The organism is Roseiconus lacunae (assembly GCF_008312935.1).
In the GTDB taxonomy this organism is placed as follows: Bacteria; Planctomycetota; Planctomycetia; order Pirellulales; family Pirellulaceae; genus Stieleria; species Stieleria lacunae.
The window spans coordinates 115344-229204 of sequence record NZ_VSZO01000043.1 but is presented as its reverse complement, the minus strand read 5'-3'; the positions used below and the strand labels follow the sequence as shown (position 1 = coordinate 229204).

General features: G+C 55.8%; 70 protein-coding genes (1 of these 70 only partly in view). 36 read left to right on the top strand and 34 right to left on the bottom strand.

Translation table 11 applies throughout. The annotated features are described in order from the left end of the window. Positions 1–141 precede the first annotated feature (141 nt). The gene (locus tag FYC48_RS23125; protein ID WP_235034383.1) at positions 142–1641 is read right to left on the bottom strand and encodes an RtcB family protein; all 1500 of its coding nucleotides are present in this window, start codon (positions 1639–1641) and stop codon (positions 142–144) included. Positions 1642–2550: 909 nt separating this feature from the next. Between FYC48_RS23125 and lptD the strand changes: the two genes are divergently transcribed. Next, entirely contained in the window at positions 2551–5706 is a 3156-nt protein-coding gene (lptD, locus tag FYC48_RS23120) for an LPS assembly protein LptD (RefSeq protein ID WP_235034382.1), read from the top strand. A gap of 284 nt (positions 5707–5990) precedes the next feature. On the opposite strand, the gene cutA is transcribed toward lptD, so the two are convergent. Then, positions 5991–6323, bottom strand: a complete 333-nt coding sequence (cutA, locus tag FYC48_RS23115) for a divalent-cation tolerance protein CutA (protein ID WP_149499148.1) — start codon at positions 6321–6323, stop codon at positions 5991–5993. 212 nt (positions 6324–6535) lie between these two features. Between cutA and FYC48_RS23110 the strand changes: the two genes are divergently transcribed. After that, positions 6536–6988: a ferritin-like domain-containing protein gene (locus FYC48_RS23110; RefSeq protein ID WP_149499147.1), complete on the top strand. Its 453-nt coding sequence runs from the start codon at positions 6536–6538 to the stop codon at positions 6986–6988. A gap of 258 nt (positions 6989–7246) precedes the next feature. Here the strand turns inward: FYC48_RS23110 and FYC48_RS23105 are convergent, their stop codons facing one another. Together FYC48_RS23105 and FYC48_RS23100 are read right to left on the bottom strand one after the other, a co-directional pair. Next, on the bottom strand, positions 7247–8593 hold the full coding sequence (locus FYC48_RS23105) for a sodium:calcium antiporter (protein ID WP_149499171.1): 1347 nt from the start codon (positions 8591–8593) through the stop codon (positions 7247–7249). Between the two features lie 169 nt (positions 8594–8762). Further along, positions 8763–10271, bottom strand: a complete 1509-nt coding sequence (locus FYC48_RS23100; protein ID WP_149499170.1) for a sulfatase family protein — start codon at positions 10269–10271, stop codon at positions 8763–8765. A gap of 354 nt (positions 10272–10625) precedes the next feature. Between FYC48_RS23100 and FYC48_RS23095 the strand changes: the two genes are divergently transcribed. Beyond that, positions 10626–11870, top strand: a complete 1245-nt coding sequence (locus FYC48_RS23095) for a hypothetical protein (protein WP_149499146.1) — start codon at positions 10626–10628, stop codon at positions 11868–11870. A gap of 617 nt (positions 11871–12487) precedes the next feature. Further along, a complete protein-coding gene (locus FYC48_RS23090; protein WP_160149725.1) occupies positions 12488–13357 on the top strand; it encodes a glycosyltransferase family protein in 870 nt (289 codons plus the stop codon). A gap of 250 nt (positions 13358–13607) precedes the next feature. Here FYC48_RS23090 and FYC48_RS23085 read toward each other — a convergent pair whose 3' ends face one another. Next, positions 13608–14594 (bottom strand): hypothetical protein, encoded by a 987-nt coding sequence (locus tag FYC48_RS23085; protein ID WP_149499144.1) that lies wholly within the window; start codon positions 14592–14594, stop codon positions 13608–13610. 763 nt (positions 14595–15357) lie between these two features. Between FYC48_RS23085 and FYC48_RS23080 the strand changes: the two genes are divergently transcribed. Continuing rightward, positions 15358–15579: a BON domain-containing protein gene (locus FYC48_RS23080; RefSeq protein ID WP_149499143.1), complete on the top strand. Its 222-nt coding sequence runs from the start codon at positions 15358–15360 to the stop codon at positions 15577–15579. 18 nt (positions 15580–15597) lie between these two features. Here the strand turns inward: FYC48_RS23080 and FYC48_RS23075 are convergent, their stop codons facing one another. Further along, positions 15598–16383, bottom strand: a complete 786-nt coding sequence (locus FYC48_RS23075; RefSeq protein WP_149499142.1) for a TIGR00282 family metallophosphoesterase — start codon at positions 16381–16383, stop codon at positions 15598–15600. 220 nt (positions 16384–16603) lie between these two features. Here FYC48_RS23075 and FYC48_RS23070 point away from each other — a divergent pair, with 220 nt between their 5' ends. Further along, the gene (locus tag FYC48_RS23070; RefSeq protein ID WP_261345088.1) at positions 16604–17926 is read left to right on the top strand and encodes a glutamate-5-semialdehyde dehydrogenase; all 1323 of its coding nucleotides are present in this window, start codon (positions 16604–16606) and stop codon (positions 17924–17926) included. Between the two features lie 375 nt (positions 17927–18301). Further along, entirely contained in the window at positions 18302–18547 is a 246-nt protein-coding gene (gene rpmA / locus FYC48_RS23065; protein WP_149499140.1) for a 50S ribosomal protein L27, read from the top strand. 157 nt (positions 18548–18704) lie between these two features. Here rpmA and FYC48_RS23060 read toward each other — a convergent pair whose 3' ends face one another. The 4 genes from FYC48_RS23060 to FYC48_RS23045 all read right to left on the bottom strand — a co-directional run bounded on the left by FYC48_RS23060 (position 18705) and on the right by FYC48_RS23045 (position 24242). Then, positions 18705–19727, bottom strand: coding sequence for a serine/threonine protein kinase (locus FYC48_RS23060; RefSeq protein WP_149499139.1), 1023 nt, complete (start codon positions 19725–19727; stop codon positions 18705–18707). Beyond that, entirely contained in the window at positions 19727–20041 is a 315-nt protein-coding gene (rplU, locus tag FYC48_RS23055; RefSeq protein WP_149499138.1) for a 50S ribosomal protein L21, read from the bottom strand. The genes FYC48_RS23060 and rplU overlap by 1 nt, the downstream gene beginning before the upstream one ends. A 162-nt stretch (positions 20042–20203) precedes the next feature. After that, positions 20204–21646, bottom strand: coding sequence for a DUF1501 domain-containing protein (locus FYC48_RS23050; protein ID WP_149499137.1), 1443 nt, complete (start codon positions 21644–21646; stop codon positions 20204–20206). A 61-nt stretch (positions 21647–21707) separates the two neighbouring features. Next, a complete protein-coding gene (locus tag FYC48_RS23045) occupies positions 21708–24242 on the bottom strand; it encodes a PSD1 and planctomycete cytochrome C domain-containing protein (RefSeq protein ID WP_149499136.1) in 2535 nt (844 codons plus the stop codon). Positions 24243–24524: 282 nt separating this feature from the next. Between FYC48_RS23045 and pgi the strand changes: the two genes are divergently transcribed. Beyond that, entirely contained in the window at positions 24525–26141 is a 1617-nt protein-coding gene (pgi, locus tag FYC48_RS23040; protein WP_149499135.1) for a glucose-6-phosphate isomerase, read from the top strand. A gap of 52 nt (positions 26142–26193) precedes the next feature. On the opposite strand, the gene FYC48_RS23035 is transcribed toward pgi, so the two are convergent. The 5 genes from FYC48_RS23035 to FYC48_RS23015 all read right to left on the bottom strand — a co-directional run bounded on the left by FYC48_RS23035 (position 26194) and on the right by FYC48_RS23015 (position 33842). Then, positions 26194–27597 carry an ArsB/NhaD family transporter gene (locus FYC48_RS23035; RefSeq protein WP_149499134.1) on the bottom strand — a complete coding sequence of 468 codons (1404 nt, stop codon included), beginning with the start codon at positions 27595–27597 and terminating at the stop codon, positions 26194–26196. A 221-nt stretch (positions 27598–27818) separates the two neighbouring features. Next, entirely contained in the window at positions 27819–28874 is a 1056-nt protein-coding gene (locus FYC48_RS23030) for a hemolysin family protein (RefSeq protein ID WP_149499169.1), read from the bottom strand. A gap of 199 nt (positions 28875–29073) precedes the next feature. After that, complete coding sequence (locus tag FYC48_RS23025; protein ID WP_149499133.1) at positions 29074–29709, bottom strand: PEP-CTERM sorting domain-containing protein; 636 nt, start codon at positions 29707–29709, stop codon at positions 29074–29076. Between the two features lie 115 nt (positions 29710–29824). Next, positions 29825–32584, bottom strand: a complete 2760-nt coding sequence (locus FYC48_RS23020) for a beta strand repeat-containing protein (RefSeq protein ID WP_160149724.1) — start codon at positions 32582–32584, stop codon at positions 29825–29827. 499 nt (positions 32585–33083) lie between these two features. Beyond that, positions 33084–33842: a hypothetical protein gene (locus FYC48_RS23015; RefSeq protein WP_149499131.1), complete on the bottom strand. Its 759-nt coding sequence runs from the start codon at positions 33840–33842 to the stop codon at positions 33084–33086. Between the two features lie 159 nt (positions 33843–34001). On the opposite strand from FYC48_RS23015, the gene FYC48_RS23010 reads away from it, so the two are divergent. Continuing rightward, positions 34002–37157, top strand: coding sequence for an FG-GAP-like repeat-containing protein (locus FYC48_RS23010; RefSeq protein ID WP_149499130.1), 3156 nt, complete (start codon positions 34002–34004; stop codon positions 37155–37157). Positions 37158–37608: 451 nt separating this feature from the next. Here FYC48_RS23010 and FYC48_RS23005 read toward each other — a convergent pair whose 3' ends face one another. Beyond that, positions 37609–39582 (bottom strand): multiheme c-type cytochrome, encoded by a 1974-nt coding sequence (locus FYC48_RS23005; RefSeq protein ID WP_160149723.1) that lies wholly within the window; start codon positions 39580–39582, stop codon positions 37609–37611. 238 nt (positions 39583–39820) lie between these two features. After that, entirely contained in the window at positions 39821–41083 is a 1263-nt protein-coding gene (locus FYC48_RS23000; RefSeq protein WP_149499128.1) for a DUF1559 domain-containing protein, read from the bottom strand. A 565-nt stretch (positions 41084–41648) separates the two neighbouring features. Here FYC48_RS23000 and FYC48_RS22995 point away from each other — a divergent pair. Together FYC48_RS22995 and FYC48_RS22990 are read left to right on the top strand one after the other, a co-directional pair. Further along, entirely contained in the window at positions 41649–44588 is a 2940-nt protein-coding gene (locus FYC48_RS22995) for an FG-GAP-like repeat-containing protein (protein WP_160149722.1), read from the top strand. A gap of 58 nt (positions 44589–44646) precedes the next feature. Next, a complete protein-coding gene (locus FYC48_RS22990) occupies positions 44647–47730 on the top strand; it encodes an FG-GAP-like repeat-containing protein (RefSeq protein WP_160149721.1) in 3084 nt (1027 codons plus the stop codon). 99 nt (positions 47731–47829) lie between these two features. Here the strand turns inward: FYC48_RS22990 and FYC48_RS22985 are convergent, their stop codons facing one another. Beyond that, positions 47830–48015: a hypothetical protein gene (locus FYC48_RS22985; protein ID WP_149499125.1), complete on the bottom strand. Its 186-nt coding sequence runs from the start codon at positions 48013–48015 to the stop codon at positions 47830–47832. 921 nt (positions 48016–48936) lie between these two features. On the opposite strand from FYC48_RS22985, the gene FYC48_RS22980 reads away from it, so the two are divergent. Then, positions 48937–50385: a cytochrome b family protein gene (locus FYC48_RS22980; RefSeq protein ID WP_149499124.1), complete on the top strand. Its 1449-nt coding sequence runs from the start codon at positions 48937–48939 to the stop codon at positions 50383–50385. 28 nt (positions 50386–50413) lie between these two features. Here the strand turns inward: FYC48_RS22980 and FYC48_RS22975 are convergent, their stop codons facing one another. Beyond that, positions 50414–50899, bottom strand: a complete 486-nt coding sequence (locus FYC48_RS22975; RefSeq protein ID WP_149499168.1) for a CBS domain-containing protein — start codon at positions 50897–50899, stop codon at positions 50414–50416. 326 nt (positions 50900–51225) lie between these two features. On the opposite strand from FYC48_RS22975, the gene FYC48_RS22970 reads away from it, so the two are divergent. Beyond that, positions 51226–51705, top strand: coding sequence for a hypothetical protein (locus FYC48_RS22970; RefSeq protein WP_149499123.1), 480 nt, complete (start codon positions 51226–51228; stop codon positions 51703–51705). Positions 51706–51827: 122 nt separating this feature from the next. Here the strand turns inward: FYC48_RS22970 and mfd are convergent, their stop codons facing one another. Beyond that, positions 51828–55187 carry a transcription-repair coupling factor gene (gene mfd / locus FYC48_RS22965; RefSeq protein WP_390622161.1) on the bottom strand — a complete coding sequence of 1120 codons (3360 nt, stop codon included), beginning with the start codon at positions 55185–55187 and terminating at the stop codon, positions 51828–51830. Positions 55188–55414: 227 nt separating this feature from the next. Between mfd and FYC48_RS22960 the strand changes: the two genes are divergently transcribed. Then, positions 55415–56458: a Gfo/Idh/MocA family protein gene (locus tag FYC48_RS22960; protein WP_149499122.1), complete on the top strand. Its 1044-nt coding sequence runs from the start codon at positions 55415–55417 to the stop codon at positions 56456–56458. A 312-nt stretch (positions 56459–56770) separates the two neighbouring features. Here the strand turns inward: FYC48_RS22960 and FYC48_RS22955 are convergent, their stop codons facing one another. Then, the gene (locus FYC48_RS22955) at positions 56771–57544 is read right to left on the bottom strand and encodes a response regulator (RefSeq protein WP_261345087.1); all 774 of its coding nucleotides are present in this window, start codon (positions 57542–57544) and stop codon (positions 56771–56773) included. Between the two features lie 368 nt (positions 57545–57912). Further along, positions 57913–61887, bottom strand: coding sequence for a CheR family methyltransferase (locus tag FYC48_RS22950; RefSeq protein ID WP_149499120.1), 3975 nt, complete (start codon positions 61885–61887; stop codon positions 57913–57915). A gap of 337 nt (positions 61888–62224) precedes the next feature. On the opposite strand from FYC48_RS22950, the gene FYC48_RS22945 reads away from it, so the two are divergent. Both FYC48_RS22945 and FYC48_RS22940 read left to right on the top strand, forming a co-directional pair. Further along, positions 62225–62464 (top strand): hypothetical protein, encoded by a 240-nt coding sequence (locus tag FYC48_RS22945; protein WP_149499119.1) that lies wholly within the window; start codon positions 62225–62227, stop codon positions 62462–62464. Between the two features lie 215 nt (positions 62465–62679). Beyond that, positions 62680–63336 (top strand): response regulator, encoded by a 657-nt coding sequence (locus FYC48_RS22940; RefSeq protein WP_149499118.1) that lies wholly within the window; start codon positions 62680–62682, stop codon positions 63334–63336. A 557-nt stretch (positions 63337–63893) separates the two neighbouring features. On the opposite strand, the gene FYC48_RS22935 is transcribed toward FYC48_RS22940, so the two are convergent. Next, positions 63894–64454 (bottom strand): response regulator, encoded by a 561-nt coding sequence (locus tag FYC48_RS22935; RefSeq protein ID WP_149499117.1) that lies wholly within the window; start codon positions 64452–64454, stop codon positions 63894–63896. A 783-nt stretch (positions 64455–65237) separates the two neighbouring features. Here FYC48_RS22935 and FYC48_RS22930 point away from each other — a divergent pair. From FYC48_RS22930 to cls, 3 genes are read left to right on the top strand one after another with little or no spacing between them, the layout of a single operon-like run. Further along, entirely contained in the window at positions 65238–68483 is a 3246-nt protein-coding gene (locus tag FYC48_RS22930) for a chemotaxis protein CheB (RefSeq protein WP_149499116.1), read from the top strand. Between the two features lie 27 nt (positions 68484–68510). Further along, positions 68511–71039 (top strand): chemotaxis protein CheB, encoded by a 2529-nt coding sequence (locus tag FYC48_RS22925; protein WP_149499115.1) that lies wholly within the window; start codon positions 68511–68513, stop codon positions 71037–71039. After that, entirely contained in the window at positions 71026–72528 is a 1503-nt protein-coding gene (gene cls / locus FYC48_RS22920; protein WP_149499114.1) for a cardiolipin synthase, read from the top strand. The genes FYC48_RS22925 and cls overlap by 14 nt, the downstream gene beginning before the upstream one ends. 306 nt (positions 72529–72834) lie before the next feature. On the opposite strand, the gene FYC48_RS22915 is transcribed toward cls, so the two are convergent. Continuing rightward, a complete protein-coding gene (locus FYC48_RS22915; RefSeq protein WP_149499113.1) occupies positions 72835–75822 on the bottom strand; it encodes a zinc-dependent metalloprotease in 2988 nt (995 codons plus the stop codon). Positions 75823–75912: 90 nt separating this feature from the next. Between FYC48_RS22915 and FYC48_RS27970 the strand changes: the two genes are divergently transcribed. The 4 genes from FYC48_RS27970 (at position 75913) to FYC48_RS22900 (ending at position 78832) form a co-directional block, all read left to right on the top strand. After that, positions 75913–76080, top strand: coding sequence for a hypothetical protein (locus FYC48_RS27970; RefSeq protein WP_160149719.1), 168 nt, complete (start codon positions 75913–75915; stop codon positions 76078–76080). Between the two features lie 557 nt (positions 76081–76637). Then, on the top strand, positions 76638–77900 hold the full coding sequence (locus tag FYC48_RS22910; RefSeq protein ID WP_149499112.1) for a serine hydroxymethyltransferase: 1263 nt from the start codon (positions 76638–76640) through the stop codon (positions 77898–77900). 53 nt (positions 77901–77953) lie between these two features. Then, entirely contained in the window at positions 77954–78421 is a 468-nt protein-coding gene (locus FYC48_RS22905) for a response regulator (protein WP_149499111.1), read from the top strand. 33 nt (positions 78422–78454) lie between these two features. Next, positions 78455–78832, top strand: a complete 378-nt coding sequence (locus tag FYC48_RS22900; protein WP_149499110.1) for a PH domain-containing protein — start codon at positions 78455–78457, stop codon at positions 78830–78832. Positions 78833–79002: 170 nt separating this feature from the next. Here FYC48_RS22900 and FYC48_RS22895 read toward each other — a convergent pair whose 3' ends face one another. Then, positions 79003–80526, bottom strand: coding sequence for a sensor domain-containing diguanylate cyclase (locus FYC48_RS22895; protein WP_160149718.1), 1524 nt, complete (start codon positions 80524–80526; stop codon positions 79003–79005). 464 nt (positions 80527–80990) lie between these two features. Between FYC48_RS22895 and FYC48_RS22890 the strand changes: the two genes are divergently transcribed. From FYC48_RS22890 to FYC48_RS22880, 3 genes are all read left to right on the top strand, one after another. Continuing rightward, complete coding sequence (locus tag FYC48_RS22890; protein WP_230776080.1) at positions 80991–82997, top strand: S46 family peptidase; 2007 nt, start codon at positions 80991–80993, stop codon at positions 82995–82997. After that, positions 82994–87235 carry an ATP-dependent RNA helicase HrpA gene (gene hrpA, locus FYC48_RS22885; protein WP_235034381.1) on the top strand — a complete coding sequence of 1414 codons (4242 nt, stop codon included), beginning with the start codon at positions 82994–82996 and terminating at the stop codon, positions 87233–87235. The genes FYC48_RS22890 and hrpA overlap by 4 nt, the downstream gene beginning before the upstream one ends. Positions 87236–87735: 500 nt before the next feature. Continuing rightward, a complete protein-coding gene (locus FYC48_RS22880; RefSeq protein WP_149499107.1) occupies positions 87736–87960 on the top strand; it encodes a hypothetical protein in 225 nt (74 codons plus the stop codon). 149 nt (positions 87961–88109) lie between these two features. On the opposite strand, the gene FYC48_RS22875 is transcribed toward FYC48_RS22880, so the two are convergent. The 6 genes from FYC48_RS22875 to FYC48_RS22850 form a co-directional block, all read right to left on the bottom strand. Further along, positions 88110–91328 carry a hypothetical protein gene (locus tag FYC48_RS22875; RefSeq protein ID WP_149499106.1) on the bottom strand — a complete coding sequence of 1073 codons (3219 nt, stop codon included), beginning with the start codon at positions 91326–91328 and terminating at the stop codon, positions 88110–88112. Further along, complete coding sequence (locus FYC48_RS22870) at positions 91325–91852, bottom strand: KdsC family phosphatase (protein WP_149499105.1); 528 nt, start codon at positions 91850–91852, stop codon at positions 91325–91327. Before FYC48_RS22870 ends, FYC48_RS22875 begins: the two co-directional genes overlap by 4 nt. A gap of 10 nt (positions 91853–91862) precedes the next feature. Next, positions 91863–92984, bottom strand: a complete 1122-nt coding sequence (locus FYC48_RS22865; RefSeq protein WP_235034380.1) for a KpsF/GutQ family sugar-phosphate isomerase — start codon at positions 92982–92984, stop codon at positions 91863–91865. Positions 92985–93203: 219 nt separating this feature from the next. After that, entirely contained in the window at positions 93204–94124 is a 921-nt protein-coding gene (locus FYC48_RS22860; protein ID WP_149499104.1) for a prenyltransferase/squalene oxidase repeat-containing protein, read from the bottom strand. Beyond that, complete coding sequence (locus FYC48_RS22855; RefSeq protein ID WP_149499103.1) at positions 94125–94718, bottom strand: thioredoxin family protein; 594 nt, start codon at positions 94716–94718, stop codon at positions 94125–94127. A gap of 162 nt (positions 94719–94880) precedes the next feature. Then, positions 94881–95693, bottom strand: coding sequence for an enoyl-ACP reductase FabI (locus FYC48_RS22850; RefSeq protein ID WP_149499102.1), 813 nt, complete (start codon positions 95691–95693; stop codon positions 94881–94883). A gap of 202 nt (positions 95694–95895) precedes the next feature. Here FYC48_RS22850 and FYC48_RS22845 point away from each other — a divergent pair, with 202 nt between their 5' ends. The 5 genes from FYC48_RS22845 (at position 95896) to FYC48_RS22825 (ending at position 104281) form a co-directional block, all read left to right on the top strand. Further along, positions 95896–97953 (top strand): sigma-54 interaction domain-containing protein, encoded by a 2058-nt coding sequence (locus FYC48_RS22845; protein WP_235034379.1) that lies wholly within the window; start codon positions 95896–95898, stop codon positions 97951–97953. Between the two features lie 140 nt (positions 97954–98093). After that, the gene (locus FYC48_RS22840; RefSeq protein ID WP_149499101.1) at positions 98094–100085 is read left to right on the top strand and encodes a sodium-translocating pyrophosphatase; all 1992 of its coding nucleotides are present in this window, start codon (positions 98094–98096) and stop codon (positions 100083–100085) included. 125 nt (positions 100086–100210) lie between these two features. After that, complete coding sequence (locus tag FYC48_RS22835; protein ID WP_149499100.1) at positions 100211–101101, top strand: DUF6807 family protein; 891 nt, start codon at positions 100211–100213, stop codon at positions 101099–101101. Positions 101102–102061: 960 nt separating this feature from the next. Beyond that, positions 102062–103192 carry a DUF1559 domain-containing protein gene (locus FYC48_RS22830; RefSeq protein ID WP_149499099.1) on the top strand — a complete coding sequence of 377 codons (1131 nt, stop codon included), beginning with the start codon at positions 102062–102064 and terminating at the stop codon, positions 103190–103192. Positions 103193–103546: 354 nt separating this feature from the next. Beyond that, on the top strand, positions 103547–104281 hold the full coding sequence (locus FYC48_RS22825; RefSeq protein ID WP_149499163.1) for a choice-of-anchor M domain-containing protein: 735 nt from the start codon (positions 103547–103549) through the stop codon (positions 104279–104281). A 164-nt stretch (positions 104282–104445) separates the two neighbouring features. On the opposite strand, the gene FYC48_RS22820 is transcribed toward FYC48_RS22825, so the two are convergent. Further along, on the bottom strand, positions 104446–105882 hold the full coding sequence (locus FYC48_RS22820) for a sulfatase family protein (protein ID WP_149499098.1): 1437 nt from the start codon (positions 105880–105882) through the stop codon (positions 104446–104448). Between the two features lie 30 nt (positions 105883–105912). Beyond that, a complete protein-coding gene (locus FYC48_RS22815) occupies positions 105913–106458 on the bottom strand; it encodes a hypothetical protein (protein WP_149499097.1) in 546 nt (181 codons plus the stop codon). Between FYC48_RS22815 and FYC48_RS22810 the strand changes: the two genes are divergently transcribed. After that, entirely contained in the window at positions 106457–107005 is a 549-nt protein-coding gene (locus tag FYC48_RS22810) for a hypothetical protein (RefSeq protein WP_149499096.1), read from the top strand. The genes FYC48_RS22815 and FYC48_RS22810 overlap by 2 nt on opposite strands. Before the next feature lie 10 nt (positions 107006–107015). After that, positions 107016–108233: a serine hydrolase domain-containing protein gene (locus tag FYC48_RS22805; RefSeq protein WP_149499095.1), complete on the top strand. Its 1218-nt coding sequence runs from the start codon at positions 107016–107018 to the stop codon at positions 108231–108233. A gap of 45 nt (positions 108234–108278) precedes the next feature. Here FYC48_RS22805 and xerD read toward each other — a convergent pair whose 3' ends face one another. Beyond that, positions 108279–109232, bottom strand: coding sequence for a site-specific tyrosine recombinase XerD (xerD, locus tag FYC48_RS22800; RefSeq protein ID WP_149499094.1), 954 nt, complete (start codon positions 109230–109232; stop codon positions 108279–108281). A gap of 239 nt (positions 109233–109471) precedes the next feature. On the opposite strand from xerD, the gene galE reads away from it, so the two are divergent. The 3 genes from galE to aroF all read left to right on the top strand — a co-directional run. Then, positions 109472–110458 carry a UDP-glucose 4-epimerase GalE gene (gene galE / locus FYC48_RS22795; protein WP_149499093.1) on the top strand — a complete coding sequence of 329 codons (987 nt, stop codon included), beginning with the start codon at positions 109472–109474 and terminating at the stop codon, positions 110456–110458. A 361-nt stretch (positions 110459–110819) separates the two neighbouring features. Further along, complete coding sequence (locus tag FYC48_RS22790) at positions 110820–112745, top strand: c-type cytochrome domain-containing protein (protein ID WP_149499092.1); 1926 nt, start codon at positions 110820–110822, stop codon at positions 112743–112745. A gap of 319 nt (positions 112746–113064) precedes the next feature. Further along, a protein-coding gene (gene aroF, locus FYC48_RS22785) for a 3-deoxy-7-phosphoheptulonate synthase (protein ID WP_149499091.1) crosses the window boundary here: on the top strand, positions 113065–113861 show its 5' portion. 217 nt of this gene lie beyond the right edge of the window; only the first 797 of its 1014 coding nucleotides appear in the window; it begins with the start codon at positions 113065–113067; its stop codon lies beyond the right edge, outside the window.

Sequence of the window (113861 nt, the reverse complement as noted above, 5' to 3'; positions counted from 1 at the left end):
GCCAGAGACGTTTCACAGTCAATCTGTGTCGGTCACCGATCCGTCCACGCATCCACCAATCAACCGATCGCTAATAGGTGGGTGGCACCTTACGATCTCGGGCACCTTACGATCTCTAATTGGTGGGTGGCACCTTACGGATTAGTCGTCCGCTTTGCTTGCATCTTTGATGACGAAACGGGCCTTTAGCCGGGCGACTTCACTGGCCAACCCGGCTTGCTTGACGCTCTTTAGCACCTCATCAAAATCCTTGTACGCCGCCGGCGCTTCGTCCCTCGGATAACGGCGACAATTACTCAAGATGTCGTGCTCATCAAATTCCCGATCAATGGCCGTCTGATCAAGCTCGCGCTGGGCACGCTTGCGACCAAGTACCCGACCGGCACCATGGTTGACACTAAAGCAAGACTTTTCGGCACCTGCGTCAGCCACCATCACGGCCGATCCGTCACGCGGATTGCCCGGTAGCAAAATCGGATGCCCAGTTTGCTCAAACGGGGTTCCCTGCAACGCATGATGCCCGCCGGGTATCGCCCGCGTCGCACCTTTCCGATGCACCCATGACTTCACATTACCGACGACTTCCTGACGTGCAATGTTGTGGCTGATGAAGTAAACCAACTGCCCCTGCGTCCCAGGAATCACTTCTTGAAATGCTTCCAATACAAGCGCGTTGATCAGCAGGTGATTGACCGTCGCAAAGTTCGCTGCCAATGCCATGTCATCCAGATAGGCATTCGCCTCCGGGCTACCCAAAGGCGCATATACCAATTGCCGGTCGCCTCCTGGTAACGGAATCCCCCATTGATGGAACTTTGCTTGCAACGAACTGAATTGCCCACTCGCCAACTGGTGCCCCAACCCACGCGAACCGCAGTGCGAGAGGAATGCCACTTGACCGTCGACCAACCCGAACGTCTCGGCAACCGAACGCGCGCGATCATTTTCATCGATTTCGACGACTTCACATTCGCCGAAGTGATTTCCACCACCGTAGGATCCCAGTTGGCTGATCTTGTTCTCGAATTGTCTGAGCTGACGCTGCCCACGAAGTCGCCCGAGCCGATCACGCAGTCCGTCCGAACTTTCGCGAAACCCGCCGTGAAATGCGTCTTCACAACGTGACGCCCAGTGCGGCGGAATTCCTAGATCTTGGCAGACCCGTTCGCTCGCCCCTTCAGTCACAACACGCTCCCCCAAGTCGACCTCGACCTTGCGAGCTTTCGACACGTTTCGTTGTCCTTTTCCCGCTCCGGTCGGCGTCCGCTCGCAGATCGCATCGATCAATGCTCGCCGAGTCCGACGATCATCGACCGCATCAGAGGGCAGATCCAATTGAAGCAAGCTCATCGAGCACTTGATGTCCACGCCCACCGGTCCCGGATAAATGTGCGTCGGAGATACCATCACGCACCCCACCGGTGCACCGTATCCGCAGTGCGCATCGGGATTGAGCACCAACTCGGTTACGCCCGGCGCGAGTCGTGAGTTCAACGCTTGCTGAAGACAAAGGTCATCAAAAGTACCGCGAATCGACTCGGTTCCGATCACGGTGATCGGTGACGTCTTGCCCGTCGGAAGGATTGCCGTCGCCTCGCCGGTCGGAATCATCTCAGCAATCATGCTTGATTTACTTGTCATTTAAAACTTCAACGCCCTTTGATTGGTCTCAGAAACCTAGTGCTAAATTCCATTTGAAAATACGAATTCGAGTCCTCAGCCGACGGGCGTTCGCAACGATGATTGCACCAAAACCGTGGCTAACGCCATGCGGTTAATTCTAAAATCAAGTTGGAACGAAGCACCTTCCGGTGAATCACGGCGAAAATAAGTTCTGCGGCAAGTCCCGCCGACTGGACGATTGGTAGACATCGGTTTTGGGATCGGCCCCGCGTTCCCCCAAAGAGCCAAACCGTGGTCGTAAGGTTCGTTTCAGCTCTCACCGTCTCGAAATCCAAGGCCCGCGAGCCCCACGTCGATGAATAACAACCGGCGTCATCAAACAGATCTCCAATGCTAGCAACCACCTGGACGGTTCTTCACTCGTTTTCCGCTTGTGATCGAGGCGTTCGACTTCGTAGGATCGCCACAGAAGTCGGCGAACGTACGCGCCGATGTCATGTTAGATCGTCCCACGCCTAGATTGAAACGCTTTTGGCCGGCAAGGAAGCCATCGCCGATTCGCGTCCTCGGACTCTCGCGAGCCGAGGTACGACGTCCTGCGCTGATCGTGTGCCTATTGATCCGCACACGCAGCGATTGGTTGGCGCGCCCGATAAGAGGGCATCTCAACGGCCTCGACAAACCGCTTCCGCTCGATCGGCGGCCCTATTGATCGGGTTGGTTCTTGCCGTTCCCCTCGTCGCAATCGCTGTCGGACCAGAATCGACGGGACTTCGGGCGAGTGAGAATCGCTTCGCCGTCCAGCGAACACCCAAAACATCCGCTGCGAGTGTCGCATCCAAGCATGGTCCCTCCGCCACAACGTCCAGTGGGAGTTCGCCAGTAAAGCGTCAAGCCTCCGCCCAAAGAATCCAGGGCGACATCGGTTTGTCCTCACGCACGATCCATCGCTGGAACGAAGGCAACACACAGATTTCGCTGGCAACCGGCGATTGCCAATTGACCTTTGAAGGGAAGGTTATCAAAGCCGACAAAGTGCTCGTGGTGACCGACGGTCCACGGGGCCGAGTCCGCAATCGTCTCGTCATCGAAGGATCAGAGGACTCGACGTCCGGGACGACACCGATGGTCGCGACGCTAATGTCCGATGATGAACCGATGATGCAAGCGGAACAATACCGTGCCAAGCCTTCGCGGCGTCCGTTCTTGATGGAATACCTCCGCCAAGCAGGCTCCACTACCGCGCTCGCTTCCCCACGACGGATCGGGTCTGCGACACAGGTTCCTTCACATTCCCAGGCCGACGTGCCGACACCGATGGGCGGTCCAGTCGTCCAGACGCCGTTTACTTCGGACGGTAGTCGCCGATCAGAAGCGGTCCCCGCCCAGCACACGCTTCCACAAACGACCGTTCACGGCGCAGGAGTCCCATCTGCTGGCGGTGCCGCTGCAAATCTTTTGCCGGTCCCCGACCCCACGGTCCATCGCAACGCCACACCATCGCTGGATTCACTCGAACTGACCAGTCCGAGCGGAGTACCAATGACGGGGCAAGTTTATGATTTTCCGACGACTCGCTATTCGAGCCCAACAGAGACGATTGCCGATCCCGGGGGCAGCCAGTTTCTGTTCGGTGGCGGAACCAAAGGACTCGGCGTCTCAGCACGCCATCCATCCTCACCACCACGGGTCGACACGATCATCCGCCCGGAAACCAACGACACCATTGCGATCGGACGCGGCGGAGTCGTTTTGACGGTGCGAGACGTTGCGGCCCAATTCGACGATGGACGGATGCTGAACTTTGGCACGGTGACGATCTCGGCGGACCGTTTCGTCGCATGGTTGCCAAACATGACCGACGTGATCAACGGCACCGCTGACCTTAATTCTGGTGACGGCGAACTCTACATCGAAGGCGATATCGTTTTCCGTGCCGGCGACAGTTTGATCTATGCCGAAGCGATGTACTACAACATCGTGCAAGAGACCGGCATGGTATTGGATGCCGAAGCGATCTCGACGGTTCCAGAATACCAAGGCGTCGTTCGCTTGAAGGCAGAGGTATTGCAACAGGTATCGCGCGGCAACTTTCGAGCGTTTGACGCGGCAGTCACGAGCAGCCGTCTTGGTGTGCCACGGTACTGGCTGCAAAGCGAACGACTGGATTTTTTTGAGCGAACACGTAGCGTCTACGACCAAGACACCAATCAACTGGTCGCCGATACCGACCCATTCGTTCGCAGCCGAAACAGCTTTGTGTTTCTCGGCGGCGTCCCGGTGTTTTACTGGCCTCGGTTTGCGACCAGTTTGGAAAGGCCGGTGTTCTATATCAAAGGAATCAAAGTTCGGAATGACCAGAACTTTGGTTCGCAAGTGTTGCTGGACTGGGATGTCTTTCAGCTTCTGGGGATCGAAAATATTCCCGAAGGCGTCGACTGGGAATTCTCCACCGACTACATGAGTGATCGAGGCCCGGCATTAGGGACCAACTTCAAATACGACGTTCCGGGAATGTTCGGAGTCCCGGGGCGTTCCAAAGGCATCTTCGACGCCTGGGCCATCGACGATGACGGCGTGGATCGATTGGGACGGGGTCGATTGGAAGTCACCCCGGAAGAAACGTTTCGTGGGCGAGCCCTCTTGCGGCACCGCCAAACTCTCGCCTCGGGCTGGGAATGGTCGGCTCAACTCGGATGGCTGAGCGATCGCAACTTCCTGGAACAGTATCTTGAAAGCGAATGGGACCAGGACCCTGATCACACGACCGAGTTACGGTTGCAAAAGTACTACTACAATCAGTTGTTTGAGCTTTCGGTAACACCGCAAGTCAACGACTTTTATCAAAAGACCGAACGCCTGCCCGAATTCAATCATTACCTGTTTGGTGGATCATTGTTGTCGGATCGCCTGACGTGGCAGATGCACAACCACGCGTCGTACTCGCGATTGAACGTCGCCGACGATCCGATCGATCCCACCGAGCAAGCCAATCACTTTCCGCTTCCCGGTGAAATTCAAAGCCAAGGTGTTGTCGCTTCGACCCGCCAGGAATTGGCGTTGGATCTAAATCTGGGGCCGTTCGGAATTCGGCCGGTTGCCTCCTTTGAAGCGGCCCATTACGGCGAAGCGGCCGACGGTGACTCGCTGACTCGATTGCTCGGTCAATCGGGTATCCAAATGAATTTACCCATGGTTCGCGTCGATCCGACGATCCAAAGCACACTGCTAAACATGCGTGGGCTGGCTCATAAAATGGATTGGCGAGCGGAATACTGGTACGCGGACAGCAATACCGACTTGGATGAACTGCCTTACTATGACCCGCTGGACGACGACGCGCAAGAACAATTCCGCCGTCGCTTCATCGGAACGACCTTCGGGGGTGTTTTGCCAGACCCATTCGATCCGCGCAGCTACGCCTACCGTCAAGGTATCCAGCGATGGATGACCAGCCCGAGCGATGTGGTCGCCGATGACTTGCAACAAATCCGATTGGGACTCAACCAACGCTTCCAAACCAAGCGTGGATTACCCGGCCAAGATCGTATCGTCGATATCTTGCAACTTGATATCGAGACGGTCCTGTTCCCCCGACAAGACCGTGACAACTTTGGCGAAACGCTTGGTCCGACCATGTACGACTTTCGCTATCACATCGGCGACCGACTGTCGCTGGTCAGCGATGGGTATCTCGATTTCTTTCCAGACGGATTGCGCTCACTTAGCGCCGGAATCCGAAGTAGTCGGCCCGGGGTCAGTGACTGGTATGTTGGCATGATGTCGATGGAAGGTCCGATCAGTAGCACGGTGTTTCGATCGAACTTTGACTACCGCGTGAACGAAAAGTGGATCGTTTCCGGCGGCACGACCTATGACTTCGGCAACACCGGATACGTAGGGCAAAACTTTGGCCTGACCCGCATCGGTGAATCGCTATTGCTACGACTGAACGTCAACGTCGACCGTGGCCGCGATAACGTTAGTTTTGGCTTCCAGATCGAACCACGTTTCTTTGCCAGAACACTTGGCGGAATCGGCGGCGGAATGATCCCACCACCGGGCATCGAAGGACTGGAATAGCGACCACGACGGAGCGGCGTCAGATGATCGAACTCCAGAATTGGGTCGAGTGCTTCGTCAACATTTGAAGTCAGGATTAGCCGCATCGCGTTAGCCGCGGTTGGGCTGCAATAACCGGAGCTAACGCTCGTCGGCTGATCGATCACAGGTTCTCAATTTGCTTTCCGTATTAGCCGCATGGCGTCAGCCGCGGTTGGGGCACAATAACCAGACGAAAGCCCATCGACGGATGAGACACCCCCGAAGATTCAAGGTGGTGCATGCACTGGACGCTCGAGCACCGTCTAATCTTCCGTCGTGTTTTCACCAACCCAATGCGCGTATCCTGGGTCAGCGCCGCTACAGTCAAGTATCACGACCTGTGGTTGATCGTAGGGATGACACCTAAGGATGGTTTGTTGCAAAGCCGTGGCTCGCTCGCGAGTGGTCTTGATCACCAAACGCAATTCACGATCGACACAATCTTTGCCGTCCCAGCAGTAAAAGCTTCGGATCGGGGCATCGACTTGGACGCATGCGGCGACCCGTTCTTGGAGTAGCGTTCGGGCGAGTGCCTCAGCTTGTTTTTCATCTGAAACGGTGGTCAAGCAAACCACCAACGCGGGTGCATGGTCCATTGCGGAAATTCGGATTAATTGAGAAGCACTTGCAGTAAATACGGGTGTTCGGAGGGCTAGTCTTTTGAACGGTTCTCAACAAGTCATCATTGACGAATAATTTTGGAAAAACCCATGTATTGACCGATCAATACCGCTTGCCGGTAAGCGGGTAGCGGCGCTATGTTTCGATAGTCACCCCACTGATGAAACAACTCTCACGGAGATTATAGATGGATTACCAACCAGTCATCGATCACATGAATGAATGCCTGAAGCACGAATGGACGGGCGTCGCGCAGTACTCTCAGGCGAGCTTTTTGATCGAAGGTGTCTGGCGTGAGGTTTACGCCAAGACCTTTATCGAAAACGCTGAAGAGTCGTTCGATCACGCGAAACGCGTTGGCGAAAAAATCTCGGCACTCGGCGGCGTCCCCGTCGTCACCCGCAACGAAATCAAGCAAACACGCGACCTTCAGGAAATCTTGAAGAACAGCTTGGAGTTCGAATCGAAAGCGGTGGAGATGTACACCAAAGCTCTCGAACTCGCCGAAGGTGACCGCGCATTGGTCGTCTTTTTGGAAAACATCCTCGAAGAGGAGCAAGACGGTGTCGACGAATTCACCAAATTGCTTCGTGGAACCGAAGCCATGGAATCGGTAAGCACGAAATCCAAGTCGGCTTAATTCAGCCTACCGTACTGTCAAATCCTGATTTCAGGATTGCAGGCCAGATGCGAGCACGTTCGGCTCGTACCTAACGGTCAGCCCCATGGCGTTAGCCACGGTTGGAATGCAATAACCGGAGCTAACGCTCGTCGGCTGAAAGGACCACAGCTTCTCAATTTGCTTTCCGAATCAGCCGCATGGCGTTAGCCAGGGTTATGGCACAAGAGTGCCCAATGGTTGCACCCTCGCCCATGCCGCTTTTGCCTGCACGCAGCATTAAGTGAACGCGGGCAGCAAAACCAGGAAACGCTGCAACATCGCCGCGATCGAATTGGCTAGCGGTGCGTCGACTGAGCGTCCGATGATGTAAATCACAAACACCAAATAGATCGCCAGCAAACTGAACGCTTTGCCTCGGCGCATTTCGACGAACTCGATTCCGACCGGACTGACGTGCTTCTTTCCGAAGAAGTAAACAAAGAACCCGACGATCGTCAGCACAAGCAGAAGCAATCTCAACTCACCACTCTGCTGGGCAACTTCGGGTGACATCTCGATCGGCCCATGTACCAAGGTGAACAAGAACATGGGGAAACCGAGCGCGAAACAGATGTCGAAGATGTTGCTGCCGAGTGCGTTGGCAACCGCATCGTCATAATCACCGTCGAGCGCATCGCGTACCGACATCACGGTATCGGGAACACTGGTTGCCATCGACGCAAAAATCACGGCAACAAACATTGCCGGAATGCCCAGCCCGACAAATTCGTAGCCCAGAAGGGTGTACGACGGATGAACATCGTTGCCGGTACCTAACCACTCGCACGCTTTGACGAGAAACCAACATGCGGCCGCGATTACGGTCGTAGACACGATCAACAACGGCCAACCGTTCCATGTTTCGTCTTTGATTTCTTGCCGCTGCTTGTCGGTCACAAACATGGATTCTAAATCCAACAGCGGCCCACCTGATAACCAGTAGAACAATGTACCGAAACCGCTGGCCTGATCGGTGTCTGCGGAGGTGTTCTCGGTCACATCAATGGAATCGATCGGAGCAACTTGACCGGCAGTTGCCAGCCCCGATGTCGCGAGTTCGTTCGTAGCCTGTTCGGCGGCCCGCCGCTGTGACGAACGCATCGACCGGATCATGAAGATCAAATAGGTCGCGTACATCGCCATCATGATCAGGCCTTGCCACCAATAGAGCTTTTCGCCATTGATCAGCAAGATTAAGACAAACTCGCAAACGATCAACGCAACCCCATCGCGGAGAATCACTTTGCGAGAAACGTCAACGGACTTGACTTTGACGCCCGCGAGTACGGTCCCGATGACTGCCAGAATACATGTCGCCGGGATAATCATCCCGTTGAATAACGCACTCCCGGCGGTCGTACCAATTCCGACCGCAAATCCATCGCGGTCGGCCAAAACGAACAGGGCGATCAGCGTCGTAAACAGCTCAGGAATCGAGCTTGAAATTGCGTTGATCGTGCCACCACGAACACCTTCAGAGAGATTTCGGCCGATGTAATCCGATGCGACTTCAAATCCATCGCAAGCACGCCAGATGATTAAGCAAGCGAGAAATATCAAAAGCAGAGGAATTAGAATTCCTATCATTCTGGTGTGTTTGTCCCAATGAGAGCGAAGTCGATGGAGGCGAGAGGCGGATTGTGGCAGGCTTTCGGACCGCTGGCAATGAAGCAGACGGGAATCAATCGGGAATCAATCGAGAGATTCGCACCCACGATCGCAACACGTCTGCTTTCGGCTGCCCCACAACTCCCTAACGCGGGCCGGGTGCGTTAATCTGATCGGCATTTCGGTCCCGTCCCGGCGAGAACGCACCGACGATGTCGATCTGCTCCGGCTTCAAACGACTTCCGGTCTCACGATCAAACGTGTCCGGATAAAGTTTCCCGGGCTCGCTGTCACCGGTTTCATCCATCCAGGTCTCGAGTACGCCGGCCAAACGTTCTTCGACATCGGCGAAACGATCGTTACCGACCAAGTTGTTCAATTGCTGCGGATCCGAAGCGGTGTGGTAGAGCGCGACCGTAGGGCGTGGCGAAAGAAAAACATCCGCCTGGGCTTCGGTGAGTTCTCCTTGCTCGCGCAGGCTTCGCAATTGCTGGTGCGACGGACTGCGGACCGAATCGGCAGGGCCTTGCCACGGTAAATCGACCCGTTCGTTAACAAGAAAAAGATACTCACCATCTCGTACGCTCCGTCCCCAAGCTTCGTAATCGTGCCAGTTATGTTCCGAGAATGCGTACTTTCGGATCGAGTTGGATTGGGATTCAAAAAGTGGTTGCATTGAAACACCTTGAACCGTTTCGGGAATCTCACAACCGGCAAGCTTCAACGCCGTCGGCGCGATGTCGATAACGCTGACAAGTTGGTCCGACTGACCGCTCCATTTCAAACCGTTTGGCCAAGACGCGACCAACGCGGTCTTCATTCCGGAATCATGCAAACGAGTTTTCGCGCGTGGGAAAGGCCTGCCATTGTCGGCGAGTATCAAAATTAACGTGTTATCGAAAACCCCTTGGCTCCGCAGTTCCTCAGCGACGACTCCGATGCGATGGTCGAACCGAGTCACTTCGTTGTAGTAGGACGCAAGGTCGGCGCGAGTTTCTGGGTCGTCGGAAAGAAATGGCGGGACGATTACGTCTTCGGCGCGATGCATCGGCCCATAGAGTTCCTCGTCCCATTGTTTGTCCGCATCCCAACCACGATGGGCGTCATAGGAGGCGAACCAAAAAAAGAACGGCTTGTCTTTTGGGCGCTCTTGAGTCACCGAGAGCCAATTGGCCGAACCGGAGGTATCGCCCGGGGCTTTCCCACCATCAACATGATCGAACGGATCCGGACGCTGTGGATGCTCGTCCGTCGGCGCCGTCGTCTTCATGTGATGCTTACCCGAAATCGCGGTGTAGTAGCCATGCTCGCGAAGCAATTGTGGGAACCACGGCAAGTGAACCGAAATCGGCTGATGCAATTCTGCGGCACGCCCGGTGTTGTGCGGGTAACGTCCGGTAATGATGCTGCTTCGCGAAGGGCTGCAGCTGCTGGCGGTCAAGTAGGCTTGGTCAAACCGAATGCCACTTTCGGCGAGGGCGTCGATATTGGGGGTGCGAGCTGCCGCATTTCCATAGCAACCGTAATCATTCCAACTCACGTCGTCGGCGATAAAAAGCACGACGTTGGGGCGGTCAGCGGCTTGCAACGAAACGCCGGGAATCGATTGAAGCAGTAAACCTGCCAACAGGATCACGATTGACCGTGCGAACATAGGCTTACGAAGTCTTGTCATTGATAGCATACGTTGAATCAGAGTTTTTCGAGGAGCTGGATCGGGGACAATCCTTGAACCCTACAGCGTAATCGCTAGGTTGGGTTTCGTGGCGATCGGTCGGCAAGCAATGTGGGGTGCGGTTCCCGTACTTACCGGTATTCTGCGTTTGTCGGGTTTCGCCGGAGCAGCAACTTGCGTGGGCGTGAAAGCGGCTGCCTGCACGAGCAAAGGGACGATCGAGGCCCGACTGTCCCTGAAATCCTGACGGAACGAAAGTTTAGCCGGATGCCACAAGATTGGCCGAGCGATCGGCCACGACGGTGGTTGTTCGATTCCTTGGGAGGAACTTCCGTGGCGAAGCTGAAGACCGATCCGAGTAGCGAAGCGATGTCAACGCTGCTTTCACAGGCAATGGCATTGAACGCGACGGTCAAATTGAACCCCGCGGCGCAATCGCTGCTTGTGGGAGCATCGACATTTGCGACTGTTTCGAGTCATCTGGGCCGGTCGCTCCCACTGCACCGACACGCCTGTCGATACTTGACGCTTGCGATGTTGCAGGCTCGCCTGGACGATCGTGTCTTGCTGGTCGCCAAAGGCTCGGCGATCGAACCATGGGCCATACGTGCGGCAGAAACGTTCCGTGTCCCATGCGTGATGATCACCAAGAACGACGATAGCTTTTCGACCGAACCGACGATCAATGTTGAAATCGACGGAGATGTGGGGCGAGACGAATTGTTGATTCAACTCGCCGACCGAGTTGACTGTATCTTCGTGCGACCGAACGGAAATATCGATGACGCCTTGCGTTTACGTTTACTCGCCCGCTGCGACGCAACCGTACGAGTTGCCACGCCTTGTGAACCGACCCAAAAGGCCGAGCGAGCGTTCGGCGAACTATTAGGCCTTGGTGCGATCGGATGGCATTCGTCCTTGTCGGAGATTGATAAGGTTCCTGCCGGTGAGTCGTCGCATTCGATCCGGCGAGCCAGTCTGGATTGGTGCTACGAGGACAACGCTTGGCTGGTCCACTGTACGCGCGGGTGCACCGGGCCATGGCCCGGAGAGTCCGCCGACCAGTATCGCGATTGGGTACTGTTGAACAATTCACATCGATCGTCAAGCGAGCGAGGTAGTTGCCTGGGAACGCTTCGCCGAATCCTCAAAATGCGCCGGCTGGTCGGATCGGCACTGACCAGTCGGCATCACTTGCCGGTCGTTTGCTTGTCGGCGTGCTCACTGTCAAGCCTGCTTTCGCGACGCTGCTATCGATCGCACCTCCATCGATGGGACTACGAACCGTACGGGATCGCGATTCGGCGGCAGGCGGCGATTGCCGCCGGGGCGGCCGAGGTGGTTTATGGAAGTGATTCGATCTCGCGAGCAGACCTGCCTGACGACCAACAGTTCCGCTATCAAGCTACCGGGCGAACGTTTGACTGGACCAGCGAACGAGAATGGCGATTCTGTGGAGACCTCGATCTCGAGCAGTTTGACGACGAAGACATTCGCGTGTTTGTCGCCAGTGAGACAGACGCATTCGAACTACAAACACGGTATCCGGTCTCGATCGTCGAAAGCTTGGTCGGTTAAAAATGACCGTTTGGACTCACAAACGCTTTGATCCAACAGAGAATTTTAGTTGCACTGCGCTCATCAGCCGACGAGCGTTAGCTCCGGTTGTTCCCACTTAACCGTGGCGAACGCCAAATGGCTGATGCGGAATGAAAATTGAGAACTGCGATCGATCAGCCGCAGAGCGTTAGCTCCGGTTATCGGATCTCAACCGCGGCTAATGCCACAAGGTTGATCCTGAAACCAAATCAGAATGCTCCGCAATTGGTGGTCGCTCCAATCGCCCGAATCGTTTCACGTTAAGGCACTCTCACAACAACGCACGCGACTCCAGATCAAATGCGGTAGCGCGCGGTGTTCACTACGATTCAGAAAATCAGTTGGTCCGCCAGCGTATTCCCTCGTATCGACGGAGGCGATTCCTCGATAGCAATTGGAAAGCTTTGCCGATTATTCCGCTGGAGATGCCAGCGCCGATTATCACATAGGGGATCCACCCTTCCGCGATTGAAAATCGGGTGCCAACGATCCGATGCAATCTTTCGTTCGCCCGCTGAACGGCGACGACGTTTCTTTCGCTTGACTGGAGATTTCCAGTGTCAAACGCTTTGCGGAACCACCGCGTATCTGTAATCGTGCCTCTCGAACGTGAACACCAATTGTTCGAAGACACCTTGTTGAGTGTGCTGGAGAACGCCGACGATGATTGCGAAATCGTTGCGGTGCACAACGGCAGCTACGAAGACCCCTTTGAATTGGCCGGTGAGCTGGCACTCGTCACGGCCCGTTCGAGCAACCTTGTCGATCAAGTGCGTGACGCATTTGATTCGACCACGGCGCCCCTGGTTCAAATTCTCACCAGCGGAACCAAAGTTCACCCCCAGTGGCTGGACTCTGCGATCGAATCGTTCGACGAAGATACTGTCGGGGCAATCGTTCCACAGCAGCAACGCGATCGTCGTCGCGGAAACGCGGCCGGCTGGAACGACACCTCGGCTCGACTTTGCCAGCCGGTAGATACCCAAACAGGTTCGATCGACGGATTCTTCTTAGGCGGCGTTGTAATTCGTCGCCACCTACTCAAAGACCTGCTCGAAGCGGTCGCACCGGCGATGAATCACCCCATCGCGGTTGCATATGCATTCGGCGGTTTGCTACGACGCAGTGGCTGGTCGATTCGAGTTGCCAAGGGCTTTGAAGTGGACTGTTCACAATCGGTCACATTTGAAGATGCCTCCGATTTCGATCGTGGTCAACTGCTCGGTTCCATCCAAGCCCACTTGTTTTCAAGCAATCACGTGCCTTCACTCGGTTCAAGTATGATGACCGCGGTGTTTGGTGAAAGCTCGGTTGGAGAAGCCTTGGGAATGGCAAAACACCGAAACCGCCTTGCCGCAACCCGGCGAGCGATCGATGTCGCCTGCGTCGCAACACCCGATGAGGTCGCACGGCGAACGCGGATTCAGAGCGTTCCTGTTGAAGCACCATTTCGCCGAGCGGCATAACCTCGATAGTTCGCTAACACGTGCGTCGTTGCGATTCGAAACTCGGGGTTGATCGATCAGCCGACGAGCGTTAGCTCCGGTTATTACAACCCAACCGTGGCTAACGCCAAGCGTCTGATACGGAAAGCGAATCGAGAACTGCGATCGATCACCCGACGAGCGTTAGCTCCGGTTGTTCCCACTTAACCGTGGCTAACGCCAAACGGCTGATATTCAAACACATCCGTGGCTAACACCGTCCGGTTGATCGCTAGGACGGAACACTACGTTCGATCACGTCAGTTTCCGTAAAGGAGATCAGATCAACTCCGATCAACTTGGCGACCAAATCGCCATTTGCACCAAGGATGGTGGCCGTGCAAACGCCACCGTCCTTTTCTTTTTTGGAGCGTCCCGGTGTAGTCGCCAGCCACTTCGCGATCACGATCAAAGGTTCGCCTACATCAACTTGGCGCCCCATGACCAATTGGCCGATCCCCACCGGTTCACACTGATCGCGTATCATTCGTCGGCCAAATCGCGCGACGAGATCGAGCGCGGCGGCTAACACTCCGGGGCCGGTCAAGTCATTGCTGGGGCGACGGTGATGACACCATAAAGGCGACTTGTCAGGCGCCGCGAAAGCTGCCGCAGCGACAGGGATAGCGTCCGCACCGGGGCAACGCCCATACCCGATCGATTGTAATTGCCCGAAGGCACCGCTGGGCGAGACAGCGTCTTCTTGGCCTGGATCAGCCACGACCGGAAAGATTCTCGATCGCGGTATCGAATCCGCCAACCGTTGATCCAACTCGATATCTGTCAGTCGATCGATCCAATCGCCTGAAACATCGAAGTCAACGGATTCAAACACACTTGAATAGTGCAGGCTGGAGTGTTCGACGATCTGCCCATCACGATCGCGCCGATCGCAATACAGCCCCCAGCGCTCGCGAACATGACGATTTACCGCCGGTTCGTTGGTGCCAGTTCCCAAACGCGACATCCCCATTCGCCGCAATTCGATGGCGAAAGCGTCTTCGCTGTTCGGACTCAATCTTCGATGCTGGCGAACGTCGTGAATCGTGATCGGATGCCCGGGCGATGTCGGTCGCTGTGCCGCCGCGAAGACAAGCAATTCGAGCGCCACCGCTAACGGTAAGCTGGGTTTACCCTCGCCGCCTTCGATTTGCCCCCAGCGATCGTCGACCGGATCAAGCGTGATCGTCAGAGAGTCGGTTTCAACAAACAGTGTCATCGGGGATCGGCCGGCTGCATTTTTGTGTTGTATGAACTCGATCCCCCAAGGGTACACAAGTCACACGAACGCCCCGGCGTGTAAAGCTTGGGGGTGCGATGGATTGATACAGCGCATGAAAAAAGCCCCCGGTCCAGTACGAGATCCTAGGGGGGCGGAGGATAACGTTCTATCGGACCGGGAGCCGGTGGATTGTTGGTTCGACTGGACAACCAGCATCCTTGCGGTCGCCGGTCGAACGCTTAATAAAGCCAAGCTGAATGACTTCCTGCGTTGACCATTCAAACTCCGTTTAGGGGTCAACAACGATGCGTCCGCAGCGACCAAAAACAATGATGTTGATGGATGCCAGTGCAGGATCTCGCCAGTCATTTGGCTCAATCAACAACGTGGTTTGCGTCTGTCCCGAAGGTCATTCCCTTGCCTCGCTGTGATGGCCGGAGAATACGGGAGCCTGCCCGCAGGGGTCAAGGCAAATCGATTGGAACTCATCAATTTGTTTCTTGAATCTTTTTGCTATCAATCCCCGTCGCTGCACAAATTCGTGAGTTGTGGTATCGTTTGCGCCGCTGGCAAGACGCAAGCGTATTAAAACGAAGCTATGCTTTGTTTGAGTTACGAATGAAAGTCGTTAAGCAATCAATCAACTCCTGCCAATCATGGGCATTTTTGGCAGGTCCGTCTTAGGTGACGTGAAATAGTTGGTGTGTGAATAGTTATTGGGGCAGCCTCTTTTTCTTCGCGGAAAGACTTCGGATAAAAGATGGAAACTACGGACACAAAGAATCTCGCGGTCGCAGCATCACAAGTATTGGCCAGCAGCTCGGTTCCCGAGTTGCGAACATTGCGTGTCGATGAACAGTGCGATGAGCTACAACTTCACGGCAGCGTGCGCAGCTTTTACCACAAGCAACTTGCGCAAGAGGCGGTATTTCCGATCGCCTGTGGAAAGCAAGTGGTCAATTACGTCGACGTTCAAAACTAACGTCACGCGGTCGCCACTTTACTGGACGACAACGCGTTCTTGAAAACGCTCGATTGACAAGGCGCGGCCTTCATCGTCGGCTTCGACGATCGCACCGCAAAGCCGAACGTCGCCGGTCGCGACATGAAAATGGCATGGCTCGGCGGTTCGCGTGGTGTGCACGACGCGCTCGATATCTCGGCCGATGATACTTTCGTAAGGACCACACATTCCGACGTCACATTGGAATGCCGTTTCGCCGGGAAGGATACATGTATCCGCGGTCGGAACATGAGTGTGGGTTCCCAAGACCGCCGTGACTCGACCATCTAGGTAGCGCGCCAAGCATTGCTTGTCGCTCGTTGCTTCGGCATGCACATCGACCAAGATGTGATCGGTGTGTTCGCCGAGTTCGGCCAGCACATCATCGATCGCTTCGAAGGGACAATCGACTGGCTTCATGAACACGCGGCCCATCAGCGAGACCAACCCCAAGGGTTTCCGCCCCGAGCGTTTGATCAACGTCCAGCGGCGTCCGGCGGCATGGTGCGGGTAGTTGGCCGGTTTGACGATCCGGTCGCTCTTTTGCAGTGACGAAATAATGTCCTTGCGGCGAAAGATATGATCGCCCAGCGTCACGCCATCGATCCCATTGTCGATCAACGTATCGAACTGCTTGGGCAATAGCCCCGATCCGTCGGCAGCATTTTCCGCATTGGCAATGACGTAATCGAGGTCAAGCTCTTCACGGATTCGCTGCACGTTCTGCAACACGGCACTCATCCCCGGTTTACCAACAATATCACCGAGGAATAAAAACTTCATAGCCGCCGCTTAGCTCGTGCAGGTTGGAGAGATTATCGAAAAGGATGCGTGATTGAAACGATTCGCTTTGCCGTGAGCCGACGGCCCATGCGACCGATGGTGCTTTCACCATTTTAGAGAGCAGGACCAACGGTATCCGCGGGATCGCCGGTCGTCAACGCTACCGAATGACCAGCGTTGACGGAATGTGGGTGTTGCCATCACCGCATAGTCAGAGAAAATAGACCACCGACGACAAACTAGATCGAAGCCTTACCGTAAAGACGTTATGAACACCGCCACGGCAACCGACCTCGCTGCCTACTGTGCTGAAACCGCAAGAAACGCCAAATCAGCCTCGGCCGAACTCGCCATTCTCGATGCCTCGGCAAAGAACCGCTGGCTCAACGAATCCGCCGACGCGCTTATTTCAGGGGCTGAGTCGATCATCGAAGCCAATGCCAAGGACCTCGATGCTGCCCCCGGATACGGGCTGACTGATGCCGCGATCGACCGCTTGCGGCTCGACCGGCAGCGGATCGAAGGGATCGCAACGGCACTGCGTGAAATTGCGATGCTACCCGACCCGATCGGCGAAGTCCTGGACGGATTCACTCGCCCGGGAGGCTTGCAAATCACCAAGAAACGCGTGCCCCTTGGCGTGGTGTTCTTCATCTACGAAAGCCGCCCCAACGTGACCGCCGACGCCGCCGCGATTTGCGTCAAGAGCGGAAACGCGGTGATCCTTCGCGGCGGAAAAGAAGCGATTCACAGTAGCCAAGCAATCGTCAACCTGATGTGCGAGGTCGCCGAGCGATGTGGTCTGCCTAAACATGCCGTCCAGTTGGTCAACACCACCGACCGGACTGCCGTCGGCGAGTTCCTCGGGCTGGGGGACCTGATCGATGTTGCGATTCCACGTGGAGGCGAAGGCCTGATTCGCCGCGTCGCCGCCGAGGCAACGATGCCGGTGATCAAGCATTACGACGGCAACTGCCATGTCTACGTCGACGAAACGGCCGACGTCGAAATGGCTGCGTCGATTGTCGAAAACGCCAAGTGCCAGCGGATGGGCGTTTGCAACGCATGTGAATCGCTCCTGGTACACGAATCGATCGCGGCGAAGGCCCTGCCCAAAATCGCCGAAAGACTTGCCCAACACTCCGTAGAAATCCGCGCCGACCAACGGGCCAAAACATTAATCCCAGGAAGCATCTCGGCGAACGACGACGATTGGGGGGCAGAGTACCTGGGCCCGACGATCAGCGTCGCGGTGGTCGATTCCATCGACGAGGCAATCAGCCACATCAACCGCTACAGTTCCCACCACACCGAAGCGATCGTGACCAGCAGCCTCGCAGCTGCCGAGACATTCACCGCGGGCATCGATAGCTCTGCCGTGATGGTCAACGCCAGCACACGCTTCAACGACGGCGGCGTATTTGGGCTGGGGGCTGAAATCGGGATCTCGACTGACAAGTTTCACGCTCGCGGCCCATGCGGACTGCGCGAGCTGACGACCTACAAATACATCGTCAAAGGCAACGGGCACCTGCGGACCTAGCCCAGGCTGCCAGCTGATGCGTTTCCCCTCAACTGTTGCAGCGATCGGCTCAGCTGCAACCCGCCGTTCCCAACGCAACGACGTGCCGTAGCCACGGGTGCTAGCCCGTGGTTGCCTGCCTCAGTTGTCATCCGCAGCCTCGAAGGGCGGTAGGCGTTGTGCCCTTCCCATTGGACGACCAGGCTAAAGTTCACACCCCCGCCCACTCGATGAACATCTCTGCCTAGGAACCGAAACCGTGTTTTAGCCCGATGAGCCTTGAATTTGGCTGCGCTGGCCGCTATCCTCCTGGGCCCTCAACAGAGCACATCAGCGGTCTCTCGTGGTCGCATTCATAAAATCGCCTAAAAACTACACTTAGAAAGGCCCAGAGCAATGGCACACAAGAAAGGACAAGGCTCCAGCCGCAACGGTCGCGATTCAAACGCCCAACGCCGCGGAGTCAAGAAATTTGGTGGCGAAGCCGTCAAAGCCGGCAACATCCTAATCCGCCAGTGCGGCACCAAATGGCGCGCCGGCAGTGGCGTTGGCCAGGGCAATGACTACACCCTGTTTGCGTTGGTCGACGGAAACGTGAAATTCGACCAAAAAGGACGCCGCATCAACGTCGTCACCGCCTAAGCAGCAACCCAAGCTGGGCAACCTAGCTCAAACACAAACGCCTGCGGGCCGGCCAATACACGCCTTGGCTAGCCCGCAGGCTTTTTTCGTGCGCCGACACACCGCCAAACCGCAATCACCAAAACTTTCGGCAAGCCCCACCACAGAACCAAGAGACTCACTGACCAGTCGCCGCAGACAGCGCGACTAATGCGACGATGGCGATCGCGATGACAGATACAGCGATCGCCAGGCGCGTCCCGCTTATTTCGCGGGTCTGTGGCTCAAGGCGACGACGAATCCGCTCGACCAACTCCGTCCGCCCGGCTGGAAACACGTGCTCCTCGGCCGGCTGCAATGCCTCACCGTGGTCCTCCCGGTAACCATCGGCGACCTCCAACATGACCGCCTGGACCTGCCGAGCATTGAAAGGACGATCATCTGGCTTCTTCTCGAGAAGCTTTAAAATCACCTGATCGACCTCAAAGGGACACTCGGCAAAGTCCCGAACCGAGGGCGGCTTCTGCTTGAGATGCTGATCGAACAGCTGAGCATAATTTTCACCGAGAAAGACTTTTCGGCAGGTCAGCATTTCAAACATGCAGCAGCCGAGGGCGTAGAGATCCGCCTTCCCAGAAACCGACCGATCGCCGGTGATCTGCTCGGGAGCCATATAGGCGTGCGTGCCGACGGTGACCTGCCCGACCGTCAAATCTCCAGCGGTGAGGTCACGAGCAATTCCAAAATCACCGAGCTTGACCTCGCCACCAGGCGTCAGAAACAAATTGCTCGGCTTCAAATCACGGTGGACAACGCCATGATTATGAAGGCACTGAAGTGCACTACAGATCTGGCGAGAGATTTCAACGACGGCCGTCCAGTGCAACGGACCGCCAGACTCGAGTAGATCGGCAACGGTCCCACCGGAGACAACCTCCATCGCATAGAACAGCGACTGATCACCGTCGTCGCGCCCGCCACCCAGGTAGGCAACCACGTTCGGGTGCCGCAGTCGCTCCATGATGGTCATTTCGCGTTTGAACCGCGCACGGATCAGCGTGTTCTGACTGACCTTGGGATGGAGCTTCTTCAGTGCGACCTGGCGCCCTGTTTCTTTCTCCGTTGCCAAATAAATCGTGCCAACGGTGCCGACGCCTAAGATATCGCCCAGCTCGTAATCAGTGAGCCGGTCGGAAGGCATTACGCACCCGCGATGTCAGTGATTTTGACACGGGTGAAAAGCTGGCGGTGGCCGATACGACTTTTGCTGTGCTTGCGGCGACGGAACTTCTGGACGTACAGTTTTTTGCCTTGCTTGGCACCGACGACCGATGCGGTGACACTCGCACCATCGACTGTCGGGGCACCGAGTTTCAGGCCCGAATCGCCACCAACGGCGAGAACCTTGTCAAACGTCAGGCTTTCACCGGCAGGGGTTTCACGGTAATCCAGGTCAACTTCCATGCCTGGCTCGACGCGGTACTGGCGACCGCCGTCAACGATAATGGCGTACATTCGATTTCGTATTATAACCGAGGACGTAGTTTTGTTCGATTTCGGGCCCCAGAGTGTATCGGCCGACTACAGGTGCGTACAGGGCTAATTCCAACCTATTTTTAGCAGCCGCAGCGACAAATCAGCATCATGGCACGAGGTTAGCTAAGCGAGGCACCAAAGTTAACTCAAGACGTCGTCAATCACATGCGCTTCTTCGACACCGGTCAGCCGAGTGTCCAACCCCTGGTAGGGGTAACTGAAACGTTTGTGGTCAATGCCCAGCATGTGCAACATCGTCGCATGCAGGTCACGAACGTGAGTGACATTCTCGACCGCGTTGTAGCCCAACGGATCGGTCGCGCCGTAACTGGTCCCCCCCTTTACCCCACCACCGGCCATCCACATCGAAAAACCCTTGATGTGATGGTCACGACCGGCACCTCCTTTGCCTTGAAACATTGGCGTGCGACCAAACTCACCGCCCCAAATCACCAAGGTGTCATCCAACATGCCGCGTCGCTTTAAATCCTGGATCAGTGCCCAAGTCGGACGATCGGTCAGTCCGCAACAAATTTTCATGTAGCGTTCCAGCCCGCCATGGTGATCCCAGCCACGATGGTAGAGCTGGATGAACCGCACACCGCGTTCGGCCAAACGTCGCGCGAGCAAACAGTTACTCGCATAGGATCCGTCACTGCCCTTGGCGCCATACATGTCCAAAACATCCTGGGGCTCATCAGAAAAGTCGACCAACTCCGGCACCGAGGTTTGCATCCGAAAGGCAATTTCGTAGGCCGATAGACGAGTCTGAATCTCCGGATCGGGAACGCTTTGGAAACGGTGCTGATTCAGCTTCGCGATCGCATCGACGACCCGGCGCTGCCCATCGTGACCGACGCCGGCGGGAGGATCGACATAGTGCACCGGGGGCCCGGCGGCGTTGAACTCCACCCCTTGGAATCGGCTGGGAAGAAAACCGCTGCCCCATTGACGTGAAGCGATCGGCTGCGGATTCCGGCCACCAACACTGGTCAGGACGACAAAGCCGGGTAAGTCATCGCATTCGCTGCCCAGCCCATACGTGACCCAAGATCCCATCGAAGGCCGACCGGCGAGCGCCGTACCACAATTCATGAAAGTATGAGCCGGGTCATGATTGATTTGCTCTGTCACCATCGACCTGAGCACACAGATGTCGTCGGCCATACGTTGATGATACGGCAAGAAATCGCTGATCACTTGCCCGCTTTCCCCACAGCGTTTGAATTGAGTGAGTGGCCCCTGGACCTTCAACTCTTTGCCGGCAAGCTGTGCGATCGGTTGGCCTTCGGTGTAAGACGTCGGCATCGGCTGACCATCGAGTCGCGCCAACTCTGGCTTTTCATCAAACGTCTCCAAATGCGACGGGCCCCCAGCCATGCACAAAAAAATCACACGCTTGACGCGTGGTGGGATGTTGGGCAATCCCTGTATGCCCGGCGGCAGACCATTGGCCATTGCTTTCGTCAGCCCAGCCGGCAATGGTGCGGCGTGCCCGGATCGCCCAAGCAAACCGGACAACGCGGCCGAGCCAAGCGACAATCCGCTGCCTGACAAAAATGTCCTGCGGTTCCAATGATTCATGATGAGTTGTGAACTTACAAAAGGATGGCTGACGATTGACGAGAGCGAGCTGGCGAGGCACTCAGGGGCGGTAGAGTGTTTCGTGCAGATTGAAAATCACCCGACAAGCCGACGTCCACGCGGCGCGTTCTGCCATACCGCTTTCCGTCGGCCAAGCAATCGGGGTAGCATCGGCGAGCGACAACAAGCCGTCGGCCGCTGCCGCGTCTGTTTGATATCGCTTGTGTTCGGCGTCAAAAAGGTCGAGAAGTGTTTGCAGTTCGATCGGATCGGCTTTCCGCGAAAGGGCCAATCGAAAGGCATGGTGAATTCGATCCTGTGTCTCCGTCGCGGCTCCGGCGGAAGATTCCGTTTCGCGGAGGACTCGTGCGGCGAACGCTTGGGCCGCGATCACGAACGTCGGATCATTCAGCAGGGCTAATGATTCCAAAGGCGTGTTGCTGCGTGACCGCTGAGCGGTGCATTCCTCTCGCGACGGGGCGTCGAGCGCCTTCATCATCGGATGAACGAACTGACGTTGCCAGTGCGTGTACACGCCTCGCCGCCACTGCATCGCACCGGAATCATGCTGGTATGTCCGACGGGGAAAATTCAAGTGGCGATAATACCCGGCCGGCTGAAACGGCTTCGCACTTTGGCCACCGACTTGATCATCCAGTAATCCTGAAATGAACAAGAGTGAATCGCGTACCGTTTCGGCGGGAAGTCGGTGACCGGATTGCACGGCGCCGACCAAACTACTTAATTCTGATTGCGAAGTCTTGTTGTGCAGTTCGGACGCGGCCGCGACCTGACGACGGTACGTTTCGCTCGTCACGATGATCCGTACCGTCGCCTTGATATCCCAATCACTGTCGATCAACACGCCGGCTAAGTGATCGAGCAACGCGCTATGGCGAGGAGGCTGGCCCTGCCCACCGAAATCGGCAAGCGATGGGCTAATGCCCTGACCACTGTAGAGGTACCAAAGCCGGTTGGCGAACACTCGGGCGGTCAACCGCCCGATGCCCTCCTCACAATCAAACAACCAATTCGCCAAATGCAGTCGATTGGCGCGAGCGTCGGGCGCGAGCTTTGCAAATCGATGAATGTCCCCGAGGAACGCCGGAACCGCCGGGGCGACGACATCCCCACTTTCATCAAGCCAGTTTCCGCGGGGAAGGAAGCGCGTCTCTCGCGGGGACTGCATTGCCTTGGTAATCATTGTCCGCACCCGACGGCCATCGATCTCCTTTCGCTGCTCGCGCAGCATCTCGGCGACAGCGGTATCACCTTGCTCCTTCGCCTCGGCGATCGCCCGATCGATCGACTCTAAACGCATTCGATCGGTCGCCGAAAGCACATCGATCTCGGGCTCACGCCGCGTCGGTAGCGCATTGGAGCCATTCTTGAAATGCGCCTCATCGTCAACGTCCGCAAAGAACGCAGCCATCGAATAGAAATCGAGTGCCGTGTACGGGTCGTATTTGTGATCGTGGCACTGGCAGCAGCCCATCGTCGCCGCCATCCAGACTTCCGAAACATTGCGAACTCGGTCGGCCGCATAGATCGCTCGGTACTCCTTCGGTTGCAACCCGCCTTCGTGGGTCGTTTGCAGCAAGCGATTGTACCCCGATGCGATCAATTGATCCGTCGTCGGTTCGTCTAGTAAATCGCCGGCGAGTTGTTCACGACTAAACTGATCGAGTGACTTGTTTTGATTGAGCGAATCAATCACCCAGTCGCGGTAAGGTGCAATGTTATGTATCTGGTCTCCGTGGTAGCCGACGGTGTCGGCAAATCGAACAAGGTCCAACCAATACTCGGCGAATCGCTCGCCGAATCGAGGCGAAGCGAGCAGCTCGTCGACCCGACGCAAGTACGCATCGGGCTGGTCATCTTTAAGGAACTGGTCGACCTGCTCGGGTGACGGAGGCAGCCCGAGCAAGTCGAGCGACAACCTTCGCAATTGATTTCGCCGTGTCGCCAATTCAGCCGCATGGTGCCGCTGGCGGTCGAGATCGCGTCGGACCAGACTATCGATCGCGTTCACCCCGCTTGCCACACCGGGCGGAATCGAAACTGGCTTTGGCGGGACATACGCCCAGTAAGCTTCATAGGGAGCACCTGCGTCGACCCAGCGGCGGAGAATTTGGATTTCGTCTTCGGTCAAACGTTTGCCGATGTCCGCCGGCGGCATTCGCAAGTCCTCATCGGTTTCCAAAATGCGCGCGATGATTTCGCTCTCATCGGCGTTTCCGGGAACGATCGCGTATCCATGAGCCGCTTCGGCTTGGTCTAGACGCAGATCGGCACCGCGATGAGCTTCATCTGGACCATGACATGCGAAGCAATGATTGGACAGGATCGGCCGGACGTCCCGATTAAAGGAGAGCGTTTCCCCTCCGTTCAGTTCCGCAGCCGGGGCAAGACCGAGCCACGCGAACGCGACGGCCAAACCTTTGCAAGCCAAACCGGCCCAGCTCGACGCCGCGTGACAATGACTGCTGCGTGAGTTTGCCAAAACAGCACGACCCTCATGAAAATTTCCGTTCCTGACGGATTGACCGACATCGAGCTTACGACGTGTGTGAATCGAGAGATAAGCAGAACGCATCTGTTCGCAATGAAATCTGTTCGCAATGGATAACCTTAGGGATGATCAATCCCCAGTCTACACGGCCTTGGGGTGACGCGTGCGATACGCCGACGTTCGCTTGCCACCGGCTATCACGCGATCGACCGATACCGCTAAACTGCGATCACACCGGACCGGCGATCCGGGCGCACCCAACGGCCACATTGCTTCGCTGCAATGCATTCGCCCTCGCCGCGATAAAAACGAATTACATTTCCAACCATTCTCTTCCTTCGGGCACCACTTCTTCGGGCAAAAACAATGAGCAGCTTGACCGACCAGAACGCATGGAAAAAATTGACTTCCCACTACGCGTCAATTCAGTCCAAGCATCTGCGTGAATTTTTCGATTCGGATAATCAGCGAGGTCAGAAGTTTTCGCTCGACGCTTGCGGGATTTTTCTCGATTATTCGAAAAACCGCATCACCGGCGAAACGATCGACCTGCTGCTCGACTTGGCGCGGGAATCGAAGTTGCCCGAGCGAATCGAAGCGATGATGACGGGCGAAAAAATCAACATCACGGAAGATCGCGCGGTGCTCCACACAGCACTTCGCGCACCACGCGATGCCGAGATCATCGTCGATGGCGAAAATATCGTCCCCGAAGTCCACGCCGTCCTAGACAAGATGAGTAGCTTCTGTGACTCGATCACCAGCGGCGACTGGACCGGTCACACCGGAAAACCGATTCGCAACATTGTCAATGTGGGCATCGGCGGCTCCGACCTGGGCCCCGTCATGGCTTACGAGGCGCTCAAGCATTACGCCAATCGCGATTTGACGTTCCGTTTTGTCAGCAACGTTGACGGCACCGACTTTGTCGAAGCCACCGCCGATCTGAATGCCGACGAAACGCTGTTCATCATCGCGTCGAAAACTTTCACCACCCAAGAAACGATGACCAATGCTCATTCGGCGCGAGAGTGGTTGCTGAAAAACCTGGGCGCCGATCAATCCGCCGTTGCAAAACATTTCGTCGCCTTGTCGACCAACGCCGACGAGGTTTCCAAGTTCGGAATCGACACCGACAATATGTTCGGTTTCTGGGATTGGGTCGGCGGTCGATATTCGATGGACAGCGCGATCGGATTGTCGACGATGCTCGCGATCGGTCCGGACGGATTTCGCGAGATGCTGGCAGGCTTTCGTGAAATGGACGAACACTACCGCACCGCGCCCCTGGAGAAAAATCTGCCGGTGCTGCTGGGGCTGCTGACGGTTTGGTACACCGATTTCTTTGGTGCCCAGACCACCGCCGTGCTGCCGTACGACCAGTACCTCAAACGCTTTCCCGCGTACCTGCAACAGCTGACGATGGAAAGCAACGGCAAGTCGATCACGCTCTCCGGCGACCATGTGGACTATGACACCAGTCCGATCTACTGGGGTGAACCGGGAACCAACGGCCAGCATTCGTTTTACCAGCTAATTCATCAGGGGACCCACTTGATCCCTTGTGATTTCATCGCCTTTGCCAAGTCACTAAACCCGATCGGCGATCATCACGACAAATTGACTGCCAATGTCTTTGCCCAAGGCGAGGCGCTCGCGATGGGCAAGACGCGCCAGCAGGTGCTCGATGAAGGCACATCGGAAGAACTGGCGCCGCACCGCGTTTTTGAAGGCAATCGCCCCTCGAATACGCTGCTGATCGAAAAACTGACGCCCGCCGTGCTGGGCAAGCTGGTCGCCCTCTACGAACACAGCGTCTTTACCCAAGGCGTGATTTGGCAGGTCAATCCGTTTGACCAATGGGGCGTCGAACTTGGAAAGGTCTTGGCCAAGAAGATCGTTCCCGAACTGCAATCATCCGATCAACTACAACACGACAGCAGCACGAACCAACTGATCGAACGCTATCGCAACCTGAAGTAATGCGACGACGATTGCCAATCAGCTCGCGGCGGTGCCACAGCCATCGCCGCGATTAAAGACTTGGCAACCAACCACGATCTGATGCGATCAACATGTACCCGATCGCACCTGCGACTTGGATCAGCATGATCGTGCCGCCAAGCTTCAAGAACGTGCCCCAGCCGACGTGGACCCCGGCTTCTTTCTTAAGGGCATAGATCGCGATCACACACGAGATCGACCCGATTGGTGTTCCGTTGCCGCCTAGGTTGCAACTGATGATTAACGTCCACCAGAGCGTCTCGATCGGAACGCTCGGATCGGCAGCGATGTCTTTGACGATCGGAATGAGCGTCGCCGCGACGGGAATATTATCGACGATGCTACTGGCGACCGCCGAGAAAACACCAAGCAGCGGTACGAGCAAGGTAATTTCGTTATCGGAGAACTCGACGACTTGTTTTGCGACCCATGCGAGCGCTCCGGTTTGCTTGACGCAACCGATGATCACGAACAGCCCCATGAAGAACAGGATAACAGTCCAATTCACCTTGTGAATCGCATCCTCGACGCCTTTGCCGGCGAACAGCAACGCGGCCGTCGCGCCGACCATGGCGACAAAGTCCATGCCCACGCCGAGCTGTTGGGCGAAAACAAAGCCAACTACCGTTGCCATCAGGATGGTCGCACTGCGAATCAAAACCCGTTTGTCCTCGACCATCGCCCACGGATCAAAGGTTTCGATTTGGGCTTTCAATTCCTGACGCTGCTGATCGCTTTGCTTCCAAGGCAGGTCGTTGCGAAAGAAAAAACGCAGCACCGCGACCGCGATCACCAAACTGACGACCGCGTACGGAAGGCTGACTTGCAAGAAGTGCGCATACGGTATCCCGGCAGCGGTCCCGATCATGATGTTAGGCAATCCGCTGGCGAACGTCGCGATCGCACCACTGTTAGCGCAAATCGCCACACTGAGCAAAAACGGCATCGGTTTGTAGTTCAGCGATCGACAAATGACCAAAACCAGAGACGAAAGAATCAACATCGCGGGAACGATGGTCAACACCGCGACAAACAAGAACGTCACCAGGCAAAGCGTCAGGTAAAGCTTGGTTGCCGAACCGCCGGTGAAACGAACGATGTACATCGACAAAAAATGGAACAGGCCGCTCTTGCCAACGACATCAACCAAAATACCGGTGCCAATGATCACGCCAAAGATATTCAGGTCTTCCTTCAGAAAGTCATAAACCTGGTGGTATTCAAATAGATGAAGCACCAAACCCAAGATGACCAGCACTGCCGCGCCACAAAGCGCAGCAACCGTTTTGTGAAAACGCTCCACCGCGACGCCAACATAAGTTGCGCACATGACGGCGGCGAACAACAGCATGATCCCTGGCGACGCCGGTTCGACCGCCGGCGCGTCGGCGGAAGCAGCCAAAAACAGTGGTGACGTCGTGATCGATTCGGTCATTGCGTCCAAACTCGGGAGCGTGACTGGTGCGGCGGGCTTGTCCTCGACGCGCGCTTGACGATCGACAGTGCCGTCCTCACGCGTGCTGATACAGCGATCATCCTACGGCGGTTCCGCGATCAAGTCGATATGCATTGACTTGATGCGAAGACTTCGCCGATTGCATCGGCCCGACATCGCCAATCGCAGCGAAAAGCCGAGGAACCGAAAGCATCCTCGGGCTACTGTGTTTCATCCGGGATCTGTAACCCCATCTTCTTGGCACGTTCTTTCCAACGTTTTCGCGCCAATTTTTGCATGTCAATGCTTTTGTCGTGCTCGTCGACAATCTCAAGCCCCAGCAACGTTTCGATGACATCTTCGAGTGTCACGATGCCCTGGGTGCTTCCGTATTGGTCGGTCACCAACGCGATGTGCTGGCGATCGCCGAGCAGCCGATCGAACGCGGCTTTCGCACTCGTACCGGCGTCGAGCGCCATCATTTCGCGGCGAAGTTTCGAAAGCGGCAAATCGTCATCGTCTTTGGCGGCCGCGAGCAGCAACTCGGATCGCATCACAAAGCCAACGACTTGATCGAGATTCTCTTGATAAATCGGCACACGTGAAACCGGTAATTCGGGCTGCTTTTCCATAAACTCGCCAATCGTCATCGATTGTGGAAATGCGATCACGACGACACGTGGGGTCATGATGTCGGCAACAGTGATTTGTGGGAATCGCATCAACGAACGGAACACTTCCGACTCGCCCTCTTCAAGCACGCCTTGCTGGGCACCGATCTCCGCCATCGCACCGAGTTCATCACGGGTCAACGTGTGGTGGCTTTTTCCTCCGGAAAGAAACTTCGTTAGTCGCTCACTGAGCCAAACCAACGGGTACAGCAACCAGATCAAGACCAGGACGGTCGTCGCCACGATCGGGCCGAGTGATCGCCAATAGAGAGCACCGAGTGTCTTGGGAATGATCTCGCTGAACACTAGGATCAGCAGCGTCATCACGGCGCTAACCACCCCGAGAGAAACATCTTCGAACGCGACCGCTGCCTGTGCCCCAACCCCGGCCGCCCCGATGGTGTGGGCGATGGTGTTCAGACTCAAAATTGCCGCCAGCGGACGATCGATGTTGTCCTTCAGGTGCTTCAGGCGTTCGGCGACCTTCGGTTTGTCCTTGGCTAACGTTGCGATGAACGAGGGCGTGATCGAAAGCAAGACCGCCTCGGCGATACTGCAATAAAACGAAAACCCAATCGCGACGCACAGATAGACAATCAGCAGGATCATTGGTGCCAGCCAGGATCGACGGAGAGAAACGAAGTCGAGTCAAAGCTACCGCCAAGCCAACTAAAAAACCACCCAGGACTGGATCCTAGGTGGTTTCAGAGATTCAAATTTTTCGCGGAGCCCGGATGGTTTCCGCCACAACATGCCCGGCAGCAAACGACAGCGGCGAGCAATCCGCGATTCAACAGGGCGTCGCCTACGACCGTCGACGCCGACGTGCCGACACGACTACCCCGCCAAGCCCCGCCAAGAACAAGCACGACGAAGGTTCCGGAATCGCGGTGACTGTGATCGAAAGGGTTCCCACACTGGCGATCGGATCGTATGTGGTTAAAATCGAATCGGCGATCCCATCCGAGTTCCCGGCCGTATTGAGCACCAGTTGATAATCGCCTTCGACCGCAACGCTTCGGTCGACTCGAAAATTAATGGTATGCAATAGGCGACTTTCGCCGGGGGAAAATTCGACCGCAGAAAACTGATTCTCTGCAATTGCGATGTCGCCGTTAGCAGGAGCAGTTGAGTTAACGGTCAGACCAATTGTGCCTGGGAAAACGTTGCCAGAAACGACAGCGTTGTTTTCTGGAATGGTGATACCAAGCGGAAGACTGAGTGGTGAAACCGGATCAAGATCGTACAACAATGTGTAGCCGAATGCGTTTTCAGCGACCACGCCGTTGTTTTCGAGAAACACATCAATTGAAGCGATCGCTATTCCAGATCGCGACGAGACGTCAACAGTCGCCGAGCCGATGTTGAGCACCAAGTCAGCTTGAGCCGCCGTGGCAAAGCACAAACAAGCGAAGATGGGAAGAAGAGTTTTTTTGATCATAAGTGCATCATCTGTGAAAAGTTCACTAGCTTTCCGATTTTAAACTACTCACTGAACAAAATTCAATAGTTTTGGTGGTGATGCCACCAAATGCCTCAGATTGCCCGTCGCAAGTCTAGAACAGATCTAATCCCAACTCGCCTTCGCCCGATCCATTCAACAAGTCTTCTTCAAGAAAAGCCTGGTCGATCGCTGTAGGCGAAGTCCCGCCGGCGAGAGCAGCTGGGATTGGCGGCGCGGCGGGCGTTCCGGTGCCGAGCCGGCTAAAGACCAGCCCGATATCTGGAGTCCCGATGAATTGATCCGCATCAATGTCGACGCGTGAGGAAATGACGTCTGACGGTGAGGTTCCCAAAGCAGCAAAGACAATCCCAATGTCGGGAGTACCAACAAAGCCGTCGCCATCGGCATCGCCGAACAACACGTTGAAGCGGAAGTTCAAGTCACCACCAGCAGTTCCGTTCCCTGACTGGTTGCTAACATCGTCGGTCCACTCACCATCGAGAGCGTTTCCAGCAGCATCGGTGACCGCATCGCGAATCTGCAACAGCAAAGAGTCTCGCAAAATTGGTTGGCTTAGTGTGATGGTTCCCACATTTGGACCATCAACTCCGTACTGGACCGTTGCTGAAGGTAGATAGTCGGCCTGGGTTGTCCCAATGAATGAGAGGTTAGCGGCGGTAAATGTAGAACCGACGTCTTCGCTAAAGACAACATAGATCGTATCGATTCCTGATGCCCAAGGAGCCGGACGGGTCTGCTCCGCTCCGGGCAATGAAAGCCCCAGTCCATTCCCGGCCCCCGCTCCATCGACGACGTCGATCATCGCATTTGACCAAGCGGATGAGGAAACGATCACATCCACCACTTCAGGTGGCGTGACGTCCGATGCGGTGATGGTGGTGACGGCCGAGGCGCTGTTATTCAACGGATCGTCCTCGGTTTCACCGGGATCGACCGTCGCGACCGCATCGACGGTGGTGGACGTCATCGCGCCCGCTGCGATCGTCGCGTCGACTCGGTAAATCACCTGATCGCCGGGTTGCAAATCAAACGTGTCATTGATGTCTCCGCTGCCATTGGTCAGCGTCGTCCCCTGTCCATTGATGACGTACGATCGACCGAATGATCCGAATCCGGATGACGGTTGCGAGAACGGTGCTCCGAAAATCACATCATCAAACCCATCCCCGTCGACATCGCCGGCGAACGATCCGATAAACGCCGCATCCTCTAACGTCGACGACTCCACCTTGAAACCATTGGTCCCGTCAAGGGTCAGCGGATTGACGCTCGATGGAAGCGCCTGATCGGTACCAAAGACAACGAACCCACCGACGAAGTCCGCATTGGCAAACACGGCGTCGGCCAATCCATCTCCGTTAAAGTCACCGCCCTTGCCGGCAAACACCTGGAAATCGAATGGCAACACATAGCCATTGGTTCCGTTCAGCGATGAAAGATCGAACGCGCCCGTCAGCGAATTCGAACCGTACAGGACGTACGCGTTGGAGGAGACACCGGCACCATCGATAACGGTGACATCCGCCAAGCCATCGCCATTGGCATCTCCGATCAAGTCGGCGCCGAGGCCAAGACTGGAGAGCTGTGATCCAGAGATTTCGATGCCAGCGACCGTCGGCATCGAACCGACATCAAAGGAAGCGCCATAACTGCCGTCACCAAAGACAATGTAGACCTTGCCCGTCCCCGAACCTGAAGCGGATACGATCAGATCGTCGATCATGTCACCGTTGAAATCACCGATCCCACTGACACTTCCCCCCAATCGGGCTCCGGTCTCGGACGTGGCAATCGAGAAACCGTTATTTCCGTCCAATCCAGCGGGCGACACCGTTCCGCTCGCGAATGATCCTGCGCCGAAGATCACGTACGCTTCGCCTTCGACCGATGCCAACGCGCTGCCCGATGCGCCGACAATCACATCGTCGAAACCATCGTTATTGATGTCGCCGGCTCCGTCGACACTTTCACCGAGCGAGCTACCTTCGGCGATCCCGGGAACTCGAAAACCATTGGTACCATCAAGCGTCCCGACATCAAAGCTGCTTCCAAACGCTCCCGAACCGAAGATCACGTAGGCTTCACCGGCACCCGCCAAGCCGCCCGGCGACTCACTGGAATTCCCCAAGACGATGTCGTCGATGCCATCGTTATTGACGTCGCCAGCATTCTGGGCTTGGACAATTCCGCCGACCGATCCAAAGCCATTAAAGACGAATCCGTTGGTGCCATCGATCGCCCCCAGATCAAAATCGTCCAGGCCGCTGTTGTCACCGTAGATCACATACAACGCATCGCTCACACCGACGGCGAAGTCATCGATGCCGTCATTATTAATGTCTCCAAGCCCCGAAACGGGCAACCCGGATTGATCGATCCCAGAGGCACCGGTCACAGCGAATCCGGTCGTGTCGGTGATGTCGCCGACCATGATGGTGGCAGGGTTGGTGCGTTGGACTTCTCTTTCCCACGTCACCCCGGTCAACCCTGCGTCAAAGGTGACCGTCAAGTTTGTATTTTCGGCCGAACCGGGGCCCGCGTTTTCAAACGTAATTTCGGATGTAAACGGGTCGCCCACGTCCAGCGGCCCCGGCTGCTGCACGATCGCCGCAGAAACATCAACGTTGCCGGCGACTGGCGGCGAAGCCAGAATTCCGGCGGCGACCTCTTCGCCCTCGGGAGCTCCCACCGCGCGAAATGCCAAACAGGCTTCCCGGCCCTCTTCGGTGACGACGACCTCACCAAAATTCGCTTCCGCGGCAGTCGGCAATGAATCGATAAACCCCGTGTCGGCGGCAAGCAGTTGCCGCCCCTCGAGCGATTCGACGATCACCTTGCGTTTCGTTTCCAATCGGCGGCTTCGCTTTGGTTGGCAGGGACCCGGACGGCGCGCAAGGGCACGCCTTGAGAGCTTGCGAAGCGACATGGATGCGTCTCAAAAGTTGCAGAGTGGGGAATTCAATCCGAGAAGGGATCGGAGGAGGAGGCTCGCACACCATTTAGGAAGGTGGCGCAGCCTGTGACGATAGCCACTGACATATCCAAAGTCAAATTTCGCCCCGCTCAGTCCACCTAAGGGCATCTCCATCTGGGGGAGAAGCACGCGGGGCCACCGATCGGCTGTCTCATCTGCCTCGACAGGAATCGACGCGCCAATTCCCGATTGCCTGGAAAATTAGCCGTCCAATCGCCCCCAAGCTCGCTGCCACCACGCCTCAATCGCGTCCGAAAATGTCAGCCGAACTCGCGGGCGCCTGCCCTGCCTCGCCTCGCAACCCTGGCCCGCCTCGCACCCCGCCCCGATCCGCGACGGACACCTCTCGCTTTAAACGCAGAAAAATGTTGGCAGCCTAATTCGATGAGGCGCTTGCCAGTTTTCCCAGTAAAGGAAGCAGGTCGCGGTACAAGTCCCTCTTAGGGTGGTGACCGCATGAATCACTCCGCAAGGTGAATTGACGATCGATCAGATGAAACCCCGGGATCATGTCAAAAACTTCCTGGCTCAATAGCGACGAGTCACCCTGAAGTACGATTTGACGGTTCTCTCGCTCCATCCCAAAGTGTTCTGCCCATCCGGCGACCTGCTGCGCCGTCGGTGGGCCGCTGGCATTGCCGTAAAGCAAGACTTGAACAAAGACGACGTCTTCCCCCAGCCGTACGTTCGCGAATTGCTTTGCATAGGTTTCGATAGAATCGAGCCCCGGCTGAACTTGATAGCCGCCAAATGCGCCACAATCTTTACCTCCGGCAAACGCTTGGCATCCATGACACGGCACGGCGGCGTACTCCACCAAAATCAACTGCCCTTCGAAGTCACTCAAACGGACAAGTTCACCGTTCTGGTCAGGCAAGACCAAGTCGGGGAAACGCTCGCCTTCGACCGGTGGCCAATTGCCTATCACACTCGGCGCCCGCGACGAAGGTCCGATCAAGGAGGTCAACTGGGCGACAATTCGTTTGGCACCAGACAGCGCCTCTGCAGTCGATGCCCCTGCAGTCGATTTTTGCAACGGCGAAGATTTCAAAATCACCGATCCGACCGCTACCAACATCACCACCGAGACCGCTCCCGCAGCGACAAGGAATACTAATTTCGATCGTTGATTCATAGCGTACGGGTAGGTTGTTTGAGAAAGAAAGGAGATGCGTAAATTTAGCTCGCCGTTTATCAAAATTCAGTAAGTCGTATAATTCAGATCGTCGCACCAGCATTTTTGACTGTGCGATAGCTGAACTCCGCCTTTCTTCGCCACTACGCGACTAACGCTATGCTCTCTCGTTCGCCTGCCTCCGGCGTCCCCCTCGTCGCGGCTTGGGATCTTGTCGCGACTGTCCTGCTGATTTGTGGGGCAGTTGGATGCGGAAAGAGCGACACGGAGACGCGACTCGAAGATTCTTCGACGTCTCAGATGTCGCCCGTCACCGATGATTCGAGTGCGTCGAATGCTTCGGCAACCACCGCGGACCCTTTGAACGAATCCACCGTTACAAAGCCGGATACGGGTTCATCGGATGGCGATCAAACGACCACCGGCGAGGCTCATTCCGGTCTCGTAATGTCTCGCGAGCGCCAAATCGATGCGGCACTCAATGCCCAAGACGATCAACGGTTTGGAGAAGCCATCGCTATTCTTCAGCAGCTTGTATTGCAGGACCCGAAAGACTACGTCTGCATCTTCCATCTTGCCAATGCCGAAGCCGGCCGGGGGAACCTAGAACTCGCAACCGAACTGTTGGCCGAAATCCCTCCGACTGCTCCGGATTCAGGATTACCTGCATTAGGCGTCGCAGCAGACTGGTACATGCAGCTGGAAAACTACGAATTGGCCGAACGCCGGTATCGCCAGATCTTGCAACTTGCCCCCCAGTTCAATATTGCGCGACGACGACTAGCATTTTTACTCAATCGCCAAGGTCGACGCCATGAAGCCAATGCCCTTGTCCGCGAACTGTGCCGCGCCGGTGACGTGATGCAGGACGAACTGTTCGGATTGATCGTCGAATCCGATGCGATGTATGACTCGGCAGGCAGCGAGAACGATTCTGTTCGTTCGCCGCGACAAACGTCTGCCGCCGATGATCGCTCGTATCGACCTATCGGTCCGCTCGCCGAGGCGCGGTACGAATTCACACGCCAACGATATTCCCGAGCAGTCGAGATACTGCAACCGTCGATCGAAAGTGGCAATGCCTCTCAAGCCGCGATCGCCTTTTACGGTCTCGCCGCCGCCGAAGGGCAATTGGAACAATCGTTTCGGCAATGGTTCACGAGGACCAATGAATCGACTCAAGTGTTTCCTGAATACTGGTCGGCGATCGGCACCTATCTGCTTCGTGAAACTCGCTATCGTGAAGCGGTCGGCGCACTGGCCGAGGCGATCCGTCTGGACGCTTCTGATCACCGCAGCGTCCGGCGTCTGATCCAGTGTTTTCGCTCTTTGGATGATCCCGAGAAGGAAACCGCATTCCAAACACGATACAAGCACCTCAATCGTGCGATAAGTTTGGGAAATGAAGTTGCGGACGCGACCGAGCCAAAGACTCGCTCCGACAAAATGGCTGAACTTGCCGATCAGTTAATTCAACTCGACAGACCGCTCGAAGCTATCCTTTGGAAATCGCTCGCGTTGGGTGCGATGCCGAATCACCGAACAGAACTGCAGCAACTCGGTCAATCTCTGCAAACCGTGGTCGCTTCGAGAAGCGGTTTCCCCAATGCGGCACAGCGATGGTGTGGCGTTGATTTATCTTCGTTTGAGAAGCCTCGTCTATCAGCCGACGATGTCGATGTGGCAAGCCGCGACGAGTCGCTGCCTAAACCCACCAAACGTCAGGCTCAACCGGCAAGATTCCAAAACGTCGCCCCCGATGTTAATCTCAACCACGGTTACGACGTTGCGACGAAACCTCAGCCGAACCGGTTTGCGATTTATCAGCAGCTCGGTGGCGGCGTTGCGGTGATCGACTACGACCTCGACGGCTGGGGTGACCTGTACCTCGCGCAGGGCGCTGCCGATCCACCGAAGTTCGAAGCGGAACGCTCGAATCAATTGTTGCGACACATTCCCGGCCGAGCGACTTCGCTTCTCGATCAAACCGAAGCCGCGGGGCTAACACAGCGTCAATACACAATCGGAGTGACCTCGGGTGATTGGAACCAAGACGGGTTTCCTGATCTTGCGATTAGCAACTTGGGCATCAATCAACTTTGGATCAATCGTGGTGATGGCACATTCGATTCTCGAAATCTTGATCGCCAAGCGGACTTCGAGCGTTGTGTTTCTTCGATCGCAATGGGCGACCTGACCGGCGATCACCTTCCCGATCTTGTTGCCTTGAATTACTTACGTGACCCTGATTTGATTCGACGGCCAGCACTCGACACCGATGGTAACGTGGCCGCTTCCATTGCTCCGTTGGAGTTTCAACCAGCGCTCGACAGCCTTTACCAAAATTCTGTGACCGGCGATTTCGCCCGTCGTTCAATCGGAAACTTGCCCGATGATGCCTGCACCGGTTTGGGCGTGATGATCGCGAACGTTGATCAACAACTTGGCAATGAGTGCTTTGTTGGGAACGACGCGCTTCAAAATCAGCTCTGGAAACAAACGCAGGAAGGAAGCTTGCTGGATGTCGCGATCGCGACCGGCTGTGCCTACGGTGCTCATAGTTTGGCGACCGCGGCAATGGGAATCGCCGCGGCGGACTTTGATCGTAGTGGAACGCTAGACTTTCATATCACCAACTTTTCGAAGGAACCGGTCAGTTTGTACCTTGGTCGCGACGGGACGTTTCGTGACCTTGCAATTCGTTTTGGCCTGGCCCCGGAAAGCACACCGATGGTTGGATTCGGAACTCAACCGCTTGATTACGACAATGATGGCTGGATTGACTTAATCGTCACCAACGGCCACGTCGATGATCTCGGCCACAAGGGAGAGACTTTTCGACAACCGATGCAGCTATTCGCAAATCTCGGCGACCGATTCGAAACAATCGCTAGTGATGATGATCGGTACTGGAATGCACCCCATCTGGGACGTGCGCTCGCGTCGCTCGATTTTAATCGTGACGGAAGACTTGATTGTGTGATTACCCATATCGCCGAACCTACGGCGCTCCTGGTCAACCAAACCGAGACAGACCATCATTGGTTACAGCTTCGTTTGATCGGGACCGCCAGCGAACGAGACGCGGTCGGTGCCCATGTCACGGTGGTCGCCGGCGATCAGCAATTCGAGCACTGGGTGTGTTCCGGCGATGGCTACCTATGCAAGAATGAATCGATCATCCACGTTGGTCTTGGAGACATTCCGACGGTTGACCAAATCATCGTACGTTGGCCCACCGGTACCCGGGAAGTGTTTCAAATGAGCGATATTGATCAGCGAGCAACTCTGGTGGAAGGGCAGAGTGGTGAATAGCTGAGAGTGCCCCGTCTAGACAAAAGGGATCGGGTTCGACTCATCAGCCGACGGGCACTCGGCCCGGTGACAGCATCGAAACCGTGGCTAACACCTATCGGCAGATCCTACCATCACAGATTGACGAAACACGAGAGATTTAAACCGTCGTCATTTTAGAGCCAACGTAGGCTCCGTCGCAAAACACAAACCGTCCTTGGCATATCTGCCGAACGGAGAAGGTCCTTTTTTTGAAATTGCGATGCCCACCTTTTCGCTGGGAGGGTCAGAGTCTTGCCAGCCCTTCGCGTCGCTGCCCTTTCGTTGGGAAAGAATGTCGGTGCCTGCATCAACGTTGTTCCAGCCACGTCACAGTTAGCCAGGTCGAAATGAGACAGACGTTCCCAAGCTTGCTGCCCGCCTTACTTGGCAGACTGATTCAACCCAGGTTCCAAAATCAAAGAGCCATCGGCTACTCGTCCTTTATCACTTTCGGCATCATTCTTAAACGATCCGCCATCGTGGCGGCTTGCCGGGACATCGGGGGATTGGCAGTGCGGTACAGAATCGAAAGCGATCGATAGGCCGGGGCATAACTGCCGTCGATCTGAATCGCTTCGCGCAGCAAACGCTCGGCATCATCCATCCGACGCGCGCGGGCCAACACCAGCGCAAGGTTGTAGTGATCACCAGCCACACGCCGGATTCTCGTCAACTCGCCAAGGGCGTCAATCGCGCCTGCGGTCTGACCGGCATCCAACATCCCCGGACCAAGGATTTCGAGTGCCGCTTCTCGCGATCGATCAGGTCGCCGATCCATTTTGACGACCCGCATCGCCGCTTCGAGCGATTGTCGTTTCAACCACACCGCAGAGCCGACGGCAGCGGGATCACTCGCCATCCGTTGCGATTTAAGATCGGCCAACCGGGCGATAAGCGATGTGATTTCGCCGGCGCGCTCACGATCGTTTCGCAATCCCGGATTAATCGAATCGAGATCGTATTGGTCCAGCAGGTCAAAGTTGCCTAACTGGGCTTGGTCGACGGCGTAATACATTTCCGCGATTGTACGACGGCGCAACTCCTCTGTTTTCGGCAGAGTCGTATCGGGTTGAATTTGTTTTAACCCCGCCGGATCGACACTGATATTTTGCGGCTTCCCATCACGGTAGACCGCAATCAGATGACTGGTCGTACTAGTGTGCGGGACTTCGCTTTCGAGTGACGGCATGTGACAGGCGACACAATCATTGCGGTTGCTTTGTTCTCGTTCGTCGATCGCGACAGGACAACCTCGCTCATGATGACATTGGTCACATTGGTCACGTCGCTGTTGCCGGCGACGTTCCTCTGGTTGACTCTCTGAAGGTCCACTAGGGTGCGAGTCATGACACGTCACACAAGTTAATGTTTCTGACTGGAGGTAGCATTCGCTCTGCCAAAGCTGGTCGAAGTGGCCAGTGAACACCTTATTGAAATCACCCGCGGCCTGGGTTTGGTAGTGTAGACGTGTTGCGGCCAAGTCTTCGCCGGGCCTGAAATCCCAAATATTCCGCCGTGCCGCATGTACAACAACCTCGCCCTGGAGGTGGCACTGGGCGCAGATCGATTCCAGCTCAAGGCGATCTAAATCGGAAGGATTGACGATCTTCGTGTCTTCGATCGCCGTAGCTTGCGTCAGTGACGCTGTAATCGATCGATAAAGTTTGGTGTGTTCAAGACCCGGTCCATGACATCGTTCGCAACCGATCGCCAATTCATGAATCATCGACTTGCGAGGATTACTTTCTTTTCGACTGACAAGACCCGCGTGGCAAAACAAACACTCGTCATCGATCATTCGGGTCATTCCCAACTGATCCGGCTTATCATACCCGGGGGCCATCGCGAAGCTGTTTTGATTGGCATACCAAGTGACCGGGGACTGCATTAGGTAATCACCGTCTGCGAGCAAGTACCCGTTGGCGAATGCCCCGCTCCCCATCACATACCTGGCTGGAAGCTCGTTGACCGGCACGGTGTCGCTGGGATCTGAACCGAACCGTTTGTATTCGCGGTGGAACAGTCGCCCCTCTTTTTTGACAACCTCATAGCGCCGCCAGCTTTTCTGATGTTCGATCGTGCAACCGTTTGATTGATCACTGTCTGGATCGATCAGTCGCAGCGAGCGACTGTGGTGCGTGTGAAGGAAACTCGCATGGCGTTCGTCATGGCAAGTCGCACAGGTCGCAGTGCCAACGTATCCCGATGGCATCGAATCGTCTGAGCTTTGAGCGACTTCGCGCGAATTCAACTCGGGCTTGCCGGAACTACCCGTTCTGCGATCGGGTTGAACGCTGCGGTCCCGTGTGGCCGCAGCCTCGGGCGGAGACGCCTGCTTGCATCCTACCAACAAGACAGTACATGCAAGAAAAGCGATCGTGAGGTGACGATAGGAATTAGACATCAACAATGGATACGGGGCGAAACGAGAGTCTCCTTCGGCGATGCGATCGTCGCATCGCTTTCGAACGATCTTATGCACTCGAGTCGTAACCTTCGCGGGGCACCTACCGCGTTGATTTAAAGTCATGACAAGATTCTAAGGGAATTCATTTTCGGTGGGCACCAAAAACAAAAACCTCGCCCGCAGCAGTGCGGGCGAGGTCATCGTGTTTGTCATTCGACTCGTTGCAGGGCAAACCTTACTGGTTCAGCGACTCATCAATCACTTCTTTCGAAGCTCGAGTTCCCATCGCACCCCACAAGCCATACGGGCTCTTCTTGGCACGCGAATAGAAACTGGGTGAGGGGGCTCGTTGATCACCGGATTCAATCGAATCGGTAATGAAGATCACCGCACCGTCACCCATCAGGACGTGTGCACCACCTTGGTGACGACTTGCCGGGGCAAGCGCACCAGAAGAATCCTGGTGGCCGGTCATGCACGACTCGGCATTCGGCGGACGAATCGTCCAGACCATGTTCGAGGTACATTGATAGAACGCCCAGTTCATCCCACGTGATTGACGATCACTGTGTACCAATTGGGGTTCGGTACAACCGACTGCGCCACCCGCACACCAGAAGTTCGGATTTTCGGGATCAAGTTGGTTCTGGTCCGAACACCAAATCGGTTGGTACTGCGGACCGCTTGTTCCGACGCTATCCCATGGCGCTCCGTTGTTGACCGAAACGGCACTACGGCGATCCAAGTCACCAAGGTCAGAGATGATTTCACCCATCGCAACGGTGTTGGATAGTCCATCAAGAACGTCTCGGAACTTCGACTCACGGCGAACACCAAAGAAACCGCGGTCGGTCGCCAACGCACGCTGTGCACGCCAGCCGTCACCGGGGGTCAAGTTGTTGTTCTTAAAGTTGTCCTGTTGAACGATGTGACAGGAATCACCCATGCAGGCGGCGTAGTTCGAACGGGCGAGTGCCGGCTGGCCGGTTCCCGGGTCGCTGGGGCAGCGCAGGGTTGGGATCTCCGTCGCCCATGGCACGTATTCCCACTGGTCACGCGGACTCGGTCCCATCGCGGGCCACATCCCGCCGTTCGCCGGAATGGCGTATCCGTCGGTGACCGTTTTAACGCTCGGGTTACTGATGTGATCCCACAAACCTTGTTGTTCAAAGAATGGGGTCAACCCAACATGAACGCTCAAGCATTCGTTGTTGGTGTTGTTCGATGGACGCCACCACTCTTGTCCGCCCAAATTGCCACCGGTGTGGTCAATGCCCGAACCGCCGCCCGCGACGGGAAGCTGCTTGTAGGCAGAGTGGTAGTTGTGAATCGCAAGGCCGATCTGCTTGAAGTTGTTACTGCAAGACATTCGACGTGCCGCTTCACGCGCGGCTTGGACGGCTGGCAATAACAAGCCAACCAGAATTCCAATGATGGCGATGACGACCAGAAGTTCCACCAAGGTGAAACCGCCGGTACGCTGACGAGTCTGTCTCATAAAGAAGGATCTCCAAAAAGAAAAGAGCTGGACGCAATGAGCACTGCGGTACCATTAAGAAAGGCGTAGGATGAAATGATTGCCCGCTTCTATGGAACCGTCAATTGTGTAATCGCGCAATTGAATTTAGACATTTTGCGGCCGAACAACACTTAGACCCGGGGGGGACCGACAGCCTTCCGCAACTGCGAGTCGGTCATCCAGGGGGTCGCTCGGTGAACGTGGCACTTCATTCAGCCGAGCCACCTTACTACCTAATTGCACATTAAGTAGCGTCGCGTAGTTGTTAGCGAGGCTTACCCACAAATGTCGAAGTAGGTAGCTGTAGTCCTTCGGTTTTAACGCTTATTCTGAGTGATCAGGAGCTTTATACGTCCGCCGTTCTATCGTCACGTGTTCGATGTCGTTCTTCTGCCTCCCCCCGATCAGCCGCTTATTCGACGGCACCGCTTTGACAAGATGCGTCGTACCTACGACGCGTCATCGATGCTCAATACGCTTGGCATGGGCGTTGTTAATCGTTTGCACTGGATGCAGTTTCGAATCCCCCACCGATGCCCCCGCTGTGGCGCCGGACGAAACCAAAGACACACCATCTAAAACCGACGCACCAGCGACGCAGATGCGCCAGGCAATGCGGGAGAACGACTGGGGAAAAGCCGACACGTATTTGCACCAAGCTTTAATCACCGGTCAAGACGATCCCGAATTGCTAACTGATGCCGCGAAGGTTGCGGCACTGAATGACCGTAAGCGCGAGGCCGCTGGGTTACTCGTGCAAGCAGCCGAGGTCGCCGACTACTCCCCCACCTCACGCGTTGACTTTGCGATCCAAGGCTTGATCGATGTTGGCGAACTTTACCGAGCCATTGATTTGCTGAAGGACGTCTTGCACTCACACCCCGATCGCTTGAAGTATCGCAAAACGTTGATCGGTTTTTTGGGTGAGGCCGAACGCACCGACTTGATCACTCCACACTTAAAGCAACTGATCGAGCGCCGTGTCTTTGATGTCCCGTTGCTGTTAGCAGTCACCGATACCTCGGCACGACGTTACTCCTACAACACGTCGAAGATATTGATGGATCGCAACCCATCGGATCATCGCGTACGGTTAGGCGATGCCAAAGAATTCTTAGACAAACACGACGCGGTGAAATGTGAAGCGCTGCTGCGTGAAATCCTTGACCATCATCCCGACTTTGCCCCAGCCTACGCTTTGCTCGGCCAGGCACTGATGGAACAACGGAAGCTGGACTTGATTCCCACCTGGAACGATCAGGCACCAGAAGACACCCACCAGCAAACCGCCTACTGGCTAACGCTCGGTGATTGGTCCGCCGCCCACCAAGATTTTCTACAAGCAGCTCATTCTTACTGGCGATCGACCCAAGTAGATCCTAACGATAGCAATGCCTGGATCCGATTGGCCGCTACGCTTCGACGTTTACCCAAGACACTGCCGCACTCGGTCGACGAACCGACCCTCGCTGCGATCGACGAACGGATCGAACGACTGCTTGAACTTCGGGCCGTCTACTACGACTTCAGTTGGGAAGGAAAAGACAGTCAGCGCGAAGCCTATAAAATCGCGAGCGTCTTGTTCTCGCTAGGTCGCACCTGGGAGGCAGAAGCTTGGACCGCGATCGCGACCACCTTATCACGTGATCCCAGCGATCGACTTCCCAGCCTTCGCCGCTCCGTCTTGACCAGACTGCGACAAGACCCAAGCTGGGTTTCAAAAATCGACCAACCCGCCCTGCAACTGGATTTATCCGATTGGCCCGCCACGCGTCTTTCGTCCACCGAGCGCGTTGCCCGGTCAACGTTCGTGCCCAAAATTGAAACCCATGGTCATCTATTGCTCCGCGACGAGACGGAGACTCGCGGACTAGCCGGTTTCGGGGCGAAGAGCAATCCTGATGACGCCAAGCTGGCTCCGTTGATCCGTTCGACGGGCATCGGCGGCGGGACGATCGACTATGATCGCGATGGGTGGCCGGATGCATTGATCATGGGCGCCGGCGGTACGATGCTGAAAACCGACAGCCATCCCAACGAGTTACTTCGAAACCTCGAAGGCCAATTCGAACGCGTGACCGAGCAAGCCGCCGTCGGTGACCGTGGCTATGGGCAAGGCGTCGCGGTCGGGGATTTCAACGAGGACGGATTTGCCGATCTGTTTTTTGCGAACTTAGGGAAGAATCGCCTGCTTCGAAACAATGGCGACGGAACCTTCACCGACTGCACCGATCAACTTCGCGATCAAGGTTGGCAAGAATGGAGCACTTGCGGTGCTTTCATTGACGTTAATCGTGATGGGATAACCGACTTGCTGACCACCAACTACTGCCGAACGATCGAAAACATGGACCAGGCCTGCCCTGACGATCAAGGCGTTCCCGGCCCCTGCCATCCCCTTGTCTTCCCCGCCCATCGCGATCAGTTTTTCTTAGGAACTCCTCTAGGCAATCTTGTCGACCGATCAGACACGTTGTTCGCGGATGTTTTGCCCGGACGTGGACTAGGGATCGTCGCGGGAACTTTGAATGGAAGTCATCTGGGCGCGTTTATCGCCAACGACATGTCGCCGAACGCCTACTACACCTCCCAGTGGGACTCGTCGCAGTCGGATCCCGGCAAAGCTGGATTGATCGAAAGCGGTGCGGCAAGCGGACTAGCCGTTGATGGGCGTACGATCGCACAGGCATCGATGGGGATCGCATGCGATGACCTTGACGGCGATGGTGACTTGGATTTTTACGTCACCGGTTTCGGTCGAGAATACAACATCGTGTACGATCAAGTCTCACCGGGACTCTGGCAAGACATCACCAACCAATTGGGGCTGGTACGCCCGACGCTTCAATTGGTCGGCTTTGGTACCGAAGCAATCGATTTTGATGACGACGGAATTTCCGAGTTGATCGTAACGAACGGTCATATCGGTGACTTCAACGAGCCCGATAGTCTGCCTTACGCCCAGGCGATGCAGTTGTTCCGGCGCGATCGAAGCGGCGGCTTTGATCGCGTCGATGACGATGCCTGGGGACGCTACTTCCGTGAACCACACGTCGGCCGTGCGTTGTGGACGATCGACGCCAATCGAGATGGCCGCAGCGATGTGATGGTAACGCACTCGTACGAACCGATCTGCTTGATCGTTAATCATACGACAACGGATCATCACCGAGTTTCATTTCGTTTGGTAGGAACCGACTCCAGTCGTGACGCGATTGGCGCGATCATTCGATTTCGCTGTGGTAGTCGAACACGAACCTTGTGGGCCTTGTCCGGAAGCGGCTATCTGTGCAGCAATGAACCTGAACTTCGCGCCGGACTGGGGTCAGAAACGTTGATCACCGACGTATCGGTGACATGGCCTGATGGATCGGTTGAAGATTTCGGGACACTTTCGGCCGATCAGACGTACTTGCTAGTCCAGGGTGATCGCACCGCATATCTCGACTCGAAAGACTCGCCCCAACCGTTACCCGCTAATTGAAATCGGTCCCCAGAGCGACACCACCATGCGTGTATTGTCATCTCAGATTGAAAGGACGGTGAAACCAATTCCCTCACCCCTAGCGGCCAGCCCAGCGTTGGTCGGTTCGGTCATCATCGCCTGCCTTTTGTGCGCCGGATGCGGTGGAAACGACGCAAATAGCAATGCCAACGGGGAATTAAATTCATCGAGCGAAGCGACGTCCAAGACTGATCGATCGATCGATCAAGCGTTGCATGACGCGGTGACCAAGAAGAATTGGAGTGCGGCAAAACGTATCGGCGCCGGCGCCTTGATCGCAGAGCCAAACGACCCTGAACTCTTAACCATTGTCGCGATCGCTAATGGGCAACTCGGAAACGAGACCGTCGCTGCGGACTTACTCGTACGGGCCGCCCGAGTTACGGGCTACGACGTGAACAGTCAACGTGTTCAGTTCGCGGTGCAAGCACTGGTGGACCAAGGACGACTGTACGACGCGATCACGTTGCTCGAAGATGTCATTGAAATTCACCCGCAAGCACACAAGTATCGTCGAATGCTGGTCGGCTTCTTAGGCGAAGCGCAGTTGACGAATCAAATCCCCACTCACATGCATGTCCTGATACATGCGAGGCAGTTTGATTTGATGCTGTTGATGGCAACGACAGAAACCAGTTTTCGTCGTTTTTCATCAAATACGATTGCAACGCTACTCGAACGAAATCCTTCCGACCTGCGACCGCTACTCGGACGTGCCCACACGTCGCTCGAATCCCGCGACGTAGGCTCGGCGGAGAACTTACTGCGCCGGATCCTTGCCAAGCATCCCGAGTTTGCACCGGCACACGCTTTACTCGGAAAAGCGCTCGTTGTCCAAGGAAAGACCGAGCAACTCCCCTCCTGGCTTCAAGAAGCACCGCAGGGAACATCGAATCACGCAGGCTACTGGATCGCTTTGGGCGATTGGGCTCTTGAACAAGGTCAGACAGCAGCGGCTATCCGTGGTTTTGCCGAAGCGACTCGCCGAAACCCTAACGAAAGCTTTGCGTGGGCGAGGCTGGCCAATGCGATCGCGGAGCAACAACGTGCCATCGAATCTGCTGACCGATCGGTGAGGGAGTCGCAGCATAAACTGAGCGTTATCGCCGCAGGAATCGCCAACCGCCGCGAACGCCTGCTGGAACTACGTCAACGGTTTTCGAGTTTTGTCGACGGGAACCAGAACAGCCAAACGGCGGTCACCGAGATCGCTCTGACGCTCGCAGATCTGGGACGTCTTTGGGAAGCCGAAGCATGGCTAGCAATCGCGACGACCTTGCCCGAGCAACCGTTCGCGAACCTGGATGAGGAACGACGTGGCATTGTCGAGAACCTGTCTATCGATAGCGATTGGCAACACACAGATCGGCACCCCGAATTGAACTTTGATCTGCTTGACTATCCCGTGCCGAAAATCGGTTCTGTAGAAATGATAGCCCACGGCGATTCCGCACAATCGGCCGATCGAACGATCAGCCAAACGCCGATCCAGCTGACAAACCAAGCCGCCCAATGGGGCCTGAATTTTTATGGCGTTGTCGGCGACGGTGTCCAAGGCCCACGCGTTCCGATCCATCAAACACTCGGTTGTGGCGGTGGGATAATTGACTTTGATCGCGACGGTCGTCCCGACATCGCGTTCACGGCTGCCGGGGGATCGATCGCCAAAAGCGACAATCAACCTGGCGAGTTATTTCGTCATCTCGGTGATTCGTTTCATGCCGTCGGCAGCGACGCGCGATTGGATGATCGAAACTTCTCTCACGGTGTCTGCGTGGGCGATTACAACGATGACGGCTTCGCCGATGTCTTGATCTTGAACCTCGGTCCCAATCGCCTATTCCGTAATAATGGCGACGGATCGTTCAGCGATGCATCGAGTCTGCTGAACGAAACACGGGCCGATCAGTGGAGTACGAGCGGTGCGATTGTCGATCTGGACCAAGATGGCTGGAACGACATCGTGGTCGTCAATTATTGCGATTCCAACGAACCATTGAACGAACCTTGTTTTGACAGCCAAGGAAACGAGATCAACTGCTATCCGCTCCGATTTCAAGCGGCGTTTGATCATTGCCTGCAAGGTAGCCGTGAAGGCCAATTCCGAGACGTCACATCACACCGGATGCGGCCGGCAGCTCCCGGTCGCGGGCTCGGGATTGTCGCCGGCCGTTTGGATGGCAAACACATTGGTGCTTACATCGCAAACGACGCATCGGTGAATCACTACTATCGATGGAATGATGAACAGGAAGGGGCACTGGTCGAACTGGGGATCTCTAGCGGTCTAGCCGTCGATGCCCAATCGCTAGACCAAGGATCGATGGGAATCGCAAGCTGGGATGCCGATCATGATGGCGACTTGGATTTTTACGTCACCGGCTTCGCGGGCGAATACAACATTTTATATGAGCAGAAGGCGTCCGGCCTTTGGGGCGACGTGACCGCAAAAAATGGTTTGGTCGAACCAACGCTTCGAAACGTGGCGTTTGGAACAGAGGCAATTGACCTGGACAATGATGGCTTCGAAGAACTGATGGTCGCCAACGGACACATCGGCGACTTCGGCCCAGAGTCACCGCCTTACGCGCAAGACTTTCAGATCATGCGACAATCCAAGGTCGGCACTTGGCGTGTGACCGATCCTTCGTCGCTCGGCGAATACTTTCGAACACCGCATATCGGAAGAGCGTTAATGTCGGCCGATGTTAATATGGACGGACGTATGGATTGCGTCGTCACACACGCCACCGAACCAGCCGCGCTGTTGATCAACCAGACGCAAAGCAGCAACCATTCGATCACGTTCGAATTGGTCGACACCGTCAACACACGCGATTCGGTCGGTGCAATGATCGAGTTTGAAGTACCGAATGCTTCAAATCGCGGCAAAGAAAAACGAACTCTGTTTCGCCTTGCCGGCGACGGATATCTGTGCAGCAACCAAGCCAAGCTGATCGCCGGAATCGGTTCCGCGACGCAAATCGATCATGTCGTGGTGACCTGGCCCGATGGAGACAGGCAGGTGATCGGGGCGCTCGAAAGCAACATCGGTTACTTGATCGTCCGCGATCAACCTGCGTTTCAACTTGATCAATTATCGCCCCGCTCGACACCGTGATCGCCGGTAAAGCATCGCCGATCGGTTGTCCCGCAGCGGTGATGCCAGTGGCGACTTAACCACTGGCAACGTAATGAAGATCAGAGGCGGAAGGTCCGATCAATTGCCCGGACGACCGTTGCCCTGGTTTTGCATCGCAGATTCATAGCCCTGCTGGCTCGGCAGCTCGGAAGCTGGGACGGCGTTTTCAGGAGGAGTCGTAACAGTTTCCGAACGCCCACCGCATCCGATCGTGGTTAGGGTCAACGACGCGATAGCGACAGCGGCAATTGCAAAATTCTTCATTGCAGTCCTCAGTGATCATCAAAAGAAAAGGAGATGGAGAGCATTCGCTTCGTTGCTGTTCTGGCGCACGAATTTTGGGGAATGATAAGGTCAGCCACCCGCGACTCGTTTTCAAATCTTGACAGTCAACGAGGGCGAAACCGCGAATGCAGCCGGGATAACCACCGATCAACCAACTTGGTTTCAACCGAATTGAAAAACGGATTTATCCGGGCCTCGCAGTATAGCTGTGCTTCAAGAATTGATAAGCGTCAACGCAAAGCCAGCCAAGGAATCTCAATCGAATCAATCGCAACCTCAGGGGCGTTTTTCCCCGATCTTCCCAAACGTTGATGTGTTTTTGAGGTCGATACCGCCTGTCGCGAAGAAGTGCCTGTCACGAATGATTGTCCAGCCTAGACCAATTGTCTGGGTTCGGCCAATCGACCGACGAGTGTTCGCACCGGTAATTGGGCCGCAACTGTTCTTTGCGCCGAAACCGTGGCTAACGCGATGCCTCTCATCCTTAATACGAGTTGGAACGAACCACTATCGTCCCGCCCGCTTTTTACGCGGCTCGTTGATGGTGCGCGTCGTTTGGGACGGCATTGTCACGGGAGTGACGACCAGCCACATTGGGTGGTCCAAGAAAGTTCTCTGCGCCGGCCGGCGGGTTCGATGTTCGGAATCAGCCTTAAAATCGGCCGAAAAACCGGTGGAATTCCCCCTCTGGGGCCCCGGATCGTTGTTTCAAGAGGGTGTTCAGAGCCGAATAGCTAGAAAAGCTTGACGGTCTATCTTGCCCAACTTAGTATCCATCGGTCTAAATCCTGCAACTTTTCCGATCGAACTCCGCCGTTCAGGCCGCTCAGCAATCACAATTGGTGATCTCAGCCTGCGTTCCCTCCCCTTCGGTCTTGTCCGGCATCGCCACAATCCAAAATGAAATTTGTAATCCTGGCAGTCTTGTTGGCGATTCTGATCGCTTTCATCGTGATGGTCGTCAAGGCAGCGAAGAACTGGCGTTGGTATCACATCACCAGTGCCGTCATCACGATGTTGCTAGCCATCATCTTTCTGTTTCCCACCGCCGCGGTTTTAAAAAGCCGACAGGCTTGGCACAAGATTAAGGAAGAATTGGAAGTTCGGCTGGCCCAGGTAAAAGAAGAAAACCGTATCCTCCAGTACGGCGATCCGAACGACCCAACCGCCGGTGCTGGCGTTAAAAATGTCTCGCTGGAACTTTCGAAGATCGGGACCGAAGCCGGCCGCCGCTGGCGCAGCTTACAAATGGCTAACAATAACAACGGCCAAATCACCTTGCGTACGACAGGCAACACCGCCGCGTCTGGCACCGCACCAGGAATCGCTCCCGGAGTCGACCCGACCGCCGAAGCTCCGGCCGAGGACGCCGGACCGTTGGTGCCGGTCGGATTGGTCGTTTACGGGTTTGCAGAAGGCAGTTACCCGGATCTTGAAGCCACCGTGCCGATGGCATATCTGGGTGAATACAAAGTGATTGCCAGCACTCCCGAAGCAGTGACGATCACACCAACGTTCGCCCTCGAGCCAAATCAGGTCAACATCATCTCCAATGGGCAAGCACGATTGTGGTCGCTCTACGAAATGTTGCCGCTAGACGGTCACGCGCCCTTTATCGCCGAAGGCAGCCGGGCCACCGACGATAATGCGCTCGGCCGCGTCGATGACGCTCTCATCAACCTGCTCTTCAAGAATGCAAAGCCGGAAACCCGTGCGGCTTACCTTCGTGACGGCACCCGCGAAGCTCCCGAGGACCCGGCGGCACGATGGGTAAAAATCAAGTTCGAAAAGAAATACGAAATTGACGTCGATAGCGAAGAACAACGGGGTGCACTCGAAGGCGGCTTTTTTGATAACTCCGGACGGGCGGTCGACAGCCGACTGCAACGTTCTGACACCGGCAAAGTCTCGTTCGCAGTCGGCGACGAAATCATCGTCAAGGAAGAGGCGGCTCGGCAACTAATCAACCAAGAACAAGTCGCGTCACTGGTCGATACATATTACCTGCGACCATTGAATGACTATCGCTACGTCCTTCGCAAGATCCGCCTACAGATTCGTGAAATGGACGTCCGGATCGCGGAAATGCAGTACCAGGAAAAAATCCTCGACGCGGCGATCACCGCAACGGTCGACATGCTCGCCAAACGCCAGGATGAAAAGCTGAAACTGGAACAGGACCTGGGGCAGTACCGAGTCGAGAACACCGCATTGAAGCAATACTTCGGCCAGATTCGCGAAGAACTGCGAGAAGTCAAAGAGGCTTCATCGGCATTGTTCAAAGACAACTACCGATTGATGCTACAGATCAAGCAGTCCGCCGCAGAGTCAAAGCTAACGAAGACTTGATCAAACGCCGCAAACGCCCTCGCATTCGCTACCGACCGCTGGCACGAAACGGTCGATCGATCCCTTCGACAACGGCGCTCAGGTACAGCCCCGCCCCGGTGGCCACCGGGATCTGCTTTTTCAAATGATCGCGGACTTCGCGCATCACATCACGGCGAGAGATTTGCCCGAGAAGCCGACCTTCGTCGTCGAGCACCGGTAAACGACGACAAGCGGCATCGAGAAAGGTCTGGGCAATCGTCAGCAAGTCGGTTTCGGGGCGAATCGTCGGTGGTCGAGAGTCTACAAACGACATCAGGTCGGTCACGGGCATCTGCTCATACGCCGCATCGACGACGAAACGGATACAAGACTTCTCCGAAAAGATCCCAAGGAATCGCTTGTTCTCGTCGACAACGGGTGCCCCCGAAATTCGATGCTTTAATAAGACGTCCAACGCTTCCATCACGTCCATCGTTGGGGACAAAGTCGTTAAGTTGGAAACCATCATGTCGCGTGCGCATGTGTGAGGCATCATCGCAATCGCTCCCGTTTCAGAGTAGAAAGTTGTTCGGAAAAAGAACGATCGATCGACAAACGATGGATCGTGAACCCTTTCGTTGTTTCCAGCACGACTAGCCGAGTCAAGGAATTTCAACCTCATTCGGCTGGCGACAGATCGACAAACGTTTGATTACGCAACGCACTGGGGAGCCGAACGCGCCGCAAAAACATGCGTGAGGCGTGGTGATTACCGTTATTTGCGACCAATTTCCGTACCGATGTCGCGGTGGACTAGCCGCCATGTGAATCATTTCACAAGATTAGTGATTCTTTTCACAAGCAACGGAGTTCGTGTAGATGAAAGGCCAATGGGTCGAAATCGAATTCGACTGTTTACCAATGCGCAGCATCTCTCGGTTCGACGCGCCAATCGATGCGTCGCCAAGATACGAAGCTTTTGTGCGGCGGATCAAAGCAGCGATGGACAAACATGGATCGCACAACACGTATTACCTTCACCGCGGGACTTGCGTCTTCCGCCTGACCAACGCCGAAAACCGTGGCGAGATCGCATTCAACTTCGAAGGGACGGTGCTAACCGGAACCAAGGACGAGAAAACGCGCAGCGTCGATCTGTCAGTGGAACTGCTCCGCGAAACCTGTGGCTGGCTTTCACAGCCGATCGTTGAATTCTTTGCCGAATCCGTTCAGCATGCCGTCCTGGTTGAATTCGATCGTTACATTGCGGCCGGTGACCTAACGAAGACCCACGAGCGGATCGAAAAGTTGAATGCCGAAAATGAAGCGGGCGAAGGCTTCGTAGGAATGTATCTGTAACGTCGCCACGACGATCATTCTCATCCTTCACGCTGCGTTTCAGCCCGCCCGCGGACGAGGCGTTTGGCACTCACCATGGTTGAGTTGCAATCAGCATTCGAACCGCGACAAACACGGGCCGATCAATTGCCCGATTGAAGGGTTTGGCGAGCCAATTGTAGGTAACCACGTCCGGAGGGATGATCCATGTCGACACCGGGATAATTCTTCGGCGGTTTCTCCGAGGTGCCGGGTCGTTTCTGAGGTCGAAGCGGGACATAGGCTCGACGCGCATCGACGATTCGAACAGGCATCTTCGACCGCTTGGCCAGAAACTCGATTCGGCGACGATCAGAATAGTGCAACACCAGGAAACGCGCGTCGCTGGTGATCGCACCGATTTGCCAAGCGGCCGCGTCGAGTCGCAACTCGGCGAGTTCGAGCATTCGTTCTGCCGCCCCTGGCAACAACCCAAATCGATCGATCAATTCTTCCCGGATGCTTTCGATTTCCCCGGCATCCTTCAGTTTAGCGATCCGCCGGTACAGATCGATCTTGTGCCGCAGGTCGGGCACGTACTCCGGATCTAAATAGGCTTCCACCGGCAGATCGATGTCGACATCGGCGGAAAGCTCCGGTGGCAAATTCTGAACCTGGCGAACGGCGTCTTCGAGCAAATGGCAGTACATCTCGTAGCCGATCGCAGCGATGTGGCCACTTTGCTGGCTGCCAAGAAGATTGCCCGCGCCGCGAATCTCCAAGTCACGCATCGAGATCGCAAAGCCGGCTCCCATCTGGCTGAACTCTTCGATCGCCCGGAGTCGCTTCGTCGCTTCCGGCGAAAGGTGTTTGTGTGGTGAGACAAGCAGGAAGCAAAATGCCTGATGCTTGTAACGTCCCACCCGACCACGTAATTGGTGCAAGTCGCTCAGTCCATAGTGGTCCGCGTCATCGACAAAGATCGTGTTGGCATTGGGAATGTCTAATCCGCTTTCGATAATGGTCGTCGCAAGCAACAGGTCGTATTTGTGATCGATGAAGTCAACCATGACTTGTTCCAATGCGCCTTCGGGCATCTGTCCGTGACCGATCACGATCCGCAACTCCGGCGCAATTCCGCGCAAACGTTCGACGATTGCTTCCATGTCGCCGATACGGTTATGGACCATGTAGATCTGACCACCCCGGTTTAGTTCTCGCACGATCGCACTACGAATCAACTTGTCATCCCAACGCGAGACAATCGTTTCGACACTCCGTCGCTCGGCCGGTGGTGTTTCCAGGTTACTGATGTCGCGAACGCCAACGAGCGCCATATGCAGTGTTCGCGGAATGGGCGTTGCCGAAAGTGTTAGCACGTCGACATTGGAGTGCTTGTTTTTTAGCTTCTCTTTGACCGCGACACCAAAGCGTTGCTCCTCGTCGATCACGACCAAACCGAGTTGCTGAAAGTCGACATCTTTGCCGGCAATCCGATGGGTTCCGACGACGATATCGACTTTCCCACTTTTCAGATCTTTGATCGTTTGACGTTGCTCGGCGGCAGAACAAAACCGGCTTAACTTTTCGATCCGGACGGGAAATTCCGCCATTCGATGTTTAAAGTTGTGATAGTGCTGTTCGGCAAGCACCGTTGTAGGGACGAGCACGGCGACTTGGAAACCGCTCGTCACCGCTTTGAAGGCCGCCCGCATCGCGACTTCGGTTTTTCCGAATCCGACGTCGCCGCAAATCAGCCGATCCATGGTCCGCGGGGATTCCATGTCGTCTTTGACCGCGGCAATCGCGGTGACCTGATCGGGGGTTTCTTGATAAGGAAAACTGGCATCGAATTGTTGTTGCCAGATGTGATCGGGGTCAAACGCGATCCCTTGCCGACTGGTGCGTTTGGCTTGCAACTCCAACAAGTCGGACGCCATATCGGTGACCGCACTCTCGGCTGCCTTCTTCTGCCGTGCCCACGCTTGTCCGCCGACCTTGGCCAGTCTCGGTTGGCTTTTGGTGCCTCCGACGTAGCGTTGAATCAAGCCGATGCGCGACGCCGGCACGTAGATCTTCGAACCGCCGTCATACTCCAACACCAAGTGCTCGACGTGCTGACCGTTCTTTTCTAAGTGATCAAGGCCTAGGTACAGGCCGATGCCGTGTGATAAGTGCACCACCAAGTCGCCTGGTTCAAGTTGCAGCGACGTGGTGATGGGTTTGCCCTGAGCCCGTGTCTTTCCACGGCGAACCGGACTGCGGTGAAACAGTTCCGCCCCGGTTAGCACCAGAACCTTCGATGTCGTTAGTCGAAACCCACCGCTGATCTGCGCGACCGCCGGTTTGAGGTGACCGCTCCGCGCGGCCTTGGTGTCTTGCAACAACTCGGTCAGCCGCTGTGCGTCGGCGGGGGTATCTCCGACGAGCAAGATCTCGTGATCATCGGCAACCGTATCGATGCGTGATTGCGTTTCTTCGAGAGCAAGCGCGAACCCGTCGGCACTGGTCGAACGCAGATCAATCGTTTTTTCCCCACCTTCGTTCAGCGTCGATGCGGTCACGATTCTCAGGTGAGCCATCGATGCGAGCAGTGATTCAAAATCAGTGAATCCGCTTTGATCATCCAGGCGGTGAAGCAAGTTCTGGGCGGCTAACTTGCAATCGTGCGGTTCGACGAGGATCACCAAAGTGTCCTCGGGCAGGTAGTCGCTGATCGGTCCAAGATCTAACTGCGAATCCAAGCCCGATTGTGCTAAACCGGATTGACCGCCTTCGTCAGACGATGGATCGCGCGCGTCGCCATGAACGCCGACCGCAGAGATCTCGATCGAGTTGACTTCGCCGACGCTCCGTTGACTGCCCAAATCAAAGTGGCGGATCGACTCGACTTCATCGCCGAACCATTCGATTCGAATAGGGCTGGCATGGTCGACCGAATAGATATCGATCAACCCACCTCGCATCGCGAACTCGCCGGGTAGCTGGACCGCCGTGGTGGAAACAAACCCGGACTCGCGAAGCCAATCGGCGACTTCATCCATCGGAATTTCGTGTCCGACGGTAAATTCACGCGTCGACGAATCGAGCTGCCGAGGGGTGGGAACCAATTGCAACGCACCACCGATGTATGCCGTGACCAACATCGGATTGGCCGCGTTCTCGTCGCGACCGCGGAGCCTCTGCAACACTTGCAAACGCTCGGCCAGTTCCGGATCGGCCAACGAGTGCGCCCCACGACCAACGCTCAGCGGTAGCGGTAACGAATCCTCGACGCCAAACGCGATCGCATCTCCGGAAACCACATCCGCGTCTGCGGCCTGCGGCAGGAGCATCAAGATATTTGAGCACGAGCGTGCCGCGGCAGCCGCGAAAACGGCCCGCAATGATCCCCAAACGCCACTGAACGCGACTCGCTCGCCAGGCTGACCTTCTCGCAGGGTCGTGCCGATCCCCGAATCGCGATCGATCAGTTCGACGATTTCTTGAAGTCGTTCGGTGTGAAGCGATGTGGCAACGGACACGGGCAAGACCGGCAAAAAACGGGATAGAAAATTAATGCGACGGTGGCGGTTGATCGTAGCGGCTCAGAAAGGTACCGCCCACCCTTTGCCCCCCGCCCTTAGCCCGGGCAGCTTCGCGTTGGGGCGGTTCACAAGCCCCGCCGCAACGACGACAATTGTGACCTTCGGAATAGACTGTAACTTTCGAATTAGACGCCAACCCCGCCCCATTGGGAGAGTACTTTCGTATGAGCATCGGAATCGGAATCGTCGGCTGTGGCATGATCGCCAATTTCCATGCCCGCGCCATCAAAGACGCCGCTGGTGCTCACCTCGTCGGAGCGACCGCCCGTCGTCCCGAACAGGTTGAAACGTTTGCCGGCGAACATGATTGCCGCGGCTTTGCGTCACTGGAAGAAATGCTTGCCGACGAATCGATCAATGCGATTTCGATCTGCACGCCCAGCGGTTTGCACTTGGACCCAGCAATCGCGGCTGCCAAGGCAGGCAAACACGTGATCGTCGAAAAGCCACTGGAAATCACGACCGAACGATGCGACGCAATCATCGACGCCTGCAAAGAAAACGGAGTCCGGTTGACCGTCACGTTCCAAAGTCGTTTTCATCAATCGAGCCAGCTGATGAAGAAGGCGGTCGAAGACGGACGCTTCGGGAAAATCACGATGGGCGATGCCTACGTGAAGTGGTACCGCAGCCAAGAATACTATGACAGCGGCCAATGGCGCGGCACCTGGGAACTCGACGGCGGTGGTGCCTTGATGAATCAAGCCATCCACAGCGTGGACTTGCTACTGTGGTTGATGGGCCCCGTCGAACAAATCAGCGCGATGACGGCCACGATGACTCACGAGCGAATCGAAGTCGAAGACGTTGCCGTGGCAACCCTCAAATTCAAGAACGGCGCCCTCGGCGTGATCGAAGCAACCACAACGGCCTACCCCGGCGCACTAAAACGAATCGAAATCAGCGGCAACGAAGGCAGCGCGATTCTGGAAGAGGAAGACATCAAGTTCTGGCAGTTCGCTAACGAGACCGACGAAGACGCCAGAATTCGCAAAGAGATGGCCGGCAAAACCGAAACCGGAGGTGGCGCCGCCGATCCCGCCGCGATCGGTCATCATGGTCATACGATGTTGTTCGAAGAAGCCGTCAGCGCGATCAATGAAAACCGCCCCTCGATCCTTGACGGACACGAAGGACGCCGCAGCGTCGAGGTGATTTGCGGGATCTACGAAAGCGCGAAAACGGGAAAAATCGTCATGCTCGGGTGATGAGCGTTATTCGGCTGGTCGACAAACCTCGTGCGTCGACCAGTGCCGTGTCCCCAAGACTATAACGATGTCGAAAGAACCGCAGCATGCGCCGCCCACCGGTTCTTCTACTAAAGTGTTGATGGTCGAGCACCGGCTGAAAACATCAGCATGCCATGGCTTCCAGCGGGCCTTAGCAGACCATCATTGAAGATAGATGGACGCTACCGTGTAAGCCAACAACAGGATCCGCAGGCCCGGTCCCGACAATGCAAGCGGAGCGTTTGCCCGGCAAGCCTCACCGTTTCCGGATAGTGAGCCACTGGCTAGGAGTCACTGGCTGAACGTGTGAACGCGTTCTTCGATCGCGTCGATCAAGCATTCGGGGTTCAGCGGTTTGCAGAACCAATGATCGGCTCCACCGGTGCCCACGCTGATCTCGCTTGAATCCGGAGTCATTCCACTGACTACGAAGATTGCCGACGAGTTAAAGCGTTCGTTTTCACGGAGCGTCCGCACCGTTTCGGCACCGCTAACGACCGGCATCAACATGTCGACCAAGATGATATTCGGAGGCGTCGAGGTAGACATGTCATCCAGAGCCGACTGACCGTCTTGATACCCTTGCACGCGATAGCCTTTCAAACGCAGCAATCCGGCAAGCAACTCACGTTCGTTCTGATCGTCTTCGACCAACGCGATCGAAATATTCTTTGAAACCGGCTTCGACGCTTGGCGTTGCAACCACTTGCTTTCATTCAGACGTGAAAGCGCTGCTTCGATGTCCTGAAACGTGCACTCCGCTTCTTCGATTTGGCCGGCGGCGAGCAACTCACGATAGAGGTGCATACCGACGCTGATTTGGTGCAGTTCGTTACGAATGGAGTGACGCGCTTCGGGTGGGACGCAGTGCATCGGGAATCGGTCGGCCAGCGCACTCTCGCTGATGATCTCTTCCGACTGCAGCTCGCCACGGACGATTGAGATGTCCTTCGGAGCGTCGATCCCTACGCGTGCTTGCCCGGCACGGACTTTCAAGAAGCGCAGGCTGATGCCGACCTCAGGAAACGTCACTAGGTCATCGGTCCGTCTGGTTAGTACTAACATAAATATTGCCCCGTCGCCTCTTACAGGGGCAGCACCCATATGGACTGGACTGCCCCCCAGAATGCGGAAGTATTGGTAAGTTCAACATAGGGATTCCAATACGCCAGTCAACATCGAAATCCCACGATTGGTTTGGAAATGTGGGTTTTTCACTTACAAGCAATCACCACTCGAGATAAATCACAGCGCCGGCAACCCCTCGCCAGGCTGTCCGAAAACACCAAAAATGACTCCAGCAATTTCGTTGCAATCGCCGTCCGAAATTCGGCCGGGCCCACCGACAGCAACTTAATCTCTGAACGACTTTCGGTGGGGCATCACGCCGCCGTCATTTGCAAAATTTGGCGGAATTGGAACGTGTTTGTTGTTCATTCCCCGGCGCCTTCCCGCAACTTGCAGCATTTGGAGATCGCTTCGATCAGTCGTTGGGGATCGACGGGTTTGACAAGATGCAGGTCGAACCCTGCTTCTTCCGCCTGGATCCGGTCTTCATCGCGGCCGTATCCGGTGACCGCAATCATGACCAAATTTCGATGATTTCGGTCTGAACGAATGACCTTCGCAAACTCGTAGCCGTCGACATCGGGCAGCCCGATATCGACCACCGCGACGTCGGGATCCTCGCGGTCAACTTCACGCAGTCCCGATCGTCCGTTGGCGGCCGTAATCACCTGGAATCCACGCAACTGAAGTGAGCGGGCAAGCATACGACGAATCCCATCGTTGTCTTCGACCAACAGGACTCGGATCCCCGCAATCAGACTCTCCGGAGACTCCAGCGTCACCTGTGGTCGCTCCGACGTCAGCGGTAACCGAAGCACAAATTCGCTACCTCGATTTGGCCCTGGACTATGCGCGTCAATGGTTCCTCCGTGGGCATCGACAATCGCTTTGACAATCGACAACCCCAGCCCCATGCCGCCCTGCGTGCGGTCCATGTCCTGCTCTGACTGAGTGAAGGGTTCGAAAATTGTCGGCAACAGAGTCGCCGAGATCCCTTCCCCTTCGTCGCGTACCGTGACGACCGCTTGATCACCATCACGGCCAACGCTGTACCAAATCGAACGCCGTGATGGACTGTACTTTGATGCGTTGACCAATAAATTGACCTGCGCCTGCTGCAAGCGCCCCGCATCAGCCAGCACGTAAATCGGTTCGTCGTCGACTTGGATTTGCAGCGATTGATTGCAGCGATCGAACCGATGCTGAACGCAATCAAGCACCGGATTGGTCAATTTAGTGATGTCGATCGGCCGCTTCCGAATGGTCAACTTTCCATTGGTAAACCGAGCGACGTCTAATAGATCGTCCAGCAAAAGCGATACGTGCTGGAGCTGCGCCTCCATCACCTCCCGGGACTCGCGCTCGGCATCGTGATCAAGCTCCGACTCCTTTGAGAGCGCGTAGGCGTTTAAGATTGCCGCGAAGGGGTTTCGCAGTTCATGAGATAGTGTCGCCAAAAACTGATCGCGCTGCTGAACGGCGCGTCGAATCTCAGATTCGGCACGCCGCTGCTGCGTGATATCACGCGCGATGATCGAAGCCCCTTCGATATCCCCGTTATGATTCTGAATTGGCGAAACGGTGAGTGAGACGTCGAACCGGTCGCCGTTTTTCTTGCTCCGTATCGTTTCAAGCCGATCGACCGAAAGTCCATCGCGAATGCGTTGATAGTAATCCGATGCTTCGGCGCTGCGATCGTCCGGCGTCAGTAGCGAATCGCGACGCCCGACGATCTCTTTACTCTCGTAGCCAAAGAGCCGAGCCGCCCCCCGGTTCCACGTCCGGATCTCGCCGTCAAGGTTCACCCGATAGATCGCATCGTCGGTGTGCTCGACGATCTCGCTCAGTTCCATCAGCCGAGCCTGCGCGACCTTCAACGATGTGATATCGACCAGCGTCAACACGATTCCGTCAATCCCATTCGGCGCGACATACGGCCGAATGCGCATCAAGTACCACGTGTCATGAACATCGTCACGAACTTCAAACTCCTTCAACACTCCGGTTTCGATCACCGCTTCGATGTCGTTGTCCAACGTGTCGTGCTTGATCCGATGCGAAAAGTTATCGAACCGGCGACCGATGTCTTGCGGAATCAAATTAAAGATCGCGGCCGCACCGGAAGTGAATCGGCGGATGCCAAGCTCGCGATCCAAGAACAACTGATGAACGTCACTACCGTTAAGCAAGTTGTTGATATCATTGGTCAACTCAGTCAGCTCGGTAATCTTTCGCTGATGCTCAGAGTTGACCGTGTAGAGCTCTTCGTTGACGCTGTGAAGTTCCTCATTGGTGCTTTGCAACTCCTCGTTAGAAGACACCAATTCTTCATTCGCCGACTGCAACTCTTCGTTGGTCGTCTGCAGCTCTTCAATGGTCGCCTGCAGACTTTCTTTCGTGAAATCCAATTCGCGCCGCAAGTCATTGATCTCAAGCGATTCGCTCGACGACTGCAATTCTTCGGATGGGATCAATCGAGACGTCGCGTCGGACGGATCGTCAAATTGGATCAACCACTGCCGTGACGCATCGTCCGACCGAACCGGTAACACCGAAAGCGAAATGCTCGATTTACCGTTTTCTGTTTGGCACTCCACCTTAGGCACGACAATCTTCTTGCCGGTTTTTTCCGCCTGTCGCAACGCCCGTGAGGCAACGGCTGACAAATCAGGATGCAGTAACGTCAGGACATCCTTCGTCGGTCGCCCGGCACTAAATTGCAGGTACCGCCCTGCTTTAGAAAACGTATGCAGAATCTCGCGCTCGCTGTTGATCAATATCGATGGCGGGATGAACTCCTCCAGCAGCCGATCGTACGTCTTTAACATCGATCGCGTGTTCAGAAATCCCGACGTGTCCTCCGGGCCGACCAAACGACGCCGTTCGGTCGAAAGCGTTCCGGTCAAATCAAATGCTTTTGCCGGAAAGCGATCACGACACTTCGCATAGAAACAGGTATGCGCGTCGACGACCTTGAAAACATCTTGCAAGTCGCCGATCGTTTCGCTCGCCCCTAAACACAAGAAGCCATCTCGTTTGAGACCAAAATGGAACAACCCCAAGACCTTGCGTTGCGCCGACGGCGTCAAATAAATCAGCAAGTTACGGCACGTAACCAAATCCAATTTCGTAAATGGCGCGTCACGTAGGATGTTGTGCGGCGAGAATACCACCATTTTGCGCAGCGACGGCGCCACTTGGTAATTGCCGTTACGCCGAATGAAATATCGTTGCAATCGATCGTCGGAGATCCCCGTCAACTGCCCCTCGGAATAAATCCCCTGACTGGCCGCGGAGAGCGACTGCTCGTGAACGTCCGAGGCAAAGATCCGAACCTCTCGATCTAGCCCGTGGCGTTCGAGGTGCTCTGCAATTGCGATCGCGATCGAATACGCTTCTTCCCCGGTACCGCAACCGGCAACCCAGGCACGTAGCTCATGCTGCCCTTCGAGCCGACTGACGATGCGGGGGATCACCGAAGACTCGAAGTATTCAAACACCTCGGGGTCTCGAAAGAATTGTGTGACCCCGATCAACAAATCGTGATACAGCTTTTCAAGCTCGTCGGGCGACTCGCTCGCCCATTTCGCATACGCCGCTAAGTCAGCATGCCCCGATAACGTGCGACGACGGTTTAGCCGGCGTAGCATCATCTCCGTTCGGTAGTTTGCAAAATTGATCCCGAACTTCAGATTCAGATGATCGAACACTGCCGCGACCGATTCGTCACCTGAACTCTCATCGTCGACGAGCGCCGAAAGATCTTCGCCCGAAGACGTCAAATGACGAACCAACGACGCACCGATCTTCCTGGCGGGCAACTCTAGGTCCACGACCTCCGTTGCGATCGCGCTATGGGGCATCCCGTCGAAACTGGGATCGCTCTGCGCCACCACTAAACCGCCACACTCGCTAATTTCGCGAATGCCACGTGATCCGTCGGACCCGGTCCCCGATAGGATGACGGCAATCGCACGCGGCCCCGCATCCTGAGCGAGCGAACGAAGAAAATAATCGATCGGAAAACTGAGTTGCTCGTGTTCGGTACGGTCCGTCAACCGCAACTTCCCGTCACTGACAATCGCCTCTTTCCGGGCCGGCATCAAATAGACGTTGCGAGGTTCAACCTGCATGCCATCTTCAATTACATGAACCGGCAACTTGGTTTTGCGCGACAGCAATTGATCCATCACACTCTTGAAATCCGGCGAGAGGTGCTGGATCACGACGTAAGCCAGCGGCGCCTCCGGATCAGCTGCGAGGAAAAATTCCTCTAACGCCTGAAGCCCCCCCGCAGAGGCACCAATTCCAACGATGTAACACTCACCAGAATCTGGCATTCGAGATCGGCCCCACGCACCGAAAAATCTTCGCGCGACTGAGAAGTTATTGCTTGGTTGGCCTCAACATTTGCGTCAGCAAGAACGCCGCGGCCATCCCCCCGTCGCAAAATGCTACCATGAGGCCGCAAGCTTGCACAACTTCCGCGATAATTGGTTCGGTAATTCAAACCGCTTTTCGCTTCCTAAATCCGTTGCTACGGGACATGCAGGAGGTCAAGAAATGAGCTCGGCATCAGAAATGCAGCGACGTACCCATTGATCCGTTCACTAATTTGCAAAAAAGCGATAGAATCGATCACTTCTGCTGGGGCGCCCGAATGGAGACCTTTGGAGGATGATGTCCGAGACTAACAACGAACCAGAAGGGAAAGGAATATGGCTGACGAGCGATGAAGTTCACGAACTCCGTGATCATATCCAAGCCTTAAAAGTTGGGCACTCGCTAATCGCTAAGCCCGATCAACTGGCCCCAGACGAATTGGGAGAGATCTATCGCCAAATGGGCGAGGCGATCTCCGCCCTAGCCTCAAGTCCCATCTTTGGAGCTACCGGTCCAGGGAAAGGGAACAAATAAAAGAAAAAAAGCCTCCACAGGCGGGGCAACAAGCCTGTGGAGGCATAAACAGCCGACGTTGGAGCTGGGGCAGAGCTCCCGCAACTGTTTAGGATCGACGTGGGGTAACGCTCGACCGTGACGCTATAGCATCACGGGGGGGATTATCCCAGCCACCTGATGAGCAGTATGTGGGAGAATTACCGCATCACTCATTTTTTTCTAAATCTTTCCCAATGGCACCGATTCGCTTCCTCGTTCTCGACGACCACCAGCTGATCCGACTTGGGGTACGCGCCGCGATCGCCCAACACGACCACTGGGAAATCGCGGTCACCGCAGCGACACTCGCCGAAGGCATGCGCGCCCTGGAAGAGACACCCTTCGATTTTGCAATCGTCGACCTAGGCCTCCCCGATGGGAGCGGGCTGGAATTCATCGCCCAAGCACGAATTCTGCGACCGGACGTCAAAATCCTGGTTTCATCGATGCGTGACGCACACCTGTTCGCCCATCGGTGCATTGCCCAAGGGGCACACGGATATATCGCGAAGCAAGAAACTGACGTCAACATCGACCGGGCAATCCAAACGATTCTCGACGGAGAAATTTACCTTTCGCCATCACTCGAGCCCTGTGAAAACAACGGCGCCCCCCAGTCGACGACGGGGATCATGTTCCAGGAGATCTCGAAGCTTTCCAAACGCGAACTGTCAGTGTTTGAACTGATCGGCCAAGGCTACTCGACGAAGCTGATCTCCGAGCAAATGGGCGTGAAAACAAAGACGGTCGACTCCTACCGAGAGCGAATCAAGAACAAACTTGAGCTAAGCTCGACTTCCGAACTGCTGCACTATGCGACGCGGTGGATCGTTTCGATCGAAGAATCCTGACCGGTCGACGAACACCCGTTGCACGACTGACGCTTCGCCAACTTTTGAAACCAGCACTCGCCAATTGCATAGGTCACGGTTTCGGGGGAACCATCGGGACCAACGCCCGTCGAATGATCAGTCGACCTGCGACCTGTGACTTCTGGATAGCGTGAAAGCCAAGACATCGGCTGGACGAGCGTTGGCAACAGCCTTCGTCCCACCACACCCCGGAGGCTCAAACAAGGCAGGCCACCTAAGAATAGAAAATGCGTGGGCAAGACCATGCGCTACAACGAAAGGTGTCCCGTTGCGGCGGTTGCCCCGAGTCGATCTCGCCCACGCGAAGGTTGTGCCAATCAGCAAAGGGGCATTGGGTCTCGCTGATTGAAAACAACAGGGGGTTCAAAGGTTTACTGAAACAATCGTTTTGTGGACCGAGCTGGCCCGACGAATTCTCCGTCTTGATCAAATGCTTAGGTGAGAATCATCAGCCGATGGGTATAAGTCCCGGTGGTTCCACCAAAACCGTGGCTAACGCTAATCGGCTCATCCTGATCTGGAAGGTCGACAAAGCGCTAGGTGGTCACGAGGAACGCTTGGCGCTGCAGGTCATTGGCTAGTTTTTCTGGATTCAAAGGCTTGGGATACCAACCATCAACGCCGCTCGGCCCGATGGGAACGTTTAATTCATCCGGATCACACCCACTGACGGCGAACACTTTGAGCTTTTCGGTCACGGGGGAGGACCGCAATTGATTGATGGTCCATGCCCCGTCGTACTCGGGCATCATCATGTCCAACAGCACGACGTCAGGTGTCGCACCGGAGAGGAGCTGCTCCATCGCTACCGCGCCGCTTTCCGCTGTCTGCACTTCTAACTTCTTCAGCCGGAGGTAGCCGGCCAGTAATTTCATTTCATTCCAATTGTCATCGACGATCATGACGCTCTTGATGCCAGCGACTTCGGCGTCGCCTACACCACCATTAAGCTCAAGCTCACCGCGGAGCACCGGGATCTCTGGCGGAGCTTTGATACCGACCCTCACCTTCGAAGGCCCCGGCCTCAAGATACGCACTTCAATGCCGGTTCCCGGAAAACAAATGGACTCTTCGTTCTTTCGAGAAATAACGAGCATGGCGATTCCTCCTCACGCCTGATGCACCGAGCAATCAATCCCAGGCATTCGCCTGAACATGGTGCATGTATGGATGTCACTGCCCCCAATGACAACACTCGTTGACACTAGGTATTTCCCATAGCTCTTGCGTGACATCCAGTCGCCGATAAGAGTCGGCAAGAATCAGCTTCTTCGCAAAACCTGTAGGGGGATCCTACCCCTTACCGAAAAACTCTGCAAGCGAAATCTGAAACAATTTACAGAGAATCGTCGTGGTTATCGGTTGACAAATATGGCACACACGGTTTGCCAATACTGACACACTCCCTGTTCGATCTCGATTAGGTTGCACGGTGATGCGTCCAAATGTTTCGATCCGTAGCATCGAATGAAAAGTCGCTCACTCCGGCACCCGGCAAGTCAGGCGTCCCGACAGCAACTCTATCCCCGCCGCAATTCCATGCACCGAGGCGAAGAGAACATATAGTCTTACAAAACGTCGAGGCGCGCCAATGATCCCGACGATTGAATGACGATCCCTTGCGTCCGATTCACCGAATACCAATGATCGCACCAGACCTGGACATAAGAGTTACACTCTACCTTGGTCGCGACGGACGTCTTCGGTGCGGTGTGTCGGTGCAAGCCTCTAAGGACGAAAGCTTCTTTGCCTATGATTTCGAAACCGCAACAATTGCGATAACTTGTCTGCATTCTCTAACGGAAACTGGACTGTTGCGACGCAACGGTCTGCCCAATTGTCACGACGACTTCAACCAAAATAGCTGAACACAAGATCTTATGTCGGACCCTACAGACACCCAAAGTCTTGTCGTCGGAATCGGAGCTTCCGCCGGCGGACTGTCCCCGATTCAAGAGTTCTTTGACAACATGCCAGCCGACACCGGCATGGCATTTGTCGTGGTCCAGCACCTGTCGCCCGACTTCAAAAGTTTGATGGACGAGCTGCTCGCGCGACACACCAAGATGTCGATCCACAAGGTCGTCGATCGAATCGAAGTTGAACCAAACTCGATCTATTTGATTCCACCGGAAAAGAACATGGCTCTCTCGGAAGGCAAACTGCTGCTGACCGACCAAGACCAAGATCGTGGTTTGAATCTACCGATCGATATTTTCTTTCGATCGCTTGCCATGGACGCGGGCGATCGTGCGGTGGCGATCGTGATGAGCGGGACCGGCAGCGATGGCTCGCGTGGCGTCGGTGACGTCCGCCAAGCTGGCGGAATCGTCATCGCCCAAAGCCCAGACTCGGCGGGCTTTGACGGCATGCCACAAGCGACGATTCGATCCGGCGCCGTTGACGCAATTTGCAATCCTTCCGAAATGGCACAGCGGTTAATCCAGTACGCGGAAAACCGCAACCGTGATCAGCTGTCGGTGACCAACGAACAGGCGACACCGTCGAGTGACTCGGGAATCTTCAGCATCCTGCGGATGTATCGCTTGCACAACGGCGTTGACTTTGCACTCTACAAACCGGCAACAATTACCCGCCGAATCGAACGTCGGATGCAGATGGGAGGCTTCGTCGATCTCGGCAGCTATGCGAACTTCCTGGAAGAAAACCAACACGAGTTCGACCTGCTCTTTCGCGACCTTCTCGTCGAGGTCACGCAGTTCTTTCGTGACCACGGCGCGTTCGAACGATTGCGACAAGAATTCATCCCAAAGCTCGTCGAGAAAGCTCCGCCGAACGAAGACCTGCGGATTTGGGTGCCCGGTTGTGCGACGGGCGAAGAAGCTTACTCGCTCGCCATTTTGTTTGCCGAAGCGATCGAGAAGTCCAAGCGAACGGATATCGATTTCAAAGTTTTCGCGACCGACGTTCACCGGACGTCATTGGAAACGGCCAGCATGGCGGTCTATCCGTCACATGTACTCGACCAGGTTCCGACCGAACTTGCGATCAAGTACTTCAGTCGCAACAACAGCTTGTGCCATATCAAACGCGAAATCCGACAGCGGGTCATCTTCGCTGCCAATGACCTCACCAACGATCCGCCCTTCACCCGGATCGACTTGATCAGTTGCCGCAATGTGTTGATCTATCTCGAGCCACGAGTCCAGCATCGAGTTCTGTCGATGTTTCACTTCGGCCTTCGGATCGGCGGCGTTTTATTTTTGGGCCCCAGCGAAACGGTGGGTGAATTGGCGCCCGAGTTCGAAACCTTTGATCGACACTGGCGAATCTATAGCAAGAAACGCGACATCCGCCTGCCCGATGCGACACGGATGCCCGTGTCGCCATCGCTGCAAAACGTCATCCGCGAAAAGAACCCAATGTTTGTCGCGATGGGACCACAACGGGATCGCCAAGCTTGGCTCTCCGAAGCCTACGAAGAACTCCTCGCGCGGTATGTCCCGCCGAGCTTTCTGATCAACGATTTTGGCGAACTCGTTCACACCTTTGGCGACGCCCGGAAGTTGCTCGTTCAACCGGAAGGCCGACCGACACTCGACGCGATTAAATTGCTCTCCGGTGAGCTTCGCACCGCTGTCAGCGCCGGCGTCTTGCGCGCCAAGCAGGATGATAAACCGATTGTATTCAACGGGATCCACCATCAGATCGAAGGCGAAAAAGAAAGCATCTTTCGCGTTACCATTGAGCCTTATCGAAAGGCATCTCAGAACCTGTATCTGATCTCCGTTGAACCGATGGAGGATCATGCGGGGGTCACGATCGAATCGGCACACATCGACGCCAACGAGATCGCATCCGAACGAATCACGCAACTCGAACGTGAACTCGGCTACACCCGCGAAACCTTGCAGGCGACGGTCGAAGAGTTGGAATCGAGCAACGAGGAATTGCAGGCGACCAACGAAGAACTGATCGCTTCGAACGAAGAGCTGCAAAGCACGAACGAAGAATTGCACAGCGTCAACGAAGAACTTTATACGGTTAACGCGGAACACAAGCAGAAAATCGAAGAGCTGACTCAGTTGACCAGCGACATGGATAACCTGCTCAAGAGCACCGACATCGGCACGGTATTCTTGGACGAAGAATTTAAAATCCGCATGTTCACCCCCGCGATCTCGGCCGCCTTCAACGTGCTTGACCAAGACATCGGACGGCCGATCGAGCACATCGCCTACAAGCTAGACAGCCCAAACCTGATCGCCGATGCGACCGAAGTTCTGGAGTCACAGATCGCCAAAGAAGTCGAAGTCCAAAGCAGTGACGGGCGGATCTTCTTGCAACGGATGCAACCCTACCGAAACGAAGCCGGACGCGTCGAAGGGATTGTGCTGACGACGACCGAAATCACCGCGATCAAAGAAGCCGAGCGGGCCAAGCAAACAATGCTGACGCTGGCCCAGATCAACGAAGAATTGCCTGATTTCGCTTACGCGGTTTCGCACGACCTGGAAGTCCCGCTACGGCACATCCAACAGTACGCACAAATCTTGGAAAAACAGGTCGGCGAGAGTCTCCCCGACGAGGTGATCAAATCGGTTCGCGTGATCAACGAAAGCTCCGGGTCACTTCGAGACATGATCGATGCGCTGCTGGCTTATTCGCGGATCAACACCCGTGGGGGGGCGATGCGAAGAGTTGACTTGAACGAAGTCGCTTCGGATGCCTCGCAAAGCTTGGCGTCGAGCCTACAGTACTACGATGCAGAAATTGAACTCGGCAAGATGCCCCCGGTTTCCGGTGACGCCGATCAAATCGAAACGTTGTTCTTTCACCTCTTTGACAACGCCATCAAATACAGCGGCGACGAACCTCCAAAGATCAAAGTCGAATCTTCCATCGAAGGCCGATTTGCACACATCGCGATCATCGACAACGGCATCGGAATCGATCCACGACATTTCGAACGAGTCTTCTCGATGTTCAAACGATTGGGCTTCGATCATAACGTCCCTGGCATCGGTGCCGGGCTGGCGCTTTGCAAACGAATCATCGTGCGTCATGGAGGCAAAATTTGGATTGAACCGAATCGTAACGGCGGAACGGTTGTCAAATTCTCATTGCATCTGGCCGAGGTCGAGGAAAACTCCGATCTTGATTGATCAATCACGATCGCAACAAAGACCATAATGAATCAACCGACCAGTCATAACAACCGAGCCAAATCCATCATCGCGATCGGCGCCTCTGCCGGCGGTCTACGATCCCTGGAGGTCTTATTCGGCAACCTGAACCCCGATACCGGCTGCGCGATCGTTGTGATCGTCCACCTCTCCCCCGGCTTCAAAAGCTTGATGGACGAGATCCTGGCTCGACATACCTCGATGCCAATCGTCAACGTCGCCGACGGGATGCCGGTTGAACCCAACCACATCTACTTGAACAACGCGGCACAAGAAACACGGATTGAGCAAAGTCACTTCGTGTTGTCAGACGCCGATTCGGAAAAGATTCCCAAGCCGATCGATCATTTTTTCAGTTCAGCCGCTCAGACATACGGCAAGCACTGTATCGGGGTCGTTCTTTCGGGAACCGGTTCGGACGGTTCGGTGGGAATTCGGCAAATTCGCGCCGCCGGAGGCGTCACGGTTGTCGAATCGCCAGACTCGGCCGAGTTCAACGGGATGCCAACCAATGCGATCTCAACCGGTGACGTTTTGTTCTCGCTTCCACGCGAAGAAATTTCGTCCTTGTTGATGCGTTTTGCCTCCGATCCGGATTCGATGATCGACGAAGATCCCACCGAACCGAAGCATCTCCGAACTGACATTGAACGCATCTTCTCGTTGCTTTGTGATCGGCACGGAATCGATTTTGCGCACTATAAAGCGGGGACGATCGACCGCCGTGTCACCCGCCGAATTGTTTCGACCGGGGCCAATACGCTTGCCGAGTATGCGGAGACGATCCGAGACAACCCAGAAGAACTCGACGCCCTTTATTTCGACTTGTTGATTGGCGTGACCAAGTTCTTCCGAGACGAAGAAGCGTATTCGGTGCTACGACAAGAACTCGTCACGACGATTCAAAATTTTAGCCCCGATGACGAACTCCGAGTCTGGGTCGCCGGATGCGCGACCGGAGAGGAAGCCTACACCGTCGGTATGGTCACGATCGAAGCTTTTGACGCGGCCGGAAAAACGCCGCGATTCAAAATCTTGGCCACCGACGTTCACGACCGGGCACTAAAAGTCGCGGCCAAAGGTATCTATTCCAAGGAAGCGATCGAACACCTGACGCCCGAACGTCAGGAACGGTTCTTTCTGAAAGTCGACTCCAACCTTCGCTCGGTTGATACCCACCTGCGACGGCACATCATCTTTACTCGTCACAACGTGATCAAAGACCCTCCGTTTTCGAGGATTCATTTGATCGCGTGCCGCAACATGCTGATTTATCTCGAAAAAGAAGCTCAGCAATCAGCGTTTCATTCGTTTCACTTTTCACTCGAAGCCGATGGCATCCTGATGCTCGGGCCCAGTGAAGTTCCATCGATGATGGATTCGGAGTTTGAAACCATTGATCCGACGTGGCGACTGTACCGTAAGATCGGTAGCGGAACTAAATTCCTGCCCGATCAACTGAAGAACTACAAGACGAAAAAGGTCTTCCCATCACGGTTGGTAGAACTGGTCAATCGAAGTGGTTCTGGCCGCCCCAGTTTTAGCACGCTGCTCGATTCATACGATCTGCTGCTTGGCGAATACGTCAAACGTGGGCTATTGGTCGATGAATATCGCAACGTGATTCATGTTTTCGGCGACGCCCATTTTTACCTGATTCCGACGAACGGACGCCCCAGTGGAAAGGTCAGCCAACTGCTGCCCGACGGCGTCCGTGGAAGCATCGGTGCGGCGATGGTGAGGGCGGTCGAGACCAAAAAACAAGTGCTTCTGCGAGATGTCGCGTTTCCTCAGAAAGGAGGACAAGTACGCGTCACCGACGTGATCGTGCGAGCGATCCCGAAAGAACCCAGTAGCAGTCGCTTCCTTTGGTTCATTGAATTCGGTTCGGGGAATGAACTCGGAAATTCAGAATTCGAGGAATTGACCCCCAGTCGTAGCGGCATCGAACACGACGCGTTGCGATCCGAACTGGAGTACACCAAGGAAACGTTAAACGCCACGATCGAAGAACTCGAAGCGAGCAACGAACAACTTCAATCGACCAACCAAGAGTTGATCGCCAGCAACGAAGAGTTGCAGAGCACCAACGAGGAACTACAAAGCGTCAACGAAGAACTGTATTCGGTCAATTCAGAAAACCAGCGACAGATCACCGAACTGCAAGTCGTCACCGACGATTTAAACAACCTGCTGGGGCTCTCCGATATCGGCACGATCTTTCTAGATCAGAATCTCTGCATCCGTAAGTTCACGCCACTGGCGACGAAATACTTTCGTTTGATGAGCCACGACGTGGGGCGGCCGATCGACAACTTCACCCACTCGCTGCCGATTCCCGAATTGTCCCAACTGCTGCACCAAGTCCGTGACTCGGGCAAATCCGTGATCAAAAAGTTCACCGAAAACAGTGCGCATCAGGTCATCGTGAAACTGATGGTCTATCAAACGACAACCAAACAGAAAGGCGTCATCATCAACATCATCGACACGAGTGCTTTTGAAGCCAGTGATCATCCCGATGAATCCGATTGAGATCGCCCAATCGTTGTCCTGGACCACGGTGACTTCGCTGATGGTCTTCGGTATCGAAGCGATCGCCATCGCATCGGCGTTACACGCGATTTGGTACGTCCGCACCACCCAAGCCGCGATCGCTTGGGTCGTCGTTCTAATTTCGCTGCCGATCGTCAGCATCCCGCTGTATTGGGTCTTTGGTAGGTACCGGTTCTCTGGCTATCGAGAATCCATTCGCGACGTAGGTGTTAAACACAAACAAAGCGTCGCGGCGGTGAAACGTGAACTGCGGACCGACCCCGGCGTGAGGTCGACGGACCTTTCGACACCGCTTGAAACGGTCGCCGATGTGCTCGACACCCCGATCTGCGATCACAACGAAGCATCGCTGCTGATCGACGGTGAAACGTTTTACGCGTCGATGATCAATGAAATAGGCAAAGCTCGGCGCTACGTTTATCTTGAGTTCTACATCATTCGCGACGATCCGATCGGAAACCGCGTCGCCGACGCTTTAATCGAACGGGCCAAGCACGGTGTCACGGTTCGATTCTTGTATGACAACATCGGTAGCATCGGCTTGTCGCGCCATTACATCCAGCGATTGACCGATGCGGGCATCGACGTCCGTGCGTTCGACTCACCGACCTTGTTCACGACGCGGTTTCAAGTCAACTTTCGCAACCACCGAAAACTGGTGGTTGTCGACGGTAAAACATCGATTGTCGGTGGACTTAATATTGGCAAGGAGTACACCGGCGATGCCGGCTGGACCGATCGATGGCGTGATACAGCGGTGCTGCTCGATGGCCCCGTGACACGCAAAGTCCAAGCCGTATTTGCGGGTGACTATTACTGGGCCGCACGCCAGGATATCCCCGAAGCGGAATGGCAGCCCGCCGAGGATCCGGATGCACTGCCGTCCAATGACCGGCCAACGAAACCCCGATCGTCATCAGGCGGACGAGCGGCGATCTGTGCGACCGGTCCCGCCGACGACCAGCCACGGGCGACGATGATGTTTGCGTCCATCGCCGCCTCGGCGAAGAAGCGATTATGGATCACGACACCCTACTTAGTTCCCGACGAAACCACGCAGGTTAGCCTCGCGATGGCCCGGGCCCGCGGCGTTGACGTTCGAATCTTGATTCCATCGATCGCAGACCACTACAGCGTCTTCCTGTCCGGATTTCACTACGAACGCGAATTGATGAATGCGGGGGTACGCGTCGGGCGATACCGCGAAGGCCTGATGCACCAAAAGTGCTGGCTGGTCGACGATAAGCTGGCGATGATTGGGTCGACCAATCTGGACAACCGTTCGCTGCATCTAAATTTTGAAATGATGGTGGCCGTCGAGTGTCCGCGGTTCGTCGCCGCCGTCGAGGACATGCTGCGAGAAGACTTTGCGTTCGCGACTTGGCCAAATCCGGAAACGCCGGCGGCCCACCCTTGGTTAACAAAGGCGGGCCGCATCGTGGCTCGGTTGTTCAGCCCGATCCTATGAACAAGATCGAATCGAGGGCCTCGTTCCAACGTGATTCTAGGATAATCCGCCTAGCGCCAGCCACGGTATCGGTGCAATAGCCGGGACTCACGCCCGTCGGCTGTTGACTCGAAACCGTATTCTCAAATGGAACGAGGCATTCGGGTCGGCATGCCGATTGGCAAATCGATGAACTGACGTGTGGCAGTCGAGCCCGTGTCGCCATGGACAGGCGTCATGAGCAAGCGTCACGTACAGGCAAAGGCCGCGTCACGCCGCCTTTGCCGTCACCTCACATCAGTTCATTAGACCGTTCTCTGCGGGTGTCTATTCCGCGGGCGTTTCGCCAAGGATCAGGATTCGTCCCCCCGAGGCACCGGCCCCGGAGTTGTACGTGAATCCAGCTTGAAGCGCTTGTCCGATCCGCATCGCGGTTTCGTTCAAGTGGGCTCGCGAGTACGCATCCATCTTCTTCTCGCAGGTTTTCAATCGCTCTTCGATCTCCTTCTGCAAGTCAACTAGCTCCATCCGGGCCAAATCAGTGATGGGTTTATAGGCCGCGGTGTTGTTGTTTTTCTCAAGCAACAAATCGATCAAACGCTGCGTGTGTTCCTTCTGCAAGTTCCGTCGCAACGAAGTGATCATCGGCTGACGATTATTTCGCCCATCCGGACACTCGGCTTCAATTTCCGTCCACGCCGCTTCACTGATCGTGTCGAGCAATTCGGGCAACGTGACCGCGTCGGCGTCGGCAGGCAATCGCATCTCGTTGTCGTAGACCCGGCGCAACGTGGTCGGACTCATCAACCACGTCAGGGCGGACGATTGCAGGCCGAGCACACGGTCGTGAACCGGCCAAGTCGCTTCGCCACTTGAGCCGAAGTGTCCGCTGCCATCGAGCCAACGCTCGGACGTCATTCGTTCGAGCAATTTCGGCGTCAATCCGAAGGCGGCGTCGTTAAACGTATTGTCGATGACGAACTGAATCGCCGCACGTTGTTGTTCGGCAGGAACAACTTGTACGGGAGAGCGATCGCCGGGATCACCTTTCTTATCACGATTGACGAATGCCCCGCCGACCCAATTGGCCATCATGCTTGCCGCACGGGTTTGCAGTGACAATGTCAATTCATAACCCCGACGTGCTTTGGCCCAAGTGTCGCCTTCCTTGACAAACTTGTCCAAGATTCGGGTGCGATAAAGCTTCACCAATCGCATCTGCTCTTCGGCGTAGTCGAGCGGATCTTTGGCAAAGTCATAACGACGTGCGAGCGGATCTGGGCCGCTGGTGTCTTCATCGGTTGCGTATTGCAATTCCGGTTCGACACAACGCTTGAGTAGTTCGGGCAACTTCTTGTCATCGAATGAGTAGCCATATTCGATCGCCCAGTAGTCGTAGGGGCCGATGTCGATCATGCCGTAATCACCCTGAACGTCGCCACTTTCGTAGCGGAAGTTGATCGGCGTGTAGTCCATCACCGATGCGGTGAAAGTTTTTTTACCTTTGACTTCTTCGCTGTTGATTTCGTCGAGGGTATATAGCGCCGAGCCTTTGAAGTTGTGACGCAAGCCGATCGTATGTCCGACTTCGTGGGCGACGAGATCTGCCAACAGTGGGCCGACGAACCAATCGGGCATTCCGTCGAGCATATCGGAATCGTCCTTTTCGTCGTCCTTATTATCGTCGGAGGAGTCGTCTTTGCTATCGGCGGTCTTGTCGTCAGAGGAATCCCCCTTGTCCGAATCGTCTTTCTCCGCGTCGTCTTTTTCTTCTTCTTTGGACTTCTCATCAGACGATTCGTCGTCTTCTTTCTCGGCGTCTTCCTTGTCCTTTTCCTTCTCGTCATCGACTTTGGGTTTATCGTCGAGCAACGCGAGCGCCCAATCCATACGGGCGATGGCCAAGTCCAACGAACGGGCCCCGGCGGCCATGCACATGCCATTCTTTTGGCTGATGTGGCCGATCAATCCATCGTATTCGTCGTCGCCGATTAAGGTCGAATCGGCGGCAGCCATGGCGTAGCCGGCGTAGGGCTGACGAGCTTCTCTGGCGATTTGCTCGCGGACCTGGGCGACCTTTGATGGCGACGTCATCCGAACGCGTGGATCCCACGACGGATGTTCGCTCAGCCATGCGAGCGTTTCCGGACTGACCCCTTCCATCGCCAGTCGCGGCATCAAATCGTCATAGTTGAAATTGAAGTGCCGGATCCATCCGTCGGTCAGGATGATGTCGGCGTCAAGGATTTCGCCAGTCATCGGATGCACGCGGCTCGGACCGATCGCGGTCCCAACATCGTTGTTCAACCAACGGACGAAGTTGTAGCGGATGTCCTCGGGATCCTTTTCCATGTGGGCACCACTTTCGGCGTCCTGGTATCGAACCTCGATCGCGTCGACGATGCCAACTTTTTCGAACGCCTTGTTCCAGTAATCGATACCGGCCTTGATCCAACGTCGGTAACGCACCGGTGCGGTGTGCTCGACGTAAAAGATGATCGGCTCCTTCGGCGGGCTCAGCTTCAACTTGGAATCACGCTTTTGCAGATTCCAGCGGTTGATATAGCGAACTCGAGTCTCGTCGTCGGTGTACTTGCTAAGGTCCGTGTAGGTCGTCGTGAAATAGCCGACTCGTTGATCGGCGACACGCGGTTTGAACCCGCTGCTGGGGCTGGGCACTTCGCTGAAGCTATAGTGCAAAGTTTGGAATCGACCGGATGCTCCGACGATTTCAACTGCGACTTCGACATTCGAAGGAAACACTTTGACCGATTCGATCGAGGTGATTCGTGGATTCGAAATCCGCACGCTGCGGCCGTAGAACGTCCCCGCGTTGTTGATCAACAGTGAATCCAAGTCGATCACCGGACCACCGGTTGGGCCTTTGGCCAGCACGGGGATGTCCAGGAGAACTTGATCGGTGAACAATCGCTTGACGGAGGCCTTTGATTCGGCGTCACCGGTCGCGCGGATCGACAGGTTCGGTGCGATCAACGCCAGACGATTGTCATACTGCCGCCATTTGACCACCAACTCTCCCGATTGCAGGCCGGCATATTTGTCCCCGCTGCTGAGTGTCAGCGCGACAAAGTAACTTTTGGAGGCAAAGTTCTTCGGTAATTCGGCAAGCAGCTGGGCATCCTTCTTTCGCTCCCAAACGTTAAAGAAGCCCTTGCGGTCTTGTTGATCAGACACACTGACGGCCTGAAAGTCCGCCGAGACCTTATCAAAAGGAGGCAGGTCGGCTGCGCCGGCGCGTTCGATCGCGCCGACCGAAGAAAACAGCACAGCGATAGCAGCAACGCAGTTTTTCATTCGAGAAACTCGAGAATCGGGTAGAAACGGTAACGATGGAAGCGTAGGTCACGCTTTACGTTGGGTGGCGGCATTCCCCTGTGACGCAGGATGCACCGCCGAACGCCCTCTGACAAACGCCCGCGACGTCAGGTCGACGTCGAAGGATTGCAACAGGTCGCCGCGGCAGGCGGATCGGGCAAGCGGGTTGACCGCGCGTGGCAGGAGGGAGGGTGCAAGTCAGTGATCGCACACGAAGTGCACCATCATGATGCCTAACCGGCATAAGCTGCCGGTTCCAATCGACCAATTGTATCCTCCTTTTCGCGCTAGGGTGTACTCTTTTCCGCAGCGAAAAACGCTGGCGAGCGTTGGGGAGGTCTGCTTCACCTTTTGACCTTGGAGCAGTGCATCTGATCCCCAAAGTCATTTTGGCGTCTCGAATATCTGCACTTCGAAGTTTGCGTTTCGAACCCCAGAGGGCGATGGGCGGTGATCCTTCGTGTCGAACTCACGGTTGATCCAACCAAGGGCGGATCGGATCGATGAAAATCGCGGGCAGTGAAAATCGCGAGCAGTGGAACGGCCGGAGAATCGTCGCCGGGCCTCCGAAGCCGCGTTTGCCAGCCGACGGCAATGGCGGCGGGATCTTTCCCGGAGCGATCCGTCGCAGGGCTTCATCCATTGACGATGATCGGTTCGCCATCAACAATCGGGGCATCGCGCGGGAATGCAGGCAAACACTCGGCTCCGCCAATCCTTGGGCTCGCCGAATACACCCGCTCCGCCAAACATTCAGCCCCGCCGAGAATTCCCCAACTATTACGACACGGCTTATGAATCCGCTGCAGCAACAAGACCCCCAGATTTGGGGCGCCATCGAAGATGAAGCTCGCCGCCAACGCGAAGGTTTGGAACTGATCGCGAGCGAAAACTACACCAGCTATGCGGTGATGCAGGCTGCCGGCAGCGTGCTGACGAATAAATATGCCGAAGGCTATCCCGGACGCCGTTACTATGGCGGTTGCGAACATGTCGATGTGGTCGAACAAGTCGCGATCGATCGCGCTAAGGAACTCTTCGGCGCCGAAATCGCGAACGTTCAACCACACAGTGGCTCCCAAGCCAACGCCGCTGTCTATCTTTCCTGCCTTAAACCAGGCGACACCGTCCTCGGCCTCGACCTCGCCCAAGGCGGGCACCTGACGCATGGAATGAAGCTGAACATCAGCGGACAACTGTACAACTTTATTTCTTACGGCGTCACCAAAGACACCCACCGTTTGGATTTTGACCAGCTCGCGTCGCTGGCTCGCGAACACAAGCCGAAGCTGATCGTCGCCGGTGCGAGCGCCTACCCGCGTGAGATTCCGCACGACAAGTTTGCCGAAATCGCCAACGAAGTCGGTGCCAAACTGATGGTCGACATGGCCCACTACGCGGGTTTGGTCGCCGCCAAAATCCACAACTCGCCGGTGCCCTATGCGGACTACGTGACGACGACCACGCACAAGACGTTGCGCGGCCCCCGTGGCGGGATGATTTTGTGCAAAGAAGAACATGCCAAGCTGATCAATCGGAACGTCTTTCCCGGAACGCAGGGCGGTCCGTTGATGCACGTCATCGCCGGAAAAGCAGTCTGCTTTGGCGAAGCCCTTGCCGACGATTACAAAACCTACGCTCAGCAGGTCGTCGACAATGCGAAGGTACTCGCCGAAACGTTGACCTCCGCCGGGCTACCACTGGTCAGCGGCGGAACCGACAATCACTTGATGCTGGTCGATGTCACAGCACTGGGATTGGGCGGAAAAGCGGCCGAATCAATTCTTGATGCATGCGGAATCACGGTGAACATGAACATGATTCCTTTTGACACTCGTAAACCAATGGATCCCTCGGGTATCCGCATCGGAACGCCGGCGCTGACGACCCGTGGTATGGGCGGAGACGAAATGAAACGCGTCGGCGCGTGGATTCACACCGCATTGGCTTCGCCAGAGGACGCCGAGCTTCATACACGAATCCGCGACGAAATTCGTCAAATGTGCGAGAGCTTTCCCGTGCCCGCCGATCGCGAGTCGATCGCGACGACGGTTTAAGATTTCGCCGACGCTTCGATTCGTTTTCCCCTTGAAAAGCCTCCCGTTGTCCCATGTCTGAATCGCAATCTTCTCCCGCCACTCCGCATCGAATCTTGATCGCGGACGACAACTTGGCCAACCGCGAGTTGCTTGAAGCCTACTTGGTGGGGATTGATTGCGAAATCGAGACCTCGGTCGACGGCCAGGACACGCTGGACAAAGTCGCGTCGTTCAAGCCTGATCTGGTCTTGCTCGACGTGATGATGCCCAAGTTAAGCGGCTTCGAAGTCTGTAAGCAGATCAAAGACAACGCCGATACATCGCGTGTGATGGTGTTGATGGTCACGGCATTGAACGAACTCGGTGATATCGAACGTGCCGTTGCCGCCGGAACGGACGATTTCTTGACCAAGCCGGTGCAAAAGATGCATTTGCTCAAACGCGTCGAAAATATGCTTAAACTCAAGGGTGTTGAAGACGAACTTGATCGTCTGCGAAAATACATCCAGATGATTGAAGACGCCGACAACGGCAACTAACGGTCGATACGCCCAACCAACAGGCAACATCCCATGGGTTTACTTTCCGGAATCATGGGTTCGGCATCGGAAGCCAACCTCGACAAAGTCGAAAAACTGATCGATGCGATCATCGTCGATGGCGAAACGATTGAGGCAGGCTATCAATTGATTCGCGATATGATTGTCTTGACCAACAAACGAGTCATCGTGATCGATCGCCAAGGCGTGACGGGTCGCAAGACAGAATTCCTATCGATTCCCTATCGCAGTATCGTTCGCTACTCGATCGAAACCGCCGGGACGTTTGACTTGGACGCGGACTTGAAACTGTGGCTCTCGAGCACCGCCGAGCCGCTGTGCTTTGATTTTCGAAAATCAAACCACGTTTCGGACATCGTCAAAATTCTGACGCGGCATGTCTGCGGTTAATGCTCCGTCCAGACCCAATGTTCGGGTCGGCTGATCAGCCGACAGGCGTTCGCCCCGGTGAATGCACCGAAACCGTGGCTGACGCCATGCGGCTCATCCTGAAATCAAAGGTGGCTGAAGCGCTAGTCGGCAAAATGCGACGACGAGCGGAAATGCGATCGAGGGACTTGTTAGCGGGCCGCAGCCGGCGAACAAGACGGCTCGGTAGACGATTCCAGCGTTAGCGGTCCAGGGCTCGCATTCTTTTCGAAAACCACCCGTCGCGGTTCGCTTTCGGTCGTCGAAACCACACATCGGTTGCGTCCTTTGCGTTTGGCCTCGAACAGGCAAGCGTCGGCGGTTTCAAAAATTTCTTCGAAGCTGTTGTGTTTGCCGCGATCCACCCAGCAGATCCCCATGCTGACGGTGACACACAACTGATAGTCTTCGTAGTCGACACGCAGGTCTTCGATCGCCGTCCGCAATCGTTCTCCGACCCGCATCACCGATTCGAATTCGCAGTTGCTGACCAGCAGTACAAATTCCTCACCGCCGAACCGATAGACGTGATCGGATTTGCGCAAGTGACGTTTAAGACAGTGCCCGACCTCGCGGAGAATGCAATCGCCGGCGGTGTGTCCGAACGTATCGTTAAAGTTCTTAAAATGGTCGATGTCAGCGATCATCAACCCAAACGATTGCGACTCGCGCAAGTAGCTCTGCGACGCCTCGGGAACTTCATTGTTGAACGCGGTACGATTTTTCAGCTGCGTCAGGCCATCGATCCAAGCGAGTTGCAACAACTCGTCGTGCTTGTGCGACATCTCTCGAATCGTTCGCTCCATGCTCAACGAGATTTCGACCATCGATTGCTTCGCCTGGGCCTCGAGATCATGCAGCGATTCGAAAGCAATCGTGTCAAAATTAAAGAGCGGCTGATAACCTTTCCAGTCATTCAGCATGCCATTGAACATCTCGTCAAACTGCGTTTCCGCTAATCCGAAGTTCTGACAAACGTATTTTCGTAGCCCGACGACTTCGCGCAGATCGGTAGTTCCCGACAACATCAGTTGTGCAAGACGTTCGGCCGTGGCGTAGAAACAGTCTTGAGTTTCGGGAGACGTGTTTCGCTTTGCCAAAACACCGATCATCGAATCGGGAAAGTTCCACCGTGCGAGCATGCAGGCGCCCAATTCGAAGCGATTGGTTCCGCTAAGATCGTGTTCAATCTTGGGCGTCAATTCGTCGAGTACACATCGATCGCCAAACCGCTGAGACAACTCTTCGGCGTAGCAAACCCCGATTCCCATCAGGCCGAGGTGATACACCAGCCCCATCAAGAAACACTCATCTTCGTCTTCGATACCGTTCACGGCGGCAAATCGCTTCGACGCGATCGCCATCCCCAGCGAGCGTCGCCAAAACTCTTCGTAGGGGAATCCTCGGTCGCTTCGCGTGTCCATCAGTGAGAACGACAGGGACAAAAGCCGCAGCGTTCTCAATCCGAGCATCGTGACCGCCTGATGCAAGCTAGATATCCGACGCGTCGAAAGCGTGAGCGGCGAGTTACAGTAATCGATCAACTTGGTTGCCAATGCCGGATCGGCGCTGATGACTCTGGTGATCTCATCGATCCGCACCTCCGGCTGCCCGACAAGCCGTAACAGCTCAACTGCAACGGTCGGCGGCGAGGGCATCTCCTCTCGATCGATCATTTTTGCAAGTTCCGGTTTCATTGTCCCAACGTGATCGAGTCAGTCTTGGGGGCTTAACGTCTTGGGGCCTACGTCACTGGTCGGAAGGGTGGATCGAAAACGTCGCCCCATCGTTCCGGCCAACACTGCGTTGCGATTACCGCTGGTGTAACCATTTGACGCGCCGGTTGAGGGAACACCTACGAAAGGTGTTTCCCCGACGCGAAACCATAGGTCGTGATCGGTGTGATGTGACTCCCCCCATCCATTCCCGACGACCGACCGGTGCAACCTGAGAGTGATCTCGTTAAGCTGAACTGGCTTGTGTTTGCCGAAGTGGCCATCGGAGGCGACTTCAGAGCTTCGGATTTGGACGTTCTCCCGCATGTCTGACCAGAGCGGGCGAGTGCTTCAACCCAACCATCGGAACTAACATGAATGGAAAATCGCTTACAACTCTCCTGCTTACTATCGCCCTATCCATCATGACGACCGTCGAAACGACCGGCGACGAGGGGATGTATCTATTCAACGATCTGCCCTTGAAAGAACTCAAATCCAAATACGATTTTGAACCAACCGAACGCTGGGCTGACGAACTTCGTCTGTCTTCGGTGCGTTTCAATAGCGGAGGTTCGGGTTCGTTTATCTCCAGCGATGGCCTTGTCCTGACCAATCATCACGTGGCCAGCGACACGCTTCATAAGCTCAGCAGCGCGGATCGCAACCTGATCGACGATGGCTTTCTCGCGACGTCACTCGACGAAGAATTACAAGCCCCGGACTTGGAACTCAACCAACTCGTTTCGATCGAAGACGTCACTTCGCGTGTCGCCGAGGGAATCGAAAAAAACGCCTCACCGGCCGAGGCTGCCCAGCAGCGACGAGCGGTCATCGCAACCATCGAACAAGAGTCTCTTGAGAAAACGGGGTTGCGAAGCGACGTCGTCACCTTGTTCGGCGGGGCGACGTATCATCTTTATCGATACAAAAAATACACCGATGTCAGATTGGTCTGGGCACCGGAAACTGCCGCAGCTTTCTTCGGTGGTGACGCAGACAACTTCGAATACCCTCGCTACTGCATGGACGCGACGATCATGCGTGTCTATGAAGACGGAAAACCGGCCCAGCTCGAACACTTTCTACGCTGGAACGAAGCCGGGGTGGACGAAGGCGACTTGGTATTTGTCAGCGGCAACCCGGGACGGACGCAGCGGATCTTCACCGTCGCGGCGCTGAAGTACTTGCGCGATCACCGTATGCCCTATGTGCTCGATTATCTGCGACGAAAAGAAATCCTGATGCAACAGTTCGGTCTCGACGGCGTCGAGGCGACCCGCAGGGCTCGTGACGAGTTGTTTGGGATTCAAAACGGACGAAAGGCTTACACCGGGATGCTCGCCGGACTGCAAGACCCAAACACAATCGCAACGAAACAACGTCGCGAAGATCAATTGATCGCGGCCATCAAAGCAGATCCGGAGTTGGCGGGCACCGAATCAGTCTTCGCCGAGATCGCCGAAATCCAAACCGAAAAAGCAAAGAAGCTGGGCGAGAGCGTGACGTTTCGCTCGCGACTCTACGACCTTGCACTGACGACAGTCCTGCGGGCGGCCGAGGATGCGAAGCCAAATGAACAGCGACTGCGTGAATTTACCGATTCGGGGCGTGAATCGCTCGTCCAAGATCTGCTCAGCGAAGCCCCGGTGTATGCCGATCTTGAACGCGTCAAACTGGCCGATGAACTGTCTCGGTTCGTCGAAACCCGCGGTGGCGACGATGCACTGGTAGCCAAAGTCCTGGCCGGCAAAAGCCCTCGGCAACGCGCCGCTGAGTTGGTTGACGGCACCGAACTGTTTGACGTCGCAGCCCGAAAACGGTACCTCGACGGCGACTATGCGGCCGTCCAATCGTCTGCCGATCCGATCATTCAATTGGCCCTGCTACTCGAAGACGAATACAGGCAACTCCGCACCCATAGCGAAGAATTGGACGAACGCGAACGTCAGGCGTACGCGAAGTTGACCCAGGCGGTCAGCAAACTCCAAGGCAACAGCGGCTACCCCGATGCAACGTTCACGCTGCGGTTGGCCTACGGTCAGGTCAAAACCTACACCGAAGACGGCGAAGAGATTCAACCGGCGACCGATTTCGCCGGCGCGTTCGAGCACGAGTCTTCACATCTTGGGCAAACTGACTTTGACCTGCCGGAATCCTGGAACCGACATAAGGACGCGCTCGATTTGTCCACGCAATTGAATTTCGTTTGCACCGCCGACATCATCGGCGGCAATAGCGGTTCGCCGGTGGTCAATCGTCAAGGTGAGTTGGTGGGATTGATCTTTGACGGTAACATTCAAAGCCTGACCAGCGATTATCTTTACACCGACCAACAGGCACGTGCGGTTAGCGTTTCCGGCGTCGGGATTTTGCATGCCCTCCGCAAAATCTACGGGGCCGATGCGTTGGCTGACTCGATCGGGAAATGAGCTTCAAGCCCTCCAGTCCTTCACTCAATCCAAACAAGCCGCCGGCGAGTCGCTCCGGCGAATCATCTGATGAATCTACCGGCAATGCGAAAGCAACGTCCGAGTCGTCGCGTGATGCCGCAAGGCCGGATGCCGTAAAGGACGGGGGAGCGGATACGACCGTCGCGGGCCACAGCCCGTCGACGGGGCCGGATCTCTCGATTAATCTCGTCCCGATCGATCCCGAATCGGTCACGCTCGATGACGCGATGCGGGCGGACAGGTTTCGCTTGCGACGCCAACGAAAACGGCTCGACGCGTCAACATTTCAACAGCGGTTGCTCGATTCGGTGACGCGGCGTCGACGCCGGGAAGCGTATCAGCCGAAACTGGATTATCCCGATGTCTTGCCGATCTCTCAGTACCGATCGGAAATTATTGAGACGCTTCGGTCGCGGCAAGTGATTGTCGTCTGCGGTGAAACAGGCAGCGGAAAAAGCACCCAGCTGCCAAAATTTTGTCTTGAAGCCGGTCTCGGCCGCGAGGCGATGATCGGGCACACCCAACCACGTCGACTTGCCGCACGCAGTATCGCAACGCGGTTGAGCGAGGAACTCGAATGCTCGCTCGGCGAACAAGTCGGCTACCAAGTTCGTTTCGGTGACCAGACGGGCCCCGATACGATGATCAAGCTGATGACCGATGGGGTACTGCTTGCCGAAACGGGCAACGATCGATTCCTCGATCAATACGATGCGATCATCATCGACGAGGCACACGAGAGATCGCTGAACATCGATTTCCTGCTCGCCTACTTGCGGCAACTGCAATCCAAACGCCCCGACCTCAAAATCATCATCACTTCGGCGACGATCGATGCCGAACGTTTTGCCGAGCACTTCGCCGATGATCAAGGTCCGGCACCGATTTTGAATGTCGAAGGACGAGGTTACCCGGTCGAGATTCGATATTTGCCATGGGAAGAAGTCGCGGGCGATGGCGAACGCGGATACGACCTGTCGAACCATGTGATCGCGGCGATCAAAAATCTCTCCCGCAGCGGACAGGGCGACACGTTAGTATTTTTGCCCACCGAACGCGACATCCGTATGGTCTCTCATCGCGTTGCCGGACACTACAAACGCATGGGGCTGGAGGGTCGTGTCGAAGTGCTACCGCTGTATGCACGGCTTCCACAAAAAGACCAACAACGAATCTTTCATCCCAGTGGGAATCGCCAACGTCTGATCTTTGCCACCAACGTCGCCGAAAGCTCATTGACGGTGCCGGGGATTCGCTACGTGATCGATAGCGGCACCGCCCGTATCAGTCGCTACAGCCCACGTAGTAAACTGCAACGGTTGCCGATCGAACCGGTCAGTCGCGCGAGCGCCGATCAACGCGCCGGTCGTTGTGGGCGTGTCGGCCCGGGAATCTGCGTGCGTTTGTTTTCTGACGAAGACTACCAATCACGCGAAGATTTTACGACACCGGAAATCAAACGTACCAACCTGGCTTCAGTCGTGCTGAAAAGTAAAACACTGGGGTTAGGTTCGCTTGATGCGCTGCCGCTACTGGACGTCCCACGCCCGGAATCGGTTCGTGAAGGCATCCAAACGCTGATCGAACTAAACGCCATTGACGAACGTCACGAACTGACCGATATCGGACACGCCCTCGGCAACATGCCCGTCGATCCTCGGATTGGTCGTATCATCCTGGCCGCCGAAGATCATGGCGTGCTGGGCGAAGTTCTACCGATCGCCGCGGCGTTGGAGATCGCCGACCCCCGTGTGCGGCCGCCGGAAAAACAACAAGCCGCCGATGAGGCGCATGCCGAATTCCGAGATGGCGAAAGCGATTTTCTTTCGCTGCTAAAACTTTGGCGGTATTACGAACAATCTCGCGCCGACTTTTCACGAAGCAAACTCAATCGTGAACTCGGCAAGCGATTTCTCTCACCTACCAGGATGCGCGAGTGGTCGGATACCTATCGTCAACTTCGCGAAATCGCGACCGGAAGCCGAGGTAAACAGCGTCCGAACAAGACCAATGAAAGTGGTAGACGCGTGGCACCGGCGGTCAACAAAATCCGCTATTCCGACCATGCCGATCGGACCGTTGAAAAGGAAGTTTATGCGAGTGTTCACCAAGCCTTGCTGGCGGGATTCCTGAGCGGTGTCGCGATGGCGGGCGAGAAAAATGTTTACATCGGCCCACGCAACTTGAAGCTGTACCTGTGGCCGGGAAGCGGCGTCTTTGATTCCAAGCCAAAATGGATCGTGGCGGCCGAACTTGTCGAAACGACGAAGCAATATGCCCGCACGGTCGCTAAGATCTCGCCCAATTGGATCGAACAAGTTGGTGCTCACCTGCTCAAGTCTTCGTATTCGGAACCTCACTGGAGTGAAAAAGCGGGAGGTGCGTTCTGCTATCAACGACAATCGCTCTTTGGGCTCCCGATCGTTGTGAAACGGCGCGTCCCGCTGCCACCGATCGATCCATCCACCTCACAAGAATTGTTGATCAGCCATGGATTGGTTCAGCAATTGTTGTCGACCAACGCACGGATTGTGCGTCATAACCGGGCGCTTCGCCAGGCACTCGAAGAACTGGCCGCCAAAACACGGCGTCGCGATTTGGTGGTGGACGATTATGTGATCACGCGGTTTTACCAAGAGCGTTTGCCCGATGACGTGGTCGATCGTGGCCGATTGGAAAAGTTCTCCAAAACGCACCCGATTCCCGCCTGGGCAGAGAAACCATTTGATTCCGCCAGCCTGTCCGCTTGGTTAGCCCACCCGCCGCAAGCTTCCGACGATGACGCCAGCGGTTATATGCAACCATCGGACTTGATTGATATCGACGTCGATGAGATCACCGAAGATCAATTCCCCAATCACCTTTCCGTCGGTGGGAGTGAGCTGCCGCTGCGCTATCGCTACGAACCCGGGGCAGATGACGATGGGGTAAGTCTAAAGATTCACCGGGCCGCGATCTCGCAAATCAGCGATGATCGCCTTGGCTGGTTGGTTCCCGGTTTGCTGCAGCAAAAAATCGTTGCGATGATCAAGTCGCTCCCCAAACGCATTCGTCGTAATCTTGTCCCGGCGGCCGACGTCGCCAAACAGATCCGCGATGAACTGATGCAGGTCTACGGTGAAGTCCCCTTCATGCAAGCCGCCTGTGATGCGATGGGCCGTCATGCCGAAATGCGAATCAGTCCCGATGACTTCCAGCAGGAAAAGCTCGAAGACCACTATCAGTTCCTAGTCGAAGTCGTCGACGACGAGGGGAAAACACTCGCACAAAGCCGTGGTATCGCCCCGCTTCGGTCACGTTTTCCTGCCGAAGGAGCCGACTCATCCTCGGCGTCTCAACCAGACATCGACATCAGCGCCGGCGAGCCGATGAAAACGTTTGAGATCGAACGCTTGGATCGACAAGTCGTTCGGGAACGCGGTGGAGTCAAGGTCGCCCAGTTCCCGGCTTTCCTTGATCGTGGCGACCACGTCACGATCGAATGGTTCGCCGACCAAACCGCCGCCGAAGCAACGCACCGTCAAGGACTGACCCGCCTGTACGCGATTGCCGAACGAAAGGAACTGCGGCGGCAAGTCAAATGGCTCCCGGAACTCGACCGGATCAAAATCCAACTGTCCGGTTTGAAGATTGGCCATGAAATCGAATCGCTACTGATCGACCTGATCGCACGTTTGGCGTTCGTCGAAAAACAGCCATTGGTCCGCAGTAGGGACGAATTCGAGCAGCGACGGACCGACCGAGGGGAGCGGATCGCGGTAGCGGTCCAAGAAATGGCGAAATGGCTCGCATCACTCGCCCAAGCCTATCTGACGCTTCGCAGCGACCGCGAAGAATTCGCCGCCTCACGCTTTTCACAAGCCGATCACGACATCCGTCGGCAACTCCAATGGCTGTTCTGCGATCGCTTCCTCGCAATCACACCATGGCAGTGGCTGCAACATTACCCGAGATATCTATCGGCGATTTCGTACCGAATGGATAAACTGCGAAGTGGTTCGGGAAATCGAGACCGCGAGGCAACCGAAACCATCGAACGCCTCTGGAACCGCTGGATCGAGACGCTCGGCGAACACGAAGCGGCGGCCGAAAAACAGGTCGCGACCGAGTTTCGCTGGATGATTGAAGAACTTCGCGTCAGCCTGTACGCACAGCCACTGGGAACCGCCGTGAAAGTTTCCCCTACCCGCTGTGAGAAGTCACTGCCGTCAAGGTAAACCTGATTGCTAGCAAGGACTTGACAGGTCGCGATGGTGTGACCGGAGCAATTCACGGCGAAATCCAGTCAAAAACCAAATTTACGAGCAACTGGACTCCCTTACAGGACGACAACGGAGTAGTATATGGCAGTGCGTTGTGTTTGTGCAGAGTCTGCCATTGTTGCATGATGTTGTGGCAGATTCGCAACATCGCATTGATTTGAAACGACAGGTCACGAAATCTCGGAAGATTTCGAATTACTTTTTCACAGGATTTTTCACCCCAAAAACCAACGTTTGGCGTCTTTAGCTAAGACACAGAGGCCGGCAAGGCCAAGTTAATGGTATGACACTTGCACCTCTGCGACGACTAAATGGTTTTGCAATCATGACGAACCAGGATCCCGCTTGGCGCGTCTTATTCACCGAACCAAGGCTGGCCAGCAACCCCGCAAGCCGCCGCCCGCTGTGAACGGACTCACGACCCAAACTAAAGCCACCTGCCGGAGGGTATCCCGATGCAAGCTTCCAGCAACGAAAACAACTTGACCAACGAGTTGCCGAGCCACGTAAACGCGGTTGACGCGATTCGTGATGTCGAAGATTGGACCGTCATGACGGACTTGCTATCGGATCAATCGCGGAACGACTATGCCGCATGGCTCGACGACGAATTGCGATCGATGGAACAGACGCTCGAACAATTCGTTAGCGACCGTTCGAAGTACGCCGGTCGTCGATAAGACCGTGGCGGGTGCCGACCCTTGTAGCAACCGCGTGACTCGGTCGTCCCGATCGGGGACGAGAGACAGCGTGGCTACTGCGGCGTCTTAGGTGATGCCGAGATGTCCTCGATCAACCGAGTTAGACATCGGCAGTTCAGGATTTGGTCTTATCGCCCCCGCTTGGGCAACGGAATATTTCTTACCTGCGCGTCTTGAATCACGGTTTGAGACTCGTAGGTCTCCAAATTCACCGCAATTTTCGGTGAGTTAAGTCTTAGGCCTTGGGTTCCATCAGGACGCGTTTGATTTACGAATGCGCTTCGACTGGGGGATCCCTCGACGATCAACCAAGATTTCTCGGATTGATACGACGCGCGGTTTGCTGTCAGCTCAAAGAGGCCTTTTTGCTCCAGGTTGGACCTGGCGACGACGCCGCCATCGGCGACCAATTCCCATGGCGTTTTTGCCCCAGGTATCTTACGAAGATGCTTGGGATAGCCTGGCGAGATACCGAAAGCCAACCGATGGCAATCAAGCGTCATCTCACCGACGGCTAGTCGTGACATCTCATTGACATCCACTACCTCGTCCCAGCGATTCACTTTTCTTATCCCGGCGCGAACGCCTCCACCGAATGCTACCGATTCGGACTTCAGATCGCATTCGATCGCATCACGGTAGGTGAGGTGTGTACCTTGTAGCACTTGATTGCCCAGGTGCTCGGTTTTAGTCGCGTCGGGCGACAAGATGGATGACTTTGAATCGGTCATCATCCATCCGCGGTACCATCCGGGGCCAGTACCGACAATTCTCCCTTGATCGACCGGCAAAAAATCGAGCTGTCGTGAGGTGATCACATGGATCGCCTGCATCTGATTGTAAACGTCTCGCTGTTCGGCACGAACGACGACCGCCTCTTGCTGCGATTCGTAGAGGCTGATTTGTTGAAGCTCGGCCGACTTCATCGTTTCCTTGTCTAGCAATTCAATCGGTGAAGAGAGCGCAATCATCATTTGTTGACCGGACATCCGTTGGCTCCAAGGCTCGCCCTGATTGATCATCGCGGCATCGATTTGGACGCCACCGCTAAGCACCGCCTGGCTACCATCGAATGTTAACGCTTGCCCCCAACGGCAATGGGGATTAGACGTCCACTGAATATTGGACATCGCCGTACGGTCACCTTTTCCCGGGCCGCCTAAGTTGGCAGGCTGTGCGCGATCGACGGTGCGATTACCGGCGAGCGACACCTTCGGATCGGTCGGTTGTTGGTCGCGTTTGAGTACCGAAGTTGGAACCTTCAACTCGCCTGCCCCGTCGACTTCGATTCGGTTTTCCGATGGCCAAACCTTGATGGTCGGCCCGACAAAAAAACCATCGTCCATGATCAGTCGGGCCGGCGCTTCGGGGCCACTGCCAAGCTGCAAAATATCGCGTCCGCTTGATTGAGAGACGCCACCGCGGATCAATCGCATCGTTTGTCCGAGCATCTCGACCGGTAGTGAACTATCCGCGGATAGAATTTGATGCTTCAGATGGACGCCACCGTTGATGCTAACGTCCTTGGGTTCGATGCCGTCGTTGGTGATCAGCAATTGCGCGCTGATCATCTCACCCGATATCTCGGGTCGCGGGCGTGCAACCGGACGGTGCAGTGAACCGTCGGCAGTGTTCGGTTGTGCGAAGCCGACCAAGTTGCCAAGCGATCCTTTTGCTCCCACGATCGGCGACGCCGCATGCGGTTGGCGGACGGCGGCAACCAAAGGCGAAGTCGGTACCACTTGCTTGGCAACTTGCTTTCCCAAGTCGGCCGCACGCTCGAAGTAAAGACTAAGCTGCTCGGTCGCGACGGCGATCTGATTGGTGTCGATCGAGACCGAACGCATCGCATGGAAGACCTCCGGAACGAGTGTCATCTTTGCTTTCGACGTTGCTACATTCGCTTCCCCATCGGTCCCGCTAGGCGAAGCCACTTGTTTCGCCGCGATCAGTTCTCCGGCAATTTGGTCCGCCTTTGCGATACCGTCGTCGGCCAGTTCGGCACGCACGTTCCCGTTGATTTCCAATCGAAACCGAGGTTCGACGTGCCCGGCGCGGATGTCATCGATGTTGGCCGCTGCGATCGGCTCCAATTTAAACGAGTCCATCCAAGTCAAATTCTTCACCGCGATTTCGGGATCGCTGATTTGTACTTTCCCTGACCCAACGACGTCGATCACGCCAAGCTCTTTCGGGTACTGAGGCGAGTACTGATAGGTCAGATTGCGAAGGTGTGCCGAAAGGTTTTGGCGAACCAACCGAACCCCCTCGCTGCTTTCGGTTCGTAACAATCCGTTGATCGCATCGAAATCGATCCGTTCAGCCTGGAGCAAGAATTGTTGTGACCCAAGATTGACAACCGCTGGGTGTCCTTCGGCGATAATCTTGTCGATCCAATCGAGTGGACCTTGTCGGACCATGGTTCGATTGGCAGGATCACGAAGGACTAGGTTGACGACGTCACAGTCGATTCGGTCAAGGACCTGATCCTGCACACGACGTGTGATCGCAACGCGGTCGTAAAGCGTCAAACTATCATTGGAAAAATCGTATCGCACACGATTGTTACAAGTCACCGAAATGATACCGCCAAGCTTATGCGAGGCGTCTGCGGTAAGAACACTGTTCGGATCATCGAGCGGGATCGTTAATTCATCCAGGTAAACCAAATTCATTTGGTCCAGCAACGTCGAAGGTGTGTCGACCGACGTCGCCGCCGTTGCACTGACGGCAAGCTGGATTGTCAAGTCGCTCCCGCGTAGCTTGGCGGTGCCCAGCGTCATGTCGATTGCTTCGGTCGTCCAAACCTTTTCTTTGTCGATTCGAACGTCGCTGGTTTCCACGTGGAGTGCTTGGTGCGTTTCGACGTTGCCCGCTCGCCAGATGGTGACCTTGCCGATCATACGTCCCATCTTGATCGGTGGGGCACTTTTGTTGGCCGTGCCGGTAAGGTCAACGCCGCGTGAAAACCGGACTTCGGCGCCATCGGGAGCCTTCAAGACGATCGGCGCCGGTGCATCATCGGAAGCGAGGCCACGTCCGATCACGATTGTTAGCGGTTCCAGTTTCCACTCGTCATCGGCAATTTGCTGCCAATCTTTAAACAACAGTGTCCCGCGTCCGGTGATGATTCGTTTGCAATCACCGAGTTCCCACGCGTCCGGTGGAAACAAATCGACGAGTTCTTCTCGCAGCGATGCGTCCTTGGTCGGCGGCTTTGGTTTTACGATTTCGATTTCGGGAACCGCAAGCAACCGGCGCGATGCCTCGTCGTATCCATACGCGCATAGAATCAGCGTCACCAACGCGAGAAAGTAATTCCGCAGGTTGGCACTGATCCAGTTCATCGAGTCCCCTCAACGGTCCAGCGATCTTTTGCGCGAAGCAAACGTTCGAGCATCTCTCGAACCGCCCCGTCGCCACCGTTCTTACTAAGAATCCAATGAGCCGCGTCGCGAACGTCACGAGCGGCGTCCGCCGGAGCGACCGCCAAACCGACGGCTTTCATCGGCCCCAGGTCAGGCAGGTCGTCGCCGATATAGGCAATCTGGTTGAGATCGATCTGCAGTGACTTTGCGACCCCCGTGACACAGGCAGCTTTGTCTTTCACGCCTTGGTACACCGGATCGATCGTCAACTCTTCGGCTCGACGACGAACCGCCTCGCTACTGCGCGCGGTGATGATGCCGAATGTGAAACCACTATTGATCCATCGTTTGATCCCAAGTCCGTCGCGAACATGAAACTGTTTTGACTCGGCTCCGCTGGAGTCATAGATGATGCGTCCATCGGTCATGACGCCGTCGACGTCACTAAGAACACAAACGATGGAATCAGCGAGGTCCTGATCGGAACGAAGAGAAACAGGCATCGAATGTGGTTTAAAGCTTGAAGGGGACGATTGGACGCATCTGCGGATCATGACTCGGTGTCGAGTCGGCGATCTCTCCGAGTGCGATCAAGTCCGTGATGTCGATCATTCCAACTGGCCGACGCATCGCATCCACGACAGGTAGTTCGCTGATCCGAAGTTGACTGAGCAGCGAAATCGCATCACTCGCCATTGTCTCCGGTGACACGCAATGGGGATCGATCGTCATCTTGTCACCGATCGGACCGTCGAGTGCGTCTTCGCAACGTGATTCCAACAACCGCGCGAGGTCGCTGTCGGTGAAGATCCCGGTCAACACGTTGTCTGTATTGGTCAACATGATCGCACCGCTACGTCGGCCCGAGATCGAACAGGTAACCATGCATTCGCGAATCGAAACAGAGTCCTTCGCTAAGCGGCAGCTCTCGAGTGGACGCATCAGCTTTTCGACACGATCGAGTTTTCTGCCAAGCGCACCGCCGGGATGAAATCGACGAAAGTCGGTCGCGGTGAAGCGGCGAAGTTGACTTGCCATCAGCGCGATCGCATCCCCGACTGCCATCATCGCAGCGGTACTGCTAGTCGGCGCCAAACCGTGCGGGCAGGCTTCGGTCTGTTTGCCATAGGCAACTTTACACGTAGCAGTTTTGGCCAACGGATTATCCTCGTCGGCGGTGATCGAAATCAATCCGGTTGATTGACGACGTAGCTGTGACGCGATCGCCAACACCTCGTCGCTGCGGCCGGAATTAGAAATCGCCCAAACAAGGTCGTCCGAACGGACTCGTCCGAAATCACCATGCACCGCTTCGGTCGGATGTAAAAAGTGCGCCGGTGTCCCCGTGCTTGCCAGTGTGGCAACCAGTTTTTGCCCGACCAAACCGGCCTTACCGACACCGGTGACTACGATGTTGCCTTGACACTCCGCCGTTAATTCGGCCGCTTGGACTGCCGATGGGCCAAGGTTTTTCGCTGCCGATTGCAACGCGTTAGCTTCGGTGCTGACAAACTGACGGATCATCCGCAATCGTTCGATCAGCGTTTCTGGTGCGGCGGTGTGATGCCCACCTCGGCCGGCCTGTGCGGCCGTTTCGGTGGCATCGAATCCTTGTTTTTGTGGCACAGCAGACACGTGGATCCTTCCAACGTTTGAGGGTCGTCGAACCTGGATCCTAGCGAAATCTACCCCGGCCCCGAAAGTCCAATCCGAATCGCCGACGAACAGCAATTGCTAGCAACATGTCCTCGATATAGGTGGCGAGATCCACCGAGGCGTTTAGAGAGCACGGGTTCCGGACTGATTCGTAAAACGATCTAGCCAATCAGGCCTGCGTTGAACTCGCCGCCAGCCTTATTGACACATCGAAAGGGCTGCGAGCCCATAGAACGTGTATTCCACGTCGGCCGTTTGGTCGAGTTGGAACCCGGCGAAACCGCCCGCAGACATCTGCATCGACTCGGCATAACGGGCAACCGCTTGCCGATCGATCGTCTCAATCGCACCGAGATCATCGAGAGTGATCATTGCGGTGCAACTGCTAAGCAAGTCGGCAAACGGAATTCGCGTGTTGGCGGTAAAGCCACCTTCATCGGATTGCATCTCGGCGAGGAATTCGATCGTTGCTTCGGTGTCGACGGTGTCGAGCAGGCCGAGTGTTTTGAGCGTCCCGATTGCGGCCGCGGTCGGGTTCACCCCGGGACGCTTGGCTGCACGGATTTCGAGGTACCCGCCGTCGGGGTGAGCCTGGGAATGGACAAAGTTGGCAACCGCAGAAGCGTCGACCGGCTGCCGGCCCATCAGTTCCAAGCAAAGCACCGACAAGAACGTTTGATAGGTGCTTCCGGCGCGACCTTCGGGAGACTTCGCAAAGCCGCCGTCGCTGGTCCTCAGTGACTCTAACAATTCGGTCACGTTATCCGCCCAAGTTGCGTCGTCGTTTTCGACCACTTCGGCTCCCACCGCCATTTCGCAAATGGCGGCGGCGAAGATCAAGGAGATCAAATCAACGATGCTTTCACGATGGGCTAAACGCGAACGCAGAAAGCTTGCCGCGTGCTGGCCGATCTGATCAGAAAGGGCATCCACAATCCAAAGCGCCCGCAGTGCGAACGCCGTGTAATAAGGATCGCTGTCGCCTTCGCGACCGGCGAAGCCGCCATCGGCGCGTTGCTGAGCGATCAGCCAATCGGCGTGCAATTGCCTCGTTTTCGGATCCAGCTTTGCGGCGCCGGCGGCCAGCCGCAGCGTCAGGTTTTGCAGGTAGGAAAGCACTCAGCTCACGCCGGTCGGATTGAAGTAGGCCGGTTCGTTGCCGTCTTTCCATTTGATGTTGCAGCCCAACGAAGGCCGTTGAACCTCGCCTGGCTTTTCCCCCGCAAGGACTTTATCGATCGCCGCTCGCAGGTCTTCGCCGGTGACCGGGATATCGGTCTTCGGCCGCGACGAATCGAGTTGCCCGCGGTAGACCAGTTCTTGATTGGCATCGAAAAGATAGAAATCGGGCGTGCACGCCGCGGCGTACGCCTGAGCCACTTTTTGGTCGCCGTCGTAAAGATACGGAAAGGCGTATCCGCGCTGCTTCTTCTCTTCACTCATCTTTTCGGGCGAATCATCCGGATAGGTCTCCGCATCATTGCTACTGATCCCAACGACGGCAACGTCCTTCGCTAAATAATCGTCCGCCAATGACTTCAACTGATCGGCGACGTGTTTGACGTACGGGCAGTGGTTGCACATGAACATCACCAACAAAGCTTTCTTGCCTGCGAAATCGGACAAGCTGACGGTGCCGCCGTCGCATTCTGGAAGTGAAAATTCGGGTGCCTTCGTGCCCAGCGACAACATCGTGCTAGCGGTACGGACCATGGTTTGTTCTTGGGTTGATAGGTTGGTGCAGCCCACTCATATCCGACATGAAGGGCTAAAAGACTGTAGTGGCGCGTCGATGCCGCGACCGGCATTGTGTTTTTCCGCGGAGCGTTTCGGTGGTGTGCCGAAAGCCTCCGCGGCTTCCGCTACGAGAGAGTGTTACTTGAGGTCATCGAGCAAACGACCCGGGCTACCCATCGCGTTGTAACCGCCGTCGATGTGCAGGATTTCGCCGGTGATTCCGTTGCTGAGATCACTTAGCAAAAACGCGCCGGTGCGACCGACTTCCTCGTGAGTGATGTTGCGTCCAAGCGGGGCCATCCGGTCGTACAGCTTCAACATTTCTTCGACGCCTGCGGCTCGACCGGCGAGCGTCCGCACGGGGCCTGCCGAGAGCGCGTTGACACGGATTCCACTGGGTCCCAAGTCGTAGGCGGCGTACCGCATCGCCGCTTCCAACGCTGCTTTGCAAACCCCCATCACGTTATAGCCGGGGACGCACTTCTCGCCACCGAAGTAAGTCATCGTCGCGATCGATCCACCGGCATTCATAATCGGTTTAGCAGCTGCACAACAGGCCAGAAGTGTATAAACGCTCACGTCCATCGCGAGGGCAAAACCGGCGCGGCTGGTGAAGATCGTATCTTTGGCCAAGTCCTCACGATCGGCGAACGCCATCGAGTGAAGGACGAAGTCGATTTTGCCGAATTTTTCCGCCGTCGTATCAAAGACGGTGCGGATGTCCTCGTCTTTCTGCGCGTCCATTGGCAGCAGAAATGCAGCGTTTTCGTACTTGTCGGTCAGTTGGGAAACACGCCTTCGATTGCGTTTTCGCTCGTCATCGGGGCGGTCGGGCAAGTGGGTAAATCCACACACTCCCCCGGCATTCATGATTTCCTGAGCGATCGCCCAGGCAATCGAATTCTCGTTGGCGACACCTAAAATCAGCCCCTTTTTTCCCTGAAATTGCATCTCGATTTGTTGTCCTACTGAAAAGTAACTCACTTGTGCTGAGCAAACGCCACCAATTGGGGCCCGCACAAGATAACGTGAAAAGGGCGATGTCGTCTATTTGGCGTCTTTGCCGGAATGAGTAGGAGGCCTTTGTTTACCTCAACGGCGCTTCTTCGGCGTCTTTACCGATGAATTACGGATGCTCGGAAACCTGCGCACGATGACTCATTCAATTTCCCCTTCTCGTCCCAGCGATCTTGTCTCCCCCGTGGAAGCTTATTCATTCTTTCGTGAATTGACCGAAACGGTCACCTGTTCCCAAGGCCGATTGCCCTTTTTGAAGCGGTCACTTCCCGATCTCGTTCGAGTCTTAAATGCCGGTGGGGCCGCCCTCGTGTCCCAGCGTCAAGGCGGGTGGAAAGTCGAATCGTGGGCTGGTACCCCGCAGTGGCCGGAAGCCCAAAGTTCACACTCATCGCACTACAGCCAGCGAGTCGAGAAGTCGACTCCCCCGGCCATGCCGCTGGACCTGATCGCAAGCGCGGTCGATCGAGGGGCAGCCGTGATGCATCATTCGTGGATGGTCGTCCCGAGCATTGCACCGTCGACCGAGGCCTCGCAGCCGGTTGATCGCCCGACGTGCTTGGTGCTGTACCTGGCAAACGATTCCGCCAGTCGATCCGAACTCTCGCGGACGGGCGAAATTTTTCTCCGACATGTTGCCTTGGCAGGTCAGTGCCAACGGCAGCGTGAGCGGGTACATCAACTCTCGCAGGTCCTGCGTGCATCGGCGCAGTGGCAACGCAACCAATTGCTCCCGACCAGCGACGAAGATTCGCTGCTCAACGAAATTGCCGAGACCGCAATTAAGCTGCTCAGTTGCCAGCGTGTCAGTATCTTCTTGTGGGATAAGCGACGTAAGAAATTGGTTGGCAAACCTTCCGTCGGGATCGAGGATCCACTCGTTATCTCGGACGACGCGGGCATTGTGGGCGAAGTGTTGGCGACCGGCGAGCCGAAGATTTGGAACGGCGGGGACGACGACGAATCACGCGTCAACCGATCGGTCGATCAATCGCTTGACTTTCAAACAACGTCGTTGGTCGCGGTGCCCTTGATCGGCCAGCGTGGTGAAACAATCGGTGTGTTCGAAGCAATCAATCATCAGGAGAACTCGTTTACCGAGTCGCACGTATCGCTGCTCAATGATCTTGCCTTGCATGCCGCCGGCGCGATCGAAGCACTTCGTGCTCAAAAGCGATTGACCGCTTCACGTGATCGTTTGGTTCGCGATGCCGCCAACAGCAGCCCACTCGTCGGCGAACACCCCGACATCGTCGCCATCCGTCAATCGGGGACACGCGTCGCGGGAACCGATTTGACCGTGATGATCCTCGGCAGTAATGGAACGGGTAAAGAAGTGGTAGCCCGACATATCCATTACGAAAGTGATCGGCGTGGCGAACCCTTCGTCGCCGTCAACTGCGCCGCGCTGGTCGAATCGCTGCTCGAAAGCGAACTTTTCGGTCATGAAAAAGGATCCTTCACCGATGCCAATTCGACTCGGGTCGGCAAGTTCGAACTCGCCAGTGGCGGCACGTTGTTTCTCGACGAAGTCGGCGATATGAGCCCCGGCGGTCAAGCCAAACTGCTGCGTGTCCTCGAACAGCGTGAGGTCGTCCGCGTCGGGGGGAGCGTCCCGATCCCGGTGGATGTCCGAGTCATCGCGGCAACGAACCAACCGCTGGAGCAATTGATCGCAGAGAAACGTTTTCGCGAGGATCTGTTCTTTCGACTAAACGTCGTCTCGCTGGTTCTCCCCGACCTCGCCAAACGTGGAACGGATATCTTGCTATTGGCCGAGCATTTTATGCAGCACTTTTGTTACGAGATTGGTCGCCAAGTGCCAACGCTCGCCGAATCCGCCAAAGCGGCGATGCTTTCCCACCCTTGGCCCGGCAACGTGCGCGAGCTTCGCAACACTATCGAACGGGTGTGCTACTTGACCAGCGGCGATGTGATCCAAGCGGCGGACTTGGAATTGCGTTCGATGGACGGACAAGCCCTTGGCGGCGAATCTTCGGAACTTGCCTCCATCAACTTGAACGGAATTGACTCGCTTGCCGAGGCGACACGACAATTTCAAATCAGCCATATCCTGTCCTCAATCGATCGCTGCAGCGGCAACATGACCGAAGCGGCCGAGCGGATGGAACTGCACCGATCGAACCTGTATCGCAAGATGAAACAGCTTGGAATGAAAACAGGCGAGGGTTAGATCCACACCCTTTTTGCGAGCAAAACGAAAGCGAAAAAAGGCTTGCAGTCTCGCCTTGCGCTGTTTGCAACGGGGATTTCCATCGCGTAAGTTGAATTTCCAGTGCGTCGACTTTGATCTGCATCTGGAGTACGAAGGCCATGGATCTCGCTTGGTTGGTTCCGATCATCGGTGTCTTGGGGTTAGCTGCCGCGTTTGCGATCATGCTGATGATCCGAGGTCGGCCCGACGGTGACGCACAGGTCCGTGAGATCGCCGGCGCGATTCGGCTCGGCGCGATCGTTTATTTGCGTCAGCAATACTCGGTGCTGGCGACGGTCGTGGTGTTGGTCGGCATCGCCATGGCGGTTTTGATTTCGCCTAACGCGTCAATCGCGTTTGTCTTAGGTGCGGTTGGGTCATCGATCGCTGGACTGGTTGGCATGTTGACGGCGACGCAAGCGAACAGCCGCACGGCGGTGGCCGCAAAGGAATCTGGCAGTGTCGAAGCGTTTGCCGTCGCTTGTATGAGCGGCTGCGTGATGGGATTGACCGTCGCAGCGGTCGGCCTGATTGGGCTCGGCGGGCTGTACTGTGTTCTTGGCGCGAATGATCAATCGATGCAGCTATTTAGCTCTTTCGGCATGGGGGCCTCGCTGGTCGCGTTGTTCGCCCGCGTTGGCGGAGGCATTTTCACCAAGTGCGCTGACGTCGGTGCCGACTTAGTTGGCAAAGTCGAAGCGGACATCCCCGAAGACGACCCGCGGAATCCTGGTGTGATCGCCGATAATGTCGGGGACAATGTTGGCGATGTCGCGGGGATGGGAGCGGACATTTTTGAATCCTATTGCGGTTCAATGGTGTCGGCGCTCGCGATCGCCTTGGTGCTATCAGACGCGAACGCGGATGCCTTGGGAGGCCGAACGTCGCTGCAGATATTTCCGCTGGCGCTCGCTTCGATTGGCTTGGTGGTTTCGATCGCCACCATGTTTGTGATGAAGCCGATGGCAGCAAAATCGGCTGCGACGGCACTGCGTTTCGGATTGGTCGGATCGAGCGGACTGTTCCTGCCGGCGATCTTCATCACGCTTTGGTTGCTAGGGATCAATTGGAATGTTGGCTGGGCGGTGGTCGCAGGAACGGTTGCCGGCGTCGTGATCGGTTTGTCGACCGAGTACTACACTCGTGGCCGAAAGGTCGAACGAATCGCCGAAGCGGGCGAAACGGGATCGGCGACGGTGATCATCAGTGGCGTGGCCGTGGGAATGGAGTCGATCGCGATTCCAATTTTCTCGATCGCCGGTGCGATTTTGCTGGCCACACACCTTGCCGGTTTGTACGGCGTCGCGATGGCCGCGGTTGGCATGCTCGCAACGGTCGGAATGATCATGACCGTCGACGCGTACGGCCCGGTCGCCGACAACGCCGGCGGCATCGCCGAGATGTCCGGCATGGGCGCCGAAACTCGAAAAATCACCGACGAACTCGACGAAGTCGGTAACACCACGGCGGCTGTCGGCAAAGGCTTTGCGATTGGGGCCGCCGCGCTGACCTCACTTGCCGTGATCAGTGCTTACATGGAAGTGATCGATTCCTCTGCCGGGATGCCGGTCGACAGCCCAATCGTGCTGGCAGGAATGTTTATCGGCGGGATGCTGCCGTTTCTTTTCAGTGCATTAACACTGAAGGCGGTCGGCGATGCGGCCAAAGAAATGGTCGAAGAGATCCGTCGGCAATTCCGGGAAATCCCCGGTCTGATGGAAGGAGACGCGAAACCTGATCACGCCAGTTGCATCCGGATCGCCGGCGGTGCGGCACTGAAGCGAACGCCGCTACCTGCCGTGATTGCTATGGCTACACCTCCGCTCGTCGGGTTTTTGATCGGACCGGAAGCCCTGGGGGGCTTGCTCGTCGGGGCGATGCTAACCGGTGTGCTACTGGCGATACTATTGAGCAATTCGGGCGGGGCCTGGGACAACGCGAAGAAGTATGTCGAACAAGGAAACCTGGGTGGCAAAGGTTCCGGCACTCACCACGCCTGCGTGATCGGCGATACGGTCGGCGACCCCTTCAAAGACACGTCGGGCCCGTCGCTAAATATCTTGATCAAGGTCCTGGCCATCACCAGTCTTGTCATCGCGCCGTTCCTGTAAACTGTCGCGACGATCGCAAGCGAGAGTTCGCTTCCGGCTGATCGTGCCATTAGTCGCCGTCTAGAATTCCATGCGAGATCGAGACCGGGATAGCCAAGACTCCGATACCGAGTAAATGAGTGACCATGACTCAACAAGCCATTCGACTTGAATCGACCGACCGAGGAATCTGGATTCATTCGGGTGACCGGCGTGTTGGTTTCTATCAACGCGAAACGGCCCAGCGAGGCGACGCGCCCCCGTGTTCGAATTATCTTCACCCGATCAACGACCTCGACGGAAACCCGCTAACAGAAGACTTCCCCAGCGATCACCTGCATCACCGCGGGATTTTCTGGGCATGGCATCAACTCACCGTTGACGGCAATACGATTGGCGACGGATGGATGCTTCGTCGCTTCACCTGGGATGTTCGCGAGTGCGAGCCGAGTTCACTTGACGACGGGGCCGCGATGCTACGTCTCGTCGTGGACTGGAAGTCACCCGACTTTCGAAATGGCCAGCTGCCGGTCGTGACCGAGCAAACGCGTCTGACCTTTTTTCCCGACAGCGACGACCGACGACAATTCGACATCGACATCCGGTTACGCGCCACGCATCCGAACACCCGTATTGGAGGATCCGATGATGCCAAAGGATACGGTGGTTTTTCGTTGCGAACCAAACTTCCCGATGACCTTGCCTTCGTCAGTCAGAACGGACCGGAGCAACCGGCGTTCGCGTCGGTTCCGCCGTCGCCTTGGATGAGCTTTCGTGGCAGCTTCTCTGAACAGTCAGATCATTCAATCACCGTCCTGACCCACCCGCAATCAGTTGGTTATCCACAGCCGTGGATTTTGCGATCCGCACGAAGCATGCAAAACCCAGTCTGGCCCGGACCAGATGCCGTGATGCTGCCCGAGCATAGCGACGTGCGGTTGAGGTACCGCGTGTTAATCCACCGCAAATCGGGTTCGGCGGAAATGATTGACCGTTGGCAACAATCCTACATTGCCGCCCCGGACACGGCGGTCTAACTCCGTACTGCGAACACGGCGGTCAGCGAACGCGGTGGCACATTCACTTCTGATCACGCCCGCGGTCCGCGTCGGATTGAGCGGGTTACGCCGAAAAATGGACTTGACGAACCCTGGTCCCCATACGATCGTATGAGGTCCAGTCGTTGGCCGGACTTCGCAATAATTCTCAGACGGCCTTTCAACTTTCAGCGGTAAATAGCCCAGTGGCTTCAGCATACCGACATTTCACGACGACTCTGCTTTGCACCTTCTTGGTGTTTGGGCAGGTTCCTGCGTGGATGCATGTCGCTAGCTGTGTCCACTCAGATTGCTGCAATGACGTGTCGAGCCTATCGATGGGCGAGCTCGACGGTCCCTCCGGGACTGCCGACCTCCCCCACGATTGCTGCCACCACGATCTGGCGCGTTCCTGCGGCGAGTCTGCTCAGCCGCTGAACGGACAGCGCCCGTCTCCTCCGGTCGATCACGATTCGAACGACTGCCCAATTTGCCAGTCTGTCGTCGCTCCTGTCGGCGAACTGGCTAATCTTTCGAGTCCTCAAATTGCTTTTGTCCCCCGTCGGCAAGATTCGCCGAAGCTGGTGCTGCAAGCTCACGATGAATTCGCGAAGCTGCCACCAAACCGTGGACCACCGACATTCGGTGCCTAGGCATTGCGTTAATTTGACACGCGAGCTGCAAAGCCTCACGCGCTGACGTCGCATACATTTTGCCACGTCAACATGTGCCGCCGATGCGACGTCGTGTGCGTTCTTTCGCAATCTCTCTTTCGCTTGTCTGCCGGCGTTTGTGCAAACGCTGTTCGCAGACCCCCATTCTGCGGCCCCGCGCGACGTGCGTTGCATGTCGACTTGAGGTCCGACCAAACCGTGTCGAGAGAAACGCACGCGCCGCGGGGCTCTTCAATGGGTTCTAAGAATTCCTTCGCTTAACAAACCAGATTCAGTTGGTACAACCATGAACGTGATTCAGATCAATGATCGGTCTCGTCGTGCTTTTACATTGGTGGAGTTATTGGTGGTCATTGCGATCATCGGTATTTTGGTAGGCTTGCTTTTGCCGGCAGTCCAATCCGCCCGCGAAGCGGCGCGACGGATGATGTGCCAAAACAATCTTCGCCAAGTCACCCTGGCACTTCACAATTACCACAGCGTGCACCGCAGTCTGCCCTACAGCATGACCGGTGCGGACCAGCATCCCGGCGGTGCCGGAAGCGGTTTCCATAGCTGGCTCGCCCGGATCCTTCCACAAATCGAGCAAACTGCGTTACACCAGCGAATCCATTTCGAGGAATCGCTATCCGATCGGACCGACTACGTCTACGACTCGGAGTACCGGGATTACTCGATATCACCTTCGCATGTGGATGCCGAAGCCGCCGGTGCAATGATCTCGGCATACCTTTGCCCAAGCGATCCGCAATCGGTACCGCAGCTTTCCCTGGGCGTTTCAACGGCCCCGGGAAGCTATGCGGGCAACATCGGTTGGCCACGAGATTCACGCGGTCCGGAAAGCTCTTCCGACGTGACACGCCAAAACGGCGTGATCGGATTATTGAACCCGACGTCCGGTGACCAGTGGCAACAACCTCGCATTCGTTTCGCTGACATCACCGACGGCCTTTCCAACACCTTTGCCGTGGGCGAACGAATGATTGCCAGCGTCTTCGAATCAAGCAACGTTTTTGGCGGAAGCCAAATCTCGCCGGCGACGCCGATCGCGATGCAATCATTTTGTGGTGGCTCGTCTCGGTCACGAACCCTGGACAGCTGGGTGCGTTACTGCAAAAGCGTCACCTTAGCGGATGCCGACTACAGCAAGAGCCATGGTCACGCGTGGATCTCCGGCTGGACATTCGCAGGCAACCACTTCATGCCAGTCATCCCGATCAACCATCGGAACTGCCATGTCTACGGCGGCGAAGATGACGGAATGAACTTGGTGACATTAAGTAGCCACCATACCGGCGGCGTCAATATCTCGATGACTGACGGAAGCGTTCGCTTTATCAGCGAGTCAATCGACCGTGAGTTGTATTGGGCGTTGGGCAGCCGGAATGGGCGAGAGATTATCGAGGAAGTTCCTTAACGCGGCGTTTCATCTCGATTTTTTGATGTGCCGAATGGAGTTCGCCTTGGTAGTACCGCAATAAACCAAGTGAATCCATGGCCAATTGAACCAAAAAGAACGAACGCTTCGTCCCATACACATGCGTGGCGGAGCGATGAAAGCCAACGCAACCTTGGCTCCTAACGACCCCACCTTTAGTCGTCGTAGACGACGACCGTTCCCGATCAACGGAATGACATGCTACGCCGCGATGACACGATGCGTCTCGACATCGTGAACGCGACGTGACAACTCGCAACCGATTGGTTTTCGATTGGCTTGCATTGAATTTACGCAAGAGAGCTTTGAACTTATTTACAACACGGTTTTGAAATGAAAAAGATTCTGTTCTTTCAGTTAATGTCAATCTTGGCGGTCTCGATCTGCTCCTCAGTCGCGCATGCGGAGGCGGTTGAATACACCCTCGGCCACGGCGATATCGGGCTTGCCTATGACGGCAGCGAACTCGAACTGCATTACCACTTCGGCAATGGTGCAGTGCTAGACGGGACGCCATTGGTAGGCGATGCCGAGTACGCTCCCGATGAGGCGTTCGTTCGTGTCGGTCAAAACACAATGGTAGAGACGACTGGTAGCATCCCGTTTTTGGGGACCACCGCGGGAGATCCTGTCTGGGTTTTGCCACAGTCCAACACGCCGGGCGTGCCGTTTCTGGGTATCGCAACCGAAGAGCTTGACGGGACGTTTAGCGGGGCCAGCTTGACAATGACTTCATTCAGCGGCCCAGGGGAATTCGCGCTCTGGCAAAGCTCGCCACTTGGCGGTTTAAACGTGTTCTGGCAGAGCAACAACGGTCTCGATGCGACGGACACCCTGGCCCTGTCAATCGGCGGGCATGATCACTACAACTATGGGTTTACCGAAGCAGGTACCTACGACATCGGGGTCACCGCGACCGCCGACTTCGCTTCTGGTGGTTCGGTGAGTGACTTCGGGACATTGCGTTTTGTGGTTGGCAACGTGAGTGCGGTTCCAGAGCCAAGTGCCCTTGCCGCGATGGGAGCCCTATCGAGCATCATGGTCTTGCGCCGTCGTCGCCGGAGCTAGTTAGACCACCAAGCGGGGCTTCGCGTTCGGCAGGACATGAAAACTGCCAAGCGTCCCCCGGTACCGTCGACCGCCACGAATGATTGGCAATAATCCATCACGTCAGCGAGTGGCAGCCGTCCCTCGCTGACGTTTTTTTATGGCTATCGACCACTTTGTTGCGATCAGTCAATTGGATTTTTCTTGCGATTTCGCACCGCCCGGCGATAAACCTTGAAGGCTTCGGCGGAATCGAACTTCTTGTAGCGTGACTGATGCAAGATCGCATCGCGTTCCGTTTTCACTCCTTCATCACCTTGCTCCTCCATCCAGGCGAGTAGCGTCGACTTCAATCGCTCGACATGTTCGGCGTGCGCCGGATCTTGCGCCAAGTTATTCATTTCCAACGGGTCTGCCTGACAATCAAACAATTCGTATTCGGGTCGGTGCATATAGCGATCAACCAATTCTTTTGCATTGGCATCGCCAGAATTCGCGAATCGCTGCATCGACCGAAAGTAGTCAGCTTCGGTACAAGCATTCGTGAAAGTTGCATCGTGATTGAGGTTCCAGATCAGGCGATAGCGATCATCTCGCACCGTTCGGATGGCAAATAAATCGCTGCCGGCGATGATACCTCGCGTCGTCATGAGACCATAGGAATGTGTCTTGTGCTGCTTCGCTTCGCCTCGCAGTACCGGCAGAAAACTCTTGCCGTCAAGGTTTTCCTGCGCCGGCAAACCGGCGGCTTCGATAAATGTTGGGGTGATGTCAACATATTCGACCATTGCATCAGAAGTGCTTCCCGCCTGGATCTTTCCTGGCCAACGAACGACCATCGCCGACTGAAGTCCGCTGGAGTAGCAAGTCCATTTGGCAAATGGAAATGAATTACCTTGTTCGGAAACGACCATTACGACGGTGTTCTCCGTCAAACCGTGGCGTTCAAGTCGCTCAAGAATTTGACCAACTTGATCGTCGAAATAGGTAATCTCGGCGAGATAGCGTGCGAAATTTTCTCGCACCACAGGCGTATCAACTAAGTACGGAGGCAGTTCAATTTCGTCGACCGGGTAGCGAGATGAGTCGCCTTTGTTCCAAGGCGAGTGCGGTTCGTTCGAACAAGCAAGCAGGCAAAATGGTGTTCTGGCTTTTGCACACTCGGAAAACAAACCGTCGACGGCATCCATATCTGGATTCTTCTTCCCGCTGTATTCAAACGGAAAAACTTCTTTCGGACCGATATGCGTCTTGCCGCTCAGCGCGACGCGATAGTCGAGCGGGGCAAGGTAATGCGCGATGCTCTTCGTTCCGTCTTTGGCAAAGGTGTGATTTGGATACGCGCCGCTGCGGACGGGATACAAACCGGTGTAGATGTTATGTCGAGTCGGCGAACACATCGGCGCCGCTTGATAACACTCGGTCAGTCGCATGCCCTCGGTAGCGAGGGCATCAATGTTGGGCGTATGAGCTTGCCCGCCGTAGCAGCCGATGTCTCGAAACGTACAATCATCGGCGATGATGAACACAAAATTCGGTGGTCGCGAATCATCATCGGCATGCGTCTTGCCGACCGAGAGTGAGCACAACAAAACGAGCGTAAAAACAAGTGATGGTTTCATGAGGTTGTCTACTTGATGGGGAAGCAAAGGTCAGTCCGTGAGATGATCAGAATCAGGTTCACTCCGTTTCGCGAGTTCGAGTGTGCGTTCCCAACGATGCTTGAGCACTACCATTTGATCACGACTCCAATTTTGCCCGACAACACTGACAAGGTGCAGTCCCGTGATCACGCCAAGCGACACAGGGACGACGGCAATCGCCCATGGCGGATCCTTCATCATCCATTGGACCAACCCGTAAATCAAAGCACCGAACATGGTACAAGCGGCCATTAAGTAAACGGCCATCACCATGGTCCAAATTTCAGGTCGTGGCGAAAACCGACAAAACGCCTCGGTAGACTTTTGTGAATCACTTGGGTTCAATTGAATCGAAAGGTGAGGCGACCAAAACCGTCGCTCGGAAGGGTCAACCTTAAAATCAACGACCGTTCCAGCAGTCTCGGCAAACGGCGCCATCTCTTGGCTTCGTACCGCCGCTCGGATTCTCCGTTTAGTTTCGTCCATCTGCCAGGGAAGTTGAACTCGAAACGTCGGCTGCATCTCCAAACGATTGCGAACAATTTCATCTGTCATGGCAAAAAACACACAAGACCGCGAAGATTTATTGCGAGACGGAACCGCAATGCCAATCCGCGGTCGAATTTGGGTCCACAGGGCTGACGTGAATAGGGATGCCCCGTGCCAAACCGGACGACCTGATCTGGAGGTTGTCGTGGGATTCCGCCCCGATGGACGCGTCAGTTTATATTGGGACCAGGACCCTGTGTTCCAATTTGATACGCAGCGGCAACTGCGCCGCGTATTTTCTCTTTCAAATCTTTACCGTGCCGATAGAAGACGGCTGTGTTTGATTCGCAAAGAATCTCAACAGAACGCCGATCAGCGGGAAAATGTCGCAAGTCGGCTTCGGCTAGAACTTGAACCGATCAGCGATGACGTACAACAGTCCATCTTGGAACAACTTAATCACTGCTTGAAAGTTCTCCGTGATTACCTGACCGCGACACCGAAACACAAACTCGAAACGATCGGTGAAAGCGAATCCGAATTTACCGAGCGTGTCCTTTGTTGGATTGAATCACTGAACGATCCGATCCCCATCGCAGATTCTCTTTCCTAAACTTGACCCAATGAATACGCACACCTTGCGGGCGGAAATAAAGTCGAAAGCACCCCAAGAACAGCCGAGCATGTGCACTCGACGCCAAATGATGTCCGCCGGACTTGGTGTCTCGATTGCCGCCGGCTTTTGTTGGCCGGGAGCGAGCTTGCCGCGATTGCAAGCCGACGAATTCAACTTGGGCGAAATCGAAACGTTGATCGCCGGCGCGATAACCGCGGGTGATCTTCCCGGGGCCGTGGTGAGTTGTGCCGGCCGTGGCCAGATCCACTACCGACAAACATTTGGCCACCGCTGGCTTTCTCCCGATCTGACCAAGCTGACCGATGACACCGTTTTTGATCTCGCGTCGATCACCAAATCGGTCGCGACCGCGACGTCGGTAGCGTTGCTTTACCAGGACGGCAACATTGATCCCAAAGCTACCGTGAAGCACTATTTGCCAGAGTTCAAAGGCCGCGGCAAAGACGCCATCACGGTCGAACAGTGTCTATTGCACACCAGCGGCTTAACGCCCGACAACGCTCTGGCCGATTACCTGAGCGGGTCCGAAATTGCATGGGAGAACATTTGCGGGTTGGGTCTACGTTCCGAGCCTGGAATCAAGTTCTCCTATTCCGACGTTGGTTTCATCGTGCTCGGAAAGCTCGTCGAACGAATCAGCGGTACGACGATTGATCGATTCGCTTCCGAACGAATTTTCCAACCGCTGCAAATGCCAGACACGGGGTTCAACCCGCCGGCCGCACTGAAACCACGAATCGCGCCAACCGAAAACGACGATGACGGCTGGGTCTGGGGGCGTGTCCATGACCCAAGGGCTCACGCAATGGGGGGCGTCGCAGGGCACGCCGGCCTATTTTCGACAGCCGACGATCTGACCAAATTCGGGCAAGCGTTGCTGGCAGCTTCGCGAGGCGAGTCGGACTGGATGAAGGAGTCGACGTTACGTTGGATGAGCCATCCGCATCCGGTGCCCGCAAGCGAGCCGCGCGGCACCCGAGCGTTGGGCTGGGATCATCGATCACCGTATTCACGCAACCGGGGACAAGCGTTTTCCGAACAAGCATTCGGACACGGCGGTTTTACCGGAACCGTACTTTGGATCGATCCGACCAAAGAACTGGTGTTTGTCTGGCTAAGTTCGAGGCTTTACCCTGACGGCAAAGGTACCGTCAACACGCTGGCCGGAAACGTCGCCACGATCCTGGGTAAACAGTTTGGCTAGAGATTTGGTTGGATGCCAAGAGGGCATGCCGCAACCGTGCTCGAGCTACGCGCGGGGATGAAACTGCTGATGAACTTTCTTTAACCGCGAATGCTCGACGTGGGTGTAAATCTGAGTGGTTTGAATACTTGCGTGCCCGAGCATTTCTTGAACTTGACGAAGATCGGCGCCGCCGGCGAGCAAGTGGGTCGCAAAGCTATGCCGCAGCGAGTGCGGACTGATGTCGCTTTCGATGCCGGCACGCCGGGCATAAAACTTGACGAGCCGCCAGAGCTGAATCCGATCAAGCGGGCGACCGTTCCGCGAAAGAAACAACTCGTTGTGTTGATGATCACGCTTGACGGCAAGTTCATCGCGTAACGTCTCACAGTAAAACTTGATCGCCTCGATCGCCTTGCAGCCGATCGGAACCATCCGCTGCTTGCCGCCTTTGCCGGTACACTTCAAGTACTTCTGGTCGAGTGAGAGATCTTGGAGACGAAGCGTGCACACTTCACTGGCTCGGCAACCGGTCGCGTAAAGCACTTCCAGCATCGCCTTGTCGCGTTGCCAGAACGTGTCGATCTTTCGCGGCGCGCCAAGAAAAGCGTCGACCTGTCGCCGAGTCAGAACGCCGGGGACGCGCTGCCAAAGTTTTTGCGCTGCCAACAACTCGGCTGGGTTTTCGGTAACGATGCCTTCCAGCTGCAGATACTTAAAGAACGTGCGCACCGCGACGACGGCCCGTGACACCGATGCCGGTGCAAGTTTCGAATCGAGCAAGCAAGCCATAAAGTCGGTCAAATCGCCGACGCGGATCGCGTCCAAACGCCGCTCGCCCAGCCATTCGATGAAACGCGTCAGATCGCGCCCGTAGGCGGAAACCGTATTGTCGGCTAAATGGCACTCCCCGCGGAGGTAATTCAAGAAATCTTCCCGCACCGATTGTGCCGATTGACGGGGCTTTTCCGACGGGCCGGTCTGCTGCAGCAACTGAAGTTTGGTTTTTCGTTTGGCCACGGCCTTTCAACATCAACAGTAATGGTCACGAATCACAGAATTGGCAGTATTCTTGAGAATCGACCAACGCCGCCGATCGACTTTGCCGGATCTGGCGACAAAGGATTGATGACTTTGGTTCGCGATAAGTTATCGGGCCTGATTCGTCCGCAGCTGTCCAGTTAAACTGTCGCGACCGAGCGAGCACGCCGATTCCTGCACGCAGTTCCCAACAACCTCATTCGATTTTACAGCACATCATGAACCTTCTAATCGTCGGTGGAGCCGGATACATCGGATCGCACGCCGTGCGGCTACTACTTGATGCCGGCCACACGGTCACCGTTTACGACAACCTTTCACGGGGCCATCGCCAAGCGGTACCAGACGGCATGCTGGTCGAGGGCGAACTGTCCGATCGGAACACGCTCGTTGGCGTTCTAAAGGAAAAGAACATTGACGCGGTCATGCACTTCGCCGCGTTCGCGCTCGTCAATGAGTCCGTCAACGATCCGGCGCTTTACTATCGCAACAATGTCATCGCCGCCGTGGATCTTCTTGATGCGATGCGTGAAGCCAACGTCAAGAAGATTGTCTTCAGCAGTACCACGGCCACCTACGGGGAACCGGAGGTCATCCCGATCGCCGAAACAACGTTGCAACAACCGATCAATCCCTACGGCTTTACCAAACTTGTGTTCGAGCAAGCGCTGGCGGACTACGCCGCGGCTTATGGATTCGGCTATGCGGCATTGCGTTACTTCAACGCCGCGGGCGCCCGTCCGGATGGGACGATCGGCGAAGACCATGATCCGGAGACACACTTGATCCCCATCGTTCTCCAAGTCGCCTTGGGGCAACGCAAACACATCACCGTTTTCGGAGATGACTACGCGACGCCTGACGGAACTTGTATTCGGGACTATATCCATGTTGATGACCTCGGCGCCGCACACCTCGCGGCCTTGGAACGTCTTGAACCCGGCAAGGGAATTTGTGTGAACCTGGGTACCGGACGGGGAACCAGCGTACGAGAGATCATCGACGCTTGTCGCGACGTGACCGGACACGCGATCCCAGAAGTGATGGGAGAACGCCGCGCCGGAGACCCACCAGAACTAGTTGCCGACGCGTCCCTCGCCAAAAAATGGCTGGACTGGACGCCCAAGTACACCGACGTTCGCCAGATCGTCGAGACGGCGTGGAGGTGGCATCAGAACCATCCCAACGGGTACGCGTCGAATTAGACTCCGCCTCGACCCAACGTTCGGGGTCAACCTGTCAGCCGACCGGCACCGGTTCCGATTATTGCACCGAAACCGTGGAGAACGTCATTCGGCTGATCCCAGTTTCAAATGATGCCGGAACACCAGTGTCTTCTTGCGGCCGCCGAGTCGTTCGCCCGCCGGTGAACGGGAGTTTCCTGTGGGGCGTCCTATTTTTTGGGCCCACCACGGGGTCTCGTGCGTTTGTCACTCGGGGATGCATGTCGGTTAAGCTTCATAAACGGACCGTGGCTCAAACCGATCGGTTCGCTTTCGCTTTCGACAAGGCACCTGCTGTTCTCCATCGTCTCGCTTTTCACCTCGCCACCGATCACTCGTCGCCATGTCCATTCGCGTGCCCAACCACCTCGTCAAAGCAGTCGTCGCCGTGGCCTTGGTTGCCGCGATTTTTAGCTTGGTGCCTTCTGGTTGTCGCGGAGCAGAACTCGATCGACGACAGCGTGCGATGGTGCTGAACCTGTCATCGACGATTAATCGAGCAAATAAGAATCTGTTCGAACAAAAGATCTCCCAGGCCGAGACAGACCTTCGCAAGGCACTCGATCAAGTTAACCGGATTCTCGAAAGTGACAGCCCCGAGCTGTTCGATGCGATCGACGGGCACATAAAAGCGCTCTCGAAAACTCACGCAATGCTAGAACTCGAAGGCGCCTCGCTACCTCCGTTTCGCAAGCCTTCGCGACCAACCGCAACATCGGATTCAAAACCGATGTCGCCGGATGGTATGGCTGGTGACTTGGTCAGCTTTAAAGACGATGTCGCACCGATTTTGTCCGCCAAGTGTGGCAGTTGTCACGTCAATCGCAGCCAGGGTCGATTCTCTCTGGCCAGCTATGCGGTCTTGATGAAAGGTCCGCCGGAAGGCGTCGTTGTCTTCGCCGGGGATGTCGTCGGCAGCCGTTTGATCGAAACGATCGAAACCGGGGACATGCCGCGTGGAGGCGGTCGCGTCTCACCGGAAGAGCTGAAGACACTGAAAGATTGGGTGCTTCAAGGGGCGAAGTTTGATGGCGAAGATCCCAATGCGACGATTGCCGGGGCGGGAACCACGCGGGAGCCCGCGATGGCCGCCGCCCCAACGCCAACGATCACCAAAGCATCCGGCGGCGAAACCGTCAGCTTTGCCGCCGAAGTCGCCCCCCTGCTGGTCGAAAACTGCAGCGGCTGTCACATCGACGCAATGCAAACCCGTGGTGGACTGGAAATGGACCAGTTCGCGCGTTTGCTACGTGGCGGTGATAGCGGCCCGGTGATCACGCCGGGGCGTGGCGAAGCAAGTTTGTTGATTCAAAAACTTCGTGGAACTGCCGCAGACGGGGCAAGAATGCCAGTCGGACGCCCACCGCTTTCCGATCAATCGATTGCGTTGATCAGCAAATGGATTGACGAAGGTGCGAAGTTGGATGCCGAAGAAAGACAACCGATCAAAGTGATGGCCCGGATGGCCTGGGTAGCCAATGCGACCAGTGCCGAAGTCAGCTCACGCCGTGCCGAACTCGCCGACAAAAACCTCAAGCTCGCCGGCAGCGGCCCCGCCGAAGAACATCACACCGAACATTTCCGTGTCATTGGACCGACGACCCCCGCGACCCTCGAACTCGTCGGTCGGCAAGCCGAGAACAACCTGACGATTGCCAAAACGGTGGTCAAAGCGAGCTCCGGCAATAGCGAAGATTACTTCCATGGGAAAGCGACCCTCTTCGTCCTCCCCAAACGCTACGACTACAGCGAATTCGCGAAGATGGTCGAGCGTCGCAGTATTCCAAGCGACTGGGCATCACACTGGAGCTACAACGTTGAAGACGCGTACTTGGTGACCGTTGCGACCGGCCAAGATGACGAGGAAGCGATCGAGGATCGGCTGCTCAGCCCGGTGATTAGCCTGGCCGTTGCCAGTCGTGGGTCAGACGTCCCCCGATGGTTTGCCGAGGGGTTGGGTTCAGCCCGCGCGATGCAGCAAACAGCCAAAAGTAGAGCGGACCAGGCAAAACTGCGAACCAAGATTGCCGAAGCCGCGTCCTCGGTAAAAAACGCCAAAGCCTTTCTGGAAAATCGTTTGACCCCAGAGCAGGCCGACGCCTTTGGAACCGCCATCGCAATGACTATGCTTGACCGAAATCGACGCAAATCACTCGACGCGACCTTCCGCTTGCTTTCGAGCGGACAGCCATTTGAACGAGCATTTGTAGGCGGGTTTCGAGTATCCCCGACGGTCTATATCGACCAACTTCTAAGCTACGCGCGGTAGTAAAACTCTCATCGTCGGAATCTGTAGCGTTGGGCCCACCGGTAGCATCATTGCGCCGTGTGGATAGCTCGCTTGTCGATGCACGGCAAGCAAACGTACCCGCAGACAATCTGCACCGTGAACGTCGAAGGACCGATCGATCCATGACGCGACGGGAACGACCGCGGTTTTCCTGCACGTGCCTTTCGTCGCCTTCGATTCCAGCGAGATCCCACATGACCGAGTATCGAACTCGGCGGGTTCCGGCTAGCATGTTGGCGGCAATCTTATGACTTAAGTCCCTTTCCCCACTAACCACCGGCTTTGTCCGGATCATTCCATGATTGTGATAATGGAGCAGAACGCGACGCAGGAACAAATCGATGCGGTTGCGAAGAAAGTCGAATCGATGGGCCTCAAATCGAGCATCATTGTTGGCACCGAGCGAACCGTGATTGCCGCGATCGGGGACAAGCGTTCGGATTTCAAAGACTCAATCGAAAGCAGCCCCGGCGTCAGTGGCGTCACACCGATTTCGGCCCCCTACAAGATGGCCAGTCGAGAAGTGCGGCCAGAACCGAGCCGCGTCGACATTCTTGACTTTTCTGCCGGTGCGGGAAGCGTCGGATTCATTGCCGGTCCTTGCAGCGTCGAAAGTGAAGAGCAATTGATGTCGAGCGCCCGCGCGGTCAAGGCTGCCGGGGCAACGGGACTTCGCGGCGGGGCATTCAAACCACGCACCAGTCCGTATAGCTTTCAAGGGATGAAAGAAGAGGGGCTCAAGCTTCTCGCCGCCGCCCGCGAAGAAACCGGCCTAGCCGTATTCACCGAAGTGATGGGCACGGCCGACGTGGACTTGGTGGCCAGCTACGCCGACGTGCTGCAAGTCGGCGCGCGTAACATGCAAAACTACCGCCTGCTCGAAGCGGTCGGCCAAAGCGGCAAACCGGTGCTACTTAAACGCGGCGCGTCGGCCACGATGGACGAGTTTCTGCTCGCCGCAGAATACATCCTCAACGAAGGCAACGAACACGTGATGCTTTGCGAACGCGGCATCCGTACCTTCGAATCACACACGCGATTCACATTGCCGCTCGCCAGCGTCCCTTACCTGCACCGACGCACGCACCTGCCCGT

Bases quoted from the DNA above. Each gene is read 5' to 3' on its own strand.
- FYC48_RS23005 (WP_160149723.1), bottom strand. From the start codon at position 39,582: ATGTCTAATTCCTATCGTCACCTCACGATCGCTTTTCTTGCATGTACT.
- FYC48_RS22970 (WP_149499123.1), top strand. From the start codon at position 51,226: ATGAAAGGCCAATGGGTCGAAATCGAATTCGACTGTTTACCAATGCGC.
- FYC48_RS22960 (WP_149499122.1), top strand. From the start codon at position 55,415: ATGAGCATCGGAATCGGAATCGTCGGCTGTGGCATGATCGCCAATTTC.
- FYC48_RS22915 (WP_149499113.1), bottom strand. From the start codon at position 75,822: ATGAAAAACTGCGTTGCTGCTATCGCTGTGCTGTTTTCTTCGGTCGGC.
- FYC48_RS22895 (WP_160149718.1), bottom strand. From the start codon at position 80,526: ATGATCGATCGAGAGGAGATGCCCTCGCCGCCGACCGTTGCAGTTGAG.
- FYC48_RS22825 (WP_149499163.1), top strand. From the start codon at position 103,547: ATGAAAAAGATTCTGTTCTTTCAGTTAATGTCAATCTTGGCGGTCTCG.
- FYC48_RS23060 (WP_149499139.1), bottom strand. From the start codon at position 19,727: ATGCCTTCCGACCGGCTCACTGATTACGAGCTGGGCGATATCTTAGGC.
- FYC48_RS22980 (WP_149499124.1), top strand. From the start codon at position 48,937: ATGAAATTTGTAATCCTGGCAGTCTTGTTGGCGATTCTGATCGCTTTC.
- cls (WP_149499114.1), top strand. From the start codon at position 71,026: ATGAATCCGATTGAGATCGCCCAATCGTTGTCCTGGACCACGGTGACT.
- FYC48_RS23045 (WP_149499136.1), bottom strand. From the start codon at position 24,242: ATGCGTTCTGCTTATCTCTCGATTCACACACGTCGTAAGCTCGATGTC.
- FYC48_RS22810 (WP_149499096.1), top strand. From the start codon at position 106,457: ATGGCAAAAAACACACAAGACCGCGAAGATTTATTGCGAGACGGAACC.
- FYC48_RS22950 (WP_149499120.1), bottom strand. From the start codon at position 61,887: ATGCCAGATTCTGGTGAGTGTTACATCGTTGGAATTGGTGCCTCTGCG.
- rplU (WP_149499138.1), bottom strand. From the start codon at position 20,041: ATGTACGCCATTATCGTTGACGGCGGTCGCCAGTACCGCGTCGAGCCA.
- galE (WP_149499093.1), top strand. From the start codon at position 109,472: ATGAACCTTCTAATCGTCGGTGGAGCCGGATACATCGGATCGCACGCC.
- FYC48_RS22910 (WP_149499112.1), top strand. From the start codon at position 76,638: ATGAATCCGCTGCAGCAACAAGACCCCCAGATTTGGGGCGCCATCGAA.
- FYC48_RS22790 (WP_149499092.1), top strand. From the start codon at position 110,820: ATGTCCATTCGCGTGCCCAACCACCTCGTCAAAGCAGTCGTCGCCGTG.
- rpmA (WP_149499140.1), top strand. From the start codon at position 18,302: ATGGCACACAAGAAAGGACAAGGCTCCAGCCGCAACGGTCGCGATTCA.
- FYC48_RS22890 (WP_230776080.1), top strand. From the start codon at position 80,991: ATGACGACCGTCGAAACGACCGGCGACGAGGGGATGTATCTATTCAAC.
- FYC48_RS22805 (WP_149499095.1), top strand. From the start codon at position 107,016: ATGAATACGCACACCTTGCGGGCGGAAATAAAGTCGAAAGCACCCCAA.
- FYC48_RS23075 (WP_149499142.1), bottom strand. From the start codon at position 16,383: ATGAAGTTTTTATTCCTCGGTGATATTGTTGGTAAACCGGGGATGAGT.
- FYC48_RS22905 (WP_149499111.1), top strand. From the start codon at position 77,954: ATGTCTGAATCGCAATCTTCTCCCGCCACTCCGCATCGAATCTTGATC.
- FYC48_RS23125 (WP_235034383.1), bottom strand. From the start codon at position 1,641: ATGACAAGTAAATCAAGCATGATTGCTGAGATGATTCCGACCGGCGAG.
- FYC48_RS23110 (WP_149499147.1), top strand. From the start codon at position 6,536: ATGGATTACCAACCAGTCATCGATCACATGAATGAATGCCTGAAGCAC.
- FYC48_RS22935 (WP_149499117.1), bottom strand. From the start codon at position 64,454: ATGCTCGTTATTTCTCGAAAGAACGAAGAGTCCATTTGTTTTCCGGGA.
- FYC48_RS22855 (WP_149499103.1), bottom strand. From the start codon at position 94,718: ATGGTCCGTACCGCTAGCACGATGTTGTCGCTGGGCACGAAGGCACCC.
- FYC48_RS22925 (WP_149499115.1), top strand. From the start codon at position 68,511: ATGAATCAACCGACCAGTCATAACAACCGAGCCAAATCCATCATCGCG.
- FYC48_RS22985 (WP_149499125.1), bottom strand. From the start codon at position 48,015: ATGAAGAATTTTGCAATTGCCGCTGTCGCTATCGCGTCGTTGACCCTA.
- FYC48_RS23000 (WP_149499128.1), bottom strand. From the start codon at position 41,083: ATGAGACAGACTCGTCAGCGTACCGGCGGTTTCACCTTGGTGGAACTT.
- FYC48_RS22830 (WP_149499099.1), top strand. From the start codon at position 102,062: ATGAACGTGATTCAGATCAATGATCGGTCTCGTCGTGCTTTTACATTG.
- FYC48_RS23025 (WP_149499133.1), bottom strand. From the start codon at position 29,709: ATGATCAAAAAAACTCTTCTTCCCATCTTCGCTTGTTTGTGCTTTGCC.
- FYC48_RS22940 (WP_149499118.1), top strand. From the start codon at position 62,680: ATGGCACCGATTCGCTTCCTCGTTCTCGACGACCACCAGCTGATCCGA.
- FYC48_RS23085 (WP_149499144.1), bottom strand. From the start codon at position 14,594: ATGACACTGTTTGTTGAAACCGACTCTCTGACGATCACGCTTGATCCG.
- FYC48_RS27970 (WP_160149719.1), top strand. From the start codon at position 75,913: ATGCACCGCCGAACGCCCTCTGACAAACGCCCGCGACGTCAGGTCGAC.
- hrpA (WP_235034381.1), top strand. From the start codon at position 82,994: ATGAGCTTCAAGCCCTCCAGTCCTTCACTCAATCCAAACAAGCCGCCG.
- FYC48_RS22850 (WP_149499102.1), bottom strand. From the start codon at position 95,693: ATGCAATTTCAGGGAAAAAAGGGGCTGATTTTAGGTGTCGCCAACGAG.
- FYC48_RS23015 (WP_149499131.1), bottom strand. From the start codon at position 33,842: ATGAATCAACGATCGAAATTAGTATTCCTTGTCGCTGCGGGAGCGGTC.
- cutA (WP_149499148.1), bottom strand. From the start codon at position 6,323: ATGGACCATGCACCCGCGTTGGTGGTTTGCTTGACCACCGTTTCAGAT.
- FYC48_RS22880 (WP_149499107.1), top strand. From the start codon at position 87,736: ATGCAAGCTTCCAGCAACGAAAACAACTTGACCAACGAGTTGCCGAGC.
- FYC48_RS23010 (WP_149499130.1), top strand. From the start codon at position 34,002: ATGCTCTCTCGTTCGCCTGCCTCCGGCGTCCCCCTCGTCGCGGCTTGG.
- FYC48_RS22945 (WP_149499119.1), top strand. From the start codon at position 62,225: ATGATGTCCGAGACTAACAACGAACCAGAAGGGAAAGGAATATGGCTG.
- FYC48_RS22845 (WP_235034379.1), top strand. From the start codon at position 95,896: ATGACTCATTCAATTTCCCCTTCTCGTCCCAGCGATCTTGTCTCCCCC.
- FYC48_RS22815 (WP_149499097.1), bottom strand. From the start codon at position 106,458: ATGACAGATGAAATTGTTCGCAATCGTTTGGAGATGCAGCCGACGTTT.
- FYC48_RS22840 (WP_149499101.1), top strand. From the start codon at position 98,094: ATGGATCTCGCTTGGTTGGTTCCGATCATCGGTGTCTTGGGGTTAGCT.
- FYC48_RS22930 (WP_149499116.1), top strand. From the start codon at position 65,238: ATGTCGGACCCTACAGACACCCAAAGTCTTGTCGTCGGAATCGGAGCT.
- FYC48_RS22870 (WP_149499105.1), bottom strand. From the start codon at position 91,852: ATGCCTGTTTCTCTTCGTTCCGATCAGGACCTCGCTGATTCCATCGTT.
- FYC48_RS22975 (WP_149499168.1), bottom strand. From the start codon at position 50,899: ATGCCTCACACATGCGCACGCGACATGATGGTTTCCAACTTAACGACT.
- FYC48_RS22875 (WP_149499106.1), bottom strand. From the start codon at position 91,328: ATGAACTGGATCAGTGCCAACCTGCGGAATTACTTTCTCGCGTTGGTG.
- FYC48_RS23050 (WP_149499137.1), bottom strand. From the start codon at position 21,646: ATGAATCATTGGAACCGCAGGACATTTTTGTCAGGCAGCGGATTGTCG.
- FYC48_RS22955 (WP_261345087.1), bottom strand. From the start codon at position 57,544: ATGTTAGTACTAACCAGACGGACCGATGACCTAGTGACGTTTCCTGAG.
- FYC48_RS22835 (WP_149499100.1), top strand. From the start codon at position 100,211: ATGACTCAACAAGCCATTCGACTTGAATCGACCGACCGAGGAATCTGG.
- FYC48_RS23035 (WP_149499134.1), bottom strand. From the start codon at position 27,597: ATGACCGAATCGATCACGACGTCACCACTGTTTTTGGCTGCTTCCGCC.
- pgi (WP_149499135.1), top strand. From the start codon at position 24,525: ATGAGCAGCTTGACCGACCAGAACGCATGGAAAAAATTGACTTCCCAC.
- FYC48_RS23080 (WP_149499143.1), top strand. From the start codon at position 15,358: ATGGAAACTACGGACACAAAGAATCTCGCGGTCGCAGCATCACAAGTA.
- FYC48_RS23100 (WP_149499170.1), bottom strand. From the start codon at position 10,271: ATGTTCGCACGGTCAATCGTGATCCTGTTGGCAGGTTTACTGCTTCAA.
- FYC48_RS22820 (WP_149499098.1), bottom strand. From the start codon at position 105,882: ATGAAACCATCACTTGTTTTTACGCTCGTTTTGTTGTGCTCACTCTCG.
- FYC48_RS22900 (WP_149499110.1), top strand. From the start codon at position 78,455: ATGGGTTTACTTTCCGGAATCATGGGTTCGGCATCGGAAGCCAACCTC.